Genomic DNA, 114374 nt, shown 5'->3' on the forward strand with positions numbered 1-114374 from the left:
GTCGAAAGGCAGGTACGCAAAGCTAAAGGGCCTTCCACAAGGATGGCAGCCTGGCTACCGAAAGGAAGAGCGAAAGTGAGATTCAATTTTATTCCTCTGTATCGACTGATACGTCATGTACTCCCCGTTGTTATACTTTTTTCATTGTTGCCCGTCGGTTTTGGTGATTCTCTGTCTGTGGCGAATGCCGCTTCATTACAACCTGTTAATTCGGACGCTTCTATTCAGGCCCGTGAACTATACAATTATTTACTCAACATCTCAGGGAAAAAAATAGTCACCGGTCAGCATGATTATTTGGAAAGTCCGGATGAATTAAGTAACAAGGTCCAAAAAATCAGTCAGGCATATGTAGGTGTACACGGCTATGAGATGGGAGCTATCTCTGGTCAATCTGACGCTACAGAAGCAGCGCAACGTAAAAATGTCGTCGATAGTGCTATCCGTTGGGACAGATCCGGTGGTATTGTGACGATGACTTTTCATGAAGCGCTACCAGGTAGGCCACTGACTTGGGCCAATGTACAGGCGAAAGTAAGTCAGACAGAGTTCAACAAATACGTGACCCCAGGTACTACGCAGTATAACCTCCTCATTGCCGATCTGGATAAGGTCGCTGTATCGTTAAAGCAGCTTCGTGATGCAGGGGTTCCGGTTTTGTGGAGACCTTACCACGAGATGAATGGCGACTGGTTCTGGTGGGGAAACAAAAATAATTTCAATCAGCTATGGAATATCATGTACGACCGTTTTACCAACACACATCAATTGAACAATCTGCTGTGGGTATGGAGTCCGAATGCGCCCAATTCGTATACTGTCCCGTACACCCCGAAATACCCGGGGGATGACAGAGTGGACATCTTGGCAGTAGATATTTACAACAATGATTTTAAGCAAAGTCATTACGAAGGTCTGCTTGGGCTGGCACGGAATAAGCCGATTGCCATTGGGGAGCACGGTGAGATGCCTAGTTCTGAGGTGTTGCAGGCTCAACCTAAATGGGTATATTCCATGACTTGGGGCAAGATGCTGACTGAGAATAACACAACAAATCAAATTCAGGATTATATGAATGATTCGAGGAGTTTGACGCGGGATGATGTGAAGAATGGATTGGAAACGATTCAACCACCTGGGACAGATATACCGACCTTACCGGACGAGGGACAAAGTGAGCCTATCCCGGCTCCGCCAGTAGTGATCGTTCCCCCAGCTCCGACTCCTCCTTCTGTTCCTGATGTGGTATATGTGAACGGGTTGCGTGGCGAATATTTTAACAATATGAATTTGAATGGAAGTCCTGTTTTGATCCGTACAGATAGCAAGCTGGACTACAACTGGCGTGCCAATGCAGCTGACCCTAAGGTGAATGCCGATCAGTTCTCGGTTCGCTGGACGGGTAAAATCAAACCGCAATATAGCGAGACCTATACGTTCACCACGATATCCGATGATGGTATCCGTGTATGGGTAGACGGCAAGTTGGTGATTGACAGCTGGTTCAAACAAAGCTGGACAGAGCGTAAAGGCAGTATGACTTTGGAAGCAGGCAAAATGGTAGATTTAAAAGTAGAATACTATGATGAAAAAGGCGACGCGATGGCACGTCTAATGTGGGAAAGTCAGCATGAAGCGAAAGCGGTGATTCCCGGAAACGCTTTGTTTCTTCCTTGATTAATACTCTTTCCCGGTCCAAAAATTTGAGGAGAGAGGGTCGATCATATGATAAAAAAATGGTTATCCCATAGGTATACAGTAGTTTTATCTGGACTACTAGCGATCGTAGCTATAGCGATGATCGCTTGGTTTATATACACGCCTTCAAGAAGCGCAGAATTGCAGACGGATAAAGTAGCAGCTGCCAGTCCAGTATGGAAGCTGGGGCAGAGGGATGACTCTTCAGTGGAATTCAAAGGTGTGGTCGGCAGGGATAATATCGACATTTCTACAGCAGCTGCCTCTACCGAATCATCTGCTAAAGGAGCAATGTCAGCGTTGTCGGTAGCAGAAGAGAGTACAACAGTTCCGGTATTGCTCAGCAGTGGAGATATTCCTCCCGGTTTGAATGCGTCCACGAACCCTGAACTGACACTCCAGTATAAGCTGAATCAGATTCCTCCCAATGGTATGATATTCCGTGTTCGGATTTTAGATGCGGGCAAAGCAGTCCCACAAATGGCTGTATTTTCAAATCAACAGCTGTCCGGTATTATTCAGATTGCCGGAGTATCCGGTACTGGGAGTGCTTATAATTTCAAAAACAACTACGAGCTGTATATACCCAAAGAGCAATTGCAAAGCGGTGTTAACGTACTCAAGCTAAAGACAGCGCGCTGCCTATACTGCTCCTCTGCAGAAGATAAAAATGTGTGGTGGACTTGGGATGACTTGAGCTTGGAGACGTTAGCTTCACCTGCGACCGAACCGGTACACGGTAAATATATACTGACCGGAACAAATGTGAACAATAAAGAATTTTATTATGATCAGGGTGCAGTTAAGCATTTACCATACGTTCTCAAATGGCTGGGAATTGCTTATAGTGGCAATGTCATGAGGGTCACCTGTGCCAGCAATGTGGGCAAGGCATGTACAGACGTGGATGATTACTATCAAACGTTAAAGCAGTATAATATGCAATCGTCTGCTTTGTATTTATATACAGGTGATATCAAGCTGCAAAAAGATGGTTCTCTGCCAGAGACGGCCAAGCAAAAGTTGCGCGATTATGTAAAAAAATACGGTTCTTATCTTCAATATTATGAAGTAGATAACGAACCTGGATTATTTAATCGCTCCAAGGCGGTAAATCTGGCTGTAGCTAAGTGGTTGAATACGGAAGGGAAGCAATTGGCACCGCATCTCAAAACGGTAGCGCCGGGTTGGGCCTACTGGCCGACGTACTCTACCAAGGCGTGCAAAAATCAAACCGGAGGTACGAAAAAATGCGGTGATCCGGATGGATGGGAGCGAGACCCGGCGCAGCGTAAACAGCTGGAGGAAGTCACCGACCTGACCAACGGACACGCCTACGGTGAATCGTATAATGAAGAGGGCGGGGGCAGCTTCATTCAAAATTTGAAAACCTTCGGCGGTTCGAGCGACGGACTGGCGAAGAAGATGCTGAACACGGAGTTCGGTACCAATGATACGCATCGAGATAATCCAGATTACGGGGCTAGTCAGCCACAAGCAGCCGCATTCGACCGGATTATGCGTTCACAAATTGGGTTTGCCGATATGTTTATCCAGCACGCTGCTTTTTATAAAGATTATACGCTGTTTAAAACAGGCTTCGATCTGCAAAGTCATAACCCGGCCAACACAGAAATTTATCCGTTCGGGCAGGGACAGGACACTCGTGTTAAGATCATGAGACGCTTGAGTCTAGCCTATGCCACCCATGGGAAACCTCTGACTTATACAGTGCTGAATCCAGAGGATACCAAGGATAAAATGGTGTATGTGCGTGCGGTGGATACGTCCAAGCTTAAACCGCTGGCAGGTAGCGGCGCTACTTCAAACAAATTGCTGGTAAATCTAGTGAATTTCGAATCCACCACGCAGACCGTTCGTGTACGGGTGACAATGCCGAATGCCGGTTTGTACACGGGTGAACGTTTTGGAGCGGGTTCCACTTACAGTCAGGCACAGCGTTCCATATCAGGGCTCAAGGCTTCTCCTGCCCTTGATTTTGAAGAAAAGCTGGGCCCTGGCGAAGCGGTACAATATATTTTGGAATTAAAAAGTACAGATCAGACCGCAGCTTCAGCTCCAACAGGGGTGAAGGCTGCCTCTGTTCAGGATGGGGCGGTAGAGATTAATTGGCTTCAGGCAGAAGGCGTATCTTCCTATGATGTGCTGCGTGCTGACGGAACCGACGGGGCCTATCAGGTGATTGCCTCGCAAGTAGCGGGAAGCACGTATACAGACCGCACGGTAAAAGCCGGAAGCCACTATGTCTACAAAGTCCGAGCGACCGGAGGTACTCAGGTTTCCCAGGCAGCCGAGGCCGCTTAATCAGATCGGAATGCATATAGGACCTTAGAGTTCGAATACCTAACATCATTTCGAAATAAAACAAAAAAGAACCTATCAGGAGAAAATAGGACCTGACAGGTTCTTTTTTGTTGGAAAATCGTTCTGATTTGCCAATACTTTACGTATAATGAAGAAAAAAATAAGAAAATCCTTTTTTATTCTCGTCATAAGACGACAACATTGCAGGTGTGTATTCATATATAATAGTTTTGTTCACGACTATACATACAAGGTTTGTGGGAAATTTCTTTCCGGTGACCAAGAATAATAAAGTGAGGTTAGTGCTGAATGAACAAGGAGACAGAATTAGGGGGGAACAACCCTCTTTTTCAAAACAACGTACAGAAAGCAGGCAAAGCTGCCATCCACTTGGACATCCGGGACATTTTGCTCCAATGTGGGTTCACGATGCCAGAATGGCTAGAAAGCGACGCGGATGGAACCACATACCGGAAGGACAAGCGCGTGTAAATTCCAACGGCTGGTCTTACTTGAGCGAGACGTGAAGCAGTCGGCCGCTTTCTTTATTCCATCATTCGTTCCATTCGGACAAATGCAATAAAACGTTTGGCTTCTTCCTCAGACAAGGTGCGTCCATCAATGGTCAGGTTGAAACGTTGCAGAATATCCTCATCGGACAGTTCAAGCTGGTCCACAAATTCCCTCACATCTGAATCCAATATTGCCGCCGGATGGCTCGTACGTCCCACCAAGTAGTCAATCGTTACCCCGAAAATATCAGCGAGCTTGGTCAGGATCTCGAAATCTGGCTTGCGCCTATTTTTTTCATAGTGAGAAAGAGCTGCCCGCGTAATTCCGAGGGATTGTGCTAGTTCCTCTTGTTTTAATCCCTTATGTTCTCGTAATTCAGCGATGCGGGTGCCATAATTCATCCGTTTTTCCTCCTGAAGGCAAGGTTAAGAAAGGTAAAAAAGCAAGTTTACGCTTGACAAGATACGTTTTGTATCATAAATTAGTTATGTAAGTTACATAACGTATCTTTATTTAATAGTTTTCACTGATGTCTTCGTTTATATACCCTAAGAGGCCACCGATGATGAGCATTTTGTGCTTATTCGCTGGCTAGACCTTCTATGCGCTATTATACAACATTTTACTATAGATTAGAGGGTCATGCACCGTTCTTTTCCCCGTTATGCAGAGGATCAGTACAAGCGTTATTGCATCGAAAACAAGTCAATCAGGGAGGACTGGTCTTGTGCAGTTGAAAGAGTACATCCGTTTGATCCGTAAAAGAATGTGGTTGATTGGTAGCATCGTACTGCTAGTATGTACTGTAGTGGGCATAAAAAATATGTATTTTACCCCGCAGATTTATGAAGCTACCGCAAAGCTCATTATCAACCAGACGCCACGACCGGATCGTGCAGGTGTCGTCGATTACAGTGTAGTTCAAACGAATATAGCCTTAACGAACTCCTATAAGCAAATTATGATCTCCTCGGCGATTATGGATCAGGTGGTCGCCAGCTTCCCCGATCTTAAGGTCACTCCGTCAGCATTGGCGCAAAAATTAAGAGTGAACACCGCAGGTGATTCACAGGTCATGGATGTAACAATCCGCGATTTATCGTATACGAAGGCTGTGAAAACCGTCAATGCGGTAGCCAAAGTATTCAAACGGCAAATCCCCTCTATCATGAAAATGGACAATGTCACCATCCTAAGCGAAGCCAGTCTGAATGATCCAGCAGTTCCCGTGAACAGTAATGCCACTATACAGATATTTATTGCTTTTGCCACCTCTTTATTGTTGGGAATAGGCTTGGCGTTTCTGCTGGAGGTACTGGATGATACATTTAAGAATGAAGAGGATATTGAAATAGAACTCGGTCTGCCTACCCTAGCCCTGATTACGAAAATGAAAAAAGAAGATAAACGCTCTGACAGCTCCACTACAACTCCTAAACAGGTAGGTGAAGGGCAATATGCCGCGATTAATCAATAATCAGCTCGTTACATCCCTACATGCTCAGTCTTCCGTTTCGGAGGAGTACCGCATGCTTCGCACTAACATCCAGTTTTCTTCTATAGACGAGCCGATTGAGGTTATGATGGTGGCGTCCGCTCAGGCGGGTGAAGGCAGAACGGTCACAATTAGCAATTTGGCTGTAACCTATGCGCAAGAGGGGAAAAAGGTGCTGATTATGGATATGGATCTGCGCCGTTCCTCCTTGCACCATATGTTTGGTTTGCGTAATCATACAGGGCTGACACGGGTGCTTGCCAATCAACAGGCATGGCAGGATGTGGTTCAAGAAACCGGGATTGACCATCTGCATGCAATTACAGCCGGACCGAACCCGCCCAATCCGTCCGAGATGCTCAGTTCCCGCAGAATGAATGCTCTGCTGGTTGAGCTGAAAGAACATTATGACGTGATCCTAATGGATACACCGCCGTTGCTGTCCTTTCCGGATGGCTTCATTATAAGCGCCATGTGTGACGGAGTCATTCTGGTGGTGCAGGCAGGGAAGGTCAAAAAGGATGTCGTCAAGAAAGCAAAAGCGAATTTGGAAAGAGTAAAGGCGCGCATTCTGGGCGTAGTACTTAATAATGTGAAGCGTTCGAATACCCGTGTCGAGCGGGGGATGGAGGAACGCAATCTGACATGAATAAAAAGGAGGAAAATGAGAGTATATAAAATTCTTTTAACAATGTATAAATAATACTTATTAATAAGGAGCGAGGTGATGAGACGTGTCTTCTTCCCGCTCGAATGAGGTCGAAGTGCGGGGTGCGTCAGTGGATGTTTATTCGGTCGCTCATGGGCTTGAACGGCGGCAAGGATGGAACGTATACCCGTTCGTGAAGCGAAGCATGGACATTATATTGTCTTTCATTGGAATCATCGTGCTATGCCCGGTATTTCTGCTTGTCATTTTGCTGATTAAGCTGGAGGACCCCAAAGGAAGTGCAATATTTTATCAAGTACGTATTGGAAAAAATGAGCGGCCGTTTCGCATGATCAAATTTCGTTCCATGGTGTCTGATGCCGAAGCCAGATTATCTGCACTGCTGGTGGAAAATGAAATTGAGGGTGCGATGTTCAAAATGCGGGACGATCCCCGAATTACCCGTGTGGGTCGCTTTCTTCGCAGAACGAGCATCGACGAGTTGCCACAACTGTTCAATGTACTGCGTGGGCAGATGAGTCTGGTAGGACCCAGACCCCCGTTGCCAAGAGAGGTCCATGATTACACAGTGAGGGATAAGCTGCGTCTGACGGTTACACCAGGCTGCACCGGTCTATGGCAGATCAGCGGTCGTAATCATCTAAGCTTTAACCAGATGGTAGAACTGGATTTGGAGTACATATCCAGACGCAGTTTCCGCACAGATATGATTATTATGCTGAAAACATTTCGTGTGCTGCTAGGCTCCAAGGATGCGTATTAAAGTCTTTCATTTTCACGAAGAAGGTAGGGGATAAGTATGGATCTTCATTCCAACATATATGTAGCAGGGCATCACGGACTGGTGGGTTCCGCTATTGTCCGATCGCTTCAGGAAGCGGGTTACCGTCATATTATTACTCGCACAAGCCGTGAGCTGGATCTACGTAATAAAGAGGCAGTAGATCATTTTTTTGAAACAGAGTCTGTGGATTATGTATTTTTGGCAGCGGCCAAGGTTGGTGGGATTTTGGCGAATAACGAATATCCGGCTGATTTTATCCGTGACAATCTGCTTATACAAACAAATGTGATTGATGCGGCATACCGGGCAAATGTAAGTAAGCTATTATTCCTAGGTTCTACCTGTATCTATCCTAAATTTGCTCCGCAGCCGTTACGGGAAGAATATCTGCTCACGGGTGAACTGGAGCCTACTAATGAGGCCTATGCGATTGCTAAAATTGCCGGGATTAAAATGTGTCAGTCTTACAACCGTCAGTATGGAACCCGGTTTATTTCTGTGATGCCGACGAATTTATACGGTCCGGGCGACAATTTTGATCTCCAGACTTCTCATGTGTTGCCTGCGCTCATCCGCAAGTTTCATGAAGCCAAGCTGAATCAATCTCCGACTGTAGAAGTATGGGGTTCTGGTACGCCGCGGCGAGAATTTCTTCATTCTGATGATTTGGCTGAGGCCTGTCTATTCCTAATGAACAATTATGAGGGAAATGAAATTGTAAATATCGGCGTAGGTGAGGATATCTCCATTCGTGAGCTGGCTGAGCAAGTGAAGAATGTAGTCGGCTATGAGGGAGAAATTACCTTTAACACCTCCGCTCCTGATGGAACGCCGCGTAAGTTGGTAGATGTATCCCGAATTTCCGGGCTGGGCTGGTCGGCGCGTATTTCACTAGAAGAGGGATTAAAGTCTGTGTATCAGGCATTTCAAGGTCTGGATCTGGTTGAACAATAAAAAAACGGTGGGGGAATTGGAATGAAAAAAGCGCTGATCACAGGAATTACCGGGCAAGACGGGTCCTATCTGGCTGAATTGCTGCTATCCAAAGATTATGAGGTGTACGGGATGCGCAGACGAACCAGCACACCGAACTTTGAAAATGTAGCGCATATCCAGAATGACATCCACTGGCTTTCCGGTGATATGACCGATCTGGCTTCATTGATTGAAGCCGTCCGGCAGTCCGACCCGGATGAGGTCTACAACTTGGCTGCTCAATCCTTCGTAGCGGCCTCATGGCCGCAGCCGTTGGCTACAGGGCAGATTACAGCATTATCTGTCACCAATATGCTGGAGGCGGTTCGAATTGCCAAACCGGAAGCGCGCTTTTACCAGGCGTCAAGCAGCGAGATGTTTGGTAAGGTGCTGGAGACACCGCAGACAGAAACGACCCCGTTCTACCCACGTAGTCCCTACGGTGTTGCCAAAGTGTACGGCCATTGGATTACAGTGAACTATCGTGAAAGCTTTGATATGTTTGCTTGCTCTGGCATTCTGTTCAATCACGAATCCCCACGTCGAGGATTGGAATTTGTAACCCGTAAAGTGTCGGATGCGGTAGCTCGTATCAAGCTGGGGTTGCAGCAAGAGCTGCGCATGGGAAATTTGGATTCACTGCGAGACTGGGGTTTTGCAGGGGATTATGTAAAGGCGATGTGGCTGATGCTTCAGCAGGATCAACCGGATGATTACGTCATTTCCACGGGAGAAATGCATTCTGTGCGTGAACTGCTGCAAATTGCCTTTTCCCATGTAGGTTTAAATTATGAGGATTACGTCGTGATCGATCCTCAATTTGTCCGTCCGGCAGAGGTAGATCTATTACTCGGCGATTGTGCCAAGGCGAAAGAAAAGCTGGGCTGGCGATTGGAAGTAGGCTTCGAGCAGCTCATTCGTATGATGGTGGATACAGACTTGGAGCGGGTAAAAAGGCAGGCTGCAGTTGAAGCTTCTGTCGTCGTGTAAGAGATGGAGAGGCCATCCGCCTGGGCGGGGGGTCTCTTCGCTGTACGCAAGGTCATTTTTTCAAGATGGAGTAAAACCTATGACATTAGTCGAAAAACGCGCCAAACCGCGCAGAAGTTTGCTGGTGAATACATCCTGGCTGTTCGGTGACAAAATGATTCGCATGGTGTTCGGCCTGGCAGTCAGCATCATCATGGCGAGAGTGTTGGGACCAGAGGAACTGGGAAAGTGGAATTATGCGGAATCCTTTTTCGGGATGTTTCTGATTTTTACGACCCTTGGCTTTGATTCTATATTAGTACGCGATCTTGTCAAAGACCCCAAGGATGAGCATGAGCTATTGGGTACGGCGGTTCTGTTGAAATTGTTAGGTACTCTGATAGCCATTGTACTGTCCTATTCCTTCATTTCACTACTCAGACCGGAAGACAGTTCGGTGCGGTTGATCAATCTGATCTTGGCTACGGCCTCGGTATTTCAATTGTTTGATATCATCGACTACTGGTTTCGTGCGCAGATGCTGTCCAAATACACGGTCGTTGCCAAGAATACCGCTTTTGTTCTCGGCTCCACTGTCAAAATCATTTTGTTGTTATCGGGTGTTCCGATATGGATGGTGGCGTTGTGTGCTCATGGAGAGTTTCTGTTGGGAAGCCTACTGCTGCTGTATTTCTTCCGTAAGGAAGGACGACGCGTGAACCAATGGACGTTCCGTTTAGCCACAGCTCGGCGAATCATGAATCACAGCTGGCCGCTCATATTGTCATCCTCCGCTGTATATGTACAGGCACGGATTGATCAAGTCATTATCGGTGAACTGCTGGGAAACGCTGCGGTTGGGCAATACTCCGTTGCACTCCGACTCATCGAAGTGTTGGGCTTCATTCCGGTCGTTCTGACAACGGCTTATGCTCCGGTGGTGACACGTTCCAAGCAGAAAGGAAGCGACGAATACAGACAGACATTGTCCAAGGTGTATCGGCTGATGTTTATATGCTTTCTTGTGACCTCGGTACCTTTATTTTTTCTATCCCAATGGGTAGTGGTTGTGCTGTATGGGAGAGAATTTACCGAAGCAGGTTCGCTGTTGTCTCTATTCGCGATTCGTCTGTTTTTCACCAACTTCAGTGTTGCTAAAAGCTTGTTTATTACCAATGAAAATTTGTTCAGATACACGCTGCTGACCTCGGTGGTGGGGGCGGTCACGAATATCGCTTTCAATTACGCGCTAATCCCGTTGCTTGGTGTCCGAGGGTCGTTAGTGGCGACGATTTTGTCCTTTACGATATCTGTATTTCTATTAGATTTGTTGTTTAAGGAAGTTAAATCTAATTTGGGTTGGATGATGAAGTCCATCCTGACCTTCTGGCGTGTTCATATTACAGTACCGAAAGTTGGAGAGAACAATCATGATACCCATTAAACCGTTTGTTCGGCATGAGGAACAGTGCCCGCATTGTGGAGGTAAGGTACGTGGTGGAGAGGTGCTGTGGCAGGGAATCCATGTATGTGTCAGCACTATGTGTGAGGGGTGCGGACGCGAATATCTTGAGGACATGAGGGTCGGCCATGCTACGTATTCACCTTATCGTGTAGAAATGCCTGACTATATTCTGACCGGTGATGCGAAGTCGAGAAAATGGCTCGGAGAACCTTTGCGACAATCGTTGATGAATCCTTCCTATGACTTAGCAGTCGGCATGACCGTGCATAAAATGAAAGCTTCTACACGTGTAATCATCGTCAACACAATGGATTATTTGTATGGTCATGCTTTGCTCAAGCTGCTCAATGTGCAACGCGAATACGAGCAATCGCCGGACCTGGGCATCATCGTCATTGTGCAAAAGTCGCTGGAGTGGATGGTGCCAGCATATGTGTCTGAAATTTGGACGGTTGATGTGCCGTTCAGCAGGGCACGAAACTTTTATCCTGTACTACATCATCGGATGATTGAGGAACTGATGCGTTTTGATGAGGTGTATGTCAGCCCGGCGTATTCACATCCCAATCAGTTTGATATTGAGCAGTTTACAGGTGTCTCCCGTTATAACGAGGATCGTGAGCCGGAGCCGCGCATTACCTTCGTATGGAGGGAAGACCGCTTGTGGAGCGGCAGCCATCATATCGCAAGAGCGGTACAGAAATTTCCGCAGCTCAAACGTGGGCTAAAACCGCTAATTTATCATCAGCGCAGTAAAATCATACGGCTGTTCCGCAGGCTGAGAGAAAGCTTCCCGGATCATCGCTTTACAGTCGCTGGACTTGGGCGTACCGGGAGTTTCCCGGCATGGATTTCTGATGAGCGTGTCACACGCTTCGACCGGGAAAGTGAGCTGCGGGTCTGCAAGGTATATGCAGCCAGCCGATTAGTGATCGGCATCCACGGCTCTAATATGCTGCTGCCCTCTGCGCATGCCGGTATGACCATTGATTTGATGCCCAAGGACCGATGGGGGAATTACGCTCAGGATATTTTATTTCACGAAACCGATCATCGGCTTACAGCTTACAAATACCGCTTTGTGCCGATGGAATCGAGTGTAACTCTAGTGGCAGATATGGCAGCTGCCCAGCTCAAAGGGGCAGATCATTTTAATATGCAGATGACGGAGGAGAGGCAACGGGAACATTCAAGTTGGAGGGGGGAGGCCGCTTCGGGACGGATTTGATCCTGGAGCGACTTTTGTGGATGGAAGTCCGCTGCGGGACGGATTTGATCTTCCGATCGCTGTTGACGAGGGATTCCCTAGATTGAATAGGCCCTGTAAAAGGGCGGAATCCCTCGTCAAAGGCGAACGCTGCCGCTTCTCCAGATTCAAATCCTTACCCTCCGCTACCCACCGCCGCCAAAAAGAATTTCCCCCAGCCTATTGGGTGGGGAAGGTAAAAGCCGCCTGGTGATAGCTTCGCCCTATCGCCTAGAACTTCTATGCCGGGCATGCATCCCGGCGTAATTAATGCTCTGTACAGTTCTCTGTCAGGGTGACAGGGTCCGGTGGATAACAATCTGGACAGGCGACAGTCTAGCCATAGTTAAGGCATCTTGGTCAGCTAGCGGTAGTAGTTCCATGTTGTTTTGTGAGCTTGCCATAACCGTACCAAGCTCACAAGCTGTTCGACGAGGTCAGCGCCCTGCATGTATTTGCTCGCGTATCCACGCAGCGAGGGCACTTCATACCCAGCATTCCCTTTTTTTAAATGGGGTGACTTTATGGACACGGTGGTCAGCAGCGGAGCGGTCCATTTGAATCTGAAGAAGCGCTAGCGTTCGCCTTTGCAGTGGGATTCCTACCTCGGAATGTTTTATATATCCAGGAATCCCACTGCAACAGCGATCGGAAGATCAAATGGAACGCGCAGCGTTCTCTGAACCCTCCGTGCTCCATAACTCACTCAATATGAAATGGCAGGAGCCCTGATGATGATTCAAAAAATATTGTATCTCCGCAATTTTGCCAGCAAAGTGAACGGGGACTCATACAATTTACAGGAAGTCGGCTTGGGCAAAGCACTCGTTCGAAAAGGCTACGATTGCGACATTGTTTACTACAACGATCGTAAGGAAACCCATCTGGAACAAGTCTACCGTCACGAAGGATGCACCTTGCGTATTATCTGGCTCCACGGGTTTAAGTTCTTAAGCAACAGCATCTACAGAGATGTTCTCAAAGATTCTTTTCTGGATGCTTATGGTCTGGTCATTACTACAGAATACAACCAGATCATGACCTATCTGCTTTCCCGTAAATGTCCCGATAAGCTGTCGTTGTATCACGGCCCATACCGGGATAACACGCACGCGCTGATCCGCAAACTGTACGATATTATGCTGCTGCCGAAGGTAACAAAATCTCTACGCCGTACCTATGTCAAATCCGATCTCGCCAAGCGCTATCTGGAGAATAAAGGTTTTGACAACGTGGTTACGATTGGAGTCGGACTAGATCGCAGTAAAGTAGAGAGAGCATTCAACAGTGACATCAGCAACAACAGTGAAGACATAAGCGGAGAACGTGAGGAAAACCGTGAGGTCGCGAATGAGCTGCGTCGAATCGGTGATCGTCCGGTACTACTGTATGTTGGTGTACTGGAGGAACGGAGAAATATACGTTTTATGCTGAGTACGTTCAAAAGGGTGCTCCAAAAGCATCCTAGCTGCCTTTTGTTAATGGTCGGGAATGGACGGAAGACGGACACAGACCGCTACTGGACATATGCTCATGAATTGGGAATAACGGACAGTATTATACATTTTACAAGAGTGGAGCAACGTCATCTGTGGCAGGTTTACGGAGCGGCGGATGTGATGCTGTTTCCGACCCAATACGATATTTTTGGTATGGTACTGCTGGAAAGTATGCTGTTTCGCGTGCCGATTATCTCTTCGGTAAACGGGGGCTCGGTTACCTTGATTGAGGACGGAGTGAGCGGAGTGATGCTGAGAAGCTTTTCAGAAGAGGAATGGTCTGGTCGAATAGGCGCTTTGCTGGATAATGGTGAGCTGAGACGAAGTATGGCGGAGAAGGCCTTTCTTACGGTCGAGCGTATGTCGTGGGATCGCATCGCAGATGAAATAGTAAGCCATCAAGGGGTCAAGCCCAAGAATTCTAACCACGTTATGCAATCAACGCAGGAAAGAGGGGCAGCCACGTGAGCCAACAGGTCAGCAGACAGATGAACCCTCCTGTAAGCAAGGTGCTGATCATCCATAACTTTTATCAGCAAAGCGGGGGAGAAGACAAGGTTGTTGAGCAAGAATCGGCTATGCTGCGTTCCAGAGGAATAGAGATAGAACATTACTATGTGCATAACGACAGCATTCAAAGCAGAGGGCTGGCGAACATGGCAAAGCTGGCAGTAGAGGCGGCCTGGTCCCTGCCGGAATTCAAAAGAATCAAGAAGCTGCTTTTACAGGTGAAGCCGGATGTCGTGCATGTGCATAATTTTTTTCCGGTTATATCCCCTTCGGTCTATCATGCTTGTGAACGACTGGGGATTCCGGTTGTCCAGACACTGCATAATTACAGGCTGATTTGTCCGGCGGCAACCTTTATGCGAGGGAATAAGGTTTGTGAAAAATGCCTGCACGGCACGTTGCTGCACTCCATCCGTCATGGATGCTATCGAGGTTCGCAGCTTCAGACGATTCCAGTAGCAGCGATGATTAAGTTCAACGATCTGATCGGTACATGGCGGCACAAGGTAAGTCGCTATATTGCGCTGACGGAGTTTGCACGGGACAAATTTGCCGAAAGCGGTATTCCACTTGATCGTATCGCGGTAAAGCCGAATTTTATCCATCATAAAACCATGAAAACCCAGTATGACTCGAATGATCGTTATTTGTTGTTTGTGGGGCGGATTTCAGCTGAGAAAGGGGTTCGCAATCTGCTGCAAGCTTGGTCACAGTTGGAAGATCGGGGGGGGATTGAGACTGGTCATCATTGGAGATGGTCCGGAAAAGGCTGAATTGGCCGCTGCTTATCCGCAGGAAGATGTTCGGTTTCTCGGTAAGCAGGATGGAGACACGGTACTGGATTGCATGAGCCGGGCCATGTATGTCATGGTTCCTTCCATTTGGTATGAAGGATTTCCTATGACCATTGTAGAGTCTTTTTCTGTTGGAACTCCGGTATTATGCAGCCGGCTCGGCGCACTGGAGGAAGTCGTGGAGGACGGGGTGACGGGTTTCCATTTTCAACATGATGATTTGGAAAATATAAAGACCGTGATTCACCGCGCAGTAGCCTATGAAAACTATGCAGCTATGAGACGGAAGGTGTCGAAAAACTATGCTGCACGCTATACCGAAGAAGTGAATGCGAAGCAGCTGATGGCGATATATAGCGAGGCGATGGAGGAGCATGATTATGAAACAGCTGCCCCAATATAGAGTCGGAAGGATTGCGGATGCAGATATTGCAGCACTTACGTTTCAGGAAACGGTACACACGCTGGAACAATGGGCAGTCGAACGAAAGGACGGCTATGTATGTATTTGCAACACGCATTCCATTGTCACAGCGGGGAATCATCCCGAGTTCCACGAAGCGCTCACTCAAGCTGATTTGTGTACTCCAGATGGTATGCCGTTGGTATGGGCACTCAAGCTGTACGGATTTGAGCGTCAGGATCGGGTAGATGGTCCCAGCCTGATGCTCAAGTTGTGCGAACGTGCGCCGCAGACGAAGGTGAGTATATATTTTTACGGCAGTACGCCAGATACGCTGGATAGCTTAAAAGAAAGAGTAAGACAGGATTACCCTGGAATCCGCATCGCGGGCAGCTTTTCACCACCATTTCGTGAGCTTCATTCAGATGAGGAGGAGCGGATCATTGATGAAATTAATGCGTCCGGCGCGCATATCATATTCGTCAGCTTAGGCTGCCCGAAGCAGGAAATATGGATGCATCGAAACAAAGACCGCATCCGTGGCGTGATGATTGGAGTAGGGGCGGCCTTTGACTATATCACTGGAAAGGTTCGCAGACCGCCGCTAGCGGTACAAAAGCTGGGGCTGGAGTGGCTGTATCGTCTGATCTGCGAACCGAAGCGATTATGGAAGAGGTATGCCTACAACAATCCGATATATGTATACCGTTTTCTAAAATCTTATCGGCAAAACAAACGGCTTACGCTTTATCAAAATCGGCTTGCAGGAAGAGATATAGAGAAGTGAAGTCGGTAATAGCAGGATGCAATGAGACAGCATGTAAAAGGGGGAGTTGCTTTGAAGCTATGTGTAATAGGTGCGGGGTATGTGGGGCTGGTGTCGGGGGTCTGTTTTGCCGCACTCGGGAATACCGTCGTCTGTGTAGATCAGAATGAGGACAAAATTCTTCAGCTGCGTGCAGGTGGGGTGCCGATTTATGAACCGGGATTAAAGGCTCTAATTAAAGATAATGTAGAACAAGGCCGACTAAGCTTTACAACAGATACGGCAGCTTCGGTAGAGGCGGCTGAAATTGTTATTTTGGCGGTCGGCACGCCTTCACTGCCGGGCGGGGAAGCGAACCTGTCCTATATTGAAGAAGCAGCCTGCGAGGTGGCAGACGCCATGAATGGCTACAAAGTCATTGTCACCAAAAGCACGGTGCCTGTCGGAACGAACGAACGCATTCAAAATTGGATTGCGAGCCGCACAAACTATTCTTTTGGTGTGGCTTCGGTTCCTGAATTTTTGCGCGAAGGTTCAGCAGTCATAGACACCCTACAGCCAGATCGAATCATCATCGGAGCTTCCGATCCGCATGTGTCCGCTGTGCTGACTACACTGCACGAGCCGTTGACGACAAATATCGTAACCACAGATATCCGTTCGGCGGAGATGATCAAGTATGCGTCGAATGCTTTTTTGGCGACCAAAATTTCGTTTATTAATGAGATTGCAAATATTTGCGAAAAGGTGGGCGCAGACGTTACACGTGTGGCACACGGTATGGGGCTGGATCAGCGGATCGGCTCCTCCTTTTTGTCTGCAGGTATCGGCTATGGGGGTTCCTGTTTCCCAAAGGATACACAAGCTCTAATCCAAATTGCAGGCAACGTGGACTATGAATTCAAGCTGCTGAAATCTGTGGTGGAAGTGAATCAGGGTCAACGCTTTAACGTGATTCGTAAGCTGAAAGAGGCGCTGGGTGATCTGGAAGGAGCAACGATTGGTATATGGGGACTGGCCTTTAAACCGAATACAGATGACGTAAGAGATGCCCCGGCGCTGGATATTATGCAGTCGCTGCTGGAGGCAGGGGCGCAAATCCGTGCATATGACCCGATCGCTACCGCTAACTTCCGCAGACTGCTGGACAGCTCGGAAGTAACGTGGGCAGATAGCGCACGGGAAGCAGCAGAGGGATGCGACGCACTGTGTCTATTGACGGAATGGGAGGAGTTTGGTGAAATCGGGCTGGGTGAGCTGAATGAGCTTATGAAGTATCCTATTATGATCGATGGACGCAATGTGTATAGCGAGGAGCAAATCAGACAATCCGTCTTTGCATACTATTCTGTCGGTAGGCCACAGATGAACAATCTGGATGTAGATCGTCATCAGTCTGTAGTAAATCCGTAAAGGGGAGGCTGCATATGAAACGGTGGCTGAAGATAACATTGGGGGCTGCGGCGTTATTGGTCATAGGGGCTACTGCCTACACCGCTTATGTGTATCATTCTTTTAAAACAGCGGCGAATGCGATGTATCATCCGCGCAGCATCGTGCAGCCTGGGGCGGTTTCTACCCTTGCAACGGGCGGAGCAGGGCGATCCGTAGATACAGACTCTGGATCAATTACACCCAATCCGGCAGCCATCTCCCAGTTCAAGCCGTTCACCGTGCTGGTGCTGGGCGTAGATCGGCGGTCTCACGATCCAGGACGATCGGATACGATGATCGTCTTGTCTGTTAACCCTGCCGAAGGCTCTATGTTGATGTTCAACATTCCGCGTGATACGCGAACAGAGTTGATCGGTAGGGGGCGTGAGGACAAAATCAATCACGCTTTTGCTTTTGGGGGCGTGGATATGTCGATCCGTACGGTAGAACATTTTTTGAACTATCCGATAGATTACTATGTACAGATGAACATGGAAGGGTTTGCGAAAATGGTGGACCTTGTGGGGGGAGTCGAGGTTCATAATCCACTTGATTTTCAATATGAGGGTCATCATTTTGCACAGGGTAATTTGAACTTGAGCGGGGCTGAGGCGTTGGCCTACGCCCGTATGCGTTTCGATGATCCACGTGGGGATCTCGGAAGAAATGCTCGCCAGCGGGAGCTACTCAAGCAAATTCTTGCCCAGTCCATCAGCAAGGAAGGGCTGTTGAGGGTAAAACCGATACTGGAGGCAGCGGGGGAGCAGATTCGCACAGACATTACCTTTGACGATATGACCACCTTCCTGACCCGGATTGGTCCGTCCCTCAAGCAGACGGATACCGTTGAACTGAAGGGACATGGGCGTAAAATCAACGGCGTGTATTATTACATAGTGGATGAACAGGAACGCCAGCGTATCCATGGAGTGCTGGAGAAGCATAGGCTTACCACTGCCGTATCGCCTTAGGTAAGCCTTATGTAGGCGGGTGCCCTGTTGGGAGGTCACCCGTTATTTTCTTCTAAAGTCTTCTAAAAAAGGCTTGTCCCACATACATCTGTAGAGAATTCGGTATAGTCCAACAGAGGGAGGGGCAATGTGTGCTGTTTAGAAGGAGAGCGGCTTCGGCGTTCGTTCGTAAGCTATTATATTTTGCCATCATAGGTGGATTGTTATGGCTGCTGTGGCTGGGTCTGCGTGGGGTGATGTCTACAGGCGAGGGCGATCAAGCGGTAGAAGCACTAAACGAGTTCTACACGATGGAGCAATCGGGAAATTTCGGAGGTTCATGGGAGCTTTTTCATTCGCAAATAAAAAAGAAATTCGAGAAATCTACGTATGTACAGCAGCGTGCGCACGTTTTTATGCAGGATATGGGGACGGATACGTTCACGTTTGAACTGGGGGAGCCGCAGACTGAATATGACATTCGTACGGATCAGAATGGAGAAGAGTTAGGGAAAGTTTACCGTATTACGGTCACTCAGCATTACAAGACCCGATTCGGTAATTTTGATATCGTACAGCCTTGTTATGTGACGCAGGAAGATGAGAAATGGCGGGTGCTTTGGATATACAAGGACAAGGAATAGAGGTTGCGAGGTGTTTCTAAAAGGTTAAATATGGTACAATACTTCCAAAACCGGAAATGTACAGTAAATGGATAACAGCTTCACACCGGATGGAAGGAGTTTCATAGCATGCAGCAAGCGACAGGACAGGTTCCCGTCATACGTATGGAGGGTGTGAGTAAAATCATTTCCTCCAAAGCGATCGTGGATGATCTGACGCTGGAGGTTCCGGCGGGGCAGGTATTTGGTTTCCTTGGACCCAATGGTGCGGGAAAAACGACAACCATCCGTATGATGGTTGGCCTGATTTCGATCAGCAAGGGCGATATTCATATTTGTGGAGACAGCATTAATACTGATTTTGAAAAGGCCGTTTCCCATGTCGGCGCGATTGTTGAGAACCCGGAGATGTACAAGTTTTTGACAGGCTATCAAAATTTGCAGCATTTTGCGCGAATGTCTCCTGGGGTGACCCAAGAACGCGTGGATGAAGCGATTCGTTTGGTGGGACTCGGAAACCGGATTCACGATAAAGTAAAAACCTATTCGCTCGGGATGCGACAGCGACTTGGAGTAGCTCAGGCGATTTTGCATCGACCGAAGCTGCTTGTGCTGGACGAGCCGACCAATGGTTTGGACCCGCAGGGTATTCGTGAACTGCGGGATTATTTGCGTCAATTGACCCGTACGGAGGGAATTACCGTATTCGTATCAAGTCATTTGTTGTCCGAGATGGAGCTGATGTGCGACCGTGTAGCCATTATTCAGAGCGGACGGCTGGTTGATATCAAGCAACTGAAGAACACAGGGGAGGAAGTGCAGACGGCGGAAATTGCTTTTGAGGTAAATGATGCCGAACAAGCCTATGCGCTTGCTGGAGCAGGACGCGTTGAAGGTAATAAATTGCTGCTTCACCTGGAGCGGGAACAGATCGCAGAGATGAACAGCCTGCTGGCTGCAAACGGAATTAAAGTATATGCGATTCGCCCGGTTGCCCGTACGCTGGAAGATCAATTTTTGGAAGTGACGGGAGGCGGGTTCATTGGGTGATTTCTTCAAGCTGGTACATAACGAAAATCTGAAAATTTACCTGCGTGTGCGCACATGGATTATGCTGGGGTTGCTGGCGGTCATCACTGCTGCGATTCCGATGCTGATCTCCCTGGTTTCCGATCAGGTCAGTGTGTGGGATGGGATTGCGTTGACGACGTTGTTTACGTTTTTCCTCAATACGACGTTTACGGTCATTGTAGCTGCTGATTCGGTGGCTGGTGAATTTACTTGGGGAACGATTAAGCTGCTGCTCATCCGACCTTGGACTCGCAGCAAAATATTGTTGTCCAAGTATATATCCGTGATTTTGTTCAGTTTGCTCGGAACGATCATTTTGATCTTGATGGTTACGCTGTCCTCATGGCTGATGTTATCCAAGGATGCACCAGCGGGTTCTGTTCCGCTGTTCAGTGATCCGATATCTTACGTAACGTTGAACTTCTTGTATAGCTATATTGCCTTGTTCGTGACGATGGCCTTTGCTTTTATGCTGTCCGCTGTTTTCCGTTCCAGTGCCTTGGCGATTGGGCTGTCGCTGTTCATGATGTTCACCAAAACAATCTATAACTCTATTGGCTTGTTCAGCACAGATCGTTTTGAATGGACCAAATACGTACTATTTACGCATATGGATCTGAAAAAATATCTAGATATGCCGCCGGGTACGGTAAGTTCCAGTCTAACCTTTTCGCTCACCGTGCTGGCCGCTTATTATGTGATTTTTATCGCCATTGCCTGGGTGGTTTTCGTAAAACGGGATGTTTCAACCTAAATCGCAGTGTCTTAGAGTTACACAAAGGACGTTCAAATGCTCAGCATTTGGACGTCCTTTTATTATTTCAGGATTTTGCAAAATCCTCATTTAACACTGTTTTATCCAGTATCTATGTCATTTTTGTTACATATTCTGCGTGCAGGGGTATATTGTAATCTATTTTCAGCAAGAATCAATCAATAGGGTCATTTTGCGTTTAAAGAGGTAGAGAGAAATAGAACAGAGGGGGCCGCATGGTATGCTGCAAAATAATCGTTTTTTTCGTGTAACTACAGGTATCGTCATGCTATTACTCATCATTTACTTGGGCACCAAAGTAAGTTTTATATTTAGTCCTCTCGTATCCTTGGTCAGCTTGCTGGTGGTACCGTTAATGCTATCTTTTTTCCTCTATTATTTATTAAGGCCGATTGTGGATGTAATGGAACGGAGAAAAATCAAACGATCGATCTCCATCTTGCTGATTTATTTGGTCATTGGAGTGTTATTGTTTGTTTTCTCATGGGGTGTGTGGCCTACGCTGCGTGATCAAGTAACCAATTTATTTGAAAATGCGCCGAAGCTCATTAAAAGTCTGGTTGATCAATTGAGCCAATGGCGGCATAATCAATCCTTGAGACAAGTGCTGCCTCCGGGTGAAGACCCGCTGTCACAACTGTCAGATACGTTGAACGAAGCCTTTTCGACGCTATCTGATTATTCGGTAAAGCTGGTATCGTTCGTGTCCTACTTTTTTATCGTATTGGCTACCTTTCCCATATTGCTCTATTACATGCTGAAGGAAGGGAGCAAGTTTGGCCCTAAAATGCTAAACTTCTTTCCTAAAAAATATCACAAGGACGCATTGGAGGTTATGGAAGATATCGATAGTGCACTCAGCAGCTTTATCGTCAGTCGGGTGCTGATCAATGTCGCGTTGGGTGTGATGATGTTCCTTGGATTTTTGATTATTGGTTTGCCTTATGCCTTGCTGCTCGCCGTTATTTCGATTTTCCTTAATTTTATTCCCTATGTGGGGGCAGTGGCTGCTTCTATACCCGTGGTTATTATTGGATTTCTCGAATCACCTTCGATGGCGCTCTGGTCGCTGGTCGTGGTGATTGCTGCACAGCAAATTCAGGATAATTGGCTGTCACCTATAGTTTTTGGTAAACAGCTGGATATTCATCCGTTGACTGTCGTTATTTTACTGTTAGTTGGTGGCGACCTGCTCGGGATTCTGGGTATCATTTTGGTGATTCCATTGTATATGTGCGGAAAAATCGTCATACGCAAGGTATACCAATTATTTTTGGAACGCAGAGTGGAGGATATTATGGAATGAATGGAGAATGCACTGGATTTAAAGGAGTATATACTGACTTTACCCTGCTTCGGATTGCAGAGCGGCTTGGCTGTCCTCCCTGTCTTTGCTGAAACTAGATTGGGTTTCGTCGTTTGGCTCATCCGTAGAAGTTGACAACTCTACATCCTTTGTTCGGTTCATTTGACTTGTGCCGTCCAGTACACCGCCTTCAGAAATGACCAATGCAGCGGTCGCGGTATTTCCGTACAGCTCACCTGTCGGCGTAATGGTCAGTCGTCCTTCTGTAGTAATGCTGCCGAACACCTTACCGGCAAGAATGACGTCTTGTGCGAAGATGTCCGAACGTACAACAGCAGATTCTCCAATGACGACAGTACGAGTGCTACGGATATCGCCCTGAAAATGACCGTCAATCCGAATATTGGCCTCTGCTTCAACTGTACCTTCAAAGCTGGTGCCATTAGCGAGCAGTGTATCCATAGCTGGGGTGGAGAGCTTTTTTTTGGATTCCTTAAACATGATGGTTTTCCCCCAATCTTTTATTGTGAAAATTTTGCAAAATCCTCATTGTACATACAGTAATGGATCGACAGGTTGGTTATGCTTGACGATCTGAAAATGAAGATGAGGTCCTGTGCTTCTCCCGGTACTTCCCAGCAGACCGATGGTCTGTCCTTTGTGGACACGATCTCCTGGAGCCACCTGCATGCCGCTCAGGTGCATATACCAGCTCTGGAGTCCGTCAGGATGCTGGATGATGATGCACTTGCCGCGGGCTCCACTAGAAGCAGCCTCCAAGACGGTGCCTGCTCCTGCTGCATAGACAGGATCACCGGTTTGTCCGGCAATGTCCACGCCTGAATGAAAGGCAGATCTACCCGTAAAAGGGTCGCTGCGATAGCCGAAGCTGGAGGTCATTCGCCGTGAACCTACAGGCCAAACGGAGGGTTTCCCTTGCACGGCAAGAGCCAGCCTACGAGTCTGGAGTAACTGTGCGGCTTGTTTGCGCTCCAGATTTTGCTGGACGGCATTTGCTTGCTGAATAGAGCGAGGAACCGTACGTTCCACCGTGTCCAACAGAGATTCGATCTCCTGAAAATCATCCATTGCCTGGCGAGTTAGGAAGGCAGTATTTTCATGTACTGCGATCAGCTCACCCCCAATATGGCCGGAAGCATCCCAGGAGAGCGGAGTCATGGTCTTTTTATGGTTACTTGTGGCAGATGAGTTTCCGTGTTTACGAATGAATTGTTGCATTTGCTGTTCCAGCTCTGTTACGCGCTGAAGGCGTTCACGAATATGGGTGGCTTGATTTGTCAGCTCCATGACTTCCTGCCGTAGTCGCCCAATGGCTGCATCCTTGTCCGCTACCGTGACCTCCATCTGCAAACTCTGGACAGCAAGATTCGTTTCCATTTGGGAAATAATATGGGAAGAACGGATTTGCAGCCCGATCACGAGCGTAGAGATAGACGCGATCACAAGAGTCGGGACGAGAATGACAGCGGCTGTAGAGCATTGTAGCTGCTTGGGCGGTTGCTGTGCATCCCGAATAACAAGCAGGGTCATCCGGCGATTTAGGCTTCCTTTTTTCATAATCGCTCCTTTCCGGACATCGCTCCTATAGTGCTTGGTTACTATCTATTCAGCTTAAGAGGCAAACATGTCAAAAAAAATTGGAGCTTAGTATAAAACGTAGATGAGGATTTTGCAAAATCCTGAGATATATAAGGAGGCTTAGACATGCTGTGGTTGCTGTTGGTTTTAATTGTTTTTATTTTTCAGACCGGGACGATTCTGCTCTTTGAATTTCGCAAGCCGTCCAAAGCGGTAGCCTGGCTTTTTATTTTGTTTTGCTTCCCGCTCATTGGCTTTGTCGTGTACTACTTTGTTGCACAGGATTATCAGAAGCGTAAAGTGGTTCGAAAAGGGGGATCGCAGCTGTTTCGTGAATTCCGCGAGCGTCTATGGGCGCAATCCAAGGTCATTGAACATGTGGAGCAAATGCATAATCCTCATTTCAAACATCAGGAGCGCCTGTTTAACCAGTTAATTCGTATGTCGGAAAACCCGTTGACTGGATGTAACCGCACACGTGTGCTGACGAACGGTGAAGAAGCCTTCGAGGCCATGCTGGCAGCGATGGAACATGCGCAACATCATATCCATGTGGAGTTTTACATATTTCGGGCCGACGAAATCGGAAGAAAGTTTCAAGAGGTCATGATCCGCAAGGCACGTGAGGGAGTAAAAGTACGATTCGTTGTAGACGGTGTGGGGAGCTACAATTTACCCTATTCCTTTATTCGCACCTGTAGTGAGGCGGGAGTGGAATTTCATTATTTTCTACCTCCGTTTTTCGCCACACTGGACCGCCGGATTAACTATCGCAATCACAGGAAAATCGTGGTGGTAGATGGCATGGTTGGATTTGTAGGAGGGATTAATGTAGGCGACGATTATCTCGGAAAATACCCCAAAGTAGGATTTTGGAGGGATACGCATTTGCAGATTGAAGGAGATAGCGTCTATTTTCTACAAAATGCGTTTCTTAGTGACTGGAAGCTGGCCTCAGGGGAGAGACTGATGGATGTGAATTTATTTCCTCCACATACCTGTACCGGGGATGAGGAAGTACAGATTTTGAGCAGCGGTCCCGATCAGGTATGGGATACGATTCAGGAAATGTGCTTTGGGGCGCTCACAGTTGCCAAAAAGCGGATTTGGATTACGACGCCGTATTTTATTCCCGATCCGGGCATTTATGAGGCGCTCAAGCTGGCGGCAGTCAGTGGCGTAGATGTGAAAATTATTATTCCCTATCAGTCCGATTCGAAGTTAGTTCATTTGGCGTCTCTGTCCTATGTACAGGAACTGCTGGAGGCAGGGGTGGAGTTCTACCAATATCGAAAAGGATTTATTCATGCCAAAGTGGTGATTGTCGATGATTTACTCGGCTCGGTCGGGACCGCCAATATGGACATGCGCAGCTTTTTCTATAATTTTGAGTTGACCGCTGTAGTTTTTGCTAATTCAGCGCTGGAACGGCTTTCGGCAGATTTTGTAGAGGACATTTCCAACTCCTCACGCATAGATTTAAACGTGTTCCGCAGACGGCCTAGATCTCAGAAAACAGCTGAAATTCTAACTCGCATGCTCTCTCCACTCCTATAAAGGCGATTTTCGCCGTTTTTATCGCTATAATCCCGCTTTATTGTGATTTATGTGCTCTTTGCTAACTTTTTTGCGCGAAATCACAGTTTTGTGATATACTATTTATATAAATAGCGCGGTAAAGAATAGGGGACTGCGGATAGCAGCCCCTTTTTTGTCCAATATATCATACTGTAACGGGGGGATTTATATATGAGTGTAGTGAGCAAGGAAGTCCAAAGTTTATCTGAGATTACAGATGTGACCGGAGAGTTGACCAAGATCAGCAAAATTCCAGCTAATCCGAAGAACAAAGTAAAACGCCTGTTTCAGCGTGCAGCCATGATTGTAGTTGGTGCAGCTCTGATGGCAGTGGGATTGGAAATATTTCTGGTTCCTAACGGCGTTATTGACGGAGGCGTTACAGGTATTTCCATTATGGCCTCCAAGATTACTGGCTATCCGCTCGGTATTTTCCTGACCCTGTTGAACCTTCCATTTTTACTTATCGGCTACAAACAAATTGGTAAAACCTTCGCTTTATCCACATTATTCGGTATCGTCGTTATGTCCATTGGAACCGCGTTACTTCACAATGTAAGTGCGTTGACTCCTGGTGAACCGCTGCTCGGCGCTATTTTTGGGGGCGTCATTCTCGGTGTTGGGGTGGGTCTTGTGATTCGGTCCGGCGGTTCGCTGGATGGAACAGAGATCGTAGCTATTCTCGTCAGTGAAAAGACTCCTTTTTCGGTCGGTGAGATCGTACTGTTCGTTAACATATTCATTCTGGGAAGTGCAGGTTTTGTGTTCGGTTGGCCAAATGCCCTGTATTCCATGATTGCTTATTATATCGCCATGAAAATGATTGATATTACGATTGAAGGTCTGGATCAGTCCAAATCGGTCTGGATTATTAGTGACAAATACCGTGATATCGGGGATGCCCTGACGGATCGTCTTGGACGGGGCGTAACTTATCTGGAAGGTGAAGGTGGCTTTACAGGCGAAAGCAAGAAAGTGATTTTCGTCGTCATCACCCGACTGGAGGAAGCGAAGCTGAAGAGCATCGTTGAAGATTGGGACCCGCACGCTTTCGTTGCGATCGGTAACATTCACGATGTGAAGGGCGGACGCTTTAAGAAAAAAGGAATACACTAGCGCAAGGGGACAATTTCTCAGCCTAATGGCTGTGGGGTTCGTCCCCTTTTTTATTCTTCCAAGCATGGATCAGGTTCGGTGTGCCTTGGTGCGCATATGCTTGAGGACGTCTTCTACAGGTTGGGGAGGAACCTTGTCGATCAAGTCGCCTACCCGATTTAGTCGTTCCTCAATATTCAGCAAATGGTAGTCAAGTGGTGATACATCTTGCCGTACCTCTTCCCATGTTAGCGGAGTGGAGACCGTAGCGCCGGGGCGTGCCCGCGGGGTATAAGGAGCGGCCAGAGTTTTCCCCTGATAATGCTGCAAATAATCAAAATAGATGGCTGTTCCACGATCCTTCTTTAACCTTTCGAGTGTGAACAGATGCGGGTGCTTTTCTGTCACAAACTGTCCGACTAATAGCCCGATGCTGCGAAGTTCGTCGAAGGTTATGCCTGTACGGATCGGAACGATAATTTGTACACCTGTGGCCCCGGATGTTTTGGGGACGGAGTCCAAACCAAGCGAAGCCAGTACTTCACCGACAATAGAGGCTGCCTCCATAATACGTGGCTCCACCTCTCTGGATGGATCAAGGTCAATCATCCATTCACAGGGCAGCTTGTTTCCCGCTTCGTGCAGAGAGGGGTGGAATTCCAACGCAGCTTGATTACCAAGCCAGAGGAGTTGTGGCAATTTGCCGAGCACGATATATTCAATGCCATCATGCAGGGCGGTTTCAATATAGTCCGGCCGAGGACGTGGGGCATTTTTCTGATAAAAAAAATCACCGTGAATCCCATGTGGCCAGCGGATGACGGTCAGCAGACGATGATGACAATATTTGAGCAGGAAGGGAGCCAGTACCGCGAGCTTGCGAAGATACAGCGCCTTAGTCACGCCTGCTTCAGGCCACAGCGGTTTATCCGGGTTGGTGATAGGAATTTCCTGACCTTCAATGGTAATAGTACCTTTAACAGCTTGTCCCATTGTGCTATCCTCCTTTGGCTAATATGCAGCAAAATCTTTATTTACAGGCTGATTGTTAAGCTTTTAGATCTACATAGGGTTTAACATGAACGTGAAGTGCTGAATTTATCCATCAAAAGGATTGACAAGATACATTATGTATCATAAATTTATAATAAAAATACGATATGTATCTATTAAAGTGTCTTGAGCAGAGGTAGAGGAGGAGTTTGCTTGATTGAAAAGCAAGGCGGAGGGCTGGTATTCCTGTTAAGTGTCCCTCGGAGTGGAAGCTCGTTGCTTACCGCCATTTTGCAAAACCATTCCCGCCTGTTTGCCACGCAGGAAATGTGGTTTCTGCTCAGTTTATATGATCTTCCGCAGTCACATGCACGCCCATATGGAGGAACAGGGATACTCCGGCAATTTTTTAAAGGTATGGTCCCCTCCGACGTATTGGAGCAGGCCTCCCGTTCGTATGCACTTGAAATATATAATGGTTTGCTTCAAGGAACAACAGCAGATATGCTTATCGACAAATCCCCGCGTTACTATACGGTGCTGGAATTTATAGACCGTTTATTCCCTGCTGCCCGCAGGTTGTGGCTTATCCGAAATCCTTTGGCCATTGTGGCCTCATTCAAAAAGGTCAATCAGCTACGGAACGGACGTTTTCAACTACTGGAGGAACTGGGGAGTCCGCATTTTAATATGAAAATGACGGATATTACGGTTGGTTTGTTCCGTTACGCTCATTATTTTGCTGCACCTCATTCACTTGCATACCCGCTTAGGTACGAACAGCTCGTATCCAATCCAACGACGGAGATTGAGAAGCTGTGCGGTTTTCTAGGAATCCATTATGAAGCGGGAATGGAAAAGTACGGAGACTTCGCGGATACGCCCAAATCCAGTCTTTTTTATAGTATGGGAGCGGGCGATCCATTCGTAGGAGAGCATGAACAGGCGCATCAGGATTCGGTACATAGCTGGCAACATGTGTTGAGTAAAAGGGAAATTGAGCTGTATTGCAGAAGCATTGGGTCCCGCATGTTTAAGCAACTTGGTTACGCGGAAGCGCTGGAGCAGGCTGAACAGATGACTGGAGTTCGCTTTGAAGATGAGCCAGATATGGAGCTGCTGAGTCGACGTACACAACAATTCCTCCAGCAAAGCGGCTTTGAATGGAAGGCAGCTTATCGGATGCTGGAAGAACAGGATACAGATAACAGAGAACTCATGACAAATGCAATCCATCATACTCCACCCCAAGATCCGACATGGATGCATGTGGACCAGAGCGTGAACGATCGACGGATCCAATCACTGGAAAACAGGTTGGCACATAGCTATGAGGAGCGGAACCGTCTTATCGCTCAGCTTCAAAGCTATCAACGCCCACATCAAGGTCTCCGATCTCGCAGCCTCTTGGCCCGTAAACTCAGGTACTTGGCGTCTGTAGCATTATCAAGTATAGGAAAAGAAAAAGGGGGAAGAACGTGAGTGCGATTGCCGGAATCTATAGCTTTGGGCATGAGTCTGTATGCACCGAAGAAGGCGGGAAAATGATGCAGGCCCTGCGGAAATATCCCGCTGACCGCGTATGCGCTTGGTGTGAAGGCTCTATTTTTTTGGGTTGTCATGCCCAGTATGTGACCCCGGAATCTGTTCATGAGCGTCTTCCCTTTTATGATGAGCTAAGAGATTTGGCAATCACGGCGGATGCGATTATTGACAATCGTTCCGAGCTGTTTGAACGGCTGGGAGTTGAGCAGGAACGGCGGCAAGATATCACGGACAGCGAGCTGATTTTGCTGGCATATGACAAATGGGGAGTGGAGGCAGCCAGTTATCTGATAGGTGATTTTGCCTTTGTCATTTGGGATGCCAAGGAATATCGATTATATGGTGCTCGAGATATGACAGGCCATCGTACGCTGTACATCTACCAACATGACCGAGGATTCGCGTTTAGCACGGTAGTCGCTCCGCTTTTGGCCCTGTCCTCTCTGCGAAAAGAACTGCATGAACCGTGGCTGGCCGAATTTTTGTCCATCCGCACCATGCAGGAATCCGTCGATATCGGGACGACCGCCTACAAGCATATCAACCAGCTTCCTCCTGCACATTGGTTCACTATGGAGGAGGGGAAGCGAACCCTTCATAAATATGCATGCCTGGATGAGGTAGAGCCACTGCGGCTCAAAACAGGAGGTGAGTACATAGAAGCTTTCCACGAGGTGTTCACACAGGCGGTCACTGCCCGATTACGGACGCATCGCGCTGTAGGGGCTGCCTTGAGCGGAGGGCTGGATTCCGGAGCGGTTGCCAGCTTTGCCGCGCCAGCGCTGCACTTGCAACAAAAGCCGCTACATGCCTACAGCTATGTGCCTGTTCAAGATTTTACAGACTGGACACCGCCTACATTGCTGGCGAACGAACGAAGCTACATTCATTCTACGGCTCGCTATGTGGGCAACATTCACGAGAACTATATGGATTTTGAGGGAAAAAGTCCGTTTTCAGAAATTGATATTTGGCTGGATTTGATGGAGGCTCCCTACAAATATTTTGAAAACTCCTTCTGGATCAGAGGTTTTTATGAAAAAGCGCAGGAACACAATGTCGGTGTACTGTTGACCGGGGCACGAGGCAATTTTTCCGTATCGTGGGGCCCTGCACTGGACTATTATGCCCGTCAGTTTCGTCATTTGCACTGGTTGCAATCCTTTCAGGGATTGAGGCGGTACAGCAAGCTTACGGGCAGGCGTATGTCTCATCTACTCCCCGTGATGTTGAAGAAAGCGACTTCACTTGAACCTCGTTTATGGCTGCGGCGTGGCCATCGCAGTCCCGTTCCTTCACTGATTCACCCAGAGTTTGCCCAACGGATGAATGTAGAAGATATTCCTGTATTGAGCGGAACAGGTTGGATGAAAAATGCCGATCAGACGAGAAAAGAGAAGTTCTCAAATTTGGCGATTGCCAACAAAAATGGTGTGGTCGCGACCAAACTTTCACTACGTTACGGCCTATGGGAACGTGATCCGACCGGGGACAGCCGGGTAATTCGCTTTTGCTTATCGGTGCCTTTTGAGCAGTATGTACAAAACGGTCGGGACCGTGCCCTCATTCGTACGGCCATGCGTGATCATCTACCTGATGATGTTCGGTTGAACCAGCGGGTACGCGGCGTGCAGCCTGCAGATTGGCTACATCGTATGCTTCCTTGTTGGGATACGTTTATGGGGGAGCTTCAACTGATGTGTCATGATTTACGAGCCGCCGAATATCTCAATATTGAGTTTATTAAGACGGCTATGGCAAAACTTCACCACCCCGGCCCTGAGCAGGCGTCTGATCCGAATATAAGACTACTCATGCATAGCCTGATTGTGTACCGTTTTCTCTGTAGATTCAACTGATCGAATCTGTTCGGTCAGACAGTTCGCCATTCGTTGGAGGGGAGGTGATGAAATGAGTAAAAAAGAATGGCAGGAACCGACGATAGAGGTGCTGGATATTAGCCAGACCATGGCGGGTAAAGGCTGGAGACAGATTGATTGGGTGTCCGACCACGATGCCGATATCTATAATCCAAGCTAATAGATGGTTATACATGTTATACATGCAGCCAATGTTGGACTGGAAGCCAGACAACTGGGCCGATAACGATTGAATGAACGAAAATAGCATGATCCATTGGACTCGTATTCAATATACAGCCGTCTTTATTTCTTTCGGGTTAGAGGTGTTGCCCAAGAAATAAAGACGGGATTTTTAAAGACAGAGGAGTGAGTCCTACGTGCATGACAGGAGTGCAAATGTCAGTTGGGCGAAATATACGGCCTTTGGACTCAGGATTGCGAGTGAGCTGAATCTGCCTGAGCTGATGCTGGCAGCACCAGGAGTGGTAGAGGATGTAGTCATTCGACAGGCTGATTTGACTGCATGGAGTGGTCAGCTGGAGCAGGCCAATTTTGTGATGCTGGATGAGCGATTTATGTTCCGAATACCGGGCACGGCCATTTATGCCGTCAGGGAAGGCAAGGAGATCGAGGTAAGTATATTCTCTGGGGCTGATCCTGACACCGTGCGGCTGTTTGTGCTGGGTACATGCATGGGTGTTCTGCTGATGCAAAGACGAATATTACCTATTCACGGAAGTGCGGTCGTCATCGGGGGGAGGGCCTACGCATTTGTGGGTGAATCGGGTACGGGGAAATCGACATTGGCTGCTGTTTTTAGGCAGGCAGGTTATCAGATGGTTAGTGATGACGTGATTGCTGTAAAAGCTACGGGTTCCTCTGCCATTGTGTATCCAGCTTATCCGCAGCAAAAGCTGGGGCTTGAAAGCTTGCTCCAACTGGAGGCTTTACGGGAGAACAAGCATGTACGCAAAAGAAAGCACATACAGTCCCTAACTGACGACAATTCTGTAATGCCACAATACACAGATCTGCGTACGCTTGCAGGTGAGCTGAATAAATATGCCGTACCCGCTGTAGATGATTTTTATAACGATCCGCTGCCCTTAGGGGGCGTATTCGAGCTGGTGGCAGATTCTCCAACCCGTGCGTTGATGCGCGAAGGGGAGCTAGTGTCGGTTACGGAACAGCCCTTGAACGTTCTGGAGTGCTTGCATACATTACTACAACATACATATCGCAGGGTGATTATTCCGCGAATGGGTTTGAGTGAATGGTCGTTTGATACAGCGGCTAGGATGGCTCGGAAAGTGGAGGGCTGGCGCTTGCTGAGGGATAGTTCCGTCTTTACTGCGTCCGAGGTTGTACAACGGGTACTTGAACTCATTCGTAAGGAGGAAAAGAGTTATGGCAGCCACTAATCCAGCTAAGGATCATTATCGCGTCATTTACAATGAAGAGGTCTACGTCAGTGATATGGACGGAGAAAAAGTGATGATGAGCATTAACACTGGTAAATATTACAATTTAGGCTACACAGGAGGACGAATCTGGGAACTGGCAGAATCCGGTCCTTCACTTGGCGATATCGTAACTGTCCTGACGAACGAATATGAGGTGGACGAGGAACAGTGCAGACAGCAGGTACATACCTTTGTGGCTGAGTTGGAGCGGGAAGGACTGTTAAAGCTTCTACGGGAGCCGGTATAACATGCGGATACAACGGCTTCTTCTCCTGTCTCCAGAAGTCAGAAGATTGTTGCCGGAAGCCTGGCTGGAGCTGGGATGGGCGAGGCTGCGCCAGCGTCGTTCTTTTTGGGATTACTCAAGGGCTTGGGGCATACGTATGGAAGAAACCCCATGGCAGTGTGACGTTGGGCAAGAGAAGTCCATTCAGCAGATTTCACACGCTGTAGAGCTGGCAAGCAGTTATACTCCTTGGCGTAGTAGTTGTCTTGTACAAGCCGCTGCGGCGATGACGTTGCTGGGGCGCAGGAAACTGGACTGCACGCTGTATCTGGGTACAGCCAAAAATGCCGCTGGACGCTTGGCTGCACATGCATGGGTACGTAGCGGACCGATTTATGTTACGGGGAAACGGGAGATGGAAGCATTTACGGTGGTGGGGATATTCGGAAGACGTGCTGTGATGGATACAAATAAGAATATGGAAGATAAAAGTAGTTCTTTACTTTAATGCGATGAGACACGAAGGAGAAGAATGCATGCCCACCAAGTCTGTTTTGGAACTTGCGAATTGGAATGAGGATCAAGAATTAACGTTGTTACTCTCTCTATTGGGGAAGGACGTTATTCATTGGCAGGATACGACTGCTGCTACCCAGCTGCGTGAGATGGATTGGGTCCGCTTTTTACGTCTGACCGAGCACCATCGAGTGGTACCTACGGTGTATCTCCAGCTAAAAACATTGAATCATCCATTCATTCCCGCAGAATTGTTGCGAAACCTTCAGGCGCAATATCATCGAAACACGCTTCGCATGCTCCATCTTCAAGCAGAAGCCGAGCGTCTGACCAGGCTGCTCATAGCTCATGGAATTCGTGTGCTTATGTTGAAGGGGCCTGCTCTGGCGCAGCAATTATACGGGGATGTTTCTCTGCGTACTTCCAAGGACATAGACTTACTCATTGCCCCTGACGATATGGATGAGGCTGAGCATTGGATGCAGGAAGCTGGATATTCGTCCAAGAGCGGAGAAGTGCGTGTCCTTGGCAGTTGGAAATGGAAGGACCATCATGCATCCTATTTACATCCGCAAAAACGGGTAGAGATAGAGTTGCATTGGCGGCTTCACCCGGATGGGGGTGGGGAACCCTCTTTTAACGAGCTGTGGAACTGCCGGAAAAAGGGCAAAGCTGCAGGAGCCATTCGGCAGGTACCGTTGGGATCTGCCGACAACAGGACTGTGATGACGTCCTGTATGTATACGCTTGGCAGCGAGCATCAATTTCTGTACTTGAGTGCGCATGGTGCGCGTCACGGTTGGTTCAGGCTGCGCTGGCTGGTTGACATCGACAGGCTTGCGATATGTGCTGTCGATTGGGAGGCGCTACTGCCGATGATGCGCCGCTACGGGGGCCTGCCTGCTGGCGGGCAGGCTTGGGCACTCGCCGCTGCGCTGTTGGGTACGCCGATACCGGAGCCGATGCGTCCGGTATCGGCTACCCGGCAGGCGCATAGGCTCGCGCTGAGCGCGCTGGCCTTCATGCAGGCCAGCGTACCCGCACTGTACCCGATCACCCACGGGTCGGGTACAGGTAGGCTTGCTCCATCAGAGCTGCTGCACAGCAGAGCCTTGGCGGAGCAAGCGGAGGCCGCCCCTCCAGGTGGCGGTCCTTCAGTATGCAGTACCTCTGGCGAAGCAGCCATGCTTGCCACCCGTGGCGTTACTAGCATCACGGAAGATGCCAGTAACGACAATCATAATCCGATGAGCACCGCTGCCAGTTGTGCCCCGATGACTCCAGCTGCTGCCTCCAGCCAAGTCATGACCAAAAACAGGGCTGTCTATCAGCCGGTCAGCCGCACTTACTTGCTTTCCTTAAAAGAGCCAAGACACAGACTATGGTATCTCATCAGCCGTTTGTTTCCTTCTACGGGCGATTCGAGCGTTTTTCCATTGCCTCGCCAGCTGCATTTTTTGTATATCCCTTTACGTCCATTTCTCTGGCTGAAGCGGCGATTTTCAAAGCACTGACTCGATAGAGGATTTTGTGAAAATCCAATAAGCGGCTTTCAATGAACAATATATAGATCGAAATGGTCTAGTTCGTCTATATAATGCACTTTGGAGCGATTGGGATCGAATTTTGCAAAGTCCTGAATAAGGAGTGTGCATTATGGTTCACCTGCGATTATATATGACAAAGCTGTATAGCGTGAACGGCGGTGCGTTATTTCTCAATATTGGGTGTATGATCATTGTCAGTCTACTGGAGGGCTTTGGCATTTATATGCTTGTTCCTATGCTGGCGGCCATCGGCGTATTTGTCGGTCATTCAGGGATGCCATTTCTGTCTGATGGATTGGATCATTTTTTGCCGTTCGTTCCTAAAAGCTGGCTATTGCCGGGGATGTTGATGGTTTTTGTAGTGCTGCTTACAGGGCAGGCTTTGCTTCAGCGTTACCAATCCATCCTGAATTCGCGGATTCAGCAGCGTTTTATGCGTTCTCTTCGAATAGACGTGTACACTTCCTTTATGAAGGCGCAGTGGGCCTTTTATTTGCGTCAGCGTAAATCTGATTTTAGCCATGTGATGACGACCGAGCTGGCGCGTGTCAGTCAGGGGACGAATTTGCTTCTTCAACTGACTACAGCCGTCATGTTTACGCTGATCCAGATTGCGCTGGCTTTTTGGTTATCCCCCTCTTTAACCGGACTGGTATTTCTGAGTGGATTGGGGCTGTTTGTCGTGTTCCGCCGCTCCATTCGAAATGCCAAACAATTAGGTGATCGTACGACTGAACTGTCACAGGTTTATTTTGCTGGAATTACGGATCACATGAACGGTATGAAAGATATAAAAAGCAATCTGTTGGAAGCGGCGAATATCCATTGGTTTCGCTCCCTGACGCAACGCATGGAGGATAATACGACTCAATTTGTCCGGAAAAATGCGACCACACAGTTTTTTCATCGTGCAGTGGCAGCTGTTTTTGTCGCTTGTGTCATATTTATATCGCTGCAGTGGCTGCATGTTACACCTGAAAAACTGATTGTGCTGATTCTTATATTTTCCCGCTTATGGCCTCGATTTGCTCTTATTCAAGCGAGTCTGGAATACATCATGTCTATGATCTCCGCTTTTGAAAGTGTCACCAAGGTGCAACAGGAGTGCGAAGCTTTCACAGATCCGTCATTGATTGCACTTGCATCCTCTGAGACTCGCGTTCCATCCGATCCATCGGTAGTCAATCTATCATCTGCATCTGAACGGCAACCCCTGTCCCTTCGTCAGGGGATTGAATGCAGCCATCTGGATTATCGCTACGAGGGTGCAGCAGAGCCTGCACTGCGTCATATTAATTTGTTCATACCCGCCCGGGAAATGACAGCCATTGTAGGGAAATCAGGAGCAGGCAAAAGTACAATGGTCGATGTCCTGATGGGTTTTTTACGTCCAACAGGGGGGCAGATTACAATAGACGGGCTTGTTCTGGGCGACGAATTATTGCCCCAGTGGCGGCAGTCGTTTGGCTACGTGTCACAAGACCCATTTTTATTTCATGCGACTGTCCGCGAAAATTTGATGCTGGCGGATAAGGATGCTAGTGAGCAGCAGCTATGGGAGGCGTTACATTTTGCAGCAGCAGACAACTTTGTATCCAGACTGCCCGAAGGGCTGGACACGATCATTGGAGATCGCGGGATTCGTCTGTCTGGAGGAGAACGTCAACGGCTAGTATTAGCACGGGCTATCTTGCATCATCCTCCGATACTTATATTAGATGAAGCGACAAGTGCGCTGGATGGTGAACATGAAGCCGCAATTCAGGCAGCACTGGAACGGATGAAAGGTCAAATGACGCTGATTGTCATCGCTCACCGCCTGTCAACCATCAGACATGCGGATCAAATTGTCGTACTGGATCAAGGCGAGGTCATACAGCAGGGGAACTACCGCCAACTGGAACAAGAGGAGCGGGGGGCGTTTAGTCAGCTACTATCGTATCAAAGCAGTGTCACCGCCACCCCTTAACCAGACTTTTCTGTAACTCAGCTTAAGTTTCTTTACGTTTGGCAGTGCTTCTTTTCTTTTTGACTGGAGTCGGAGAGAGGTTGTCGCCTGCCACCGCCTGCTGTGCTGTTGGGGCTGCTGGTTTACGCGCAGGGCGTTTTTTCGCAGCAGGACCGGGATCGGTAACGACAGGTTGCACTGCCTCGATGCTGGCCTGAAGGGCGGCCATTAAATCTACTACATTGGTCTGAGGCTGGGTTGGGGCGATTCGCACCTCTTCACCAGCCACTTTATGCTGAATGAGGTCCAGCAGACGCTCGCGGTACTGATCCGTATACTTGGCTGCATCAAAAGGTGTAGATAGCTGCTCAATCAGCATTTTGGCCATGGTCAGCTCCTTCTCTTTAACCTCTTCCCGCCCCGGTAAGTTAGGAACTTGAGCAATGGGACGAATTTCATCGGGGTAAAACATCGTCTCCACCGCCAAACATTCATCCAACACCCGAATCGCCGCCAAGCTGCTTTTAGAGCGGATGGAGATTTGGGCAATCCCGATTTTCCCGGTATCCTTCATTGCATTCATGAGCAGCTTATACGCATTGGAGCCGGCCTGATCCGGGGATAAATAATACGTTTTCTGAAAGTAAATCGGATCAATTTCCTGCAAATCAACAAAATCCAAAATCACGATATTTTTATCCGCTTGTCCGCTAACTTGCTCCAGTTCCTCCTTGTCGAACATGACAAATTTTCCTTTTTCATATTCGTAGCCTTTTCCAATTTCCTCCCATTCGACCTCCTTGTCACAAACGGGACACTTTCGTACATAGCTAAGTGGGCTTCCACACTCCTTGTGAATGTAACGCATGGAAATGTCCTTATCCTCCGTAGCTGAAAACATTTTAACGGGCACATGAACCAGCCCGAAGCTGATCGCGCCTTTCCAGACCGTATGCATACCGCCAGTCCTCCTTCTCTTTAATCCGCATTTTGCATCCTTCGATTCCGGGCACCCCGGGATATGAGCATATGATTTTCACTTAGTATGCTTCGTATAAGTGATTGTATGAGGTGTAGATGAAGACTGCGAATTGCTGCCGCTTGCGCATGGTTACAGCAATTTTGGTACATAGTAAGGCATATCCGATTCAAAGGGGGTACGCAATTTATGTCCGGAAAATCCTATCCTCGGCAGATCAGTCATCATGTGGGTCAAAGCCATATCGCCTTTCGGGGTCCCGCCGCAGGCGAACAAGATGCATTGCCGCCCGAGTTTGCCCTTTCACATGGAACTCAGCCGCCTTTTCCCGTTGCTGTGGCTCATGTGGATTTGGAGGCTGTAGTTTCAACCTCGCCTTCCCATAGCTTTCCTTCATTGGACGTTGAACGACTTATAGATGAAGACTAGGTGACCTACATTTCTAAATTAATGCACCAACAATCAGCAGGAGGAGAACAGCATGAACGTGGAACGAGCAAAAGCCATTTATGATTCATCTGAAAATATTGCCGTACAATTGGATGGCAAACCGATTTGGATTGAGCATGTGGATGAAGCAAACGGTATGGCTACCGTACAGGTGGGCAGCAACCCCGGCAATACTCAAACCGTCCGTGTGGATCGTCTGGAAGAGCGGTAGGAGATGGGAACCAAACATCTGGTCATTATCCATGGCCGTGACAAAAAGCCCAGATGTGACGAAATGCTTCGTCTTATTAAAAAAGCACTGATCGCAGGATTGCGTCGAGTGAACGAGGAAGCGGCACAAAAACTGGAGCAAGAGCAGATTTTACTGACATTTAACGGTTGAAGATGATTTCCATCTGATGCTGAATCGAAATTTAATAGAAAGTATTGATGATCAGCCGCTTATTCAGACATTCTGGAAAGATAGTCACACTGGGCGTGCCAATCCCCACAACTTCTTTGCTTATCTTAACCATACGAAGGTGGCTGAGCATGTAGCGGATTGGATTTTACGCTCAAAAAGGCTCGCAATTGCTCAATGAGCAATTAGCGAACCTTTTTTTGTAATAACAAGTGCAGTCGTAGGGACGAGTTAAATGCCAGACAAGTTAATTTGAAGATGCAGTTGGTTCCTTTCTATGACCTTCACACTGCAATGGCCCTCAAATGTGGTGAAACTATCAGTTTAGCCTCTGTTGCTAATTGAACGTCTTCCACCGTCAAACCCGGAGCAATTTCTTTTAGCATCAGCCCTTTACCCGGAATAACATCAATGACAGCCTTTTCGGTTACTATGGTCTTTACAACATTTACAGCAGTCAAGGGCAGCTTGCATTGTTCCAGTATTTTCGGCGCGCCATTTTTGTTCACATGCTCCATGGCTACAATCACTCTCTTGGCTCCAACTACCAAATCCATGGCTCCCCCCATACCCGGCACCTTTTTCCCAGGGATCATCCAGCTTGCAAGGTTGCCTTTCTCGTCGACCTCCAGGGCGCCCAGCACGGTGATATCCACATGCCCTCCGCGGATGATGGAAAATGAAAGTGCACTGTCAAAAAAGCATGCTCCTTCCATGGTTGTAACGTAGTTTCCGCCTGAATCGATACAATCGAGCCTTTCTTTTCCCTGAGCCGCTTTGGGGCCTACACCGAGGATTCCGTTCTCAGCCTGCAGCATAATATGAATGTCCTCGGGGATATAGTCCACTACCATTGTAGGCAATCCGACACCAAGGTTGACAACTTCACCACTTTTGAATTCCTGGGCTATTCTTCGAGCAATGAATTCTCTGTTATTCATGCGTTTTCACCCACCTTTACAATTGCGTCGACAAATATTCCGGGAACGTTGACATGATTGGGGTCAATTTCACCCGTCTTTACGTATTCGTCTACCTGAGCAACTACATACTCTGCCGCTGTAGCCATAACCATATTGAAGTTACGTGAAGAGCCGTTGATGACAAGATTCCCCGCTTCATCAGCCTTATGGGCTCTGATTAACGCTACATCCGCTTTGAGCGGGAGTTCGAGCAAATATTCCCTTTCATCAATTTTGATTTTCTTTTTTCCTTCCTCTACAACGGTGCCTACACCTACAGGTGTTAAAACCCCGCCCAAACCGGCTCCTCCCGCGCGTATTTTTTCAGCGAGCGTGCCTTGCGGGAAGAGTTGGACCTCAGCTTCTTTCGTCATCAGGAGCCTTCCCGTTTCCGGATTGGAGCCGATATAGGATGCAAAAATTCGCTTTACTCTGCCGCTTTTTACAAGCTTATAGATAGATAATTCTGGTGTGCCTGTGTCGTTGGAAACAATCGCAAGATTGCTGGCGGGATTGGTGTCGACAAGCGCACGAACCAGCTCCTCCGGAAAGCCTCCTGCCAGAAAACCTCCGACCATCACCGTGTCTCCGTCTTTGACCTTCTTAACTGCTTCTTCAGCGGAGATTACTTTGTTATTCATGGTTCCTTCTCCTTATATATATATTTTTAGGAAAGCAAACTTTATTGAAGATAATCGTAGAGGACTCTTCCATATGGAAGCGTTAAATCAGCAATAAAATGTTTCCCGCCAATATAAGATTTAACCGGCAAATCTGCCACAGGAGCGTTGACATGGGGGATCAGGCTTAATCTGGCAGGCCCTGACCAGGCTCCTTTTACAGTAATGTTCTCAAGATTATACGCTACTAACTGAGCGATTTTGGGGGTACCGTCAACATCAGGAATTAACTTTAAATTAACTTGTGTTTTTGCGATGGCTTTTGCCGTTTCCTTTTCATCAAGAATGTTATATTTGAAAGGCATAGTTCCCGTGGCCACCAGGACGTTGTTATAATGCAATGTACCCGTCAGCGTCTCCGTCTCCTCAACGATCAAGCGAGGCTTTGCCCATTTTTTCGGAAATCCCCAGACTTCGCGTCCCCCCAGAATAGCAGGTGCGTTATCCAAATACATTTGGGCGACAAAATTGCAGGGTTCTCCTTGAAAAGTACACGGAATGACAATACCGCTTTCCTCATAACTTCCTAACCCGGATGAATCGGGCATCTTGATCCATTCATAGGAAACCGTATTGCTTCCATCCGGCTGAAGAGGTTCCGGGACCGCCTGTCTAATCGCAGCGGGATCGGTCTCATAGGTAATGATAAAAAATTCCCGGTTGATGAAGCGGTATGGCGGGCGCCCGTAGCTGCCGCTAGCCGCAGGCATGGATTGGAGTGAAAGTACATCTTTTTGATTCATAACGGTCTCCCTTCCTTTTAAGAGATATTCTAAAATTCATCTTGAATACGCACTTTAAATGAGCGCATTTTCAACCAGCATCGCTATGCCCATTCCTGTTCCGATGCATAACGAGGCGATGCCGTAACGTGAAGATCTTCGCACCATTTCATGAACCAACGTAGCCAATATCCTAGCACCGCTGGCCCCGACAGGATGCCCGATCGCGATCGCGCCGCCATTGACATTCACTTTGTCCAGACTGACCCCTAGCTCTTTCACTACCGCTAATGCTTGTGAGGCAAACGCTTCATTAATTTCAAAAAGATCAATGGCATCGATGGATACACCTTGCTGCTTCAGAAGTGTCGAAATGGCTTTCACTGGCCCCATTCCCATATATGCAGGGTCAACGCCAACAAGGGAATAACCCTTGATATATGCCAATGGCTTTAATGCATGTTCTTTGCATTTGTCTTCCGACACCACAAGTACGGCCGCCGCGCCATCATTGATTCCCGAAGCATTCCCGGCGGTAACCGTTCCGTTCTCCTTAAACGCAGGTTTTAATTGAGAAAGTTTTTCTTTCGTTGTATTTCCTCTTATGTGTTCATCCTCTGTGAAAGAAATAGTTTCTTTTTTGTTTTTGATCATGACTGGAACAATCTGCTCTTCAAAAAGCTTCTTGTTTTTTGCTTCTACGGCCTTTATCTGGCTTTGATAGGCAAATTCGTCCTGCTCCATTCTTGAAATTCCATATTTATCGGCAACATTTTCTGCGGTAATTCCCATATGGTAATGGTTGATCGGGCATGTAAGGCCGTCGGCCACCAGGGAGTCTACCAACTCACCGTTACCAAGTTTGTAGCCGTTTCTTGCATTTCTTAGCAGGTAAGGGGCATTCGACATGCTCTCCATGCCTCCGGCCAAGACGATGTTGCCTTGTTCAGCCAATATTGAATTGTAAGCTAAAGCAACGGCATGAAGTCCTGAACCGCAAACCGTGTTTATCGTTGTTTCGGGTACATCAATAGGGATACCGGCTTTTAATGCCGCCTGTCTGGCAGGATTTTGTCCATTGCCCGCCTGAAGAACATTTCCCAAATAAATCTGATCAATCAAAGAAGGCTCTAATTTACTTTGCTGAAGGCATGCTGTCATCACGGTTGCTCCCAGTTCGGAAGCGCTTAGAGGCGCAAGGGTTTTGTTAAAAGAGCCGACCGCTGTTCTTAACGGGCTTACTAAAGCTACTTTTTTCATTAAAACTCACATTCCTTTCGCTGTGTTAAAACACAATACATCCATGATTGCACTTCAATTAGTAATTTCCGCTCTTAACCTACGAGACGCAGCGATTGCAAGATATATTTGCATGCGGGCATATCATGGTGCCTAAGACAGTAAGTGTGACGGTTCGATCGCCTTCTCCCATTGGAAATTAAAACCAGTTTCATCATAGTTCTAATGCAGATTTTGCTCAATGTCCAAATATTTACACATATCTATGTACAGATGTTTATAGGGTCATATAGGCCACAATAATTAGGCCATTCTAACGTTTTCTGTTATTTTCTTGTTTTTTCTGAAAATCATGATCATAAATTGAATTTTATGTTAAAAATGAAAGTTACAATCCATACGTAAAAAAGTTTTCCTCGCAAATATCATCTAACTCAGCTGGAAAATAAAAAAAGCCTCCAGAATTTTCTGAAGGCGGCTTTGTTTCTGACCAATCTGGTCTTGAAAAAGCTAGGCAGGTTGCCAATCCAATTGAATACATTTGGAATTCCAATAAAAATGATGACGTCTTTGCGAGATAGTGAAAACTCGTGAATTGGATCAATAACTCACGAAAAATGTACATCTGCTGTCGCGAGTAAACGCACAAAACGATTGCCAAGCATCTCATTATGATGAGCTACAATTTGTTCACTGCTCAGCACCTTGCTATCAAATGTACTATGTGCATCCAATACGAGCACGTTGTTCTGGTATCCCAGACTATAGGCGCTTCGGCAAGTCGTGTCGAGGCAAAACTCGGTCTGCATCCCCGCGATTACGAGCTGATCGGCCCCCAGTTTCTTCAGCACATGGCCCAATTCGGTTTGGTAGAAGCTGTCCCAGGATGATTTGCGGACAATTCGTTCATGAGGAAGAGGGCGCACCACATCAGCGATGGCCCAGCCTACACTGTTTTCCCGGAAATCCTCATCCGCTTCATCGGTATGCTGTACAAAAATCACCGGTGTACCTGTAGCTCTGGCTTTGTCCAAAAGCTGCTGCAAATGCGATACAACTTCCTGCTCGCGATACAGCTTCCCATCATACATGAACATCGCCTGCTGAACATCAATCAAGAGTAAAACGGTTTGTCCCATCGTTTCGATCCCTCCCTGTGTGTATCATCTAACTTACAATAGCATGTCTTCATGCCTTGCGGCGACATAAGGTGAACTATATAATAAAGAACAAGTTGGAACGGTCCGATTCGGACGAAAGGTGATTAAAATATATGACAATTTCGCAGGAACAGTTTACGTTCCGTTCTGTCTCAGAGGCACAGACCGGGGCATTGGCAGGTTTTTTGGCAGCCAAAGCGGTTCCCGGAACAGTGATTGTGCTGGATGGAGATCTGGGGGCGGGCAAAACTGCTTTTTCCAAGGCTTTTGCCAGCCATTTAGGTGTGCCGGGTATCGTAAATAGTCCAACCTTTACCCTCATTAAGGAGTACGAGGGCCGATTGCCTTTGTATCATATGGATGTGTACCGGATTTCCCAGGATGAGGCGGAGGATCTCGGGCTGGACGAATATTTTTACGGGACAGGAGTATGTCTGGTGGAATGGGGTAGTATTATACCGGATATATTGCCGGAGCAGCGGCTTCATATGTATATAGAAACAACGGATGTGGGGGAGCGCCTGATCCACCTGACCGGGTACGGCGAGCCTTATGAACAATGGTGCCGCAGTTTGCGGGAGAATGGAGTTTGAACCATGCAAAGAGAGCATACAGATGTAAATGTAAAGCCGCGTGAGCGGTTTTTGACGTTAGATACAGCGACGACCGTGATGGCGGCCGCTCTGATGAACGGAAGAGAATTGCTGGGAGAAAGCAACGTCTATGGCGAACGTAATCACTCCGTGCATGTGATTACCGAGCTGGAACGACTGCTGAATGAAGAAAGGCTGACACGAGATGATGTAGATGGTATTGCAGTTGGTGTTGGACCGGGGTCTTATACCGGTATCCGGATTGCGGTGACTGCAGCCAAAACACTCGCTTGGGCCTGGGGTATCCCGGTGACGTCCATATCGACTTTGCACGCTTTGGCGTGGGGTGGTTGGAATCGCGGCATCGAGATGAAGGGACAAGAAGATAAAAATGAGTCTGTGAATAACGGTTCGTCCGGAGCGCAGGCAGCAGACTGGATTGTGCCTGTGCTGGATGCGCGCCGTGGTCAGGTTTACACGGGGCTGTTCGCCGTGAATACAGTTGACGACGTCGAGAGTCCGCAACGGCTGGAGCCAGATGCAATTCGCTTAATGACTGCTTGGACCGATGACCTGCTGCAACGGCTGGAGGCTTTGCCCTCTGAAGAGCGTCCTCCAGTCATTTGGCTAGTCGGTGAAACGACGGTTCACGCCGAAACAGCTGAGCGTCTGCGTGCTTGGAGCGAGCTTCGTATTGTACCTTATGAGCTGGAAGGAAGATGGGTTGGCCGCCTTGGGGCGGATAAGCTGCTTCGTCAGGAACATGACGAGCTACATACGCTGGTTCCTAATTATACCCAGCTGGCGGAGGCGGAAGCCAATCTGCTTCGTCAGCGCTGAAGAGAGCGGTGAACAACATGGCAAAGAACATACAGCGGGAAGAGAAACTTGAGTTTCGCTTGATGCAACTGGATGATATTCCCGATGTGCTGGAGATTGAGCATGAAGCGTTCACGCTACCGTGGACGGAGGAAGCATTCCGCAATGAGCTGACGATGAATCATTTCGCTAAATATATGATTATGGAACTAGACGGACAAGCCATTGGTTACGCAGGCATGTGGACGATTATGGATGAGGCCCATATTACGAATATTGCGATTCGTGAGGCTTATCGCGGACGCAAGCTTGGAGACAAGCTGTTGAATGAGCTGATGCAGACCGCATCTTATTTAGGGATGGAACGTATGACGCTAGAGGTGCGGGTAACGAACCGGATCGCTCAGGGCTTGTATGAGAAAAAAGGCTTTAAGCCCGCGGGTGTGCGCAAAGGCTATTATTCGGATAATAACGAGGATGCCGTGATCATGTGGGCGGATCTTCCCGCGCATGGGGCATCCGGTGAACAGGAAGGAAGCGTGCAGAAGCAATGACGCAAGAGGAAAAAGCAGGTACAGGCTCCGCCTCCAGCGAGCCTTGCTATATACTGGCAGTGGAAACGAGTTGTGATGAAACGGCTGTTTCTGTCGTGAAAAATGGCACAGAAGTGCTCTCGAATCTGATTTCCAGTCAGATTGAAACACACAAAGCCTTTGGTGGTGTCGTACCAGAGGTGGCTTCACGCAAACATGTAGAGAGCATCACCTATATGCTGGACGAGGCCATGCAAACATCGGGAATTACCCCTCGTGAGATTTCGGCGGTTGCCGTGACACAAGGACCAGGACTGGTTGGCGCATTGCTGGTTGGTATTGTCGCCGCTAAGAGTGCTGCTTTGGCATTCGGCAAGCCGTTAATCGGGACGCATCATATCGCGGGACATATTTATGCCAATCAGTTGGAAAATGATATCGTATATCCGTGCATTGCTCTCGTTGTGTCAGGAGGACATACAGAGCTGGTGCTGATGGAGTCCGAAGGTCATTTTCAACTCATTGGTCGTACAAGGGATGATGCGGTTGGGGAAGCCTACGACAAAGTAGCGAGAGCCATTGGGTTTCCGTATCCCGGTGGCCCGCATGTGGATCGTGTGGCTCATGAATCGGAGGAAGTGGTTACTTTGCCGCGTGCATGGCTGGAGCCGGATTCTTATGATTTTAGCTTTAGTGGTTTGAAATCGGCGGTGCTGAATGTAATTAACCAGACGAAAATGCGCGGAGAAACCGTTCATGTCGGAGCGATCGCAAGAGGCTTTCAAGAGTCGGTCGTCGAGGTGCTGGTAGAAAAGGCGATTCGTGCCATGCGTGAATACGGTGCGAAGCAGCTCCTGCTTTGTGGCGGTGTGGCTGCTAATCGCGGACTGCGTACAGCATTGCGTGAGCGCTGTGAGCGCGAAGGAATCGAGTTGCTTGTACCATCGATGAAATATTGCACAGATAATGCAGCGATGATCGGCGCTGCGGCCTACGCCAAATGGAAGCGCGGGGAATTTACCTCATTGGATATGAAGGCTGATCCAGGGCTGTCTCTGGAAGAATGGTCTGTCCAAACTTAATTGAAGAAGAATGAGCAAGACATGGCACAGTTGAGCCGTGTCTTTTTTGTTCCGCACCATAACTATCATAAAAATATAAATTCAAGAGGATAAAATACAGGAGTTTGAGCAAAAGAATGGCAGCATCTCATTCCCTCGCATGATTCGTCACAATGGTTCACGATTTTTCATAATCCATCAAAAAAATCTGGAATTTTGATATTGCCCGAATAATGATGTGATTTGTCAAGTTGTGAACAAAGTTATCCACATATACCGTTTCGAATGTGGATAACCCAGCCCGAAGCAAGCAGGCTAAGACTTTTTGGAGATAGCAAGTTGGGGGATATGTAACACCTTTAGTTCTTGTAAAATCTGTGGATAATGTGGATAAAAGGGTGGATAAATTTGGTTTTCATTTGAAAATGGCTCTTTATCAATAAAAAAATGGCCTAAAAGGCCATTTTTCAATCTCATTCATACACATAAGCTGTGGATAATCTTGTGTACAAAAATATAGAAGAGGAAAATGTGAAATTTTTAAGGCTAAGATTTTATGCAGTAGTGTTTATTCTTCTAACAGCTCTTCCCAAGAGGTATAGGTTTCAGTCAATTCCTGTTTACGGGTGTCGAGCTGTGCCTGAATATTCTGAAGCGCTGTGTAATCCTGATAAATCTCAGGTAGGGTCATTTGTTCCTCCAGCCCTAAAATTTGTTTTTCCAGCGTTTTGATCTGGTTTTCCAATGCCTCCAGCTTGCGTTGACGGCTACGTTCCTCGCTTTTGGCTTGTTTGTCTGCAGCATAGGTGGCGGCGCGTGATTTGGATGTGGTCTCGTCTGTGACGGATGCAGAGGTAGCCGATGTTTTGCCGCGTGCGGCCTGATTTGCCTCCAAAGCTTCCTGCGCAATTTCCTCCAATTCCTGCTTTTTAGCTACATAGTCATCATAATTCCCCAGGAAATGTTCTATCCCTCCAGGATGAAGCTCGATGACACGTTCCGCCATTTTGTTCAGGAAATAACGGTCATGGGAAATGAACAACAGTGTACCGTCATAGTCCATCAAAGCCGCTTCCAGCACTTCCTTGCTAAACAGATCCAGATGGTTGGTAGGCTCATCTAGAATTAACACGTTGGCTTCGCGCAGCATGAGCTTGGCCAGAGAAACGCGGGCTTTTTCCCCTCCGCTTAATGCAGCTACTTTTTTTAGTACATCGTCACCGCTAAACAGGAAATTACCCAGCACTGTACGAATACGTGCTTCTTCCATATGAGGATACTCGCTCCACAACTCCTCCAGTACGGTGTTGGCAGGGTTCAGGTTCGTCTGCTCCTGGTCATACAGACCGATTTTGATTTTCGTGCCCCAGTGGATGGAGCCCGCAGCAGGTTTAAGTGATCCGGTCAGACATTTGAGCAACGTCGATTTTCCGATCCCGTTCGGACCAATCAGTGCCACGGTATCTCCACGTTTTAAGTCGAACGATGCGTGCTGGAATAAAGGCTTTTTCCCTTCATATCCCACAGAGAGGTCACGGACCTCCAGTACTTCCTTACCTGACATATGGGCTGTTTCAAAGGAAAAATGAGCCTTTTTCAAGTCTCCCATCGGTCGATCCATACGCTCCATTTTATCTAACTGCTTGCGCCGACTTTGAGCGCGTTTGGTCGTAGAAGCCCGCACAATATTACGTTGTACGAATGCTTCTAAACGGGCAATTTCTCCTTGCTGCTTTTCGTAATGCTTCAGATTCGTTTCGTACTCGGCAGCTTTCAACTCCATGTAGCGGCTGTAGTTGCCTGTATATCGGGTAGAACGATGGCGTTCGATTTCAATAATCGTCGTTACCAGTCGGTCCAGAAAATAACGGTCATGTGATACAACCAGCAGAGAACCGGAGTAGCCGCGCAAATAGTCCTCCAACCAGGTTAGTGTTTGAATATCCAGATAGTTGGTAGGCTCATCAAGCATGAGGACATCTGGGGCGAGCAGTAGGATGCGCGCTAGCGCAAGCCGAGTTTTCTGTCCTCCGCTCAAGGTAGCTACAGGCGTTTCAGGTGCAAATGAGCCAAAGCCCATGCCGTGCAGCACGCTGCGAATACGGGTCTCCATTTCATAACCACCGTGATCCTTGAACCAGTCTGAACGACGTGCATAGCGTTCCAGCAGATCTGCGTAGCGTTTTTCGTTTTGAGCATTGGCCAGGTCAGCGATGTCCTGTTCCATTTGCCGCAGTTCCCGTTCCGCTTCAATCAGGGGAGTGAACACCAGCATCATTTCCCCCCAGATAGAACGGTCAGAATTCAAGCCGCTGTTTTGCGCCAGATAACCGATGCTGGTCTCCTTTGCCTTGAAAATTTGTCCACTGTCATAGGATATTTCACCAGCAATGATTTTGAGCAGGGTCGATTTGCCTGCACCGTTCACACCTACGAGTCCAATACGTTCACGTTCCAATATTTGAAGGTTAATCCCGTCCAGAACGGGCTCAATTCCATAAGATTTAGTAATTCCGGTTACTTGCAATAGCATAGCGTATCGTTCCTCCATTACATTTTGCACAGTTCTACCTGCTTTTTTCGCAGGTACCTTCCTTCCAGTTTACATGAAATTACCCACTATTGCACTGCTTTCACCCTGTAAACCCTTGAGCCGCGTGTAGTCAATTTGTATAAACAATGATAAACTTAAGCGAGAAGTGAAAAAGAATGAAAAAAACTTGCAACGTACAGCACTTACTGACAAATGGGACAATAGCAACGTATTAAAGATTATCGACGATTGTGCGGGAGGGCGGATGTGATGGATGTCTGTAATGTGAAGAACGCGCTGCGTTTGCAGCAACGGGAGGCGCGTGACTCCATGGACCCGCTGACAAGGCAGAAGGCATCGGCTGTGGCCTGTCGGCATGCAATCGAGGCATGGGAGCAGCTTAGAATAGACAGAAACGGAGATAAGCTAACCTTATTTAGTTATCTCTCTTTTGGCAGCGAGATTTCGACGACTCCCCTCATTGAGCATTGCTGGTCACAGGGAGATCGTGTCCTGGCTCCAAGAGTGGATTCGGTAACTCGGACGATGGAGCTGAGGGAGATGGATCAGAACGGAGATATTGTACCCGGCGTCTGGAACATCCCTGAGCCTGCTTTGACATGCAAGGAATGGTCGCCTGAAATGTGGACGGGAATTGACTGGGTTGTTGTGCCCGGCTTGGCCTTTGATCGTCGAGGGGGCAGGATTGGCTACGGCGGAGGCTATTATGACCGCTTTACCGTACAGGTAGAGGCAGAGAAGCGTAACAACAGCCACGTAGGTCCGCTGTATGTCTCGCTGCTACTGCCGGGACAATTGCTCACACAGGTGCCTATGGAGCCAAGGGATTTGCGAGTGGACGTGCTGTTTACTCTGGATGGACGCTTAGATTGTGATTATGCAAAATTGACAAATGATGAATGAAGTAAAGTTGGGTATGTGAAAGGAGCTGTGAGGGAGTCGTGGATTCCTTTACTCATTTTAACGAACAGGGACGTGCTCGTATGGTAGATATTTCGGGTAAGACGTCTACGGTTCGTACAGCAGTTGCCGTGACTCAGATTACGATGAATCCGGCTACATTGACGGCTGTAAAAGAAGGAAGAATCGGCAAGGGTGATGTTCTTGCTGTGGCCCAGGTCGCAGGGATTCAAGGCGCGAAAAAAACGTCAGACTGGATACCGATGTGTCATCCACTGGCTCTGACAGGCGTGAACATTACTTTTTCCGATAATGGACATGATGTGCTTCATATTGAAGTTGAAGTGAAGACCGAAGGTAAGACAGGTGTAGAAATGGAAGCTTTGACAGCGGCTTCAGCCGCAGCGTTAACCGTGTATGATATGTGCAAGGCGCTGCAAAAAGATATGATCATCGGCCCTACCATGCTGCAATCCAAAACAGGTGGCAAGCATGGGGATTTTCAACGGGAGGACCACCGGGAACCTTGACATAGATAAACATTGTCGCCGAGAGGGTACTGTGATGTGATGCAGGATGCAGCGTGGCTGTTTCTGATTTTCAGAAGAGAAAGTATTCTTTCATGATAGGAGAAGGGTGATCTTATGGTGTGGAAAACGGCGATCCTAACAGCCAGTGATAAAGGGGCAAGGGGAGAGCGTGAGGATACAAGCGCACAGGTCATCCGGGAACTCATCGAAGAAGAACTGGGCGGAGAGATTGTGGAATACCGGATCGTTCCCGATGAACCGGATGAAATTATTGCAGCTTTAATCGAAATGACCGATTATTTTCATGCAGACCTGGTACTAACTACGGGCGGGACTGAGCTGGCCATTCGTGATGTGACACCCGAGGCGACTCGGCGGGTTGTGGAACGGGAAGTGCCGGGTATGGCAGAGGCCATGAGAATGATCGTGATGCAGAAAAATCCAGCGGCTATGCTATTCCGTGGAATCGTGGGAATACGCGGACGTACACTGATCGTCAATTTGCCAGGAACGCCCAAAGGCGTGCATGAAAATTTGGCAGCGATAATGGACCAGCTTCCAGAAGCGTTGCTTATGGTGACAGGTCAGTTCCGGTAGAAGGCAGCACATCGTGTGTGGTATGATACCTATAAGAATTTATAAGGCCGTATACGGACAAAGATTCTTATTTTGTTCGTCAACATAAGGAGGATTACTACACATGCCCAATATTGGAGCACCGGGTTATATTTTGTTAATTATTCTGGCGCTGCTGCTATTTGGTCCGAACAAGCTGCCTGAGCTGGGTCGAGCTGTAGGGCGTACATTCCGTGAGTTTAAAAACGGGGCACGCGATATTTTATCAGAAGATGAACGGACTGAGCGTAAAGACAGCAAAGATAGTGTGGTCAAAGCATCACAAACGACGTCTTCAGAAGTTCAACCTCAGCCTGAGGATAAACGCTTGTCATAGATTTAGTGATCGATTCTTGATCTTGTACAATAAACAAAAGCCTCTTCTTCAGTGAAGGGCTTTATTTTTTAGGAGGCGCTGCTGCGTTCCGTTCAGAAAGGAGGAGTGGACTTGACCCCATCAGAGCATGAAATGCCGCTAATGGAACATCTGGGAGAGCTTCGCCGCAGAATGATCTATGTGTTAATTGTATTTGTATTGGCACTGGCTGGTGGTCTGTTCGCGGCGGGTACTGTATATGACTGGCTTATTCGCTCCGGTTCGGCGCGAGCTTTTCAGTTAAACGCGTTTTCCTTTTGGGACGGGATTGGTATCTACATGAAGATCGCCATGATCATCGGGATTGCGGTGGCGCTACCGTTTGCATGCTACCAACTGTGGAAATTTGTCAGCCCGGGATTAAGGCCGCAAGAACGAAGTGCGACTTTGCGGTATGTGCCTTATGTGCTGCTTTTATTCATCATTGGGACAGCTTTTGCTTATTTCATTATTTTCCCGATGGCGATTCAGTTTACATCGTCTGTCACCAAAAGTATGGGATTACAGGAAACGTACGGGATCGCACAATATTTCACCTTTATGTTTAATATTGTACTGCCTGTAGCGCTACTGTTTGAGCTCCCCCTGCTTATCATGTTTCTGACGGGGATTCATGTTTTAACACCAATGCGGCTTCGCAAATGGCGGAAGATTTCTTATTTTCTGCTGGTGTTTGTCGCGGTTGTCATTACCCCGCCGGATTTTATTTCCGATTTTTTGGTGGCGATTCCGTTGCTGGTGTTATATGAAGTGAGCGTGTACTTGTCTTCGGTCGTGTACCGCAAGCAACTGCGTGCACAGGAGGAACGTGAGGCTCAATTGCGTGTAGCTTCAGAATAATAAGGCAGGACTTGAATGGCTCAGTAAATAATTTATTCGGGTCGCGCTTCATGGCAACTTGCAGATGATGAATAGCATTTGTATATCATGACTATGTACAGAGCATGAACAGTAGCGGCTTAGTCCCCTGAAAAATAACCATTAGCCTTGAGTTAACGGTTATTTTTCAGATAGATGGATATAATCGGGAAGGGCTGTCCATAAAAATTCCCATAAAAAATACATTAGGGACTTGAAATTCAATCCCAAGTTGAGTATCATAAAGTTGGTTGTTAGCACTGACGACTGTCGAGTGCTAATACATACAACATAACAACCAAATTACAGGATAAAACACTTAATAAGGAGGCTATTTTTTCATGATCAAACCTTTGGGTGAACGCGTATTGGTGGAAGCAATTGAGCAAGAGACAACGACTTCCTTCGGGATCGTACTTCCTGACTCTGCCAAGGAAAAGCCGCAAGAAGGCAAAATCATCGCGGTTGGCGCAGGCGCATTGAAAGACGGTGCCCGTATTCCTCTGGAAGTAAAAGAAGGCGACCGTGTCATTTTCTCTAAATACGCTGGAACGGAAATCAAATATGAAGGTAAAGAATATTTGATTATGAAAGAAAGCGATATTCACGCGATCATCGGTTAACCGGAACCCGGACAAGACCTGAATATAGGAATTGAAACAAATCATTCATAATCCATAGGGAGGTTTATCACAAATGGCTAAAGATATTAAATTCAGTGAAGACGCTCGTCGCTCTATGCTGCGCGGGGTTGACGCATTGGCTAACGCTGTTAAAGTAACACTCGGACCGAAAGGCCGTAACGTTGTACTGGAGAAAAAATTCGGTAGCCCGCTCATCACTAATGACGGTGTAACGATTGCAAAAGAAATCGAGCTGGAAGACGCGTTCGAAAACATGGGCGCTCAACTGGTTAAAGAAGTAGCGACCAAAACGAACGATGTAGCTGGTGATGGTACGACTACTGCTACTGTTTTGGCTCAAGCCCTCATCACAGAAGGCCTGAAAAACGTAACTGCTGGCGCAAGCCCAATCGGTATCCGTAAAGGGATCGACAAAGCGGTTAAAGCGGCTGTTGCTGAACTGCAAGCCATCTCCAAACCAATCGAAAGCAAACAATCCATTGCTCAAGTAGCTGGTATTTCCGCTGCTGATGACGAAGTAGGCGAACTGATCGCTGAAGCTATGGAAAAAGTGGGCAAAGACGGTGTAATCACGGTTGAAGAATCCCGCGGGTTTGCAACAGAGCTGGAAGTGGTTGAAGGTATGCAATTTGACCGTGGCTACATTTCCCCGTACATGATTACAGATACGGACAAAATGGAAGCTGTACTGGACAATCCGTATATCCTGATCACAGACAAAAAAATCACAAACACACAAGAAATCCTGCCATTGCTTGAAAAAATCGTACAACAAGGCAAGCCACTCGTTCTGATCGCTGAAGACATCGAAGGCGAAGCGCTGGCTATGCTCGTTGTTAACAAACTGCGTGGTACATTCAACGCTGTAGCTGTTAAAGCTCCAGGCTTTGGTGACCGTCGTAAAGCAATGTTGCAAGATATCGCTGCCCTGACAGGCGGTCAAGTGATCACGGAGGAACTGGGTCTGGACCTGAAAACAGCTTCCGTAGACCAACTGGGTACAGCACGTCAAGTGCGTATCACAAAAGAAAATACGATTGTGGTTGACGGTGCTGGAAACAAAGCCGACATCGACGCTCGTGTTAGCCAAATCCGTACGCAACTGGAAGAAACCACTTCCGAGTTCGACAAAGAGAAACTGCAAGAGCGTCTGGCTAAATTGTCCGGCGGCGTAGCAGTCATCAAAGTCGGTGCGGCTACTGAAACAGAATTGAAAGAACGCAAACTGCGCATCGAAGATGCTCTGAACGCAACCCGTGCTGCGGTTGAAGAAGGTATCGTATCCGGTGGTGGTGTAGCGCTCCTGAACGTATACAAAGCAGTTGCAGCTGTTGAACTGCAAGGCGACGAGCAAACAGGCGTGAACATCGTGTTGCGCGCTCTGGAAGCTCCAATCCGCACCATTGCTGCTAACGCAGGTGAAGAAGGCTCTGTAATCGTTGAGCGTCTGAAACGCGAAGAAGTTGGCGTAGGCTTTAACGCAGCTACTGGCGACTGGGTAAACATGATCGACGCTGGTATCGTTGACCCTGCGAAAGTAACTCGTTATGCATTGCAAAACGCTGCTTCCGTAGCGGCAATGTTCCTGACTACTGAAGCGGTTATCGCTGACAAGCCAGAACCAGAAAAGGCTGCAATGCCTGACATGGGCGGCATGGGTGGAATGGGCGGCATGATGTAAAAACGACCTAGAAACCTTATTATATAAGGGTTCTGAGGTTCGTAATCATCATTAGGGTAACAAAAGGGTAACATCGGTACTAAATTAGAGGCCTTTCATGAGTTCTGCGAACTTTTGAGGGGCTTCTTTTTTCTTTGGTTTGGTAACGTGCCAATACACATGTTCAGTAGTATCATCGTCTTTATGTCCCAACCTGTCCATTATCTCTTTGAGACCCACTCCAGCCTCTGCAAGTAGAGATACATGCGTGTGTCGAAGTGAGTGAGGGGTAAGAGACTCATTTAGTTCTGCGAGCTTTAGGAGCCGCTCCATGCGGTTCTCAATAGTCTTTATATATTCTGGGTATCCTGGTGATTTCTTTGTCTTAGCTATTACAAAGTCATGGTCATAGTAAGTATTACGAAATCTCATACGTACTTCGTTCTGGAAAGCACGGTGTTGTTCTAGATCTTTAATCAATCCTTCATCAACGTCTATCTTGCGCTTGGATGTTTTCGTTTTTGGAGTAAGCAAGATATATTTCATTACATTATTTTTAGGATTGTAGTAAGTACGAGATATGTTAATAGTGCATTCTTCGAAATCAATGTCTTTCCATTTTAGTGCGCACAGCTCACCAGCACGCATGCCTGTATAAGATAGCAACTTGAATATGATGTAATCGCGTTCTAACCCTTTGGTTTTGGCTGTCTGTAGAAACAAAGCTAGTTCCTCTTTTTCGAGATACTTTTCAAGTGTTTCTTCTTCTTCTAATTCTTCTACTGTTTTCTGGACTTTTGGAACATGTGCATACTGAGTAGGATCTTTCTTGATATATCCTAATTCCATTGCTTTTTCAAAAATCATACTTCCAGTGCTGTGGATTCCATCAAGGGTACTTTCTGCAAGACCTACTTCATTTTTGAGGTCATTCAAAGCATCTTGATATTTTTTTAGAGTTATACTTTTTAGCTTTAAATGTTCGAAATATCCATTAAGTCTGCCTGATTCGTGTTCTCTCACACGTACAGTGCTTACTTTTACTTTCCCCGTACTAGCGTACATCTTTAGCCACATATTACGAAATTCCCCGAAAGTTATGTTACTTTCTTCAACATGCGTGCCTTGAGATACTTCTACTTGCACTAACGCTGCCGCTGCCTCGGCTTCTTTTAATGTTTTAAATCCACCTTTTTTCTTTTGTTTTCTCTTACCAGTCACTGGGTTTATGCCAACATCAATGATATATGACCAAGTAGCATTACACTTACATTTTTTATCCTTTGGACATTTACAACGAGGTTTATAAAAATGGCCCTTCATGGCATGCCTCCTGAGATGTTATTTAATAGAATTGTAAGGTGTATTAAGCAAAATAAAAAGCCCTCTTAATAGAGGACTGATGTGGTATAATCTGGATTGTACAACACACCTTGAGTGGACGCACCCTCTGAAAGGAGGTGATGCGATGCACATTTCGTTCGGTGAAGTGCTTACTTTCGGGATCTTCCTGATTGCTTTGCTTACTTACATTGATAAACGAAAGTGACCCACTCACAGGTTCGCGCCAGTGTGGGTCACTCATTCTGACTAAGCATTACTCAGGAGGGTTTCCCCACTCAAGTTGTTTGTACTAGGGACGGTTGGTGCACCGTCCTTATTTCTATTCTTATGTTATCACAATATGTTTATTCATGGCAATTGAATTACTTGTCTTTATTACTATCTAAACAAATAAATAGCCTCTAGAATAAGTTGCGTGGTATAATCTGGATAACATACGTGCAAATTGAGGGGCGTCTATTTTTGAAAAAAGAAAAGGAAACGTATTGGAACATAATGAAAGGGCTTGCGATTATTGCAGTCGTAGTTGGACATGCTAATTCTCCAGTAGTTGGGTACGTGTATATGTACCATTTAGCACTATTTTTCTTTATTTCGGGTTACTGGTACAATGACAAACACTCATCATCTCCCACCGCCTTTATTGGTAAGAGGATTAAAACTCTGTATTTACCTTACATTTTGTATAATCTCTTATTTCTCACTCTTCACAACATATTTTTCGAAATCGGTTTTTTTACAGATGTGAACACAAATATCACAGGTATATATCCAACTAGGTTATATGATCAGGAAACAGTAGTGCCCATTATTAACGATATCATATCTTTAAAGACACTTGATCAGTTGGGTGCGGCGACTTGGTTCTATATTGCATTACTTATAGTGTCGATCCTTTTCTGTATCACGCGTTATGTATCTCTTCGGTGGTTTAAGAAAAATTCTACTATTGCCACTGTGATAATTACACTATCACTTTATTATCTTGGGTTTGTTCTGAATAACGAACAGATTAAACTAGCTTTCTTTTTAGATATTTCGCTTATTGTTACAATTGTTTTTTTGATTGGTTTTTTGATTCGTTATTACAATGTGAAAATAAATTATAATTGGTGGATTTCATTGATTTGTTTATCCATTTTATATTTTTCGCTTCAAAAGTTCGGTCATGTAGAAATGAGCCAAAGGCAATTTTTAAACCCAATCATGTTCCTTATCTGTTCTTTCTCTGGCATATACATAAACATGTTTATTGGGAAATTGATTGTAAGAACAAGGATTCTTGCTAAGATTATTTCGTATTTAGGTGAACATAGCGCATCCATAATGGTATTTCACCTTCTGGTTTTCAAAATAATTAATGTGATTTATGTAAAATATCACTCACTGCCGATATATTATGTAGCTAAATTCCCATTAGTTTCCGGCGAGAATGGCTGGTGGGTTATTTATTCCTTTTTTGGGGTTGTATCACCTGTAGTTGTTATCTATTTGTTTAATTTTATATACACAAAGATAAAAAAAGCTTCTATTGCCAAACCAGTTTTAGATCAATAGGCGTCCTTAAAAGGACGTCTTTTTTATTGGAATCATTTACCCCATGACCTAGTAGTCAGATATGCATTATGATGTATTGTGAAAAATCCCATACATCAGGAGTTGGCAGCGTAGATGATTCAAATTGGAGTAAAGTTGTTAGATAGAAAAGGGGACGTAACGGATTTTGTTGAATTTGACTTATCCGAAGTCAATTTTATAGACCTTTGGTCGGCTACTAATAGTTCTGCAAAGGTTCCTTGTCATCACACTACGCATGGTTCTTATTTATCGTTACAGACACTTAAGGACGTATCTCAGGCGTATGAACACTATGGATTTAAAGCATACGATCAGTCAAATGTAATTAATGAAAATAGAATCGCTGAAATTATACCTATGGAAAAAGGATCAAAAGTAATGTTTAAAGATGGTAAACACACATTGATAAAAAAGAAGTTTTAGCATTTGTCAATCCCCTCTAACCCTATTCGCGGCAGGTGTTGCGGCGTGATTCGACAGCATATGACAATTATTATCTGCTATAGTGTTAATAAAGGTGAGCAGGGAATGGCTGCGGTTGCAGTTAATTTTTTTATAACGCGAGTACCATTTAAACGGTACTTTTCCCCGAGAGTAGCTTTAGCTACTCTGCTACCGCAATTCCCAAACAAAAAGATCGTCGATTTTACAATTAAGATGATAAGCTAGTAAAGCAGCTCGTTTGATTTGGATATTGTCAGTTCTCAGGTTAACAATGTCCGAAATTCGTTGCTTGGGTAAACCAGTCTTATCAGCTAGCCATTGTTGATTCTTATTGATCCTTTTGAGTAACTCGGGAATACGACAGCGGACGGGTACTAACTCCATCTCACTGCCACCTTGTTCTCTTTTTTTAACCAAAAACAGAACATACGTTCCTGAATACTATGATTATGTGGTATTATGTTAAAAACGGCTGAAATAGACACAAAGGAGCTGCTAACATGGATGAACAGTTGTTGATGTCGGCAAGTGTAATAATTTCTAGGACTTGTATTAACGAAACAAACAAATCGCTAATTAATCATTTTTCTGAGTTGATTGCTTCATCTTTGCAAGATTGTTTATCAAATCACGAACTGCCGACTCTACAACAGGATCATCCCTCAGGCTAACTCCATAATGTGCCTCAGCTTCCTTAATGACTTTGGATATAACTTCCTCCGGGAGCGTGTACTCGCTCTCTTTTTCGTCTCTACCATAAATCCAGTTAATAGATACTTCATAAAGGTCAGCAAGTTTCTTTAATGTTTCGGAATCGGGATCTCTATAATTTCTTTCATATCCCGATATTGCTCCGTTAGTGACATCAAGTTTCTTAGCTACGTCTTGCTGAGTAAAACCTTTCTTTTCTCGGGCCTTCTTTAATCTAGATCCCAAACTATCCACAGATCTCAAAACCTCCTTCCTAATATACAAATATAACAATATTAAGCGAACCGCATAACAAATTAAGCGAAACGCTTTAAAAACTTCTTGACTAAGCGAAATGCTTAGTATATATTTAAATCACAAGGTAAGCGAAACGCTTAGTAAAGGAGGTGAAAAACGTGAATTATGTAGTCAAAAACATGGAAGCCATTCGAACAAACAAAAGGATGACAAAAACACATGTAGCAAAGCATTGCGGTAAAACAATAACTTGGTATAAAGATATCGCAAAGGGCCGACGTGGTGTTTACCTTGATGATGTACTGTTAATTGCAGAAGCTTTGGAAGAGGAACCGATGGTTCTTTTTAACCCAAAACTAAGCGAAACGTTTAATTTTAAAAAACCAGCTTGAAGGGGAGAAGAAAATGAACCAAATAAAAGTAATTGAACAAAACAATCAACGTGTACTGACAAGCGCTCAACTCGCTGAATCTTATGGAACGGACGCTAAGTCAATTAGTCACAATTTTTCAAGAAACAAAAAACGGTATACAGAAGGCAAACATTATTTTGTTCTCGCTGGAAAAGAACTTCGTAACTTTAAAACTGATCATCAAATTGGCGACCAGTCAAAACACTCTCCTCTTATGTACCTCTGGACCGTTAAGGGTGCACTACTTCATGCAAAGTCACTTGGAACGGACAAGGCTTGGGAGGCATACGAAAGTTTGGTAGACGATTACTTCAATAAAGTAGAACGTCTTAAAAATCTTCATGTACCGACAACAGTTCCAACAACAATCGAAGGCATTCTTGAGCTAGCGGTACTCAATATGAAAGATCTTAGAACTGAATTAAATGAAGTTAAGCAAGATAATCATCGTTTGCAGCTTGTAGTAGACAATGAAATCTGGTTGACCGAGAACCAAAAAGCAGATGTCCAAGATGCGGTAAACGCACGTGTTGGTTTCCTTATGAAGAAAGGATATGACGCACACTTCCAAAGCATCTACCGGGCATTGAAATCTCATTTCAATGTAGCTAAATACGATAAGATCAAACGTTCCGATTTTGAACTTGCATTAGACCTGATTCACGGTTGGTATCCCAAAAGGAAAGAGGAAGCCAACTAATGATATACCTCAAAACTGAAGTTGATGGAAAAGTCAGAGAAATTGAGATATACGGTACCGAGATTTTCACAACTTGCTTCAAGTGCGGTAAAGAGTTTCGAGTCGATGAAGATTTACAAAGAGAAATCCTAAAAGATGAAGGTTCCTTTAGCGGAGTAAGCCTCAGCTGTGGATGCAACACCGAGAAACCAAACTTAATAAGGATTAAATAACAACATCTTGACTCATATGTAAGAACAACCACAACCCATTGTACATCTAGGAGGCTGCGGAATGAAAGTTAATAATACCCATAAGAAAATAGCGTTAGAAACCTTACCTCATGTACTAACGGCGCAGAATATATCTGATTTCCTGATGATATCTCGCCGAGTGGTATATGAGCTCATGCAAATACCTCCATCTAAAGGTGGGATACGAAATTTTAGTATAGGGGCTTCTCGCCGAGTCATACGAGAAGATTTCATTGATTGGGTAGAGGCTAAAAGAACAGAGCATGAATTAATGGAAGGAAGTGTGAAGCATGGCTAAACATCAAAGAGAGATTGAAAATCGCGTAGTTACCCCGTTCCCGTTTAAACGTCCAGATACTGAACCTACTGTGAATGTAGGCAAATGTGGATGTGGAGCTGATCCAGATTATGAAGTATACGGTCAACCTCACTGCAAGTCATGCATGTTAGAAGCAATCGACAATAAGACGTTTGTGATGGTGAAACGTTGGAATGGAGGTTTTGATGATGCCAGCTAAAGGATTAAGAAGCAGTGTGGACGTTATGACGGAATACCATGTGTTAACTGAATGCGGCCGCAATCTTGCTGAATACGATTTTGATATCGAAAGCCTGCGGCGACGGCTGAAAGAGCGTAATTACAAGCCAGAATTAATAGAAACAATAGAGGAATACGAAGCGAATTTGGCTGCATATGCCAAGCGCGCAGTTGAATTGGACAAGATGTTTCATCCAGAAGATCGGGAGGGCAAACGGACAGCATGAGTTTTGGGAGTGTAGACGATATTTTAAAGCATTACGGTCGGGAAGGTGAGGTGAAATACTCGGAGGTGAAGAAGGATGAATCTGACGGATCGCAGGGTGTTCCTGGAGTTGGCAAAGATAGCGAAGGAAAAGGGCGTGCTGACACCCACACTGCTGAGGGTATACCTAAAAAACATGGTAATAGCCTATAAAAGAGAAAAAGCCGCCGAGGCAACGGCAGCTCTACTTATAAAAACAATTACGGAAATTATAGCATTAGAATGGAGGGTTAGCAATGGTAACTATATACCGTTATGTACCGAAACACAAAGATGGACATTTCATCAACATATACTCGGAACCCGTCTCAGACTTTATGAAAGCAGCAAAGTTTCATGATGATGATGAACTGGCATTCTTCCTCACTGGCAGATATGGTCCAGATGATCCGCAAAACTTCCGAGCCTTTCCTATCCAAATAACCTATGAACCGGGGGTGGGACCAGATGGACCCGAAGGAGATAATGAAGTCTTTACAAGCTCCATTTCTACCAGACGAGATCGAATGGCGCGTCGGTTCAACGAATGGTGATAAATCCAAAGGTATTGCCTTAGCTTATGTAACTAATCGCGCTATACAAAATAGGCTTGATGATGTTTTTGGGGTATTTGGTTGGAAAAATGAATACCGCGAATGGAAAGGCAGCAGTCAATTATGTGGAATCAGCGTGAAGATTGATGGCGAATGGATCACTAAATGGGATGGAGCCGATGACAGCAATATGGAGGCTGTCAAAGGTGGTTTATCTGACGCCATGAAACGGGCTGCATATCAATGGGGGATTGGCAGATACCTTTATAAGTTGGAAAACGTCTGGGTTAAGATCAATCCTGCTGGTAAATCGTACAAGCTTGCAGAGGAACCGCAATTACCTGACTGGGCACTACCAGAAGGATTTTCATACAGAACTAAATCCGTTAACAAGAATACAAAGCCACCAGAGGAACCACAGGAAACTAAACCTGAAACTAATACTTCATCACCTAACAACGAAAATAAAACACCTACAAGCATGCTTATTAGTGAAGCTCAAGTTAAATACAGTCACCGTATTAAAAATGAAAAAAATATATCAGAGGAAGATTTCAGGCTGATGATCAGACAGGTGAGCTCAGGCAAAGAGAGCATCAAAGAGCTAACCAAAAAAGAAGCCAGTACCTTGATTAATCAACTTAACGACTATCCAGCAGGAGCGTGATGATATGAACAAATATGACCGTGATAAAGATCCGTTTTACGACGATGGCGGCCCATTACCCGATCCTATTGACGGACCATTTTAGGAGGTAGTTATGGCACTCGCGAAACGCAAGAAACCCGTCCAAGAGTGGCGCCAGAGTATTCTGGCCCACCATAACCGCCGGGAGCAGCCTAAAAAGAAACGTGCTCCTGTTGATTCAGAAGTAATGAGTAAAGAGAGGATACGTGCTGCTGTGTCTGAGCGTGATGCAACCGTAGGAGCTCATAATTGTTGCCTGTTGAGTGGTACGCCGGGACCAGGATTACACTTACACCGCATTGTTTACGGCTCGCAGGGAGGCAAATATGAGGTAGATAACTGCGTGCTGCTCTCATATGACATGCATGCATTGGTGCACAGCAATAAGCGAGTATGGCAACCCATATTACTAGACCATATCAAGGCAATGAAATATGAACCTGATATGTCTCCAATATATCAAGCAAGAAATATATAGCCCCCAAGGGCAGAGAGGACAAACACAAATGGGAAATGTACCAAAGGACGTACAGCGAGCTTGGAATGTGGTAGCCAATTATTTAAATAAGCAGGATGGAATTTCTTTTCACATAGACCCTTGGAACAAGTTGGAAAACGGCAAGGAAGAACGGAAATACACACTAAACAATGTTGCGGGCACTGTGAAAATTGTGGCATCAAGCTCTTGGGACAAATCAAAAAAGTAGCCCATAGGGGATAAGAAGGAGGGAACAGCAACAGAGTGATTACAGCGAAGAGTTACTTTAGCGGAGCTGGAGGTCTGGACCTTGGAATGATAGAGGCCGGGATAGATGTCATAGAGTCCTATGAGATAGACAAAATTGCTTGCGAGACATTGAGACAGAACTTTGAGCACCAAGTAAATGAGGCGGACATAACCAAAATTACTGTACTGGACCAGCAAGATGCAGATGTATACATTGGCACATTCCCATGTACCAGATACAGCACAATCGCGGATATTCACGGCACAAGGACCGGAGACGACCTATTCCTTCACTTCTTCCGGCACGTAGCACTGGCGCAACCAGAGGCATATGTCGTTGAGAATGTACCAGGCATGAAGAAGTTCCAAGTTGTCATGGAATGCTTGACCAGACTGCCAAACTATTATGTCAGGGTTGAATGTCCGGTGAATGCAAACATGTGGCTACCGCAGGAGCGGAAACGGTTGATTGTAATAGGCACTAAGAAACCTCTTAGCCACTTGCCTTATCCAGACGAGAACCCAATAGCCATGAAAGACATCATAGATGTCGGGGCTGAGGTATACACGCCTGAGTACGTGCAGAAGCGTTTAAACGGCGGATACAGGGATCTGCCCATTGTCACCGACTTGGAAGGCAGAGCGCCTACATGTGTTGCTCATTATGCCAAGGATAGATCAACACGACTGGTGAATGATGGAGTATCAATACGGCCCTATACTGTTCGCGAATATGCGAGATTACAAGGCTTCCCCGATTGGTTCCAGTTCGCCGGGACAGACAATGATGCTTACCGTCAGATAGGCAACGCCGTTGCTGTACCAATGGGCAGATGGGTTGGCGAGGCAATTAAAAAGTATTTTCAAACGGCTTAATTTAGGAGGCTTAGCCCTCCATAAGGGGGATACACCATGCAAGGAGTACGAAGCCCATTAATCTGGTTTGGCGGTAAAGGTCGGGTAGCGCAGCACATTATAAGCAAAATGCCACCGCATACGTGTTATGTGGAGCCATTCGGTGGAGCTGCCCATGTAATCGCCCAAAAGCCTCCAGTGTACAGCGAGGTATATAACGATATCGACGGTGAAGTGGTCAATTTTCTGCTGGTGGCCATAAATGAACCTCTTCGGCTCCAGCAAGCTTGCGATGCCCTGCCATACAGCCGCCAGCTATATGAAGAATGGAAACGTAGCAAACCACCCGACGACGATTTCACTCGAGCTGTCCGCTTCTTTTATGTGAACCGCAGCGGCATAGCCAAAGGCAATTCGGATTCGGCGTTCAGCACGGATACAGGATGGCGGCACAGCAAGGAGCATAATACAGCCCGGACGTACCGATCAGCCACAGACATTATCCCGGCATTCGCCAAGCGTATGAGCAGTGTCATGATTGACAATCGGGACTTTAGGGACATAATCCGGGTCTACGACGGTCCAGACACACTGTTTTATGTGGACCCGCCGTACATTGGGCGCGAGAAATACTACGCTGGAGGATTTGCCGAACAGGACCATCGTGATCTGGCCAAGATGCTAAAGGGTATCAAGGGCAAAGCAATATTGAGTTATTATGCCGATCCGCTGTTGGACGAGTTGTACCCCGGATGGCATCGTGAGACATTCCAGGCGGCACGTCAGGTTGTTAACGGGAACAACAACATGGCGCAGGAACTACTATTGATGAATTTTGACAATCGTCAATTAACCCTATTTTAAGGGGGATACACCCCCTACTACCTATAAAGGAGAGATGACCTGTGAGTAAATACAAAGTGTATGGAACAGTAGCAGTGAGACAGTTGGTATATTTAGGAGAATACGAAGGAGATAGCGCACATGATATTGGAGCACAGATTCGGTCTGAAAAATCCAAAATGAGCCTAAGCCCAAAAGAAATAGAGGAATTAGGTGGATTAGAGCTGATTGATATAGATATTAGACAAATCAAAGAGGATTGAAATAGGCATAACAGCCTCTTACCCTATACCCCTATATATAAGGAGCGATGAACATGGGAGCAAGCATACATGAGTCATTTGGCGATCATGGCATATGTGCGGTATGCAGACGCAATCCGGTCAGCCGCTGGTGTGATTATGTGGTTGACTATGTAAACCCAAGTACGTTTCTGCGTAACTACAAGGATTTCGTCGCTGTCAACAGTGGCAACGATTATACAACGTGTGACTTGCCCTTGTGTGACAAGTGCGCGACCGGCGTTGGTAGGGACAGAGACTTGTGTCCGCACCACATGAAGCTTCATCTCGAAGTAAAGTTGCCTGATGAGTACCAGCGACGGCGGCAGATACAAGCGAGATCAGATATGTACAGAGAGGAGCGATAAGCATGAGAGATATTAAATTCCGTGGTAAACGGCTTGATAACGGAGAATGGGTATTCGGAGATATCTGGCAGCATAACGGCAGAGTGGACATTGTAGATCATAGAGCGCAATCACATCCGGTAGATCCTGAAACAGTAGGTCAATACACAGGCACGGGGGATCGGCACGATAAAGATATTTATGAGGGTGATGTATTAAGGCATGTAAACCCTCATTGGGGACATAAAGAAGTGCAATTGAGGGTGGTTGAGTGGGAAAACAAAACGGCTGATAATGGTCAACTTATGAATTGTGGTTTTGCATTCAAACAAATCGGACGCGGATTTTTCACATACTATTCTCCCGAAAAAGATTTAGAAGTCATAGGAAACATACACGATAACCCGGAGCTGCTACAGCCCCAAGGAGAGAATAAGTTGGGATAATACACCTCAAACGCCGCATAGAGCGGTTCTATACGGATGAAGATGGACAACTGGTATTTGCCCTATACGAAGACATAGATGGATACGTGCATTACAGATACTGCGGCTATGATACGGATAAATATACGATGCTGTCAGTATTGTTCTACAAAAATTTCGATGGAGGCGGTAAAGGTGAGTGAACGGACAATTAATTTACCGGATGGTCTGGAGCCTATGTCAGAAGAAGATTTGCGAACTATTTGGAATAAAGCCGATGATGCTCGGGGTGACCAAGCTTATCTAAGCGGTGATGTGTTTGATTTGGTCAACGCTCTTGATGCCGCCTATGCACAAATAGACTCACTCCAGCAGCAGATGGCAGAGAGGGACCGGACAATAGCCCTGCTCACAGAAGAACAGAAACCAAAAAAGTGGGAAGTCGTTAATACCGTTTATTTTAATGATGACTCAAATCAAATATACGGTTATAAAGTCAAAAATGAAGATAACACGATGCGTAGAATAATATCATCAAAAACAGCAAACGAACTGACGCTAAAAGGAAAATTAATATTTTCCCCACGTCAGGAACTATCATTTGTTTCTGTTGACAGGGACTATATAGAGAAGGAATTAAGTGAGTAACCACCAATACAATACGCTCCTGTTTGAGCGTTGGAAGGATGATAGATATGTTGGATATGATCGACGAGAAATTAGATTTTGCCCTTGCTGGTTTGTTGGGCTGGGTAAATTGGTGGGATGGTGAGAGGCTTACATGGGTTGATGGAGCCACAAAAGAGTTCCGACGCAAGGTTACGGATTGGCAACCATCATCCGATCCTACCGCTTCTCTGGAGGTACAGGTAGCCGCGATAAGAGTGAATGCCAAGAAGTATTTTAATCACTTAGAAAGATGTATACATCCAGGATTGGCAGAATTGCCTGATCAAGAAAATTGGCTTGCATTTGAAGTCGCGGAAATTGTGAGAGCCAGCCCGCGCCAGAGGGCAGAGGCTGCTTATATGACATTATCCAGTCACCCACTAAGGGAGGATATATAGATGTTCGAATATTTGAAGAAGAACCCATCTCCATTATGGGAGCTTGAACAAAAGGAAAAATTTGAACAAGCGCTTAAAGAAGACAAATGGGACATGAGCAATCCACCAATAACCACTTACTTCAGGTTGGCGCAAGAGAAAGCAGAAATGGAAAAGTTGCAAAAGGAAATAGAGATAAGTCGTAGCCCAAGACCGATTGAAGAATGGCATGAGGATTATGGAGCTGTGCTATGGTGGAAATTCCCGATTGATGAACCGCCATATTGCGGTACACCGTTGGATGCAGGTTGGCCTTTTTACCACACGCATTGGACTCCAATAACCATACCTGTTTTAAGGGAGGAACAACAATGACAGATAAACCACGTAACTGGCAAGAGGATATGAATCTGTGCATGAAAGTGGATGAAGCATGGTCAAGGGAATTACTTATCGCAGAACAACCCGACATTACTACCTACTGGCTCCAGCAGGCGAAACGTGAGAAAGAACGTGCAGACGATTGGGAAGCAGCTGCCCATCATACTCAAAATGCTTTAAACCAAGCAGCGAGCGAGATAACTCGGCTAAGAGGTCTCCTGCAGAATGAAGGAGACACCCCATGATAAGAGCCTATACCTCTATATTATGCGCATTACTGTTATATGTGGGTGTAGTCAGTATAGATAGGTATATGTTGATTGAGCAGATCGAGCCGAACACTTTGAGCATAGGGAGAGTTGCCCATGAGTGACGCCATACGCCCGTCTCACTACTCTTTCGGTGGCATTGAACCAATTGACTTCATGCATGCGAAAATGTCTCCTGTGGCTTATAGAGGCTTTCTAGCAGGCAACGTAATTAAATATATTTCTCGCTATGAGCGTAAGAATGGATTGGAAGATTTAAAGAAGGCGAGATATTACCTTGATCGTCTCATAAAAGACTCGGAGGAAAGTAAAGATGGCAGCAAACAACGATTACACACTACTGAAGATTGACCTCGCCTATGCTGTAGAGAAGCGAGACGAGGCCGACAGATACGGTAATTATGCGGATGTCATGCACTACGAATGGCAGATAGACCGCATTAAGCAAAAGATGGATCGGTTAGAGCAGAGAGGGGCTTAGTCCTCGTCCGGCACGTACTCCAGTAGATCTGCAACTGTGCAATTAAAGTAGGCACAAAGCTTATTGAGAGTCACATAGTCAATTCCCTTATTCTTTTCATCATAAATGTTGGTAAGGGTACGGCGGTCTAAATCAGTCTCCCTTGCCAATTCTGATATGTTTCTAATTTTCTTTTCAGACATTAGAATATTCAACTTATTTTGAATCATCATAACACCAACTTTTTAGATAATAACTAATTCTTATCATAGTCATATTGAGTGATAAGTAAACTATTACGCCTAAAATGTACATTATGATGTACAAATTGTACGTATTATAGTAAAATAGAGACAAAGAGGTGATAACAATGTTAGTAGACGTAAAAGAACTGCAAAAAAGGTATATGATCAGCCGACCAACCGTCTACGAACTGGTCAAAGAGGGTATGCCTCACATTCGTATTTCAGAACGGATACTACGCTTTGATCCAGACGAGGTCAGACGTTGGTTTGAAGAACGTCAGAGCAAGGCGGTGTAACTATGGCAGGATCGTTTCAAACCAGCCGGGACATGTTTGCAAACCCGATATGGAAAAACATTGTTGAGTTTCGTCTATTCTTCCTTATATATGGTAAAGCCGTGTTCTCCGATGAAGGTGTAAGGCTGGCGGACGACCTGATTTTGAAGCGCGGTGAATGGTGCAGATCAACAAGGAAATTACAAGAGGATTTGCAGTACATCGAAAATCGACAAGTTAAAACATACTCTACTTCTGTGATAAACCGTTGCATTAAGAAGTTAGAGAAGTCGCAAAGGATATGCACGAGAATACATGAACTTGGAACAGTGTTCACTGTAGTTAATTACGAGCAATACCAAGGGTTTGGAGGATTCAAAAAAGGTAACTTGGAACACAACTTGGAACAGTCGGGGAACAGTGTTGGAACAGTCGGGGAACAGTCGGGGAACAATAATAAGAATGTAAAGAATGATATGAATGTAAAGAATGAAATAAAAGATATATATGAATTTTGGAATTCTCTCGAAATTATCAAACATCGGGAACTGACTCAGAAAATGAAATCTAGTATAAATGCCCGACTAGAGAACATGACCATTGATGAAATGAGAGAGGCTATTGGTAATTACAACACTATTATTACAAGCGAACTTTATTGGTATACCTACAAATTCACTTTGGACAAGTTTATGAATCCCAAAAACATAGATCAGTTTCTATCTGAGAATAAACCATTTGAAACATTCAGAAAGCAAAAAGGAGGCGGTAACGGTGGAAAGAGTGGGCGATATGATGCAAGACATGCAGAAGCGAGTAGAAAAGATGCGAGCAAAAATGAAGAACTCTTCATCGGAAAATTCGGACACAACACAATTGAAAACCCGGAAGAGTTCGACAGAATGCTCAGAAACTTCGAATAAGGATGGCTGCGCTAAGTGCGATTACACCGGGACCATCAATACATTCCGCTGGGTGGAGGATGATAGCTATACAGATAAGCATGGAAAGCCCATACCCAGAGAGATTGCCGCCGTAGAGCTCTGTAGCTGCTTCTATGAGCGTCAATTTAACAACTACAACCCAACGGATGGTTTCTCGCCTAAAGAGCGCACATACCTCTTTATGACCGCGACAATGGATGATTATAACCGGACACAATTTTCTAAAGCTATCGAGTTTGTAAAGAACATAAAAGATCACATGCAAACGGGCACATGGCTATACATTTTTGGTGACGATGAACGGGCATCAGAGGTCCAGAAGAAAGCTGCTTATGAAGTATCTGCTTTTGGAACTGGGAAAACGTACATGATGCAGTGTATAGCTAATGCGCTGGCCCATCGCAAGATACCGGGTCTGTATGTAACCGAAGAAAAGTTGTTCAGTGACATTAAATCAACCTACAACCGTTCCAGTGATGAATCAGAGGAAGAAGTACTCCAACGGTATTACCGTGTGCCAATCCTGATGATAGACGACATATTCACTGCGCCTTACAAGGACTGGGCAGAGGGAAAGCTTTTCAGCATATTGGACGAACGCCAGAAACATAGCAAGGTAACCATTATGACCAGCAACTACGCAACAGGTCGTATCCGGCAAAGGTTGCCTCTTAACGGGCCGAAGATAGCCAGTCGCATAACCGGACAAGCTGAGTTGATTGAAATGATTGGTCCAGATCGTAGACCACAAAGAAAAATAGAGTCTGCTTAGACTCCAATAAGAAGGGAAGAAGATAGGATGCGAAATGTAATTTTTGATGTAAGCAAGGAAAGTGTAGGAATTTTGATAGATCAAATCAAAGGGCAAAATGAGGATAGTTTGATTGTACTGGCCCCACTATCTAACGGCGTCACTGTCCATGCACCAAATAAAAAAGGGAAATACAAGGGGTACCATCGGCTGGAACTGCAAGTGATGATACCGGAAGATGCCATTCAGGGTGAGGGTGCTTTAACAGATTTCGGCGCATTCGTGATGCTCAGACTACCAAGAAAAAGGGTGCAAGATCATCTTAAACACCCGTCGTACGTAACCCAAGGAGAGGGGATAGAGGAATGACAGAAGTTGAAATGAAACTTGAAGAATATATAAACCGACAAATCGAGGATGGATACATTGCTGAGAATGGATACCCTTTAAAATGCCATCATTGTGATTCCAAAAAAATAAATATTGAAGATTTCTACGATGAACATATCGTGGTTGAAAAGGAAGCTACTTGCAGAGATTGCGGCGGTCGTGTGGGTTATTGGTCATATGGAACGTGGGAGGCCTAAACCATGGATAAAGAAACTGCTTTGGGGTATGCCGTAATCGCCATAAGAAGGGCACATTTTGGAATAAATCAGGAGGAAAAGGTGGTAAAAGAATTGATACGAGCATTCGAAATCACATTACCAGAAGATGCGAAACGCGTGTATCGGGAGGGGTATACAGAGGATTAAACGGCCGCAGGCCATCGAAGCGACCGAATCACCTAGCGAAGCGGCAGCCGAATAAAATCACAGCCCCTAAAGGGCAAGGAGAGGAATAAGACATGACTGCAAACATCACGAAACATATGAACGTTACCACACTTGAGATCAAAACAGGGTTGAAAGGTTTCGTGTACATCCATAATTACGGTAGGCACTCAATACAGGGATCAGGTTGGGGGTTTTTAGCTGGTGGTAATCCTTACGCACTTAATCTTGTCATGGTAATCAACAACAACGATGACGTGCATAAGTGTATCGCAAAAATTAACGAAATTGACTGGATCGATTTGTATGACAAAGCGGAATGCACAGACTTTTTGCGCCGGATGATTAGAGATTAGGGATTACTAGCATATCAAAGGAGAGGAATAAGAAATGATTAGAATATCGGGAACAGCAACTGTGCGTGTGGATTATGAAGTGGAACTCGAACTGACGGAAGATCAATTTTATGAACTAACCGAGAAGAAACAAACCGAACTAATTGAATCCGCAATTGACTGGCGGGATGCTTTGCGGAATGGACAAACAGACGAAATTGAAGTCGATGACATTGAGGAGGTCTAAACCATGAATAAGAAGATACAAGAGATACGTACAGCACTGGAAGCAGCCGATATACACGCACCGGGACGATGGGTCGATCCTGAAAAAGGTAGGCTATTGAACTACATTGAGTTTTTGCTTCAACTGACAGATGAGAAAGACAAGGCAATCGAGGAAGAACGTACTGAAACCCAAAGGATGTTCAGAATGCTCAAAACGGAAAGCGGACTTGCCCGAAGCGCACATAAGAAAATTGAATCTCTAGAAAAGAAAATAGAGTCCTTGCTAAAAGGAGAGGATACCCCATGAATCCAATAGACCCCTATGACCTAATGGACAAAGACTGGGACGAATTCATACGTAAAGGATTAGCAGAGTTAGAGTGGGAGAAAGCACAGGAGGATGAGGCAGCATGATGAAAAAGCATTATCGTACAGGTGGATCTATACGGGAGCAGGCACAGCCAGTTAAAAGCCAGAAGCTACCACAGACCGCAGATAAGCTCATAGCAAGCCTGTATGAACCACTTTCACCTGAGATAAGCAAATATATTAGCCAGCAAGCAAAGGCAGGCGTACGGCGCTCAGAGATCGCTAAAAATATTGGTATATCAAAAGCGAGAGTGGCACATGAGTTAGACAGGCTAAACAGAGGAAACCAGGGAGGCGTAGCATGATAACGTTTGAGGTAGATATTACGCCAATGGGTGCAGTTCGTATGACGCAACGGAGCAAGTGGAAAAACCCGTCAGCACAAAATTACCTCACCTACAAAACTAAGATTGGTTACTTGGCGAGAAAGAAGTTTGATAAGCCATTATCAGGACCTGTAGGGACGGAGATCGGATTCTATTATCCGGTACCGCAAAGCTGGAGCAAGAAGAAAAGAGATGAGGCGCTGAAAGGAAAAATATTCCCTATAGTCAAGCCTGATATTGATAATTGTGTCAAAGGAATTTTTGACGCTCTAAATAAAATAGCCTGGCAAGATGATAATCGAGTTGTTGCCCTTATCACACGTAAATATTATTCCGAACGACCACGAATCGTTATCAAAGTATGGGAGGTAGAGGCGGCATGATAGCATGTTGGATCAACCACAAAGACGGATATACCCTTATGGACGATTCTGGGACTCGTATAGGCGTGTTACTGGTGATGGATGACCGAATACTAGGTAGGAAGTTAAAAGGTCTCTACGAGCCTGCTACGTGGTTTAAAATGGATGGTCATAGTTTCTTAGGTAAACCACCGGATAAACAAATAGGAGCTTAACATGGACTTAATAGCAGCGTTATTGATCTATGCAATCGTAATGGTTGCCATACGCAAATATTTGAGATAGTCAAGTATTACATGTATACGAAATGTTGTGTAATAGTGCGAAAAATGTACTATAACGGCACTACATGTGGTATAATCTTAGTATAGAGATGAAAATAATCGGATAACGAGGTGTGTATAGGTGGACAAACAACAACAGCTAGAAAATTTGCGGTATGAATTACGGACGGAACAGCAAAAACTTGCAGCAGCAGACCAAAATAAGGTGGCAGTGCTTACTCAACATATTACAGATTTGGAACAAGATATTGAGCAGGATGCCCGACTAGCCGAATATAGCCAGCGAGAGGAAGAAGCGCATGCTGAAATTGCTTATATACTGGACGGGCTTGAAGTAGACGGCATGAAAATGCGTCAGCTATGCAGTAACGAAGGAGCCTACCAGGTTCTAAGAATTGCAGTACAAGAAATGATGTCTGATCGTGATACAAAGTATCTTGAAGAACTGAAACGTACACAAGAAGAAGCGGCAGCCATAAAGAAAGAACGCGATGATCTGCAAAAGCAATATGACGATCTGTATGAAAAAACGGACGGACTTAAAAAGGATTTGCAGGCGGCACAAGAAGAAATTACGGATCTTGGACAGAAACGTGATGCGGCGGCTCAAGAAATTGCACGTCTGAACAGTCACATTGATGACCTACGCGCGGAGGCTGCTATTGGTGCATCTGCTGCAACTAAAGTGATCAACAGCAATACATCTGCTGCACTGGCAGAAGCAGTTAAGGCGTATAAAGATGCATTGCCAGCCATTTATGATGTGGAGCAAGTAGACAATAAGGGATCATTGTTTAAAGCTAAGTTGGCAGAAACAGCCGAAGAAATTACTTTTGGTTGGTTAGACAAAGGTAAGTATCGGGAGGTAACGGCCCAAGAGGCCGAGCAGTTTCGAAGAGCAGCCGAAGAACAAAAACGTGCTAATGAGGATCTGGCACAATCTGGCGGTGTGGAAAAGGCAGACATCGTAGAACTGCCGTCACAGTTTCAAACCGAAGAAGACACAACCGACGGAGTGGCTCAAGGGAACACTAGTGAGCAAGTGGCAGGAAAGACAATTGAGGAAAGAGTCTCGGCGTTAGAAGCAATGGTATTCGGTAAAGGAGAGGTGGCCTAACGGCTGCCTTTTCCTCACATGCTTGAGCGAGATAAAAGCGTGATACAGCATTATCGGCTTAATCATCCTGGGATAGATCATCCATACGCGGTGATGATTGACTTAAAAGATGATGAGGTTACAGGTTCATTGCTGGTCTACTTCGATTTTGATAGACGAGGTTGGAGTATCGGACGTTGGACTAAGCCATCATTCCACTTATACGAAGAATACAAACTGCATGATGGGTACAGAGAGGTTGCTTTTGTGCCATTAGTAGAATTGAAGGAGGGATATTGATGGATAAGGAAAAAGTTATTAAATTGCTTATAGACTACAGGTCTTATGAATTCGCTGTGAGAAATATGGATTTAGGTATCGGTTCATCAGGACCATTGATGCCAATAAACATGAAAAATCACAGGCTAATGAGGGCTGGCGATTGGGATTATAGACGATACTCGTTGATTGTTAAAATGATCAAAGGCGCAGTCGATGAAGTATTATCCGATAACGAACGAACTGTAATCACTCGAAAATATCTGGATCAAAACAAGAAGTCTATCAAGCAAATAGCACATGAACTGCATCGGGATCGTGGCACGGTAACCTCTTGGCATACATCAGCATTAAAACATCTGATAAATGCCTTGGGACCGTTGGACGAAGAATTTGAACATATTGAAAACTGCGACCACATGTATGATAGGGACGGACACTTTCGATATCCAGCATAAAACCAGCATAAAACCAGCATATTATTCCCACAAAACCAGCACGGGAACGGGTATAATTGTAGTATAGGAAATATGCGATGGGCAACGGTAGCTAAATGCGCAGTCGCTGTCCACGCTGTTTCTTCACAATATGATGTGGTGGCGGAAGATAGACGCACGGAGAACGAACGGCGGAATACATGAGGACAAAGCGCACGTAAAACGGTCCCGGGCTGGTTTAAGACCGTAAGAACCCGGTTGTGAGAAGCTATGACCAAAGTTCAAAAGTCCGCTTGCAAGGGTGAAAGTCCCTTGTCCACATCAAAAATGATATCTGTACAGAGAGGGTAACGGGTAACCGTTGCTCTTTTTGTTTTGCCGAAGGCCATCGATTCGAACGAATATGCTTAATGAAATGGAGGCCGTATAGAGGGTTTTCCTATAAGGAGGGATATAACAGTTGAACTTTGGAAAAGCGATTGAGGCGATAAAACAGGGAAAGCGAATAAAAAGATCAAACTGGAAAGGCTATTGGGCATTACAAGAGGTTAAAGGTAGCTTCAATGGCATGTTGCCAGAATGGAATGGAGAATTTATTGTCGCTAACGTAGGACATGGATTCGCACCTGCAACAGCATACCAGGAAGACATGCTGGCAGAGGATTGGGAGATTATCGAATAAACATGCATCCCGTAATCTAAACCCGAAACACCGAGAGGTGACGGTAAAGTAAGGTACACGGGAGAGAGGAGGTACACATGGCAGAGGATAAGCATCCAGGAGGCAGGCCACTTAAGTTTGAGTCTGCTGAAGAACTTCAAGCTAAGATAGATAGCTATTTTGAGTCATGTTATGAAGAAGTGTGGACACGTGAGATAGATGAAGAAGGAAAGGAAACATGGACACCGTCATTGGACCGCCATGGAAATGTGGAGAAGCATTTGGTTAAACCATTCACAATATCTGGATTGGCAGTCCACTTAGAAACAGACCGTAAAACGCTGTTGAACTACGAAGATAGGGAAGAGTTTTTCCTCACGGTAAAAAGAGCAAAGGCTCGTATTGAGAATTTCACCGAGGAAACATTGCTTACCACAAAGAATCCAGCAGGCGTTATCTTCAACCTTAAAAACAATTATGGCTGGCAGGATAAACAGGATGTTGGCTTATCTGGTGGACTCAACAACACGAATCAGGACTTAAGCAGCCTGACCGCAGAAGAACGGAGGGCGAGAATTGATGAGCTTAACCGCCGCCGAGGAAATGGAGCTTCTACAACTGCTTGAGGCAGAGGAAAAGGAATCAGCCAAGAGTAACTATTATGACTATGTTAAATACGCACATGGTGGGTTATACAAGGATAGCCGACATGGCGAGTTCATCTGTGAAATCATTCAGGATGCAATAGAGCGTAAGAAAGCTATGGTAGAGGGCAAGATTCCTATGGAGAATCAATACCTTGGCTTCTCTATTCCTCCACGACATGGCAAGTCTATGACGATAACGGAGACATTGCCTAGCTACTACTTGGGACATTTCCCGAATGATCGGATCATCGAGGGATCATACAACACCACGTTCGCGTCTAAATTTGGCAAGAAGAATCTACAGAAGATGAAATTACTTGGTGAAGATATGTTCTCGCTTAAGATCAGCCCGACATCCAAGTCTTCATCCGACTGGGATATAGACGGAACGCGAGGTGGTATGATCTCACGTGGTATTCTCGCTGGTGTAACTGGTGAGGGCGCGGATCTTATGATTATCGACGATCCGATCAAGAACCGTGAAGAAGCAGATTCACAAGTGTACCGGGATAAGATGTGGGACGAATGGGTTGACTCATTCTCTACACGTCTACATCCGGGTGCTATTTGTATTTTCATCATGACTCGTTGGCATGAAGATGATTTGATTGGGAGATTGCAGAATCCCGAATATGGTGAACCGCTACCCATGACTATGATTAACTTGCCACTTGAAGCTGAGGAAGGTGATCTGTTAGGCCGTGATCCTGGAGATCCGTTATGGCCTGAGAGATATAGCTATGATTTTATTGAAACGCGTAAAAAGTACCCATCCTCATTTAATGCGTTGTATCAAGGCAGGCCAACCAGCCAAGAGGGTAATTTGCTTAAGCGTCAATGGTGGCAATATTACGATGCGCTGCCGCCGATGGCTTCCAAGCTGATCAGTATAGATGCAGCGTTCAAGGACAATGACGACAGTGACTATGTGGTTATTCAGGTGTGGGGCAAGAGTAGGGCTAATATGTACTTGATTGATCAGGTACGTGCACGCATGAACTTCATGGCTACGCTCCAGACGATAAGGAACGTCCATCAAAAGCATCCTGATGCTGCTTGGAAACTGATTGAGGACAAGGCCAACGGTTCAGCAATCATATCCACTCTACACAGCGAAATAGGCGGTATCATACCAGTTAATCCAGAGGGTGGTAAGGTAGCCCGGGTTAATGCGGTATCTGCTTATATCGAGAGTGGTAACGTGTTTATCCCACGCGGAGTTGAATGGGTACATGACTTTGTGGAAGAAGCAGCAAGCTTCCCGAATGGTAAGCATGATGATCAGGTAGATGCTATGTCACAGGCACTACACAGGTTTATATACTTTAGCGGAACATTACCAGAAGCGTCAGCACCACCAACGCCATTCCCGTTCCGTAGTGAAGACAATAACGCAGGAGGTGACTACTTAGGATGGTAGAGTGGCCGGAAGAATTTAAAAAGTGGGTTCATGAAAAATATGATAAAGAATTTTTAGCGTGGGCCAGAGTGCAAACGTTGGATGATGTAGAAATTGAAGAATGCAAAGAACTAATTTTTGAGAACGCAAAAGAATCCTTGGGAAAACAAGGTATAGATATATCAAAAATAAAACTAGAGTGGGTGTCTATCCCATCCCCATATAACCTTGCAGACCCGTTAGACCAGAGTTTAATGGTATGCCTAAAGCAGGAGGTGCCATCAAATGGATGAAGCTATCAAACTAGGCGACCTACTCAAGCTACCTGACTTGGAAGAAGAAACAAAGCAGCTCATTAACGCCAAACTGCGCGAGTTGATAGGTGAGGTAAAGCCGCCTGTACCGCTCACAGAAGCACAGCAACAGGGCATGATTAGCCTAATGCAAGAGTACCTACATGGCCCTGCGAAGAAAGAAGGTGAATAAGCATGCAGCAGACAGTTGATAAGCTGGCTGGAGAACTGGAGAAGCAATATAAAGATGGCCTGTCCTATTTCCGTAGGATGGGCTTTCTTGATAAATGGCCTGAGTATGAGCGGTTCAAAGCGTCCGACCAGTGGCCTGCTGCTACACAGAGGACTAAGCATTTGCCACGACCTGTATTCAACGTCATTAAGATGATCGAGACACATAAGGTCGCGAACGTCATGAGTGAGCAGATTAAGATGATATTCTCACTCGAAGAGGTGGATGATCAGCAGACGGAGCAAGAAGATGACCCTGGCGAACTGTTCAGCCGTAACAGCGAGGCTACATGGGAGCGTATCAAGCAGGATGAGCTTAACGAAGAAGCACTGGACACAGCGGCCAACACGGGCACAGCTATATGGCATTATTACTGGGACAACGACGTTAAAGGCGGCAACAAGTACCCATACATTGGAGAGATGGAAGGTGAGGTCCTTGATCCGATTAATGTATTCTTTGGCAACCCGCAACAGCGCAATGTACAGAAGCAGCCATATATCCTTATTAACAGCCGTGAAATGGTTGAAAGTGTCCGTGAGATGGCTAAAGCCAATGGTGTTACTGAACTTATGGCAAAGCAGATCAAACCGGACAAGGAAACTCAGGATCAAGGGTATGACATGGCGAAGGTGGAGCTTAATGATAGCAGTAAAGTGACTGTATTAACTCGTTACTGGCGAGAAAAAGGGCAAGTCATGTTCTGTAAAGTCGCATCAGGCATTACCATCAAGAAGCCGACACCAACCGGGCTATCCCTTTACCCACTTGTGGTCATGCAGTGGGATAGACGTAAGAAGTCCATACACGGCATAGGAGACACTGAAGGCCTTATCCCCAACCAGAAGGCAATCAATACACTGGTAGCTATGCAGATACTGTCTGTGCAACTTACAGGCTGGCCTAAGTTGGTATACAAGTCAGGCGCTATTAACCCGAGCAAGGTGACTAACGCACCGGGTGAGATGATAGAGGACAATTCGCCTCCCGGCAATGGTGGAGTGAGTTACCTTAATCCGGGGCCAATAAGTGCTAATGCAGCTAATCTAGTGGAGTCCATCATGGCCTTTACTCGGCAAATGACTGGAGCAGACGAGGCAGCGACTGGATCAGCACCCAGCGCAGACCTTAATGCTACGGCTATTATGCTGCTTCAAAAGGCTGCTGCAATCCCTATCGAGTCTATCAAGCGCCGCTTTTATAGGGCTATAGAGGACATCGGACGCATTTGGGAGGATTTTTGGAAGGTTAAGTACAACCTTAACCGCCAAGTGATCATGAAGGACGATGACGGTAATGATGAACCGAAGATTTTTAATGGTTCTCAATACCAAGGTGTTGGCTTCAATCTTAAGATCGACGTTGGCCCATCGTCCACTTATTCCGAGTCCCTTGTATTGTCTGGCCTTGACAAGGCGCTTGATAGAGGGGATATCTCCTATGAGCAATACCTGAGACTGGCGCCTAAGAATGTTGTGCCGTATCGGGACCGGTTGCTTAAAGAGATTGACGAGAAAAAAGGTATTATCGGCATGATGGAGCAGATTGTTGAGCAAATGTCGCCAGAGGAAAGAGCACAGTTCGACATACTCACTCCAGAACAACAGGTTATGACGCTGCTCAATGTGGTTGCTCCACAACAGCCAGCACCAGAGATGATGGGGCAAGCACCACAAGCGGTACCAATGCAACAACCAATGCCAATAGGCATGTAATACGGGCTTCTGCTGAGACTGCGGAGGCCCTTTCTATATACAATTTTGCTCCTACCATAGAGCAAGGAGGATTCAACCATGTACGAAGAACCGAACGCCAACCATAGCGAAGAGGAAGTAATTGAAACTGCTGCCGATCAGGTAGTAGAAGAGCAAGTTAACACACAAACAGAAGGGCAAGATTCCACACCACAGGAAGAGCCCAAAGGAATAAAGGTCAAGTACAACAAGGAAGAACGCTTTGTGCCAGAGGATGAGGTGCCGAATTGGGTCCAAAAGGGACTGAATTACGATAAGGTGTCCGAAAAAGCCCAGCAAGCCGAGCGTTATCAGGAAATGCTTGATCGCACAGCTAAGTATTACGGTTTCGATAACCACGATGATTACATGGCAGCGCTGGAACAGGCTGAAATGGACAAACGCATTCAGCAAGAAGCCGAAAAGCTCAATGTGGATGAGGAGATTATCCGCAACCACTTGCAACCTCTTAACCAAAAGGTGAGCGAGTACGAAAGACAATTGAATGAATTGAGGGAAGCCGACGCGTTACGTCAGGTAGAAGCCCAGATTACCAGTATGGAGAAGGATACAGATCAATACCCGGACTTTGTTAAGTACAAGGACGAAGTGATCAATCTTGCTGCTAATAATGGCTACCCGTTGGATGTGGCGTACAAGCTGGCTACCTACGATACACGTGTTACTAACGCTAAAACCCAAGCTGAACAAGAGGCAATACGGAAACTACAACAAAACGCGGACAGCTCTACAGGCTCGCTCGGTGCCGATGCTCCAGATCAAAAGGGTGGATACCTCGGTATGACCCCTGCTGAGCGTAAAGCATTCAGAGATAGCAGGCGTGGACGCGTAATCTAAGGAGATGACCAAACATGGCAACACAAGTACAAGGGTATAACGCAACAACCGGAGTTAACGCATTAACGGCTGAACAAGCGGAGTTTTACCAAGACGAAATGCTGGAGAGATTGATTCCCGAGCTTCAATGGACTAAATTTGCTGAGAAAAATAAGAACATTCCTAAGCGTAAGGGTGCGACAACCAGTTTCCGTCGTCTGAATTCTTTGGCTGTTAACACCACGGCGTTGACTGAAGGTGTTACTCCAGACGGTGTGAACTTGGATATCGTAAAAATCACTGCTACTGTACAGGAGTATGGTGCATGGGCAAAAATATCTGAGTTTATTGACCTGACTGGCCTAGATCCTTTACTGCAAGAAACATCAGGATTGATGGGGGAAAACGCTGGTGAATCAATTGACATCATAAGTCGTGACATTGTGGCTGCTGGTACAAACGTATTTTATGCAAATGGCAAGGCATCACGTAGTACGTTGTTGCCAGCAGATAAAATCACAGCGCTAGATATCTTGAAGGTACGTCGGACGATGAAGCGTAATAAGGTTAAGCCTATCCGCTTGCCTAATGGTGGTACTGGATATGTAGCGCTTGTACATCCGGACGTCGCATTGGACATCATGCAGATGCAAGAATGGAAGGATCAAAATACCTATGTTGACACCAAGAATCGCGAGGAAGGTATGCTGGGCAAGATGTACGGCATTTACTTCATGGAAGTAGACAATGGCGTTAAATTCGCTTCCGGTTCGGCTGGTGCTCCTGCTGCCAATGATGCTTACGCTACTATCTTCCTTGGTCGCGGGGCGTATGGCCTGCCGGACATCGAGGGATCTATGAAACCTGAAATCATTGTTCACCAGGCTGGTTCTGGTGGTGTAGCTGATCCGTTGAACCAATTCAATACAGTCGCCTGGAAATGCGCCTTCGCAGCTGTGCGTTTGCAGGAACTGGCTATCGTTCGTTACGAATCTGGAGCAACAGTATAATACGCGGAGCCTTCGGGCTCCTTTTAATTTGAGGAGGAAACAATATGGCGACGAAAGATAATGAGAAAACACCCGAACAAATGCAAATGGAAGAGAAAGCGTTGGAACGTCAAGCGGCGGCCGATGAAAAAAGCGCAGCTGAACAGTTGAAAGCAATGCCCAAAGTTAAAATTATGATACCTGATGATCCAGCTAACCCGAATGATAAGGTAGTTCCTATCGTCTTTAATGGCGTAGTGAACACGGTGCCTCGTGGTAAACCAGTTGATGTACCGCAAGCCATTGCGGAAATCTATATGTATAGCTATGAAAAGACGCGTGAGGTTAACCAACGCATCGAGAACAGTACCAAAACAGAAATAAAAGGAATGTAATAAGGCCCCGTATGGGGCTCTTTTGTCTATTGAGGGGTGATACAGCGTGACATTACAAGAAATGCTGGACGAAATCGCAGAGAAATACCCGCATGGCCTGTCCAATGACAGTGTAATCCGTAAGATAAACGTGATACAAAACGAACTGTTTCGTACAACATTTCGCATCAATACGATGTGGCAAATGGACATATTGAAGGATGTATTTTCCTATCCTTTACCCTGTGCTAGAACTAATGTTATTGATGTGCTAGTTAATGATATGGAATACATGTATCAGGATGTAAAAAAAGGCGCTAATACACCATTCTATTACTTCACAGACGGTGGAGAGTTAGGCATATATCCTACACCTATTGAGGACATAGATGGTGGACTGACGATATTTTATAACCGGGAACCACAGCAATTAACAGCAGGCAACACATCCGTAGAACCTGAATTGGATAGGGACTTCCATATGCTTCTTGTGTATGGTGCGCTGGTTCAGATTTCCGAAAATTTTAATGATGTGGCGATGGTAAATAACTACACCGCTAAGTACAACGGCCTGATTACCGAGTTTGAAAAGGCTAACGATGAAACCCCGGATTACCCTGTTATTGAAGATGTCATGGGGGTGTGGACATGAGCCAAGCGTCACAATTAATTGCAAGCCAGTACCGAAATGCTGAAATCAATAAGCGTATGTGGGGCGATGCGTTCTACTACGTAAAAGTATTTGGAGCAGTCGGCAACGGCACAACGGATGATACATCCGCTATTCAGCTAGCAATAGACAGTGCTTCTTTGCTGGGTGGAGGAAATGTTTACTTTACACCGGGGGTTTACTTGTGTGGTCCTTTAACATTAAGGGACAACGTCAGGCTCATGGGCAGCGGGAAAATAACAACCACTTTGAAATTTAAAGATGCTGGAAATGATCATATTCTGTCCGGTACATCCATTCAAAACGTTGGTATAACTGACCTGACTATTGACGGGAATAAAAGCAAACAAACCGTTGGTGATAACGGAATCATGTTGCAAAGTGTCACAACAGCGCTTATCCAAGCGGTAACCATAAAAAATGTGATCGGTCACGCTGTTGCTGTTCAAGGTTCAACAAACATTGAGATTGATATGAATGAGTTTGCCAATAACAATGGTAACGGTATTATGTTTTCCGATACCAAAATGCTGGATATAACTTCAAACAGCATACACAATAACAGTCAACGCGGCATTAGTAGTTATGGATCAGTACAGAACGGATCAGAATACATCACTATTACCGAAAATGAAATATACGAGAATACACTGGATGGTATTCGTTTGGAATACGTCTCTACCACAGTTAATGCTTGTCGGTACGTTACTATCGATGGGAATATTGTACGCAATAATGTGTCTCACGGAATTACGGTACGGGCAGAGAGTACCATGATCACTAATAATCAGGTTATAGAGAATGGTACAACATCATCTGAACAGGGAATAGTTGTTCAAGCGCTCAATTCAGTGATTGACGGTAACATGGTTATTGGTAATTCTGGTGTTGGTATAGACATGGGCAACTGCGCGAGATGTGTAGTGACCGATAACCTGGTTACGTTCAGCGGGCTGTTAGGGATTGAAATAAATTCCACCGTCCATACAACTGTTGTAGGTAACACGGTAATGTTGAACAACAAAACCAATTATGGAATGACTGTAACTGCGGGTATTATGGTTCATTTGGGAGATCCATTTGTCACAGCGGATGGATTCTCTGAAAATATAGTAATTGCAAATAACCGTATTGAGAATGGGAACAACCAAAAGTATGGAGTTTATGTATCTGCCGACAGTAAATACGTGAAAATAACCGGTAATGTATGTAAGGGTAGTGGCTCTGTAACAGATATCTATTGCCTATCTAACCTTATAAGTGTTGATGGTAATGTTACAGGGGCTTCGCCGCCAGATGTCATATCGATATCGTCTACTTACGATATGCAAATACCTGTTCACGTTGAAATATTTAAAATAACTGGCAACACGACGGTGAATTCTCTTAAGTTAGACGGAAATATACTACCATTTGGAAAAAGAATTACCATAATATTCACAGGGGCTATGATCGTACAAAATAAGAGTGTCGCAAATGGAAATATATCCTTACAAGGTTCTGTGAATTTGCAGTCTACTACAGACACAGTCCTCGAATTACTATGCACTGGTACTGGATGGGTTGAAACATCCAGAAGCATCAAGTAAGGAGGTTGATTATGCAAGCTTGGCCTAACGTACCTCAAAAGACAAAGCAGGCTGTGGTTAATCTAGCTGGTGGGGTAAACCAAGCCGTTGAGCCTATTGAAATCAATGACTCTCAATGTTTGTCTGTGGTAAATATGGATTCAGCGGTGTACCCCACTGTACAGGTTGTCGATGGGTACACCTCATACCTGCAGCATGAAGGATTAATAAATAAAATTTTCAGGTTTAAGGGAGAATGGTATAGCGGTAACTCGCGCGGGTTGTACAAGCTTTCCCCCTCCTTGGTGTGGACGCCGATCTATTCGTATTCCGACTCTAACGATGACCGTCTGTGGGATGTATCAATGTTTTTTGATGGAAGCAAGCTCTATTTTCTCGACGGTAGTCTTCAGCTTCAACAATATGATGGCACGACATTATCCCCAGTCACTGGCGCTCCGTCTGGAAGTGCATTCATGACCACTCACTCCAATAGGTTCTTTTTAGCCGGGAAGGGTGACAACCTTTTGTCATTTTCAGGGCTACGGGATGCTAACGATTGGAGCAGCACGGATAAGTATGTGGGCACAGGAAAAATCACTGTGGAAACGTCCGACGGTGAAAAGCCAAGCGGCCTGAACGCTTTCTCCAATCACGTAATATTGTTCAAACGCAACACCATGCATAAATTATTTGGCGAGGACTCCACTAATTTCAATATGACGCAACCATACGGCGTGGGATGCGTGTCAGACCGTTCTATTGTGCCTACAAGGGATTCTCTTTACTGGCTTGGTCCTGACGGATTCTACGACTACATGGGAGGCGCTGCGCCTACGAAGATCAGTGACCCGATAAAAAATTATATTGCCCAAATAAATACGACATACGCCCATCGCTGTGTGGCTGGCACAGATGGGCGTTTTGTTTATCTATCACTGGTGACTGGCACGGCAACACAACCTAACGTCACATTGAAATACGACATACAGGGTGGTCGTTGGTGGCCTGTTAGCTTCGTGGCAACGTCTTATTTCCTTGACGGTCAAACGCTGTACTTCGGTACGGCAGACGGCAAGATCATGAAGGTGGGAGGCAATGACTTTGCTGGTTCACCTATAAATTGGTCGATTGAAACTAAGCCGTTTGCAGAAGACGACGAAACAGTCAGAAAGACCATCAACCGCCTGTTTATCGTAGCTGACATAGAGCCCGGCTCTACTCTCAATGTTGCCTATACTGGCGGTACAGAAGGTGGTACGTGGAATCAGGTGTATACGACCAGCAATGGTACAGGTGCAATCCAAAGTATCCGAATCCCTGTTATTGTTCGTACTCCAGAGACTTGGTACCGCCTTAAGTTGTCCGGTACAGGTAAAGCAAAGATACATCGTATTATACGGGAGGTGTCGAAACGTAATGGCTAATGTTATATTACCTACGGTTAACCCAAGTTTAGGTGATATCAGCCAGTCCAATGTAGATCAATTACGTTCACTGGTGAAGCAGCTTCATAATGCCGCTGTTCAGCAGACAGAGGAATTGTTATATTTGCTCAATAATCTTGATACCCGGAATATCAATGAGATTGATGGTGACATCCTTGTTACAGGTACAATTACAGCGGCTAAAATGAACGTTCAAAAGTTGTCTGCTATTGCTGCTGACCTTGGAACAATAACGGCTGGAGTGATTGATTCGGTTGAAATATACGGATCATACATTGCAACCAGCCGTGATCAGTTCCCTAAAGTGGAAATGTCTCCAGAGGGATTTAAAGCGTATGGCCCACAAGGTGGAGAATCCATGTCACTTGGTCAAGCTGATGATGGTGGGGCGCTACTATTTATGGATAATGGTTCTCCACGCGGTTCGATCTATGGCGATGTAGAAGGATTGCACGTAGGTAATATGGCTAGTGTTCATATTAAATCTACTGATGATAAAACTTATCTTGAAGGACCGATAGATTTTACAGGTGCCCTAGAAGTTACTGGCTTAAAGATAGAACATATAAAAGATCTATCGCAACAACTCGCAGAAATTAACGGAAATATTGAGAACAATATGATAACCAATGCCAATTTCGACAATAGTACACGAAATTTGAAACTGTACAGTAAAACAAGAACTGTTGCTACAGTGTTTATTCCTGCAAGTGCACCAGAATAAACTCGTTTACTACCTCTTTGTCGAATGGTAGAATTGGGTCAAATCTACTATTCGGGGGTATCAACGTGAAAAAATTAGCGCATCTATTAAGTGCTTTTATTATTGGTGCAATTGTTGCTACAGCAGGCAGCGCCTTTGCGGATCAGATTAAATCTATGGTCGGGCAGACGGTAGCAGGAGAATATACGGTTAAAGTCAATGGCAGTGCGTTAGCAGAAAATGCAATTGTAGTTGACGGAAAAGCACACGTACCATTACGTGCTGTGTCCGACTCATTGGGGGCAGGTGTAAAAGTGGATGGAAAAACAATTCAAATAGATACCCAAGCTAGTGTAAAACCTTCTGTGGAAACAAAGAAAAATCCTCAACAGGAAAATGAAGCAAAACAGGTTTACACGCAAAATATAGAAGCTATGATAGTTTCTACAAAGAGCAATAAAGCCTTTTGGGAAGGATTGTTACGTGACACTGAGGACAGTCAAGTTAAATACAACAAAAGAATAGACGAATTAACGATTCTTCCAGACAGCAATGATCCGATTACTCAGGAAAATAGAAAAAAATCTTTAACCCATGCGAAAGAAATGATAGAGGAGAATAACAAAAAAATCACTGAGTACAAAGCAAAGATCGCTAAGTACAATGAAGATATTGCCAAGCTAGAAGTAAAGCTTGAAGATTCAAATAAATAATCACTAAGGACTCTCATACGGGGGTCCTTTTATTATGCCCAAAGGGGTGAAGATATGGCGGTCACGAAACAATTACAGATTGGTAATGGTGGAGCAGACTATAACACGGCTGAGGGAGTGTTAAAGAAGAAGATTGCACAGAACCAGTCTAGTATAGCCAATAACTCTGCATACAAGCAGAACGAGACGCAGCGGGCCTTACAGGTCATACAGCAACGTCAGGCTGCTGGTTTGGATACATCGGCACAGCAGAAGTATCTAACCACCAACCTGGGATATAAGGCACCTACTACTACGCAGGCACAGCCAACGGTGGCGCCATTCAAACCGGTTAACACACAGAGCGCCAACACGCAGCAAGGTTCTGAACTCATGGGCCTGATGAAGCAAATAGCTACCAAACAGTCTACACCGTTCAGCTATGACGTTAATAGCGATCCAGAATATCAGGCAGCGCTTAAACGGGCTCAAGCGAACATTAAGACTGGGACGAATCAGAACATGGCGGAAATGAACCGTCGCGGCATCTTGAACAGTACCATTACCACAGACAGAGCGGACGAAATTGCAGCCGATCAGATGGGCCGTGTAGAAACGGAAGTTGTTCCAGCTTTGGTCAGCCAAGCCTACCAACGTTACCAGAACCAGCAAGCACAGGAGCAACAGCAACTGGCTAACATGGGTACACTGGCGCAAATGTACCAAGGCGAGGACCAACGTAGCTTTGGCAATAAAGTCACGGAAGCTGGCTTAACAGGCAATTACATGCCAGAGGGTGCACAGGGGATTGTAGATAATATTTTATCCCTCAAGCAGCAAGCAGAGGCTAAGGGAGTCACCGCGCAGCAACGGGCACAGTACAGCGCACAGGCTGACGGATTACGGGCGCAGCTTCTTTCTATGGGGGTTAATCCAAATGCATACGCAGCCAATGTAAACTCTACCGTCGCACGCGCTGTTAATCCTGGTATCCGCACTCTGCAAGCTCAACAGCAGGATCTGGCAGCACAAGGTCAAGCATTTACGCAGAACCTTCAAACAGCACAGTACAACCAAGGTGTACGTCAATATGATCAAAACTTTGCTTATCAGGTGGCACGTGATGCGATTACAGATAAGCAGTGGCAAGCAGCCTTTGACAGAGATGTTAGCCAGTTCGGCATGAACTATGCTCTGCAGAGTTTGCAAGAGCAAAATAATACAGCCTACCGTCAGGCTACACTTGCGCTTCAATCGGACGATAACGCACGACAATGGGCTGATTTGGACTACCGACAGTCAAATCCAAGCGGCGCGTCTGGCGGCCTGACAGCTAACCAAGTTCTGCAAAGCATGCAAAGCTTATATTCGGTTCCTGTCTATGGAAAAAACGCAGATGGGGATAGCGTCAAAGAAGGAACTAAGATAACTACGGATGCAAGCAAACGTCAAGAGATGTTCCAAAATGTTGTTGATGCTGGTCTGTCTGATGCTGAGACACGTCAAATCCTTTCATCACTCGGTATGAATAAGAAGGAAATTGATAAATTCAAGAAACTATACTCGGGAAACTGACTAGCCCCGGTGGCTCCGGGGCCTACAAAAACTATTACAAAGCTACTAAGGATGCTAAGGCTAACCCAAGGAATTATTCTGTTGCATCTAGTGCCATATCTCAGGCGATTTCCGACGGTGGGTATCCAGCCAACTGGCAGCGAGCAGTAGAAGAATTAGTAGCGCGAGAGTCTAGTTTTAATTCAAATGCGAAAAATCCAAAGTCCACAGCTAAGGGGTTATTTCAGTTCTTAGACGGTACTCGTAAAGGGTACGGTCAAGGAATAACAAACTGGAATGATCCTTATCAACAATCAGTTGCAGGATTGAAATACATTAAAGCTAGATACGGAACACCTGAGAAGGCTCTCGCATTTTGGGATAAAAATAAATGGTATTGAGGTGGATTAGATGGCAAGCGAATTTGACGCAGTGCGAAATCGAAAAAAGCAAGGGGCCGATGCCAGAGCTAGGGTATTGGCTCGTGCTAGTAATCCCAATTCTGTTGGCGGTAACACGGAAAGTGAATTCGCGGCTGTGCGAAATCGTACTGCCGATATTTCCCCTCCTACTTTGCTGGACAATGTAAAAAGTACTCTAACAAGCCCGGGCGTCAAAGACTTCGTAAACAAAGGTTTGAACTATGCTGGACAAGAGATGCAACGACAGGCGGCTAATCGAGAAAAGAACCGCCTTAAGTTGCCACCTTCACTTATAATCGGACCTGGTTTTATCGAAAACTCCACCTTTGCTCAAGCTACTCAGGGTAATCGGGATGCTATAGGTACTTACAGAGCGGCGACAGGTGAAACAATCAAGCCATTAAGCGCATATGAACAATGGATGGAAGGCATAGATAAAGATGTAGAAAGGTTCCCTGCAATCGCGCCATTGAAGCCAGTAGCGCAAGGTATCGCCGGGCTTGTTTTGGACAATAAACCCGGACAATTTACTACACGTACGTTTGGACAAATCGGTAGTGCTGTAACAGGTGATAAACCTTACTATGACGTTACAACAGGTAATGCTACAGCGGATAAAGTAGCTGATATCACTGGTGGCATTGGTGGTATTGCTGCATTAGCGATCAATCCTGCTGCTCCTGGTATCCAAGGACAGAACCTAATAACTGCCCCACTGGAAGCTGCTGAAGGCGTACTTGCTACACGCGCTGGTAACGCACTTACAAATACCATTAGTAGACAAGCCGCTAGAATCCCGGGAGTAAGTGCCGGGACAGCGGAACGCTTTACCCGTGGTGCACTCAGTGGGGCCGCTGCTGGTGCTGTCGGAAACACAGCAATTGGTATTAATCAGGATCAAACGTCTGGACAGGAGATGCTACACAATGCAGGTTTAGGGGCGGCTTTTGGAGCTGGTGGTGATTTGCTAATCAGAGGTGTAGGTGCTGGCCTTACAAGAGGAAGAACCAGAGGTGCAACTTTGCCAGAGGAGACACTTGCTTTACCTCTTGGCCGCGGCGATCAACGCATGGCACAGGCCGGACAGCGTTCTAGCTTAGCGCGTGGAGACGATGCGATTGTTAATCCAACGAATTGGAAGCCTGAACCTTTAGGGCTTCCAGCTGGTCGTAACTCCACTTTTGTTGGTGAAGCACCTACTCCTGCACAACGCGTGGGAGCGGCTCCAGGATCAAGCCGCGAACCAGTACAGCGGATAAGCGAATCCTCTATTAACCGTCAACAAAACTTTAATATAAACGATCCTGCTGTACCTGAGTTCATGCGCGTAAGGCAAGCGCGTTTAGATGCTGCTAATGCCAAAGTAGCAAAGATTGAACAACAACGAATTACACCGGAAGTAGAAGCAGAGGAAATCGTCAGGACCATCCAGCAACCGCGTGTCAGAGATCGGGTATACAATTACTTGGACGAAGCCGAAAAAGCAGCCAGAGAGCGAATACAGAAGCGTAAGAACAACCTGAACTCTAACCCTCTGCCAGAGTGGAAAGATTGGTCAATCATTGGTGCTGCTAAGATGGGTAAAGGCACTATTAAATTCGCTGACTGGGCGGAAGAGATGGTCAAAGAAGTAGGAGAAGATTTCCGACCGCATGCAGAAAAAGTTTATCGCGCCTCAAAAGAAGAGCTGAGAAAACAGGAACGCCTAGCCACAAAAGAAGGCGATGATGCCGTAAGGTTCAACTCTCAAGATATTGGAGATGCAGATACATTCGCTGCAAAAATTAGCAATAAGGCTTCTAAACGCAGAACAAACTTTTCTCAGAAGATTGAGAAAATAAGATCTCAGTTTGAGGATGATGTTATATCATTGGCTGGTCTAGAAAAGCGAGTAACAGGTCGTGTAGCAAGTGCAGAAGACAGTCTATATAAGAAGGCGAGATTATATAAAGGAGCGCCGGAAAAGGCCCATCAGATCGTTAAACAGCGTCTTGGTCCTGTAATAACAGCGGCAGAAAAAGCAGGGTACACATCGGATGACCTTGGCAGATATGCTCTTGCTGTACACGCTAAGGATGTTAATGCCGCCGGGTATAAATCAGGGTTTACAAATAAAGAGATTGAAGCAGTTATAAGTAAGTACGAAGGATCTGAAGAAATGGAAACGGCGCGTAAAGCGCTGGTGCAGGTCGGCAAAGACATGATGAAGGAGCTTGTTGATAGTGGTGTAGTCAGTAAGGAATTGGCTAGTGTGCTTGATAATCGTTGGGAAAACTATATTCCATTGTTTCGGGCTTTTGATGATACGCCTGAGGCGTTTGCTGGAGGGCTATCGAAGTCCCTTGCTAATGTCGCTAGTCCAGTCAAGGCGTTAAAAGGTTCTGAAAAGAAAGTAGTAGATCCGCTTGAAAATATGGTCCGAAACATTTTCCAAACGGTGAATGCAGCTGAACGGAATAGGGTTGCTACTGAAATTTCTAAGCTTGCTAAAAAAGATGTGGATGGAAACTTTATTCGAAAATTGAAAAAGAATGAACAGGTTGGACGTAAGAACGTGGTCAATGTCAAAGAGAATGGTGAGAGTGTAAAGTATGAAGTGGAACCAGAAGTTTACCGTGCATTGATGAATTTAGACAAAGAATCTAGCACCATGATGATGAATATTTTGTCTAAGCCTGCATCATTACTACGTGCTGGCGCCACTCTTACTCCTGAATTTTCATTGCGTAACCCAATGCGCGATATTCTACAAGCTTATGTAGTGAGTAAAAGTGGATTCAATCCGATTACTGACTTCGGGGCTGGTTTGATTCAATCTATTTCAAAGGGAAAACTGTACCAAGAATGGATTGAAAACCTTGGAGCATATGGGAATGTTCTTTCTATGGATAGAAACATTCACCGCAAAGCGCTGGAATCGGTGCTAAAGGAGAAGCCCAGCAAAAAGTTTGTGAACGTTGTGACTGGCAAGGCATTTATCAACATGCTTCGTACAATCACGGATGTAACTGAATCCGCAACAAAAGTCGGTGAATACCGAGCTGCATTGCGGAAGGGTGCTACCCCTCAAGAAGCGGCATACCGTGCGCGTGACCTTATGGACTTTGCTCGTGCTGGTTCCGGAATAAGACAAGCCAACCGAATTGTCGCATTCCTCAACGCAAATATTCAGGGGAAATCCAAATTGATCCGGGCCATAAAGGAAAATCCCGTGGGAACTACAGCAAGAATGATATCAGGGGTAACGATCCCGACAGTAGGTTTCTTTATTTCAAATCATTATCTTGCAAATGATACCCAACGCCAAACCATAGATGATGCAGCCGACTGGATGAAGGACACCTTTTGGTTATGGGCTGTTCCTAATACAGATGTAGTTGCGAGAATACCAAAGCCGTTTGATATTGCTCCTATATTTGCAAACCTACCTGAACGAGCGTTGAAGTTTGCTTATGAAAATGATAGAGAAGCTTTTGACGGGTTCGCAAAACGTGCATTGAAGGACGCTGCTGTACCCGCTCAAATAACAGCGATATGGCCATTTATCGAGGGTATGGCGAACTATTCATTTTTCCGCGAAGGCCCAATTATTCCGCAGCGCGAACAGGGATTGAAGTATAAAGATCAGTACGATCCAGTTCGCACGACGGAAACCGCTAAGTTTTTAGCTGGTATCTCAAGCGCAGTTACTGGGGACGAAGGTCCACTAAAAAACTTTTCCTCGCCGCGCATTATGGATAATACAATACAAGGGCTTACAGCAGGACTGGGTAATTACGCGACTTCGGCTATAGATTCAATGCTTAAGGGAGTAGGTCTGGTTGATCGCCCGGACGCACCAGAAAAGCGGCTGGAACAATTGCCGTTTGCCAAAGCCTTTTTGGTTGATCCTCTACAAAGCACAAAATCTTCAGAGAAGCTATATGACTTGAAAGAAAAGTTATCGAGTGAGAAAGCTTCAGCTAAACTAAATAAGGAAGATTTTGCCCGTAAACGGGATCTTAAAACGTTGGAGAAAGCAGCGAAAAAACTCAGCGATATCAACGCCGAGATTCGGGAGATCGAGAAGAATGAGGCAATGAGTGCTCGTGAAAAACGGGTACAAATAGAACCTTTATTATCGGAACGAAACCAGATTGCTAGAGATACAATGAAAGGATTTCCTAAATAACCGTTTCCAATATAGAAACGAGTGGTAATGATTACTAACTACACACCTTATTAAGGACCCCGGGTTATCGGCGGTCCTTTTCTTTATGGAGGTCACTATGGATTACATTGAGCTGGATGATGATAGCCGAGAGTGTGCGGTATCTCCAGAGTTTTTGAATATGGTTTTATGGTTACTAGGCCCGACAGCACGAGACAAGTTTTTATACCCGGCGGTGGACAGCAATGTACGACTTCATAATTTCAGCGGCAGAACAGATCATCAAGAATGGGCTTTCACTGTCGACGGCAGCCGGAATAATATTTTTGATCCTAAAGCAAAAGAAAGTGAAAAGACTACTACGGAAGTGGCTGCCATGGCTGCTGACGGAGGAACAAGATATACGAATGATGCGGATGGAGTCCAAGATAGATTTAATCATGCAGGAGGCCGGGATTGAATGGGATGCGAACACGCCAAACGAAGATTTGCCAAACTTTCTGAGGGGGCCAAGACGGCCCTTTTTATTATTCTGGGCGACGTCTACCTATGCCCAAGATGCCGACAAATCCAACAACTGGAGGGACAACGAGATGGCAAAAAAGACGATCGTAATTGACGCAGGACATGGAGCCAAGGACCCTGGAGCAGTTGGTCCTACCAAAAAAAATGAAAAGGATTTTAACTTGACGATGGCGATTAAAGTAGAGGCTATCTTAAAGGATAATCCTGAACTTAAGGTGATTCTTACACGTCGTACTGATGTATTTCTAGAATTGGAAGAGCGTGTTTCTATAGCTAATAAGGCCAACGCTGATGTTTTCGTATCTATTCATGCTAACAGTAATTCAAATAAAGCGGCGTCAGGTACACAGACGTACTACATGCGTCCGACCAGTAAAAACCTTGCTAACACCATACACAAACAACTTGTAGAGGCTACAGGGTTGCGAGATCGTGGCGTAACGTATGGTAGTTTTTACGTTATTAAACACACTAAAATGGATGCTGTACTTTTGGAAGTCGGATTTATAAGTAATGTTGTTGAGGAAGCGGCTTTATTCGACATAGATTTTCAAAATCGTGTTGCCCTTGCCATCGCAAAAGGCTTGTGCGCTCATGTAGGCGTGCCATTTACGGGACCCGATACAAAGCCTACTCCTACGCCAGTTACTCCTAAACCAGCCGATAAACCTGCATCATACCCGGAAATTGAGGTGATTGTAGGCAAGCAAGATTTTGTTGGCTATAGCATTAACAATGTAACTTTTGTGCCATCCAGACCAATCGGTGAGATGCTTGGCGGTAAGATCGGATATACAGGCGGCAAGGTAACTATCAACGGCGACGCGGTAGAGACGGTTAACATCAACGGTATCGGTCATGTGCCAGCTCGTGCGCTAACCACAGCGCTAGGAGCACGTATCTTTTGGGACAAGAGTAATCCAAAGCGTGTAGATATTTTCCCTAAACTATAAAAAAAGAGGAGTGACATATAATGAAGGAACAATTAATAGAAGCGGCTCAACCGTATGTGTTAACCATCGTAACTGCCTTAATTGGTTTACTGGCTACCATTGCTACAAGCGCATTGAAGCAAGCACAGAAGAAAGCTACAGAATACTATGTATCCAACACATCTGTTAAAGACCGGGAGTTTTTGCACAAAGTTGGTGTTGAGGCGGTCGCTTATGCGGAATCAGTATTTAAGGACTTCGAAGGTGATAAGAAGCTACAGGAGGCCGGAGACTATGTTATTGGCAGGCTACGGGTAATGGGATTGAATGTAACTGAACAGGAGATACGGGCCGTGATCGAAAAGGCTGTACAAGATTATAATGCAAATGCGAAAAAATCTGCTTAAGGGTAACGGGGTAACAAAAATGGTAACACCATCCCGTTACCCTCCATTAATTATCGTTAAACATATTACAATTAAAATGTGGTAGAATGCTTGAAAACACGCGGTGTGGTTGCGTTTGATATCACTAGATTAAACATATTACAATTAACTGAATTAATGGGCGGCATGATGTAATTAGGGCCTCAAAACCCTGTAATACCGCTATTTAAAGGGCTCCCGAGAGGGAGCCCTTTTCTATAAAATCACATAAAAATCACATTCTCTGCAACGAGTCAGATTTGAAGGATGTCTGAGAAGTGATTTTTAATCTTCGCATTGGCATTTTTCTTCATTTTCTCCGTAACGTGTGTATAGACTTTCAATGTCGTTTTTGCGTCATCATGACCAACTCGCTTCATGATTGTTTTGATATCAACTTCAGCTTCAGTCAGCATCGATATGTGAGTGTGCCGAAAAATGTGAGGAGTAGCTTTCTTTTTAATTGAGGTTTTCTTGAGAATACGTTCCATACGGATTAATATATTTTTTTGAATGAGTGCCGTTCTTGTGGGCAAAAACAAAGTTGTTTTCATGATAATCATCAAATAATTTCTTGCATTCAAGTCTGAAAGCTTGTTGTTTAACAATGTGTCTTTGGAGCAAATTCATAACGTTATCAATTATATTAAATTTACCAATAGATCCTGTAGATTTGGGTGGAGTTAGAATGTATTTACGCATATTATCAGGATTGTAAAGTGTCTTGGTTATTCGTAACTCATTTAATTCAAAGTTAAAGTCCATATCTTTTAAAGCACAGAGTTCCACAGATCGTATCCCTGAAAAGGCAAGCAAGTGAAAGATTTCAATGTCATCAGCTTGTTCAAGATGAAGGATGCTATATTCAACGAATATTTCTAAATACTTATTAACTGTAAATTGACGTTTTGCTTCGCTAATAATGCATTGTTATTAATTTGATACGATATGCTGATCATTTTGATGCGCATCTTCATTAAAGTAATGTTCAAACTGTTTTTGCATTTTATCGGCTACCAAGTGAGTGTGGCGTGAATGCACAATTGCTGTAATGACAAAATAAAGGGAAACTATTGTAAGAAAAAAATAAATTATATTCATCGAAAAACTCCTCTCCGGAAGGTAGATGATCGAAGATGGTATGGTTCCATTTGACTTTATGTGAGCCGTATTTTTATTCTATAAAACTTACTGGTCACTTTTTCTTACCATTCAACTTGATCAAAACGCATGTCTTTATAGTAAAACTCTCTATCATGATCCGTAATCTCCCGAAGAACTCTGCATGGATTTCCAACAGCTATTACATTCGCCGGGATATCCTTAGTTACCACACTACCAGCACCAATTACACTTCCTTTGCCAATCGTGACTCCTGGAACAACAATCGCTCCGCTCCCGATCCATGCCCCATCCTCAATGGCCACTGGTAATGCAAACATCCCGCCTTCTTTGCGCTTTTCTGGATGTACAGGATGATTCGTTACAGCAATCGTTACATTCGGGCCAAACATGACATCATTACCAATCGTAACTTTATAGTCGTCAACCACGGTTAGATTGAAATTGATATATACATTATTTCCTACGGTCGTATTTGAACCATAAGACATGCGAATGGGCGGCTCCATCCATACATTTTCTCCAATGCTTCCAAAAAGTTGTTTCATTAACGTTTTGCGCATTTCAACATCATCTGGATGCAAATTATTAATTTCATAGCATATTGCCTTACCACGCTGGCGTGCTTTTGCCAACTCTGCAGCCTCTTTCGGATAATTAGCATCGTGATCTGTAAATAATTGTTTGCTGGTCATTCTTTCTTGGATATTCATGCCACATTCTCCTTTATACATGCTTATATTTATTAGAGTAAATTGCAAAACCTTATTTATGATCAGGTTTATGCAAAGTTTCTAGTGATGTTGTTAAGCCATTTAAACTGTCGATATCGAATAAAAGCAATGGGAAGTTTAATCATCTCGTCTAGGCTGATGACGATATATAAGAAAATGGGGGGGGACTTGCCAAACAAAAGCACATAGGTAACTAAGCGGTAGAATAATAAGCCACATGACGACAGTATCGCACCAAAATCCAAATTTAGAATCCCCACCAGCCGTGAATATACCCGCTATAGTTGTGGAGTTAAACGATTTGGCTATACAATAATACGCACTAATGTAAAGCATCCCATCTAGGTAACTTTGAGCAGTTGGATTCAAATTGACGATAGAGTATACCAATGGTTTAATGAACAGAATCGTGCAGCCTGCAATGACTCCAAATATCAAAGCATAAAAGCACATTTGGTTGCCCGCATGCTTTGCTTTCTCGATTTCACCCTGTCCCAAATACTTCCCAACAAGTACAGAGCCCCCAGTAGCGATGCCTCCACAGAGAACCACTGCTAGATTTTTAACTACAGACGCTATGGAATTTGCGGCTACCAGATCGGAGTTCACATGTCCAATAATTGCAGCAGTAGCGGTAAGAGCTCCTCCCCAAACCATATAATTCCCCTGTACAGGCAGAGTATATTTTAGGAAATCTTTTAATAAATTACGTTGAATGCCGTCACGTACAGGCAAACGAAAACGAATGGATCCCTTGGTTATGGAATGAATCACACAACACGCTAGTTCAACAATCCGTCCTAAAACCGTGGCAAGAGCTACGGCTGAAATGGCCAGTTCGGGCCTTGATGGGAATAAAATAAAAATGCAAATGGCATTGAAGAAAATGTTCAAAATCAAACATAAGGAACTAATCAACGCACTAAGTTTTGCATTTTCCATACTTCTAATCACACTGAGATACATCTGCGATATTCCCATCACAAGATAAGAAAAGGAATTCATTTGTAAAAACCTTGAGCCGAATCGAATCAGTTCTGCATCATTGGTGAATAAACGCATAAGTGTACCCGGAAGAAAGAAGGAAGATAAAAAAAACAAAATGGAGACACAAAAGGAGAACATGCAAGCGATACTAAGAATGCGCTGTATGGTTGAAGTATCCTTTTTCCCCCAGTATTGCGCAGTGAGGATACTTGCCCCCGCTGACATTCCCATATAAAACAATGTTAATGCAAAAGTAATTTGCCCTGCGAGTGATACAGCTGACATTGCGGATTGACTAATCATGCCCAGCATAACTACATCAACGGATATCACAGTTGCTGATATTAAATTTTGTAATGCAATGGGAATGACGAGCGTCATTAACTCCCGATTAAAATCACGATTAGATCCTTTGAGTTGTATGCGGTTTCTCACCTATCTCCTGTCCTCCCCCACTGATCTACACAATATAAGGATAGGATAATATCATTGTTGTTTCCATTAATATTGGCTATAATTTTATAAAAATCGTATATTTACAAAGGGGGGGGCTCTTTGATGACAAATTTAGAGGTGTTTTCTGATTTATCAGAACGTTTGAATTATAATCTTCCTGATTTACCGCTTTATGTCCGAAAGGGAAGCCTTCATCAATTTAACAATTATGCAGCAGTAGCGCATTGGCATTTGGACATAGAGTTTATCTACATATTACAAGGATCGATGGATTTCTCTGTGAATGGAAGTATCACTCGATTGCATCAAGGGGATGGACTTTTTGTGAATAGCCAACGTTTGCATTTCGGCTATTCTCTTGCAGACCATAAAGATTGTTTATTCCTTGTCGTCGTCATTCATCCCTCTATCCTTGGTGAGAAGCCTTCATTTATTCAAACATACTGGGGGGAAAAGTTTAGTTTAATGATGGCTGATTTTGTTGTACTTACAGATCAGGTTGATTGGCAGCAAAGAATATTACTGTCCATTCAAGAAATCTATCAGGAAATGCATAAGGACCATACTCCTCCAAATCCGCTTCGTCTGGCATCACAAGCTTTATCTTTGTGTGCAACAATAGGGGATCATTTGCAACCCATTTCTGGGCAACCTGGAGTATTGACGCATGTTCAAGAAATGACGCGTTTCATTCATCAAAACTATGATCAAAAAATAACTCTTGAGGAGATCGCTTACGCAGGAGCCGTTTGCAGAAGCCGTTGCTGTACATTATTTAACAAGTATGTGGGCCAGACACCCAACAATTATGTCACTCAATATCGTCTTCAAAAAAGTTGCGAAATGTTAAAAGAAACACGAAGATCCATAAGTGAAATTGCACTTGCCTGCGGTTTTCAAAGTGCTAGTTATTTTTCATCCATTTTTCGTAAACAGATGGGTGTAGTTCCGCAAAATTATCGAAAACAAGTTTCGAATAACGATTCAACTTGAATGGAAGTAATACAAACCGATTTGAAATAATCTGGATTACAACAGTCTTCCAATCAAATATTATTTTTTCAAAAGCGTATTATAGAAATTCAAACAATAAGGAGTACGGACTTTACGTAGAGGAACAACCTGTTTTTTTCACGGAGAGCGCTAACATGCCAGCGTCTTTTTAGATATTTTGGGGCAACATATCCCGCAAAAATTTCATTCTTTATTGATACATGTGATGAGTCTGCTCATAAATCATTTCTTTTTCGGTACATAATAACCATTGGAAGTGCCTGTTTCTGCAACTCAAATGATAAAAGAGCGGGGCAATCACACCATTGCCCCGCTCTTTTACATAATGCAATACCAGTTGACAGACAAGGATCACTGCAAATCCAGTATTTTTTGAATCGTGAGAAGAACACCATTTTCTTCGTTTGACTTAGTAATAAAGTTTGCTGCCTTTTTAGTATTTTCACAAGCATTACTCACTGCAAAACTGTATTTCGCGATTGCCATGAGTTCCACATCATTCTCGCCGTCACCAAATGACATTGTTTCCTCGTATGTGACGCCCAACATTTCTTGCAGTTTCTTTACTGTCTCACCTTTATGCGTATGCAATGCCGTGATATCCAGCCATCTAGCTTCTGAATCAACAATATAAATTTGTCCACCCAACGTATTCTCAACATGCGCTCTTAATGCTGTACTTCGTCCCTCCGTGTCGAAGACCGTAATTTTGATAAAACAGCTATCTATGTTTGCAAAGGAGTCTGTTTTTAATACACGTTCATAGGAGCCTTTAACAACGTTATACATATCTTCTGAAATGGAAGAATGAACGTACGCAGCATCACTAGCACATACAATAAGTGTCATATTGTTGTCGAAGTCTTGAATTTGATCAATCGCCTGTAGAGCTAGATCTCGATCAATACTAAACTCTTTAACTACTTGGCCATCTTTTTTAATTCGAGCAGCACTGTCACCCAATATCCAAACTCCCTTGCCATGTTCGTCAAACAATTTTTCAACACGTTCACATTGTTTACCTGTACATGCGACAAATGTGACTTCTTTTTGCTGCATCTCTGCATAAACTTTTTTGAAAAGTTCGACATCGTACAAACTTTTATTGTTCAGAAATGTTCCGTCTAGATCAGTGACTACAAGTTTAATCATACTTATTACCCCCCTGTTTTTTGTTGGTCTTGTTTATCCTTCTGATTGCAATGATCGACGTATTTCACTTGCATGTTCTCCACCAGAATTTGAACTTTTGCGAATATACAATTGCGCTAATGATAAAATACGAACCCATCAAAACGCACGTGGTCAATATATCCACCTAATATTCCCATCAAATTCGCCTCCTGTGAAATTCATAAAACTCTTTTTTTAAATACTTTATAATGGACATTTAAAATGTCTTTAAAAAAATTCAAAACGAGTTGGTCACATGCTTATCTATGATCTCTCGCTACAAAACAAGATTAAAATATGTAACTGGTTTCATGTCAATAAATTAATTTCAGTACATTTTTCCAAGTTGCCAAGCCACAATTATGATATGTGATCGTTAAAATGCCAGCTGTTTAGGAAGAGGTATTTTAGAGAATATAAGAAGGAAATTGTTGATGAGGCCGATATGTGGTGAATATTTCGTTATTTAAATCACAAAAAATCACATAAAAAATCCTGAAAAATTAAATTGAATAAGGTTGTATAGGGATATTCAAAAAGTAATTCAATTGGGTTAGTTAGAAAAGCCTTACAACCTTTTTTCTAACTACACAACTACTACGTGGGTATATACCATTTGTGTATCCTCTTAAAAATCAGCTCGTGGAAGATCCATAGTGTACTTATATTAAGTGAACTAGTGTAAATGAAAACGGAGTACCTTGATAGTAAAAATACCCACTAGGTAGATACTACATAGTGGGTCTATTAAGATTAGACCAAAGACTTCACCTATATGTCTACATGGAAAGGGGAGGGGATAGGAAGCTTAGATTAAACAGTCTCTTTCAATATATTACGAAAAAAATCACTTTTGTATGGCTTTTTCTTCGGTTAGGGTTTTCATGAGTTGTGAAATGCAGCTTTGTGCTACGCCAAGTAATTTTGCATATTCAATTTGAGTTGAATTAGGTAGTTTTTGTATTAATTGTTCTAGCTGATTTGACCGCCGTCGACCGTTCGGCAGGAATGGGGGCAAAGATCATGCTGATGCCTTGTGCGGTGCTTGTGTTAGTCACCATCATTATATGGTTTGGCACCCGTCGCACCGGTCCTGGACTGACACCACAGAACATCGCTTCAGTCAAGACGGACACAATAAAATTAGACGATTGATGAAGCTAATTGAATAAGTCCGTTAACAAAGAGGGTACTGCACTCCAGATTTCCTGGGAACAGTACCTTCTTTGCGGCCTGTATATTATTGAATCCCATTCGATTGTAGCCTGTCTCGCGAAAACGTATAGTAGAAATAACGATTGTGCTAAACAGTGAACATTAGTTGAATGAAACGGTGACAGTCTAGGACTTTATTTTCTGGTCCCTAGCTGTTGCCGTTTCATTTTTAAGATCCAGTCTAAACTATTACTTTACCCAAGCGGGGTTTCGCCATCATCAACGCGCTTCCGATGTTCCTCCCCAGGTTTCACCCCATATGCGCATTTCCCGAAGTACAGGTATGTACGCCCTTCCTTTATCTGTTAGCGAATACTCAACAGTAACAGGTGAGGTAGGGAACACCTGGCGGTTGATGACTTCATGCCGCTCAAAATGACGCAGGACATCCGTTAAAGACTTGATGCTGACATTGTCTAAATATCTTCGCATCTGATTAAATCGCTGCGGACCCAGACTAAGTAAGGTGAGTACCAAAATAGCCCATTTTCCGCGAACAACCTCCAACGCCTCGCGAATGGAGATCAGACATTGTTCGTCCTCTTTGCTTATATCCACAAAATCATTCCTTACTATAGTATAGTTAGTCTAATTTATTGAGCTATATAAAAATAATGTGTCTACTTTAAAGTAGACACTTAATAATTTATAGTAACACTAAAGCTTATTTAACTGCAATGGTTGAATTTGTTTTGAAGGTGCTACTACTAATTATTTAGAACATCTTGTGCCAACTTGGGGCAAGGTAATTATGGGGAGGAGAGAAGCATGTCCGTTGAACAATCGTCACAGAAGGTGGAGGCGCAGTTTTTCGATGTTATTCAAGATCGGAGATCTGTAAGGTACTATGATTCCGAAGTAAAGATCTCACGGGACGAAATGAAGGATATATTGCAGCTAGCTACACTGGCTCCTTCTGGCGCCAATCTCCAGCCGTGGAGGTTTCTCGTCATCGACTCGCAGGAGCTAAAACAAAAACTGCTTCCGATCGCCAACAGCCAGCAGCAAGTGATTGAGGCTTCAGCTGTCATTGCGATACTCGGAGATTTGGAAGGCTATAAATTGGCCGAGAAAGTTTACGGGATGGCGGTCGATGCGGGGTACATGCCTGAAGAGACAGCTAAATCATTCGTGGAGCGATACCAAAGACTGTTCGCGAGTATGCCTCCAGAAAATGTACTCCGAAAAGTATTTATTGATAGTGGACTGGTATCCATGCAGCTAATGCTTGTCGCCCGTGCAAAAGGCTATGATACGGTCCCGATGGGCGGCTTTGACCAAGTAAAATTTGTAGAAGAGTTTGATATTCCGGCGAGATACGCTCCAGTTATGCTTATCGCCATCGGTAAGGCGGTGAAGCCCGGACACCGGACGGTAAGATTACCGATAGAAGATGTCGCTTTCTTTAATGAATTGCCTAAGGATTGATATTAATCATTCATGTAATATAAAAGAAGCTAAAGGATATGAAATGCACCTCCAATTGTTAACCACTACTAACAATTGGAGGTGCATTTTTGAGTTTTTGCGGAGATCAAGAAACTTCGTAATGAGGTGGCACCTGATCCTTATTGATCATTAATGAGGATGTCCCTGGACATTTGCGCTGTGGGGCGGACCACTATTTCACTTACCCACGCCATTTGGTTGCTCAATTGCGAACGCAATAGCTTTAGCGATAGAGTAGGGGGATAACCCAATGTTCTGATAAGCTTCGAGTTTGGCTTTCATCTCTGAGTCCTTTATGGCGTCCAGGGAATCCAATTGTGTGGATCCAGGTGTGTTTGTGAATCCGGGTGAAACGATCGTTACTCGAAGCTTGTTGCTGGCATCTTGACGCAGGCCCTCTGAAATCGAACGGCAAGCTTTGTCCCCAGACTGGCCTTCGGCTCACTGAACAGTATGGTGTGGAAGACCTTTGAAAAATTTGATTACACTGTGTATAAATAAACCTTAGCTTCATATGTTCTCAATGTAATATTTTGAGTATCAACAAGTGCAGTTTCCGACTTGTAGTTGGAAATCAGTAGTTTTCCAGATTGAGGAATAGAGCTTTCTTTTGGAAAAGAAATACTCGTAGGTTCACCAAAAAAGTTGAGAATTACCACCAGTCGTTCGTTACCCAATGCTCGCTGATAAGCAAAAACTTTCTCATGATTTTCTGCAACAATTGAGTAGTCACCATAAACAATAATGTCATGCTGCTTGCGCAGTTCAATTAGCCGACGATAATAATGAAAAATAGAATCTGGATCAGACAGCGAAGATTCTACATTAATTTGTTTGTAGTTAGGATTAACACCGATCCAGGGCTTACCAGTTGTAAATCCGGCCTGCGGTGAGTCATTCCATTGCATAGGAGTGCGGCTATTGTCGCGTCCTTTGATGTAGATAGAATTCATAATGGAGGCTTCATCTTGGCCTGCAGCCATGTATTCTTTATACATATTGAGGATTTCAATACCCTTGTATTCTTGGATTGTTTCAAAGCGCACATTTGTCATTCCGATTTCTTCGCCTTGGTAAATGTAGGATGTGCCTTGAAGCGTATGCAATAGGGTCGCCAGCATTTTGCCAGACTCTTTATGATAATTCTTATCGTCTCCAAAACGTGAAAGCATGCGAGGTTGATCATGATTATTCAGATACAGGCTATTCTAACCCTTTCCATTCAGTCGAGCTTAAAAAGAATGCTAATGAAAAAAAGTTCTGTTGGGTACACAAGCTGAGCACTTAGCAACGGTCGGTCTAGTAAGAGTTATCTCTGGATATACATATGCAAGAGTGATTCAGGCTACCGAAAATGAGAGAGGGAATCAGTGGTATACTTGGACCAGGACAAGATTGCTCAGTGGGCCAAAGGGGAGATTATGGGTCTTACGAAGATTATATGGTCCAAGGGTATTCGGACGGAACATTTAGACCGAAAGACCATATGAGTAGACAGGAAGGAGCCATGCTTTCTTTGAAAGAGAAAAAATAATGAAAGAAAATATCAAGCTCAGGCAAATACTGCCCGAGTCATTATCCTGAATCCATAAACCGTGCATAACCGTGTTAAAATTGATGTATAAGATGATCCTGATGGAAAAAAAACTCAGATCATTTTTACAGAAGAAGGAAAGCGAGAAGTTGAGTACACTTAACGCCTGGAAACAAGTGCAAGACAAGAAAACCAGCTAATGTTTGTCAAGGGGTACCACTAATATTTTAACGAAACTATACGCCAAGGACATGGCGTATTTTTCTATAAATTGAACGGTATGATCGTCTATAGGTTGAGTACTAAATTCCATATTGTTCAGGAAGTGCGGAGCGCCCGCGCACATTATAGAGCAAATGGTGCATGGGTTGTCACCAATAGCAACTTTACATCACAGGCCTATGAGTTGGCTAAATCCAATAGTGTCAGGCTAATCAGCCGGAATGAATTTGGTAGAGATGCTAGTACAAACGAAAGAAAAATGTTGTCCTCTAAGAAGACAAGTGCTTAATTCAATAACGATGCTGCCTATTGTAGAATTATTACCTTATAAAGAAAATGATTTTGAATATTATTGAAGTGATCCCACGCGAAATTGAGGAATGATTCAACTGTTGAATGAAAGGGGGAATGATCCTTAGCGAATTGGCTCAAGTGCTATTATTTATAACAGAATCTGAATTATTGCCTTAGTAACATACTGAAGAAATTTTACTAATAAGAGTCTAATAGAAAATGTAGGTTGTAACGAGAAAGATCAGCACTGATCTTTTTGTTTCGTTTGCTGTAGGGAGAAACTCTTTGTTGTAAAAGATCCTTATAGGTGATCCTCACAAATAACCGTGGGTAGTAGTACATAAGGTTTGTTGATTGTTTTCTTAGTTGAATTAGAATCGATTTGCTGCAATTCATGTTCCCATTGACTTATATACTCTAGAATAGAAATAAATCTTTTACTTTGAAGGGAGACCGAAACATATGAGGGGTTTGTACTATCATCCTAATCGGATCAAATATAATGGTTCACCAGTGTTAATAGACTCAGGAAAACACGATGCCATATCATTGTTTGTAAAGTTAATAGAACAAATGGCACCAGATGTACTGGAACAATTAGAACATGGCGTTTATGAAAGCTATACACAAGCTTTTCAATGGTATGCAAGTCAAAAGGAACTGACTCCCAATGAAGAGCCGTCAAATTGGAAACTAATAAAAGCAGCCCGCACAGATTACTTTCCTGAATATATGAAATTAAAAGAGAGTCTATACGGCTGGGCTACTAAGTACCACTTAACAGGAGATGGAGACTTGTACCTAAATTTGGCTCTATGGGGGATTGCTAACTATTATGATGACCGGAAAGAGGAATCAAGAAAAGAAAGACAGCTGAATATAAAAAAGCACGCTGAAGATCTTGAAGTCGGTCCGGAGGCTCTTCGCGCAATGTCAATTTACAAATGCTCTTGGCCGTATGAGGAACAGTTATCATTATCAGAGTATCTCTACTTTGAGGACGAACACGACGATATTGAATTAAGTAGAAGTGTCGGTAAACAAGAAAAAATATATCATTCATTTTTTTCGAGATATTTCCCTTTCGTGTTTTCCCCAGAAGATATATTCTGTTTGTCTGGAAACGATAAACCAAATATCCATGCTTTTGAAATGCTTAGAATGTTTGACGAAAGTAAGAGCAATATTATTGAAGCTAAAATCATGGATTCGTCTAAAACTAACTCACTTACACAACCATGGGAGGGCGGGAAGGGTTGGGATCCGCGGAAAGAAACCTGGAAAGAGTTCGAGAGACTCATAGACACATATTATGAACAATATAAAAATCTATATCGTGAACGAACAGAGCAATTCCTTCAAGAACGAGGATATGTAAAAGATAAAGAGAAGAGAAATTTAGAACATTTTAAATGGCTCGTAGATTATCAAATTAAAGGATGGACTCTAAAAGAAATTGCTGATCACTATAGTAAGGTTAGATCTGAGATAATCAACGAGGATACTATTTTCCATGGAATTAAAAATACAGCCAACTTGGTTCTTGTTCATCTAAGATCCTCAAAAAACAAACAAGACACTTGGATTTAACAATTTCAATGATGGCTGTCATTACCACCTAGTAATACAAAGAGGAATAATATATGAAAAAGAAATTATTCTTTGTATCAGCCTTATCTATTAGTTGTTGGGAGCTGTTGTGCTGTTGTCGTGCCGAGTGCGATCTTTGCAAGTGTAACTGATTCTGCCAATATATCCGCTACTGCGACCCAAGATGTTGGTACAACAAATAACTTCTCAAAAATCCAGAAACGTTTTTAATGACACATCCAACAAACAAGATCCAGTAACAAACTGAAGATCGTAAGAGGCGGAAAGGAGGAAGCAAAAGCGAATTATCAAAAATTCAAAAAACATGGCCTAATCGATGGTCTTAGCTGGTTGACTGGAGATAAAGCAGAATAGTCAAAATGGAACCATATGTATTAAGGTTAATTTATCACACTTCCAAAAACTTCAAAGTAGTAGAACCTGCCCTGGGATTTTCTGGGGCTCTTTTTGGTTGTCCTTCCTTACAAAAGCTGCCTCCTTTAAATTTGGACCTTTGCATTTTTTCATGTTTAGGATACCCGGTATCATTTTTTACAATAAGATCAGAGAATGGATCTGGTCGATACTATGAGCTGAAGAAGAACCTATGAAGTATGTGTTTATGGAAAACATCCATTTTTGTTACATAACAAAATCAATTTAGAACATAATATGCTTGCACAAAAATAATCCTTAGAGGTGATTTAATGAACAATTCAGAAAAACAATTTCAGATAAAATCCTATTCCAGCACAGAATCTCAGAGGGTATTAGAATATTGGACGCTAGAAAGAATAACATGAATTAATATAGGCAAATGAAATTTTCTGAACAGGGAACAAACCATGTTATAAAATAAGAGTTAAGTTCAGAAACGTTTATCGGCGAGAATCAAATCCAGTTTTTTCACTTCATTACGCTCTAAAATGAAAGCGTTGACATGTATTTCAACCCACTATATACTTAGCTTAATTAAATGAATAGCACTAGGATTGTTACTGTTACGCAGGCAAAACCTAAGGAACAAAATGTTAAGATCCAAGGATCTTATGTATTTTGTTATACTTAGGTTTTTTTGTTTATAGAGAGAGGGAGGTTAAATACAAGTGGTTTCGGCACTCTGCTGAAGCCATTTTCTTCTATTTATGGGGTCACATCTGAGAGGAGCGATAAACTTGGAATACAAATATGAGCTGGTCCAGGTAGACAATCATTTTCCGTTAAAAATTATAGTTCATTCCTCCAATGAACCAGCATACATACCTGGGCATTGGCACGATAGCATCGAAATATCCTATGTACTTTCAGGAAGAATTGACCATATCTATATTGATGGTGCGAGCTATAGCTCCAAAGAAGGAGATATTGTGCTCATTAATTCGAATGCTATTCATTCCTTTTCTGTGGCTAAGGGAAAAGGAAGAGAGGCCATAACCGTTCTGATTCCTTCTGAATTTATTAGAGCAAATGTCAACGGCAGTAACCCCATTTCATTTGACTGTATATCCATTTTCGAAACTAACGAGCAGAGATTACAGCATTTTGCGGAGCTGCGTGATTTGCTAAACACCTTATTTGTGGCTTATCTCAATCAGCATAATGACTCTTTAGCACATATCCATTTAACATCGCTATCTTATAAACTGGTGTATCTGTTATTAATGCATTTTAAAATGGACAATGAATCTATCCCCGGCTTTAACTCTGATAAATATTTGGAGCGGCTGACGCTGATAACCAATTATATCAAAGAGAATTACGATCAAAGCTTATCCCTGGATTCCATAGCCCAGGTTTTTGGACTATCTCCCGAATATTTGTCCCGTTTTTTTGTGAAGCATGTAGGGATGACTCTATTTCAATATATCAATGCCATCCGTCTGGAGAGATCTTATCGTGTTCTTATGAATACGGATCATTCCATCATACAAATTGCGTTGGAGCACGGTTTTCCGAACGAGAAGTCTTTTGCCAGGGTATTTAAGAAGGTTTTCCAGGCAACACCGCATCAATATCGAAAAGAGAACAAGAGGTATTCTGGAGCAAGGAGTCAGTAATTGACCTGAATTAGGCTAATAAAAGACAGGATGCAAATGAAAAAGATTATTAAAATAAATAATGTAAGCGTTCTATTAATGGATCTGGGAGGTAAGACATCATGTTTAAACGGTTTCAAAAGGCTGCTATGACAACTATGTTACTCACTTTAGCTATCGGTACGACTCTTGTTTTCAGCTCCGGTGCATGGGCCAAGGATGTAAAGATACAGCCCACCTCATACCGGACGGTTGCGGAAGTTAAGGATTGGGGAGCAGCCATTACGAAGATCATTGTTAACCTGGGTAAGCCAGTCCCTAAAGATGCGATAACTAAGGATACATTTAAGGTGCATGTGGGAAGAAGCGACAATCGGTTGTTAAATCCCTTTATTGAAAATGGCAACCGGAAAGTCACCAAGGCCTATGTATCGGACAAAAGTGGCAATCCTGTAAATAAAACCGGAAGCTATGTTGTATTGGAAATGGAAATCGGTCCGACATTAACACTAAGCTCCGCTATTCATTATGATGCGGCAGGCTCCGGGTTTAATGCATGGAATGATAACAAATACACGATCACGCAGCAAAAAGCTATTAAAACCAAATCCGGAACGATTTCCGATTTGAAGATTGATACTTCCGCAGGACAGATACGGAAGTTGGTTGATCAATTTGCGACCGGTAAATCTACTTTTGATGGAGTTACTTTAACCTACGCAGACTATGCACCGGCAAAAGACAAAGTGAAAAACCCTTTGGTGATCTGGCTGCATGGTATGGGTGAGGGAGGTACCGATCCAACGATTCCGATTGCCGGAAATAAAGCAGCAAATTTTGCCTCTAAGGATATCCAATCCTATTTTGGCGGGGCTTATGTGCTGGCACCTCAGACCCCAACCTACTGGATGGATGGCTTTACAAGCTTTGGGGACGGAACCTCCAAGTATGAGCAAGCATTGATGTCCTTAATTAAGGATTACGTGGCCCAAAACAAAGACATTGATACAGATCGAATCTACATTGGTGGAGACTCCAACGGTGGTTACATGACTATGCTGATGATCCGTGACTATAAAGATTATTTTGCAGCAGCTGTGGTTGCATGTGAAGCCTTGAAGGATAGTTTTATAACCGATGAACAGATTAACGAAATGAAGGACCTGCCGATCTGGTTTGTGGCTGCCAAAACCGACACCGTGGTTCCGCCCAACGATTATACGGTTCCGACTTACAACCGTTTAGTGAATGCTGGAGCAAAGGATGTTCATATGTCGTTATTTGATAACGTAGTGGATACCTCTGGTTTGTACAAGAAGAGCGACCAAACACCGTATGAATACAACGGCCATTGGTCTTGGATTTACGTATATAACAACGAAGTATTGAAGGTGATTAACGGAAAGAAAACAACGATGATGCAATGGCTTGCCTCCAAAACATTGGACTGAAAGATAGCATGAACCAAAGCGTTGAGCTTGGACGTAGCAGTAATAGTAAATACAACTTCGCTTAACGCACATACATTTCCCAGACGAAAACTCAAGGAATCAGTATGACAGACTGTACTTGAGCAGCTCGGCAAAAGAATGATACACATAGCTAAATGCTAACATTCAAATAGAAAAGGGCTTCCCATAAGTTTGATAAACTTATGAGAAGCCTTTCCTACTCTTTGAAAACGCTTTTTAATCGAACCTTTAAATACAAAGCACACCAGAAGCAGTAATGGATTACCTCCACAATTATATGAGCCGTCTCTGGCCATTCCAATGAGGATAACGTCTTGGAACACAACATGCCCACTATAAGAATGGCTTCAAAAACTAAAATATCTACTAGCAGCATAATGGCTATACGGGATTTGGCACGTTGAAAGAGTTGAAGGACTTTGAAATTCCAACCTGTTGCGGTCAACTCCAGCGTTATGATTCCCAGGGACATGCCGGTATACCCGAAATCGGGAATGGCAACCAAGGAGTAAAGAATGATGAAATTGGCAAGTACACCTGTGCAAAGGCCGATAAAGGGAGTTTTCTTCCGATTTTGTGCCCATAAGACGCTAGTTGTGATTTCCCGCCATCCAACGAGTAATGGTAGCATAGCCAACGATTTAATAGGAATTTCGGCATTTTGTATATCAAAAACAAGTAGGGAGATATCTGGGGCATATTTAAAAATGAAAAAACCTGAGGCTAATCCCCAGACCCACGCTACCTCAATAGCGGCATAGCCTTTTTTATAGAATGAGTTGTACTTCTTATTTTGCCAGTCTGCTGTTATTTTCATAGTGAGCGTATGGGTTAACGCGCCTGTAATCACAGTAGGCATATAAGCGACGACAAGGGCGATGCCAGTAACAATACCGAACATCTCCGCTGCCTCTTTAGAAGAAACCCCGGCAACTTGTAACCGTTGGGGAATAATGATCGCATCCATAAAATCAGACGCAGGTATGAGCAAACGTGTAAGCGCAATAGCAAAGGAAGCTTGTACTACTAAAGGTAAATCTGTTCGAATTGATGGAGGGGATAAAGCTACAGAAGGGCGGTTATACATAAAAAAAGCAATAAGCACAGCAAAGGATAACAACGCGCCTGTAAAAGTTCCAAGTACCGCTCCACCAACAGCAAACTCGATGCCGGATTGGATAAATAATGGCACTAGCAACATCAAAGTACCGATCCGGGCAGTTTGCTCTATGATTTCCGAAATGGCGATCGCAGTGTACTTTTCAAGACCTTGCAAATATCCACGCAGCAGACTTAACAAGGGAACGGTCAGTATAGCTGGGGCTAGGCATCGAATCACAAAATTGATCTGCGGATAGCCGAGTAATTTAGCAAGGGGCGTTGAAAACCAATAGGTCAATAAACTGCATGCCAATCCCGTTAGAATTATGGGTATTGAAAAAATTTTGAACAACCGCCAGCCTTTTGCCGTATGTTTAGCTGTAAACATAGCCAACGCTGTTGGCAATCCCCCGGAAATAATCATCAATACTAAGCTGTAGAAGGAATAGACTAACTGGTAGAGGCCCATTCCTTCAGCTCCAACTAGCCGTATCATAAATACTTTTCCGATTAGACCTATGGCTTTCACGACGATCATCGCATTAGCTCTCACCATAGTTTGTTTTAATAAAAGAGGTAATTTCAAATCGTTTTTCACCCCATTAGAAGCTGTCCATTCTATTTCTATGACAGTATTCTTTGGGATATGAGCAAGTGTTGCGATTCAAGATGCTTAATCTTGTATATGAATCAATAAATACTTGGTGCTTCTATCCCATCCCAAGTCGAAGGGAACCCTGAAACGGTCTGCCGTATGAGAGTTAACTAAAGGATAACCACCCCCATCGAATCCGACAACAACGGAGAAGTGGTCTACATCTCCTTTTAATACGTAAGCAATCAAATCACCTGGTAGCAACTGTGGTCTGTATTGATGCTGCTGACCATTGACCGCGCGGACAACCTCTGAGAAGCTCCCTTGTCCTATAATCCTCCCATAGCCGGAGCGTATCAGAAAATTTTTAAAAGCGTCCGTTTGAACCCAGGCTTGGCTTCCGCCGTTACCATACGAGTAATGCCACCCAGATTTCATAGGCAGTCCTCCACCTTCCTCCTTGTCTCCGATAACTTGGGAGGAGAAGTTGGTACAGTCGCCCCCTTTGGAGTTATAATCCAGGTATTTTGGGTTATATCGCTGACGATTTCCTGCTCCCCATGTTATTCCAGCATACTTGTTAGCATAGTCAATGGCTCGGGCTCTATTGTAATTATGGATAACCTTCTCTGATGGAACCGAGTCTTTATGAGGAATAAAACTTGAATCAAGCGGTTCAATTTTTTTTGGATTTTCTTCCAATGGATCTGAATACCATTCACGTTCCAAATACCAACGGCTATCTTTTTTTCTAAGTGTAATGCCATGACGTGTTCCAATTCCAAAATCATGCTGACCGGAGTAGCTGTCGATATACTCATAACTCAATTTTAAGGACTGAACAAGTGACACCTTTGCCGTATCGTCTAACACTTCTATACGGGATATCCGAATGGAGCTTTCTGCATTCACGAATTTCATTTTTCGATGCTTGGCCCATTCCTGAATATATTCTGCTCTGTTCATTTCATGAAGGTATGCGTAGTTGCTTCGATTGTGCTTTACTAAATAATAGTCCTCAATATGCTTTTTATCCTGATCCATCAACAACCGGGTGCGATCATTAAACAGCTCTTGAAGAAAAGGAATAACGTCATCTTGTTTTGCTGGCTCTGCTTGTACACGAAATGAAGAGAAGCTGTAAGCGGGGATCATTATTAAGATCATGCACAGCAATTGCAATTTAGCGGTCTTAAGCACATTATTCATTCTCCTTGAAAATGTTTTAATTGTTTTTGGAATTGCCCTTATCCTGAGTAAGTTTCTCACAGGCTGAATTCATGTGTGCTAATTTGGTGTAAACTACTAGCCTTCCCTCGTGTTCTTTTCTGCTTCGGCTATAGCGACCTGCACATGTAATCAAGTTCAAACGATGCTCTTCTGTAGGACCAAAAATTTTCTGAATCGGTGCTTCGGAAGTTAAGTAAAATTTTACAGACTCGACAGCAAACTGAATCTTACAGCCGCCACCGCCAGTCACATACACGAAATCCCCCTTTTTTAGTTTTTTAAGAGGATAAAAAACAGCTGGGCCCGTGTATGTATCTACATGTCCATCCATAATTGCATTACCTGCTGCCCCTGGCAATATACCGGTAGATAAATAACCTACTCGATTTGTGTTGCTTGGAACGCCCATCTGACCATTTTCTAAGAATGTAACCGGTTCTATAATTGAATGAATACGAACCTCAGGAATATCGAGCATATATGGAACGATTCCTTGAAAAGGTTTATTTTTAACCTGTAAGGGCTTCGCTATTTTAACTTGTTGAATTTCAGATTTGGCCGGGGCGTAGGTAGAGTTATGATGATGTTCAACAGAGGATGAACAGCTCGTACTTCCCAGCAAAATTAAGAATACTCCTATACGAATGATCCATGTATTGTTCATATGAAGAAAGAGAGAGGGTTAAATAAAGCTAACCCTCTCCTTTTAACCCTCCCTAATTCATTTGCTCGCTCGCGCCACCGAATCCGGTTTTTGGTAATTTTGTTGCCTTTGCTTTCAAACTTTTCGCATGAATACTTTTTTCTCCTATGATTTTGGCAGGAGCAGCTTCACGCGCATGTAGCTTGTGTATTTTCTCATGCTTGCTCTTGGCATGCATCTTGTGTTCATGTTTTGCATGAACCTTATGTTGATGCATTTTTTGCTCGTGTTTTTCTGTTGCGGGTGCAGCCGCAGAAACCATCGATCCTGCTGACAGAAATACAGCAAGGGACGCTACAGTCAATATTGCTTTTTTCATTGTAATTGCCTCCTTTAAATAGTTGTAATTGTAATTCGTAAGTATAGTTGCCGTAAAAAGAACGTATTGTGTAACCAAGAATTTCATATAAAAGGACTATATTACAAATACCTATCTCTTCAACTATTGAACTTAATTAGTCCTTTGGGTGTCACATATAGTAATTAGACTCCGTCGGCGAGTAACTGGCGGAGTCTTTTTGTTTCTATCTACTATTTATTCACTTCAATCAGTCCTTCGGGCGTCTTACGATTGGCAAGCAGCTCAGACACAGTGACGAAGGTAAACCCCCTTTTTTTTTAGTTCGGGCAAAATGATTTTCAGGGCTTCGACGGTTTGTGTACTTTTATATACATAATCGTGCATAAGGACGATGTCGCCGTTACGGACATTGCGAAGGACCTTATTAGCGATACGATGTACACCGGGTTTTCGCCAATCTAAGGTATCCTGATGCCAGGACCATAAAATAAT

At 44.8% G+C, this 114374-nt stretch carries 132 protein-coding genes, 3 pseudogenes and 1 riboswitch (2 of these 136 running past the window's edge); of the genes and pseudogenes, 109 read left to right on the plus strand and 26 right to left on the minus strand.

Annotated elements, in window-relative coordinates; translation table 11 throughout:
• A riboswitch (cyclic di-GMP riboswitch) is annotated at nt 1–62 on the plus strand; it begins 19 nt to the left of the window's first position.
• Nucleotides 63–75: 13 nt separating this feature from the next.
• The 3 genes from ACWA2B_RS00530 (at nt 76) to ACWA2B_RS00540 (ending at nt 4515) form a co-directional block, all read left to right on the plus strand.
• Nucleotides 76–1677, plus strand: a complete 1602-nt coding sequence (locus tag ACWA2B_RS00530) for a glycosyl hydrolase (RefSeq protein WP_029516202.1) — start codon at nt 76–78, stop codon at nt 1675–1677.
• A 48-nt stretch (nt 1678–1725) separates the two neighbouring features.
• Nucleotides 1726–4023, plus strand: coding sequence for a hypothetical protein (locus ACWA2B_RS00535; protein WP_449291553.1), 2298 nt, complete (start codon nt 1726–1728; stop codon nt 4021–4023).
• A 309-nt stretch (nt 4024–4332) separates the two neighbouring features.
• Entirely contained in the window at nt 4333–4515 is a 183-nt protein-coding gene (locus ACWA2B_RS00540; RefSeq protein WP_069012564.1) for a hypothetical protein, read from the plus strand.
• A gap of 53 nt (nt 4516–4568) precedes the next feature.
• Here the strand turns inward: ACWA2B_RS00540 and ACWA2B_RS00545 are convergent, their stop codons facing one another.
• Complete coding sequence (locus tag ACWA2B_RS00545; RefSeq protein WP_025720479.1) at nt 4569–4937, minus strand: helix-turn-helix domain-containing protein; 369 nt, start codon at nt 4935–4937, stop codon at nt 4569–4571.
• Nucleotides 4938–5263: 326 nt separating this feature from the next.
• Here ACWA2B_RS00545 and ACWA2B_RS00550 point away from each other — a divergent pair, with 326 nt between their 5' ends.
• The 16 genes and pseudogenes from ACWA2B_RS00550 to ACWA2B_RS00625 all read left to right on the plus strand — a co-directional run bounded on the left by ACWA2B_RS00550 (nt 5264) and on the right by ACWA2B_RS00625 (nt 22271).
• Complete coding sequence (locus tag ACWA2B_RS00550) at nt 5264–6013, plus strand: YveK family protein (RefSeq protein ID WP_029516205.1); 750 nt, start codon at nt 5264–5266, stop codon at nt 6011–6013.
• Entirely contained in the window at nt 5994–6680 is a 687-nt protein-coding gene (locus tag ACWA2B_RS00555; protein WP_029516206.1) for a CpsD/CapB family tyrosine-protein kinase, read from the plus strand. Before ACWA2B_RS00550 ends, ACWA2B_RS00555 begins: the two co-directional genes overlap by 20 nt.
• Before the next feature lie 85 nt (nt 6681–6765).
• Nucleotides 6766–7464, plus strand: a complete 699-nt coding sequence (locus ACWA2B_RS00560) for a sugar transferase (protein WP_029516207.1) — start codon at nt 6766–6768, stop codon at nt 7462–7464.
• A 36-nt stretch (nt 7465–7500) separates the two neighbouring features.
• Nucleotides 7501–8439, plus strand: coding sequence for a GDP-L-fucose synthase (fcl, locus tag ACWA2B_RS00565; RefSeq protein ID WP_340954627.1), 939 nt, complete (start codon nt 7501–7503; stop codon nt 8437–8439).
• A 21-nt stretch (nt 8440–8460) separates the two neighbouring features.
• Nucleotides 8461–9450, plus strand: a complete 990-nt coding sequence (gene gmd, locus ACWA2B_RS00570; RefSeq protein ID WP_029516209.1) for a GDP-mannose 4,6-dehydratase — start codon at nt 8461–8463, stop codon at nt 9448–9450.
• A 79-nt stretch (nt 9451–9529) separates the two neighbouring features.
• Complete coding sequence (locus tag ACWA2B_RS00575; RefSeq protein ID WP_039269547.1) at nt 9530–10873, plus strand: flippase; 1344 nt, start codon at nt 9530–9532, stop codon at nt 10871–10873.
• On the plus strand, nt 10860–12122 hold the full coding sequence (locus ACWA2B_RS00580; RefSeq protein ID WP_209949660.1) for a hypothetical protein: 1263 nt from the start codon (nt 10860–10862) through the stop codon (nt 12120–12122). The genes ACWA2B_RS00575 and ACWA2B_RS00580 overlap by 14 nt, the downstream gene beginning before the upstream one ends.
• Nucleotides 12123–12874: 752 nt before the next feature.
• The gene (locus ACWA2B_RS00585) at nt 12875–14107 is read left to right on the plus strand and encodes a glycosyltransferase family 4 protein (RefSeq protein ID WP_340954630.1); all 1233 of its coding nucleotides are present in this window, start codon (nt 12875–12877) and stop codon (nt 14105–14107) included.
• Nucleotides 14104–15346: pseudogene (locus ACWA2B_RS00590) on the plus strand (glycosyltransferase family 4 protein). The gene ACWA2B_RS00585 and the pseudogene ACWA2B_RS00590 overlap by 4 nt, the downstream one beginning before the upstream one ends.
• Nucleotides 15324–16133 (plus strand): WecB/TagA/CpsF family glycosyltransferase, encoded by an 810-nt coding sequence (locus ACWA2B_RS00595; RefSeq protein ID WP_209949657.1) that lies wholly within the window; start codon nt 15324–15326, stop codon nt 16131–16133. The pseudogene ACWA2B_RS00590 and the gene ACWA2B_RS00595 overlap by 23 nt, the downstream one beginning before the upstream one ends.
• 51 nt (nt 16134–16184) lie before the next feature.
• The gene (locus ACWA2B_RS00600) at nt 16185–17525 is read left to right on the plus strand and encodes a UDP-glucose dehydrogenase family protein (RefSeq protein WP_165144669.1); all 1341 of its coding nucleotides are present in this window, start codon (nt 16185–16187) and stop codon (nt 17523–17525) included.
• Between the two features lie 14 nt (nt 17526–17539).
• Nucleotides 17540–18517: an LCP family glycopolymer transferase gene (locus ACWA2B_RS00605; protein WP_342434951.1), complete on the plus strand. Its 978-nt coding sequence runs from the start codon at nt 17540–17542 to the stop codon at nt 18515–18517.
• Between the two features lie 131 nt (nt 18518–18648).
• A complete protein-coding gene (locus ACWA2B_RS00610) occupies nt 18649–19140 on the plus strand; it encodes a hypothetical protein (protein WP_029516217.1) in 492 nt (163 codons plus the stop codon).
• Nucleotides 19141–19248: 108 nt separating this feature from the next.
• Nucleotides 19249–20169, plus strand: coding sequence for an ABC transporter ATP-binding protein (locus ACWA2B_RS00615; protein WP_449291554.1), 921 nt, complete (start codon nt 19249–19251; stop codon nt 20167–20169).
• Nucleotides 20162–20944: an ABC transporter permease gene (locus tag ACWA2B_RS00620; protein WP_029516219.1), complete on the plus strand. Its 783-nt coding sequence runs from the start codon at nt 20162–20164 to the stop codon at nt 20942–20944. The genes ACWA2B_RS00615 and ACWA2B_RS00620 overlap by 8 nt, the downstream gene beginning before the upstream one ends.
• 241 nt (nt 20945–21185) lie before the next feature.
• Nucleotides 21186–22271: an AI-2E family transporter gene (locus ACWA2B_RS00625; protein ID WP_029516220.1), complete on the plus strand. Its 1086-nt coding sequence runs from the start codon at nt 21186–21188 to the stop codon at nt 22269–22271.
• Between the two features lie 39 nt (nt 22272–22310).
• Here the strand turns inward: ACWA2B_RS00625 and ACWA2B_RS00630 are convergent, their stop codons facing one another.
• Both ACWA2B_RS00630 and ACWA2B_RS00635 read right to left on the minus strand, forming a co-directional pair.
• On the minus strand, nt 22311–22772 hold the full coding sequence (locus ACWA2B_RS00630) for a bactofilin family protein (RefSeq protein WP_318626969.1): 462 nt from the start codon (nt 22770–22772) through the stop codon (nt 22311–22313).
• Nucleotides 22773–22817: 45 nt separating this feature from the next.
• On the minus strand, nt 22818–23849 hold the full coding sequence (locus ACWA2B_RS00635; protein ID WP_029516222.1) for a M23 family metallopeptidase: 1032 nt from the start codon (nt 23847–23849) through the stop codon (nt 22818–22820).
• Between the two features lie 147 nt (nt 23850–23996).
• Here ACWA2B_RS00635 and cls point away from each other — a divergent pair, with 147 nt between their 5' ends.
• Nucleotides 23997–25427, plus strand: a complete 1431-nt coding sequence (cls, locus tag ACWA2B_RS00640; RefSeq protein ID WP_069011100.1) for a cardiolipin synthase — start codon at nt 23997–23999, stop codon at nt 25425–25427.
• Between the two features lie 192 nt (nt 25428–25619).
• Nucleotides 25620–26564, plus strand: a complete 945-nt coding sequence (locus ACWA2B_RS00645) for a YitT family protein (protein WP_029516224.1) — start codon at nt 25620–25622, stop codon at nt 26562–26564.
• Nucleotides 26565–26633: 69 nt separating this feature from the next.
• Here the strand turns inward: ACWA2B_RS00645 and ligD are convergent, their stop codons facing one another.
• The gene (ligD, locus tag ACWA2B_RS00650) at nt 26634–27536 is read right to left on the minus strand and encodes a non-homologous end-joining DNA ligase (RefSeq protein WP_340931604.1); all 903 of its coding nucleotides are present in this window, start codon (nt 27534–27536) and stop codon (nt 26634–26636) included.
• A 213-nt stretch (nt 27537–27749) separates the two neighbouring features.
• Here ligD and ACWA2B_RS00655 point away from each other — a divergent pair, with 213 nt between their 5' ends.
• From ACWA2B_RS00655 to ACWA2B_RS00690, 8 genes are all read left to right on the plus strand, one after another.
• A complete protein-coding gene (locus ACWA2B_RS00655; RefSeq protein WP_449291555.1) occupies nt 27750–29018 on the plus strand; it encodes a sulfotransferase family protein in 1269 nt (422 codons plus the stop codon).
• Nucleotides 29015–30940 (plus strand): asparagine synthase-related protein, encoded by a 1926-nt coding sequence (locus ACWA2B_RS00660; RefSeq protein ID WP_029516227.1) that lies wholly within the window; start codon nt 29015–29017, stop codon nt 30938–30940. The genes ACWA2B_RS00655 and ACWA2B_RS00660 overlap by 4 nt, the downstream gene beginning before the upstream one ends.
• Before the next feature lie 52 nt (nt 30941–30992).
• Nucleotides 30993–31121 (plus strand): paeninodin family lasso peptide, encoded by a 129-nt coding sequence (locus ACWA2B_RS00665; protein ID WP_134902123.1) that lies wholly within the window; start codon nt 30993–30995, stop codon nt 31119–31121.
• 199 nt (nt 31122–31320) lie between these two features.
• Nucleotides 31321–32364, plus strand: coding sequence for a serine kinase (locus ACWA2B_RS00670; protein ID WP_449291556.1), 1044 nt, complete (start codon nt 31321–31323; stop codon nt 32362–32364).
• The gene (locus tag ACWA2B_RS00675) at nt 32351–32653 is read left to right on the plus strand and encodes a lasso peptide biosynthesis PqqD family chaperone (protein WP_029516229.1); all 303 of its coding nucleotides are present in this window, start codon (nt 32351–32353) and stop codon (nt 32651–32653) included. Before ACWA2B_RS00670 ends, ACWA2B_RS00675 begins: the two co-directional genes overlap by 14 nt.
• Before the next feature lies 1 nt (nt 32654).
• Entirely contained in the window at nt 32655–33140 is a 486-nt protein-coding gene (locus ACWA2B_RS00680) for a lasso peptide biosynthesis B2 protein (protein WP_029516230.1), read from the plus strand.
• Nucleotides 33141–33168: 28 nt separating this feature from the next.
• A complete protein-coding gene (locus ACWA2B_RS00685) occupies nt 33169–34662 on the plus strand; it encodes a nucleotidyltransferase domain-containing protein (protein WP_208332459.1) in 1494 nt (497 codons plus the stop codon).
• 142 nt (nt 34663–34804) lie between these two features.
• On the plus strand, nt 34805–36664 hold the full coding sequence (locus ACWA2B_RS00690; protein ID WP_449291557.1) for an ABC transporter ATP-binding protein: 1860 nt from the start codon (nt 34805–34807) through the stop codon (nt 36662–36664).
• Nucleotides 36665–36686: 22 nt separating this feature from the next.
• Here the strand turns inward: ACWA2B_RS00690 and ku are convergent, their stop codons facing one another.
• Nucleotides 36687–37601 carry a non-homologous end joining protein Ku gene (gene ku, locus ACWA2B_RS00695; RefSeq protein ID WP_449291558.1) on the minus strand — a complete coding sequence of 305 codons (915 nt, stop codon included), beginning with the start codon at nt 37599–37601 and terminating at the stop codon, nt 36687–36689.
• 210 nt (nt 37602–37811) lie between these two features.
• Between ku and ACWA2B_RS00700 the strand changes: the two genes are divergently transcribed.
• Genes ACWA2B_RS00700 through ACWA2B_RS00715 form a run of 4 tightly spaced genes read left to right on the plus strand, consistent with a single transcriptional unit; the run spans nt 37812 to nt 38653 of the window.
• Nucleotides 37812–38051 carry a hypothetical protein gene (locus tag ACWA2B_RS00700; RefSeq protein ID WP_165144705.1) on the plus strand — a complete coding sequence of 80 codons (240 nt, stop codon included), beginning with the start codon at nt 37812–37814 and terminating at the stop codon, nt 38049–38051.
• Nucleotides 38052–38103: 52 nt separating this feature from the next.
• Nucleotides 38104–38283 (plus strand): H-type small acid-soluble spore protein, encoded by a 180-nt coding sequence (locus ACWA2B_RS00705; RefSeq protein ID WP_029516235.1) that lies wholly within the window; start codon nt 38104–38106, stop codon nt 38281–38283.
• A 3-nt stretch (nt 38284–38286) separates the two neighbouring features.
• Entirely contained in the window at nt 38287–38454 is a 168-nt protein-coding gene (locus ACWA2B_RS00710) for a hypothetical protein (RefSeq protein WP_161626982.1), read from the plus strand.
• Between the two features lie 16 nt (nt 38455–38470).
• On the plus strand, nt 38471–38653 hold the full coding sequence (locus ACWA2B_RS00715) for a hypothetical protein (RefSeq protein WP_196245330.1): 183 nt from the start codon (nt 38471–38473) through the stop codon (nt 38651–38653).
• Nucleotides 38654–38756: 103 nt separating this feature from the next.
• On the opposite strand, the gene ACWA2B_RS00720 is transcribed toward ACWA2B_RS00715, so the two are convergent.
• From ACWA2B_RS00720 to ACWA2B_RS00740, 5 genes are all read right to left on the minus strand, one after another.
• The gene (locus tag ACWA2B_RS00720; RefSeq protein WP_029516236.1) at nt 38757–39413 is read right to left on the minus strand and encodes a 3-oxoacid CoA-transferase subunit B; all 657 of its coding nucleotides are present in this window, start codon (nt 39411–39413) and stop codon (nt 38757–38759) included.
• Nucleotides 39410–40075, minus strand: a complete 666-nt coding sequence (locus tag ACWA2B_RS00725; RefSeq protein WP_029516237.1) for a CoA transferase subunit A — start codon at nt 40073–40075, stop codon at nt 39410–39412. The genes ACWA2B_RS00720 and ACWA2B_RS00725 overlap by 4 nt, the downstream gene beginning before the upstream one ends.
• A 41-nt stretch (nt 40076–40116) precedes the next feature.
• Entirely contained in the window at nt 40117–40857 is a 741-nt protein-coding gene (locus ACWA2B_RS00730) for an acetoacetate decarboxylase (protein ID WP_039269579.1), read from the minus strand.
• Between the two features lie 54 nt (nt 40858–40911).
• The gene (locus tag ACWA2B_RS00735) at nt 40912–42096 is read right to left on the minus strand and encodes an acetyl-CoA C-acetyltransferase (RefSeq protein ID WP_029516239.1); all 1185 of its coding nucleotides are present in this window, start codon (nt 42094–42096) and stop codon (nt 40912–40914) included.
• A 587-nt stretch (nt 42097–42683) separates the two neighbouring features.
• Nucleotides 42684–43214, minus strand: a complete 531-nt coding sequence (locus ACWA2B_RS00740) for a cysteine hydrolase family protein (protein ID WP_449291559.1) — start codon at nt 43212–43214, stop codon at nt 42684–42686.
• Nucleotides 43215–43348: 134 nt separating this feature from the next.
• Here ACWA2B_RS00740 and tsaE point away from each other — a divergent pair, with 134 nt between their 5' ends.
• From tsaE to tsaD, 4 genes are read left to right on the plus strand one after another with little or no spacing between them, the layout of a single operon-like run.
• The gene (gene tsaE, locus ACWA2B_RS00745) at nt 43349–43828 is read left to right on the plus strand and encodes a tRNA (adenosine(37)-N6)-threonylcarbamoyltransferase complex ATPase subunit type 1 TsaE (RefSeq protein WP_071639895.1); all 480 of its coding nucleotides are present in this window, start codon (nt 43349–43351) and stop codon (nt 43826–43828) included.
• Between the two features lie 3 nt (nt 43829–43831).
• Nucleotides 43832–44668 (plus strand): tRNA (adenosine(37)-N6)-threonylcarbamoyltransferase complex dimerization subunit type 1 TsaB, encoded by an 837-nt coding sequence (gene tsaB / locus ACWA2B_RS00750; RefSeq protein ID WP_449291560.1) that lies wholly within the window; start codon nt 43832–43834, stop codon nt 44666–44668.
• A 17-nt stretch (nt 44669–44685) separates the two neighbouring features.
• Nucleotides 44686–45201 (plus strand): ribosomal protein S18-alanine N-acetyltransferase, encoded by a 516-nt coding sequence (gene rimI / locus ACWA2B_RS00755; RefSeq protein WP_029516243.1) that lies wholly within the window; start codon nt 44686–44688, stop codon nt 45199–45201.
• Nucleotides 45198–46262: a tRNA (adenosine(37)-N6)-threonylcarbamoyltransferase complex transferase subunit TsaD gene (gene tsaD, locus ACWA2B_RS00760; RefSeq protein ID WP_449291561.1), complete on the plus strand. Its 1065-nt coding sequence runs from the start codon at nt 45198–45200 to the stop codon at nt 46260–46262. The genes rimI and tsaD overlap by 4 nt, the downstream gene beginning before the upstream one ends.
• 547 nt (nt 46263–46809) lie before the next feature.
• On the opposite strand, the gene ACWA2B_RS00765 is transcribed toward tsaD, so the two are convergent.
• Nucleotides 46810–48774 (minus strand): ABC-F family ATP-binding cassette domain-containing protein, encoded by a 1965-nt coding sequence (locus ACWA2B_RS00765; protein WP_449291719.1) that lies wholly within the window; start codon nt 48772–48774, stop codon nt 46810–46812.
• A gap of 270 nt (nt 48775–49044) precedes the next feature.
• Between ACWA2B_RS00765 and ACWA2B_RS00770 the strand changes: the two genes are divergently transcribed.
• The 7 genes from ACWA2B_RS00770 (at nt 49045) to groL (ending at nt 54399) form a co-directional block, all read left to right on the plus strand.
• Nucleotides 49045–49698: a 5-formyltetrahydrofolate cyclo-ligase gene (locus ACWA2B_RS00770; RefSeq protein ID WP_029516246.1), complete on the plus strand. Its 654-nt coding sequence runs from the start codon at nt 49045–49047 to the stop codon at nt 49696–49698.
• A gap of 38 nt (nt 49699–49736) precedes the next feature.
• Nucleotides 49737–50225, plus strand: coding sequence for a cyclic pyranopterin monophosphate synthase MoaC (gene moaC, locus ACWA2B_RS00775; protein ID WP_029516247.1), 489 nt, complete (start codon nt 49737–49739; stop codon nt 50223–50225).
• 114 nt (nt 50226–50339) lie between these two features.
• Nucleotides 50340–50822, plus strand: a complete 483-nt coding sequence (locus ACWA2B_RS00780; RefSeq protein ID WP_013309212.1) for a MogA/MoaB family molybdenum cofactor biosynthesis protein — start codon at nt 50340–50342, stop codon at nt 50820–50822.
• A 103-nt stretch (nt 50823–50925) separates the two neighbouring features.
• Nucleotides 50926–51177: a twin-arginine translocase TatA/TatE family subunit gene (locus tag ACWA2B_RS00785; RefSeq protein WP_013309213.1), complete on the plus strand. Its 252-nt coding sequence runs from the start codon at nt 50926–50928 to the stop codon at nt 51175–51177.
• A 111-nt stretch (nt 51178–51288) separates the two neighbouring features.
• Nucleotides 51289–52056: a twin-arginine translocase subunit TatC gene (tatC, locus tag ACWA2B_RS00790; RefSeq protein WP_029516248.1), complete on the plus strand. Its 768-nt coding sequence runs from the start codon at nt 51289–51291 to the stop codon at nt 52054–52056.
• Between the two features lie 359 nt (nt 52057–52415).
• Complete coding sequence (gene groES / locus ACWA2B_RS00795; protein ID WP_007429271.1) at nt 52416–52697, plus strand: co-chaperone GroES; 282 nt, start codon at nt 52416–52418, stop codon at nt 52695–52697.
• Between the two features lie 73 nt (nt 52698–52770).
• Complete coding sequence (gene groL, locus ACWA2B_RS00800) at nt 52771–54399, plus strand: chaperonin GroEL (RefSeq protein ID WP_013309215.1); 1629 nt, start codon at nt 52771–52773, stop codon at nt 54397–54399.
• A gap of 84 nt (nt 54400–54483) precedes the next feature.
• On the opposite strand, the gene ACWA2B_RS00805 is transcribed toward groL, so the two are convergent.
• Nucleotides 54484–55701 (minus strand): tyrosine-type recombinase/integrase, encoded by a 1218-nt coding sequence (locus ACWA2B_RS00805; RefSeq protein ID WP_449291562.1) that lies wholly within the window; start codon nt 55699–55701, stop codon nt 54484–54486.
• A 483-nt stretch (nt 55702–56184) separates the two neighbouring features.
• Between ACWA2B_RS00805 and ACWA2B_RS00810 the strand changes: the two genes are divergently transcribed.
• A complete protein-coding gene (locus ACWA2B_RS00810; protein WP_449291563.1) occupies nt 56185–57279 on the plus strand; it encodes an acyltransferase family protein in 1095 nt (364 codons plus the stop codon).
• Between the two features lie 114 nt (nt 57280–57393).
• A complete protein-coding gene (locus ACWA2B_RS00815; RefSeq protein WP_449291564.1) occupies nt 57394–57723 on the plus strand; it encodes a LytTR family transcriptional regulator DNA-binding domain-containing protein in 330 nt (109 codons plus the stop codon).
• 189 nt (nt 57724–57912) lie between these two features.
• Here the strand turns inward: ACWA2B_RS00815 and ACWA2B_RS00820 are convergent, their stop codons facing one another.
• Together ACWA2B_RS00820 and ACWA2B_RS00825 are read right to left on the minus strand one after the other, a co-directional pair.
• A complete protein-coding gene (locus tag ACWA2B_RS00820) occupies nt 57913–58128 on the minus strand; it encodes a helix-turn-helix domain-containing protein (protein WP_412178751.1) in 216 nt (71 codons plus the stop codon).
• 192 nt (nt 58129–58320) lie between these two features.
• Entirely contained in the window at nt 58321–58689 is a 369-nt protein-coding gene (locus tag ACWA2B_RS00825) for a helix-turn-helix domain-containing protein (RefSeq protein ID WP_318626924.1), read from the minus strand.
• 161 nt (nt 58690–58850) lie between these two features.
• Between ACWA2B_RS00825 and ACWA2B_RS00830 the strand changes: the two genes are divergently transcribed.
• From ACWA2B_RS00830 to ACWA2B_RS00930, 21 genes are all read left to right on the plus strand, one after another.
• Nucleotides 58851–59084, plus strand: coding sequence for a helix-turn-helix domain-containing protein (locus tag ACWA2B_RS00830; protein ID WP_274483828.1), 234 nt, complete (start codon nt 58851–58853; stop codon nt 59082–59084).
• Nucleotides 59085–59097: 13 nt separating this feature from the next.
• On the plus strand, nt 59098–59805 hold the full coding sequence (locus tag ACWA2B_RS00835; protein ID WP_449291565.1) for an ORF6N domain-containing protein: 708 nt from the start codon (nt 59098–59100) through the stop codon (nt 59803–59805).
• 273 nt (nt 59806–60078) lie between these two features.
• On the plus strand, nt 60079–60336 hold the full coding sequence (locus tag ACWA2B_RS00840; protein ID WP_449291566.1) for a helix-turn-helix domain-containing protein: 258 nt from the start codon (nt 60079–60081) through the stop codon (nt 60334–60336).
• Nucleotides 60329–60556, plus strand: a complete 228-nt coding sequence (locus ACWA2B_RS00845) for a hypothetical protein (RefSeq protein WP_449291567.1) — start codon at nt 60329–60331, stop codon at nt 60554–60556. Before ACWA2B_RS00840 ends, ACWA2B_RS00845 begins: the two co-directional genes overlap by 8 nt.
• Nucleotides 60546–60803, plus strand: coding sequence for a hypothetical protein (locus tag ACWA2B_RS00850; protein WP_235307749.1), 258 nt, complete (start codon nt 60546–60548; stop codon nt 60801–60803). Before ACWA2B_RS00845 ends, ACWA2B_RS00850 begins: the two co-directional genes overlap by 11 nt.
• Nucleotides 60800–60994 (plus strand): hypothetical protein, encoded by a 195-nt coding sequence (locus tag ACWA2B_RS00855; RefSeq protein ID WP_449291568.1) that lies wholly within the window; start codon nt 60800–60802, stop codon nt 60992–60994. The genes ACWA2B_RS00850 and ACWA2B_RS00855 overlap by 4 nt, the downstream gene beginning before the upstream one ends.
• Nucleotides 60995–61077: 83 nt before the next feature.
• Complete coding sequence (locus ACWA2B_RS00860) at nt 61078–61374, plus strand: hypothetical protein (protein ID WP_449291569.1); 297 nt, start codon at nt 61078–61080, stop codon at nt 61372–61374.
• Nucleotides 61307–62041: a Rad52/Rad22 family DNA repair protein gene (locus ACWA2B_RS00865; RefSeq protein WP_449291570.1), complete on the plus strand. Its 735-nt coding sequence runs from the start codon at nt 61307–61309 to the stop codon at nt 62039–62041. Before ACWA2B_RS00860 ends, ACWA2B_RS00865 begins: the two co-directional genes overlap by 68 nt.
• 94 nt (nt 62042–62135) lie before the next feature.
• On the plus strand, nt 62136–62540 hold the full coding sequence (locus ACWA2B_RS00870; RefSeq protein ID WP_449291571.1) for a hypothetical protein: 405 nt from the start codon (nt 62136–62138) through the stop codon (nt 62538–62540).
• A 28-nt stretch (nt 62541–62568) separates the two neighbouring features.
• Nucleotides 62569–62769, plus strand: coding sequence for a hypothetical protein (locus ACWA2B_RS00875; protein ID WP_449291572.1), 201 nt, complete (start codon nt 62569–62571; stop codon nt 62767–62769).
• Nucleotides 62770–62804: 35 nt separating this feature from the next.
• Nucleotides 62805–63665, plus strand: a complete 861-nt coding sequence (locus tag ACWA2B_RS00880; RefSeq protein ID WP_449291573.1) for a DNA cytosine methyltransferase — start codon at nt 62805–62807, stop codon at nt 63663–63665.
• 36 nt (nt 63666–63701) lie between these two features.
• Entirely contained in the window at nt 63702–64508 is an 807-nt protein-coding gene (locus tag ACWA2B_RS00885; RefSeq protein WP_449291574.1) for a DNA adenine methylase, read from the plus strand.
• Nucleotides 64509–64549: 41 nt separating this feature from the next.
• A complete protein-coding gene (locus tag ACWA2B_RS00890) occupies nt 64550–64750 on the plus strand; it encodes a hypothetical protein (protein WP_449291575.1) in 201 nt (66 codons plus the stop codon).
• 53 nt (nt 64751–64803) lie between these two features.
• Complete coding sequence (locus ACWA2B_RS00895) at nt 64804–65136, plus strand: hypothetical protein (RefSeq protein WP_449291576.1); 333 nt, start codon at nt 64804–64806, stop codon at nt 65134–65136.
• 2 nt (nt 65137–65138) lie between these two features.
• Nucleotides 65139–65561, plus strand: a complete 423-nt coding sequence (locus tag ACWA2B_RS00900; protein ID WP_449291577.1) for a YopX family protein — start codon at nt 65139–65141, stop codon at nt 65559–65561.
• Between the two features lie 174 nt (nt 65562–65735).
• Nucleotides 65736–66188 carry a hypothetical protein gene (locus ACWA2B_RS00905; RefSeq protein ID WP_449291578.1) on the plus strand — a complete coding sequence of 151 codons (453 nt, stop codon included), beginning with the start codon at nt 65736–65738 and terminating at the stop codon, nt 66186–66188.
• A gap of 47 nt (nt 66189–66235) precedes the next feature.
• Nucleotides 66236–66607 carry a hypothetical protein gene (locus ACWA2B_RS00910; RefSeq protein WP_449291579.1) on the plus strand — a complete coding sequence of 124 codons (372 nt, stop codon included), beginning with the start codon at nt 66236–66238 and terminating at the stop codon, nt 66605–66607.
• The gene (locus tag ACWA2B_RS00915) at nt 66608–66961 is read left to right on the plus strand and encodes a hypothetical protein (protein WP_449291580.1); all 354 of its coding nucleotides are present in this window, start codon (nt 66608–66610) and stop codon (nt 66959–66961) included.
• Nucleotides 66958–67212 carry a hypothetical protein gene (locus ACWA2B_RS00920; RefSeq protein ID WP_449291581.1) on the plus strand — a complete coding sequence of 85 codons (255 nt, stop codon included), beginning with the start codon at nt 66958–66960 and terminating at the stop codon, nt 67210–67212. Before ACWA2B_RS00915 ends, ACWA2B_RS00920 begins: the two co-directional genes overlap by 4 nt.
• 120 nt (nt 67213–67332) lie before the next feature.
• Nucleotides 67333–67587 (plus strand): DUF3310 domain-containing protein, encoded by a 255-nt coding sequence (locus tag ACWA2B_RS00925; protein WP_449291582.1) that lies wholly within the window; start codon nt 67333–67335, stop codon nt 67585–67587.
• The gene (locus ACWA2B_RS00930; RefSeq protein WP_153795528.1) at nt 67550–67717 is read left to right on the plus strand and encodes a hypothetical protein; all 168 of its coding nucleotides are present in this window, start codon (nt 67550–67552) and stop codon (nt 67715–67717) included. The genes ACWA2B_RS00925 and ACWA2B_RS00930 overlap by 38 nt, the downstream gene beginning before the upstream one ends.
• Here ACWA2B_RS00930 and ACWA2B_RS00935 read toward each other — a convergent pair.
• Nucleotides 67714–67929: a helix-turn-helix domain-containing protein gene (locus ACWA2B_RS00935; RefSeq protein WP_081317538.1), complete on the minus strand. Its 216-nt coding sequence runs from the start codon at nt 67927–67929 to the stop codon at nt 67714–67716. The two genes, ACWA2B_RS00930 and ACWA2B_RS00935, sit on opposite strands and share 4 nt — an antisense overlap.
• Nucleotides 67930–68066: 137 nt before the next feature.
• Here ACWA2B_RS00935 and ACWA2B_RS00940 point away from each other — a divergent pair, with 137 nt between their 5' ends.
• The 35 genes from ACWA2B_RS00940 (at nt 68067) to ACWA2B_RS01110 (ending at nt 94636) form a co-directional block, all read left to right on the plus strand.
• On the plus strand, nt 68067–68237 hold the full coding sequence (locus ACWA2B_RS00940) for a helix-turn-helix transcriptional regulator (protein ID WP_080658591.1): 171 nt from the start codon (nt 68067–68069) through the stop codon (nt 68235–68237).
• 2 nt (nt 68238–68239) lie between these two features.
• The gene (locus tag ACWA2B_RS00945) at nt 68240–69139 is read left to right on the plus strand and encodes a hypothetical protein (RefSeq protein ID WP_449291583.1); all 900 of its coding nucleotides are present in this window, start codon (nt 68240–68242) and stop codon (nt 69137–69139) included.
• A complete protein-coding gene (locus ACWA2B_RS00950) occupies nt 69093–69932 on the plus strand; it encodes an ATP-binding protein (protein ID WP_449291584.1) in 840 nt (279 codons plus the stop codon). Before ACWA2B_RS00945 ends, ACWA2B_RS00950 begins: the two co-directional genes overlap by 47 nt.
• Before the next feature lie 27 nt (nt 69933–69959).
• Nucleotides 69960–70280 carry a hypothetical protein gene (locus ACWA2B_RS00955; RefSeq protein WP_449291585.1) on the plus strand — a complete coding sequence of 107 codons (321 nt, stop codon included), beginning with the start codon at nt 69960–69962 and terminating at the stop codon, nt 70278–70280.
• A complete protein-coding gene (locus ACWA2B_RS00960) occupies nt 70277–70498 on the plus strand; it encodes a hypothetical protein (RefSeq protein WP_449291586.1) in 222 nt (73 codons plus the stop codon). Before ACWA2B_RS00955 ends, ACWA2B_RS00960 begins: the two co-directional genes overlap by 4 nt.
• Nucleotides 70499–70501: 3 nt before the next feature.
• Entirely contained in the window at nt 70502–70666 is a 165-nt protein-coding gene (locus tag ACWA2B_RS00965) for a hypothetical protein (protein ID WP_330707744.1), read from the plus strand.
• A 92-nt stretch (nt 70667–70758) separates the two neighbouring features.
• Entirely contained in the window at nt 70759–71040 is a 282-nt protein-coding gene (locus ACWA2B_RS00970; RefSeq protein ID WP_326106761.1) for a hypothetical protein, read from the plus strand.
• A 34-nt stretch (nt 71041–71074) separates the two neighbouring features.
• Nucleotides 71075–71266: a hypothetical protein gene (locus tag ACWA2B_RS00975; protein WP_326106762.1), complete on the plus strand. Its 192-nt coding sequence runs from the start codon at nt 71075–71077 to the stop codon at nt 71264–71266.
• Between the two features lie 3 nt (nt 71267–71269).
• Entirely contained in the window at nt 71270–71554 is a 285-nt protein-coding gene (locus ACWA2B_RS00980; RefSeq protein WP_449291587.1) for a hypothetical protein, read from the plus strand.
• A 103-nt stretch (nt 71555–71657) separates the two neighbouring features.
• Nucleotides 71658–71921, plus strand: a complete 264-nt coding sequence (locus ACWA2B_RS00985; RefSeq protein WP_449291588.1) for a hypothetical protein — start codon at nt 71658–71660, stop codon at nt 71919–71921.
• Nucleotides 71918–72325, plus strand: coding sequence for a RusA family crossover junction endodeoxyribonuclease (locus ACWA2B_RS00990; protein WP_254351590.1), 408 nt, complete (start codon nt 71918–71920; stop codon nt 72323–72325). The genes ACWA2B_RS00985 and ACWA2B_RS00990 overlap by 4 nt, the downstream gene beginning before the upstream one ends.
• Nucleotides 72322–72519: a hypothetical protein gene (locus ACWA2B_RS00995; RefSeq protein ID WP_449291589.1), complete on the plus strand. Its 198-nt coding sequence runs from the start codon at nt 72322–72324 to the stop codon at nt 72517–72519. Before ACWA2B_RS00990 ends, ACWA2B_RS00995 begins: the two co-directional genes overlap by 4 nt.
• 190 nt (nt 72520–72709) lie before the next feature.
• Nucleotides 72710–73705, plus strand: a complete 996-nt coding sequence (locus ACWA2B_RS01000) for a hypothetical protein (protein WP_449291590.1) — start codon at nt 72710–72712, stop codon at nt 73703–73705.
• 18 nt (nt 73706–73723) lie between these two features.
• Nucleotides 73724–73984, plus strand: a complete 261-nt coding sequence (locus ACWA2B_RS01005) for a hypothetical protein (protein WP_449291591.1) — start codon at nt 73724–73726, stop codon at nt 73982–73984.
• A complete protein-coding gene (locus ACWA2B_RS01010; protein ID WP_449291592.1) occupies nt 73984–74421 on the plus strand; it encodes a hypothetical protein in 438 nt (145 codons plus the stop codon). The genes ACWA2B_RS01005 and ACWA2B_RS01010 overlap by 1 nt, the downstream gene beginning before the upstream one ends.
• Nucleotides 74422–74860: 439 nt before the next feature.
• Entirely contained in the window at nt 74861–75082 is a 222-nt protein-coding gene (locus ACWA2B_RS01015) for a Thoeris anti-defense Tad2 family protein (RefSeq protein WP_449291593.1), read from the plus strand.
• A 77-nt stretch (nt 75083–75159) separates the two neighbouring features.
• Nucleotides 75160–75687, plus strand: a complete 528-nt coding sequence (locus ACWA2B_RS01020) for a terminase small subunit (protein ID WP_029516283.1) — start codon at nt 75160–75162, stop codon at nt 75685–75687.
• On the plus strand, nt 75641–77128 hold the full coding sequence (gene terL, locus ACWA2B_RS01025; RefSeq protein WP_449291594.1) for a phage terminase large subunit: 1488 nt from the start codon (nt 75641–75643) through the stop codon (nt 77126–77128). Before ACWA2B_RS01020 ends, terL begins: the two co-directional genes overlap by 47 nt.
• Nucleotides 77122–77400 (plus strand): hypothetical protein, encoded by a 279-nt coding sequence (locus tag ACWA2B_RS01030; RefSeq protein WP_449291595.1) that lies wholly within the window; start codon nt 77122–77124, stop codon nt 77398–77400. Before terL ends, ACWA2B_RS01030 begins: the two co-directional genes overlap by 7 nt.
• Nucleotides 77393–77593: a hypothetical protein gene (locus ACWA2B_RS01035; protein WP_025686001.1), complete on the plus strand. Its 201-nt coding sequence runs from the start codon at nt 77393–77395 to the stop codon at nt 77591–77593. Before ACWA2B_RS01030 ends, ACWA2B_RS01035 begins: the two co-directional genes overlap by 8 nt.
• A 2-nt stretch (nt 77594–77595) precedes the next feature.
• The gene (locus ACWA2B_RS01040) at nt 77596–79347 is read left to right on the plus strand and encodes a portal protein (RefSeq protein ID WP_449291596.1); all 1752 of its coding nucleotides are present in this window, start codon (nt 77596–77598) and stop codon (nt 79345–79347) included.
• 78 nt (nt 79348–79425) lie between these two features.
• On the plus strand, nt 79426–80223 hold the full coding sequence (locus tag ACWA2B_RS01045) for a hypothetical protein (protein ID WP_449291597.1): 798 nt from the start codon (nt 79426–79428) through the stop codon (nt 80221–80223).
• A 14-nt stretch (nt 80224–80237) separates the two neighbouring features.
• On the plus strand, nt 80238–81212 hold the full coding sequence (locus ACWA2B_RS01050) for a N4-gp56 family major capsid protein (protein WP_341010640.1): 975 nt from the start codon (nt 80238–80240) through the stop codon (nt 81210–81212).
• Nucleotides 81213–81256: 44 nt separating this feature from the next.
• Nucleotides 81257–81586, plus strand: a complete 330-nt coding sequence (locus ACWA2B_RS01055; protein WP_449291598.1) for a hypothetical protein — start codon at nt 81257–81259, stop codon at nt 81584–81586.
• Nucleotides 81587–81632: 46 nt separating this feature from the next.
• Nucleotides 81633–82217: a phage adaptor protein gene (locus tag ACWA2B_RS01060; RefSeq protein ID WP_449291599.1), complete on the plus strand. Its 585-nt coding sequence runs from the start codon at nt 81633–81635 to the stop codon at nt 82215–82217.
• The gene (locus tag ACWA2B_RS01065; RefSeq protein ID WP_449291600.1) at nt 82214–83824 is read left to right on the plus strand and encodes a right-handed parallel beta-helix repeat-containing protein; all 1611 of its coding nucleotides are present in this window, start codon (nt 82214–82216) and stop codon (nt 83822–83824) included. Before ACWA2B_RS01060 ends, ACWA2B_RS01065 begins: the two co-directional genes overlap by 4 nt.
• Before the next feature lie 11 nt (nt 83825–83835).
• A complete protein-coding gene (locus ACWA2B_RS01070; RefSeq protein ID WP_449291601.1) occupies nt 83836–85230 on the plus strand; it encodes a hypothetical protein in 1395 nt (464 codons plus the stop codon).
• The gene (locus ACWA2B_RS01075; RefSeq protein ID WP_449291602.1) at nt 85223–85975 is read left to right on the plus strand and encodes a hypothetical protein; all 753 of its coding nucleotides are present in this window, start codon (nt 85223–85225) and stop codon (nt 85973–85975) included. The genes ACWA2B_RS01070 and ACWA2B_RS01075 overlap by 8 nt, the downstream gene beginning before the upstream one ends.
• A gap of 65 nt (nt 85976–86040) precedes the next feature.
• Nucleotides 86041–86667, plus strand: coding sequence for a stalk domain-containing protein (locus ACWA2B_RS01080; protein ID WP_449291603.1), 627 nt, complete (start codon nt 86041–86043; stop codon nt 86665–86667).
• Nucleotides 86668–86721: 54 nt separating this feature from the next.
• Nucleotides 86722–88221: a hypothetical protein gene (locus ACWA2B_RS01085; protein WP_449291604.1), complete on the plus strand. Its 1500-nt coding sequence runs from the start codon at nt 86722–86724 to the stop codon at nt 88219–88221.
• 107 nt (nt 88222–88328) lie between these two features.
• Nucleotides 88329–88601, plus strand: a complete 273-nt coding sequence (locus tag ACWA2B_RS01090; RefSeq protein ID WP_370682679.1) for an aggregation-promoting factor C-terminal-like domain-containing protein — start codon at nt 88329–88331, stop codon at nt 88599–88601.
• 76 nt (nt 88602–88677) lie between these two features.
• Nucleotides 88678–92793, plus strand: coding sequence for an LPD38 domain-containing protein (locus ACWA2B_RS01095; RefSeq protein ID WP_449291605.1), 4116 nt, complete (start codon nt 88678–88680; stop codon nt 92791–92793).
• Nucleotides 92794–92890: 97 nt separating this feature from the next.
• Nucleotides 92891–93232, plus strand: a complete 342-nt coding sequence (locus ACWA2B_RS01100) for a hypothetical protein (protein WP_449291606.1) — start codon at nt 92891–92893, stop codon at nt 93230–93232.
• Nucleotides 93189–94250 carry an N-acetylmuramoyl-L-alanine amidase gene (locus ACWA2B_RS01105; protein WP_449291607.1) on the plus strand — a complete coding sequence of 354 codons (1062 nt, stop codon included), beginning with the start codon at nt 93189–93191 and terminating at the stop codon, nt 94248–94250. Before ACWA2B_RS01100 ends, ACWA2B_RS01105 begins: the two co-directional genes overlap by 44 nt.
• Nucleotides 94251–94270: 20 nt before the next feature.
• On the plus strand, nt 94271–94636 hold the full coding sequence (locus tag ACWA2B_RS01110; protein WP_449291608.1) for a phage holin, LLH family: 366 nt from the start codon (nt 94271–94273) through the stop codon (nt 94634–94636).
• A 272-nt stretch (nt 94637–94908) separates the two neighbouring features.
• Here ACWA2B_RS01110 and ACWA2B_RS01115 read toward each other — a convergent pair whose 3' ends face one another.
• From ACWA2B_RS01115 to ACWA2B_RS01125, 3 genes are all read right to left on the minus strand, one after another.
• Nucleotides 94909–95217, minus strand: coding sequence for a tyrosine-type recombinase/integrase (locus tag ACWA2B_RS01115; protein WP_029516300.1), 309 nt, complete (start codon nt 95215–95217; stop codon nt 94909–94911).
• A 642-nt stretch (nt 95218–95859) separates the two neighbouring features.
• Nucleotides 95860–96489, minus strand: a complete 630-nt coding sequence (locus ACWA2B_RS01120) for a sugar O-acetyltransferase (protein ID WP_340931623.1) — start codon at nt 96487–96489, stop codon at nt 95860–95862.
• 138 nt (nt 96490–96627) lie between these two features.
• Nucleotides 96628–97932 (minus strand): MATE family efflux transporter, encoded by a 1305-nt coding sequence (locus ACWA2B_RS01125; protein ID WP_449291609.1) that lies wholly within the window; start codon nt 97930–97932, stop codon nt 96628–96630.
• Nucleotides 97933–98055: 123 nt separating this feature from the next.
• Between ACWA2B_RS01125 and ACWA2B_RS01130 the strand changes: the two genes are divergently transcribed.
• Nucleotides 98056–98946 carry an AraC family transcriptional regulator gene (locus ACWA2B_RS01130; protein WP_340931626.1) on the plus strand — a complete coding sequence of 297 codons (891 nt, stop codon included), beginning with the start codon at nt 98056–98058 and terminating at the stop codon, nt 98944–98946.
• Nucleotides 98947–99318: 372 nt separating this feature from the next.
• Here the strand turns inward: ACWA2B_RS01130 and ACWA2B_RS01135 are convergent, their stop codons facing one another.
• Together ACWA2B_RS01135 and ACWA2B_RS01140 are read right to left on the minus strand one after the other, a co-directional pair.
• Nucleotides 99319–100119 (minus strand): Cof-type HAD-IIB family hydrolase, encoded by an 801-nt coding sequence (locus tag ACWA2B_RS01135; protein WP_029516304.1) that lies wholly within the window; start codon nt 100117–100119, stop codon nt 99319–99321.
• A 1455-nt stretch (nt 100120–101574) separates the two neighbouring features.
• Nucleotides 101575–101913, minus strand: coding sequence for a winged helix-turn-helix transcriptional regulator (locus ACWA2B_RS01140; RefSeq protein WP_307348518.1), 339 nt, complete (start codon nt 101911–101913; stop codon nt 101575–101577).
• A gap of 210 nt (nt 101914–102123) precedes the next feature.
• Between ACWA2B_RS01140 and ACWA2B_RS01145 the strand changes: the two genes are divergently transcribed.
• Nucleotides 102124–102783, plus strand: coding sequence for a nitroreductase family protein (locus tag ACWA2B_RS01145; protein ID WP_029516306.1), 660 nt, complete (start codon nt 102124–102126; stop codon nt 102781–102783).
• A gap of 503 nt (nt 102784–103286) precedes the next feature.
• Here the strand turns inward: ACWA2B_RS01145 and ACWA2B_RS01150 are convergent.
• Nucleotides 103287–104012, minus strand: a pseudogene (locus ACWA2B_RS01150) (alpha-amylase family glycosyl hydrolase); the annotation flags it as partial.
• 233 nt (nt 104013–104245) lie between these two features.
• Between ACWA2B_RS01150 and ACWA2B_RS01155 the strand changes: the two are divergent.
• The 5 genes from ACWA2B_RS01155 to ACWA2B_RS01175 all read left to right on the plus strand — a co-directional run bounded on the left by ACWA2B_RS01155 (nt 104246) and on the right by ACWA2B_RS01175 (nt 109931).
• Nucleotides 104246–104338: an S-layer homology domain-containing protein gene (locus ACWA2B_RS01155; protein WP_373459275.1), complete on the plus strand. Its 93-nt coding sequence runs from the start codon at nt 104246–104248 to the stop codon at nt 104336–104338.
• 280 nt (nt 104339–104618) lie between these two features.
• Complete coding sequence (locus ACWA2B_RS01160) at nt 104619–104849, plus strand: restriction endonuclease (RefSeq protein WP_080658594.1); 231 nt, start codon at nt 104619–104621, stop codon at nt 104847–104849.
• A gap of 467 nt (nt 104850–105316) precedes the next feature.
• Entirely contained in the window at nt 105317–106444 is a 1128-nt protein-coding gene (locus ACWA2B_RS01165; RefSeq protein WP_029516308.1) for a hypothetical protein, read from the plus strand.
• Nucleotides 106445–107619: 1175 nt separating this feature from the next.
• Nucleotides 107620–108501, plus strand: coding sequence for an AraC family transcriptional regulator (locus ACWA2B_RS01170; RefSeq protein ID WP_449291610.1), 882 nt, complete (start codon nt 107620–107622; stop codon nt 108499–108501).
• 101 nt (nt 108502–108602) lie between these two features.
• Nucleotides 108603–109931, plus strand: a complete 1329-nt coding sequence (locus tag ACWA2B_RS01175) for a prolyl oligopeptidase family serine peptidase (protein WP_449291611.1) — start codon at nt 108603–108605, stop codon at nt 109929–109931.
• A gap of 217 nt (nt 109932–110148) precedes the next feature.
• Here the strand turns inward: ACWA2B_RS01175 and ACWA2B_RS01180 are convergent, their stop codons facing one another.
• From ACWA2B_RS01180 to ACWA2B_RS01200, 5 genes and pseudogenes are all read right to left on the minus strand, one after another.
• Nucleotides 110149–111651 (minus strand): oligosaccharide flippase family protein, encoded by a 1503-nt coding sequence (locus tag ACWA2B_RS01180; protein WP_342434961.1) that lies wholly within the window; start codon nt 111649–111651, stop codon nt 110149–110151.
• Nucleotides 111652–111726: 75 nt separating this feature from the next.
• Nucleotides 111727–112848 (minus strand): amidase domain-containing protein, encoded by a 1122-nt coding sequence (locus ACWA2B_RS01185; protein ID WP_449291612.1) that lies wholly within the window; start codon nt 112846–112848, stop codon nt 111727–111729.
• 25 nt (nt 112849–112873) lie between these two features.
• A complete protein-coding gene (locus ACWA2B_RS01190) occupies nt 112874–113542 on the minus strand; it encodes a class F sortase (RefSeq protein ID WP_318626949.1) in 669 nt (222 codons plus the stop codon).
• A 52-nt stretch (nt 113543–113594) separates the two neighbouring features.
• On the minus strand, nt 113595–113900 hold the full coding sequence (locus ACWA2B_RS01195; protein ID WP_318626948.1) for a hypothetical protein: 306 nt from the start codon (nt 113898–113900) through the stop codon (nt 113595–113597).
• 212 nt (nt 113901–114112) lie between these two features.
• A pseudogene (locus ACWA2B_RS01200) lies at nt 114113–114374 on the minus strand (polysaccharide deacetylase family protein) (it continues 531 nt past the right edge of the window).

Source organism: Paenibacillus sp. CMM36, from assembly GCF_053570945.1.

Coding starts and splice junctions, on each gene's coding strand:
- ACWA2B_RS01020 (WP_029516283.1), top strand. CDS start 75,160: ATGGCAGAGGATAAGCATCCAGGAGGCAGGCCACTTAAGTTTGAGTCT.
- ACWA2B_RS00995 (WP_449291589.1), top strand. CDS start 72,322: ATGATAGCATGTTGGATCAACCACAAAGACGGATATACCCTTATGGAC.
- ACWA2B_RS00735 (WP_029516239.1), bottom strand. CDS start 42,096: ATGAAAAAAGTAGCTTTAGTAAGCCCGTTAAGAACAGCGGTCGGCTCT.
- ACWA2B_RS00925 (WP_449291582.1), top strand. CDS start 67,333: ATGAGTGACGCCATACGCCCGTCTCACTACTCTTTCGGTGGCATTGAA.
- ACWA2B_RS00595 (WP_209949657.1), top strand. CDS start 15,324: ATGAAACAGCTGCCCCAATATAGAGTCGGAAGGATTGCGGATGCAGAT.
- ACWA2B_RS01035 (WP_025686001.1), top strand. CDS start 77,393: ATGGATGAAGCTATCAAACTAGGCGACCTACTCAAGCTACCTGACTTG.
- ACWA2B_RS00710 (WP_161626982.1), top strand. CDS start 38,287: ATGGGAACCAAACATCTGGTCATTATCCATGGCCGTGACAAAAAGCCC.
- ACWA2B_RS01145 (WP_029516306.1), top strand. CDS start 102,124: ATGTCCGTTGAACAATCGTCACAGAAGGTGGAGGCGCAGTTTTTCGAT.
- ACWA2B_RS00765 (WP_449291719.1), bottom strand. CDS start 48,774: ATGCTATTGCAAGTAACCGGAATTACTAAATCTTATGGAATTGAGCCC.
- ACWA2B_RS00725 (WP_029516237.1), bottom strand. CDS start 40,075: ATGAATAACAAAGTAATCTCCGCTGAAGAAGCAGTTAAGAAGGTCAAA.
- ACWA2B_RS00990 (WP_254351590.1), top strand. CDS start 71,918: ATGATAACGTTTGAGGTAGATATTACGCCAATGGGTGCAGTTCGTATG.
- ACWA2B_RS00900 (WP_449291577.1), top strand. CDS start 65,139: ATGAGAGATATTAAATTCCGTGGTAAACGGCTTGATAACGGAGAATGG.
- ACWA2B_RS00690 (WP_449291557.1), top strand. CDS start 34,805: ATGGTTCACCTGCGATTATATATGACAAAGCTGTATAGCGTGAACGGC.
- ACWA2B_RS01165 (WP_029516308.1), top strand. CDS start 105,317: ATGAGGGGTTTGTACTATCATCCTAATCGGATCAAATATAATGGTTCA.
- ACWA2B_RS01155 (WP_373459275.1), top strand. CDS start 104,246: ATGGTCCAAGGGTATTCGGACGGAACATTTAGACCGAAAGACCATATG.
- ACWA2B_RS00545 (WP_025720479.1), bottom strand. CDS start 4,937: ATGAATTATGGCACCCGCATCGCTGAATTACGAGAACATAAGGGATTA.
- ACWA2B_RS00875 (WP_449291572.1), top strand. CDS start 62,569: ATGGGAAATGTACCAAAGGACGTACAGCGAGCTTGGAATGTGGTAGCC.
- ACWA2B_RS00615 (WP_449291554.1), top strand. CDS start 19,249: ATGCAGCAAGCGACAGGACAGGTTCCCGTCATACGTATGGAGGGTGTG.
- terL (WP_449291594.1), top strand. CDS start 75,641: ATGAGCTTAACCGCCGCCGAGGAAATGGAGCTTCTACAACTGCTTGAG.
- ACWA2B_RS00785 (WP_013309213.1), top strand. CDS start 50,926: ATGCCCAATATTGGAGCACCGGGTTATATTTTGTTAATTATTCTGGCG.
- gmd (WP_029516209.1), top strand. CDS start 8,461: ATGAAAAAAGCGCTGATCACAGGAATTACCGGGCAAGACGGGTCCTAT.
- fcl (WP_340954627.1), top strand. CDS start 7,501: ATGGATCTTCATTCCAACATATATGTAGCAGGGCATCACGGACTGGTG.
- groL (WP_013309215.1), top strand. CDS start 52,771: ATGGCTAAAGATATTAAATTCAGTGAAGACGCTCGTCGCTCTATGCTG.
- ACWA2B_RS00855 (WP_449291568.1), top strand. CDS start 60,800: ATGAGTTTTGGGAGTGTAGACGATATTTTAAAGCATTACGGTCGGGAA.
- ACWA2B_RS01135 (WP_029516304.1), bottom strand. CDS start 100,119: ATGATTAAACTTGTAGTCACTGATCTAGACGGAACATTTCTGAACAAT.
- ACWA2B_RS00955 (WP_449291585.1), top strand. CDS start 69,960: ATGCGAAATGTAATTTTTGATGTAAGCAAGGAAAGTGTAGGAATTTTG.
- ACWA2B_RS00975 (WP_326106762.1), top strand. CDS start 71,075: ATGATTAGAATATCGGGAACAGCAACTGTGCGTGTGGATTATGAAGTG.
- ACWA2B_RS01175 (WP_449291611.1), top strand. CDS start 108,603: ATGTTTAAACGGTTTCAAAAGGCTGCTATGACAACTATGTTACTCACT.
- ACWA2B_RS00635 (WP_029516222.1), bottom strand. CDS start 23,849: ATGAAAAAAGGAAGCCTAAATCGCCGGATGACCCTGCTTGTTATTCGG.
- ACWA2B_RS00645 (WP_029516224.1), top strand. CDS start 25,620: ATGAGTGTAGTGAGCAAGGAAGTCCAAAGTTTATCTGAGATTACAGAT.
- ACWA2B_RS00675 (WP_029516229.1), top strand. CDS start 32,351: ATGGCAGCCACTAATCCAGCTAAGGATCATTATCGCGTCATTTACAAT.
- ACWA2B_RS01040 (WP_449291596.1), top strand. CDS start 77,596: ATGCAGCAGACAGTTGATAAGCTGGCTGGAGAACTGGAGAAGCAATAT.
- ACWA2B_RS00935 (WP_081317538.1), bottom strand. CDS start 67,929: ATGATGATTCAAAATAAGTTGAATATTCTAATGTCTGAAAAGAAAATT.
- ACWA2B_RS00845 (WP_449291567.1), top strand. CDS start 60,329: ATGGCTAAACATCAAAGAGAGATTGAAAATCGCGTAGTTACCCCGTTC.
- ACWA2B_RS01190 (WP_318626949.1), bottom strand. CDS start 113,542: ATGAACAATACATGGATCATTCGTATAGGAGTATTCTTAATTTTGCTG.
- tsaE (WP_071639895.1), top strand. CDS start 43,349: ATGACAATTTCGCAGGAACAGTTTACGTTCCGTTCTGTCTCAGAGGCA.
- ACWA2B_RS01005 (WP_449291591.1), top strand. CDS start 73,724: ATGCTTGAGCGAGATAAAAGCGTGATACAGCATTATCGGCTTAATCAT.
- ACWA2B_RS00895 (WP_449291576.1), top strand. CDS start 64,804: ATGGGAGCAAGCATACATGAGTCATTTGGCGATCATGGCATATGTGCG.
- ACWA2B_RS01010 (WP_449291592.1), top strand. CDS start 73,984: ATGGATAAGGAAAAAGTTATTAAATTGCTTATAGACTACAGGTCTTAT.
- ACWA2B_RS01195 (WP_318626948.1), bottom strand. CDS start 113,900: ATGAAAAAAGCAATATTGACTGTAGCGTCCCTTGCTGTATTTCTGTCA.
- groES (WP_007429271.1), top strand. CDS start 52,416: ATGATCAAACCTTTGGGTGAACGCGTATTGGTGGAAGCAATTGAGCAA.
- ACWA2B_RS00540 (WP_069012564.1), top strand. CDS start 4,333: ATGAACAAGGAGACAGAATTAGGGGGGAACAACCCTCTTTTTCAAAAC.
- ACWA2B_RS00945 (WP_449291583.1), top strand. CDS start 68,240: ATGGCAGGATCGTTTCAAACCAGCCGGGACATGTTTGCAAACCCGATA.
- ACWA2B_RS00915 (WP_449291580.1), top strand. CDS start 66,608: ATGTTCGAATATTTGAAGAAGAACCCATCTCCATTATGGGAGCTTGAA.
- ACWA2B_RS00585 (WP_340954630.1), top strand. CDS start 12,875: ATGATTCAAAAAATATTGTATCTCCGCAATTTTGCCAGCAAAGTGAAC.
- ACWA2B_RS00605 (WP_342434951.1), top strand. CDS start 17,540: ATGAAACGGTGGCTGAAGATAACATTGGGGGCTGCGGCGTTATTGGTC.
- ACWA2B_RS00835 (WP_449291565.1), top strand. CDS start 59,098: ATGAACCAAATAAAAGTAATTGAACAAAACAATCAACGTGTACTGACA.
- ACWA2B_RS00885 (WP_449291574.1), top strand. CDS start 63,702: ATGCAAGGAGTACGAAGCCCATTAATCTGGTTTGGCGGTAAAGGTCGG.
- ACWA2B_RS01130 (WP_340931626.1), top strand. CDS start 98,056: ATGACAAATTTAGAGGTGTTTTCTGATTTATCAGAACGTTTGAATTAT.
- ACWA2B_RS00770 (WP_029516246.1), top strand. CDS start 49,045: ATGGATGTCTGTAATGTGAAGAACGCGCTGCGTTTGCAGCAACGGGAG.
- ACWA2B_RS00930 (WP_153795528.1), top strand. CDS start 67,550: ATGGCAGCAAACAACGATTACACACTACTGAAGATTGACCTCGCCTAT.
- ACWA2B_RS00685 (WP_208332459.1), top strand. CDS start 33,169: ATGCCCACCAAGTCTGTTTTGGAACTTGCGAATTGGAATGAGGATCAA.
- ACWA2B_RS01110 (WP_449291608.1), top strand. CDS start 94,271: ATGAAGGAACAATTAATAGAAGCGGCTCAACCGTATGTGTTAACCATC.
- ACWA2B_RS00820 (WP_412178751.1), bottom strand. CDS start 58,128: ATGGAGTTAGTACCCGTCCGCTGTCGTATTCCCGAGTTACTCAAAAGG.
- ACWA2B_RS00960 (WP_449291586.1), top strand. CDS start 70,277: ATGACAGAAGTTGAAATGAAACTTGAAGAATATATAAACCGACAAATC.
- ACWA2B_RS01100 (WP_449291606.1), top strand. CDS start 92,891: ATGGATTACATTGAGCTGGATGATGATAGCCGAGAGTGTGCGGTATCT.
- ACWA2B_RS00630 (WP_318626969.1), bottom strand. CDS start 22,772: ATGTTTAAGGAATCCAAAAAAAAGCTCTCCACCCCAGCTATGGATACA.
- ACWA2B_RS01055 (WP_449291598.1), top strand. CDS start 81,257: ATGGCGACGAAAGATAATGAGAAAACACCCGAACAAATGCAAATGGAA.
- cls (WP_069011100.1), top strand. CDS start 23,997: ATGCTGTGGTTGCTGTTGGTTTTAATTGTTTTTATTTTTCAGACCGGG.
- ACWA2B_RS00920 (WP_449291581.1), top strand. CDS start 66,958: ATGACAGATAAACCACGTAACTGGCAAGAGGATATGAATCTGTGCATG.
- ACWA2B_RS00870 (WP_449291571.1), top strand. CDS start 62,136: ATGGCACTCGCGAAACGCAAGAAACCCGTCCAAGAGTGGCGCCAGAGT.
- ACWA2B_RS01030 (WP_449291595.1), top strand. CDS start 77,122: ATGGTAGAGTGGCCGGAAGAATTTAAAAAGTGGGTTCATGAAAAATAT.
- ACWA2B_RS00625 (WP_029516220.1), top strand. CDS start 21,186: ATGCTGCAAAATAATCGTTTTTTTCGTGTAACTACAGGTATCGTCATG.
- ACWA2B_RS01120 (WP_340931623.1), bottom strand. CDS start 96,489: ATGAATATCCAAGAAAGAATGACCAGCAAACAATTATTTACAGATCAC.
- ACWA2B_RS00680 (WP_029516230.1), top strand. CDS start 32,655: ATGCGGATACAACGGCTTCTTCTCCTGTCTCCAGAAGTCAGAAGATTG.
- ACWA2B_RS00780 (WP_013309212.1), top strand. CDS start 50,340: ATGGTGTGGAAAACGGCGATCCTAACAGCCAGTGATAAAGGGGCAAGG.
- ACWA2B_RS00940 (WP_080658591.1), top strand. CDS start 68,067: ATGTTAGTAGACGTAAAAGAACTGCAAAAAAGGTATATGATCAGCCGA.
- ACWA2B_RS00535 (WP_449291553.1), top strand. CDS start 1,726: ATGATAAAAAAATGGTTATCCCATAGGTATACAGTAGTTTTATCTGGA.
- ACWA2B_RS01105 (WP_449291607.1), top strand. CDS start 93,189: ATGGAGTCCAAGATAGATTTAATCATGCAGGAGGCCGGGATTGAATGG.
- ACWA2B_RS00850 (WP_235307749.1), top strand. CDS start 60,546: ATGCCAGCTAAAGGATTAAGAAGCAGTGTGGACGTTATGACGGAATAC.
- ACWA2B_RS01115 (WP_029516300.1), bottom strand. CDS start 95,217: ATGATTATCATGAAAACAACTTTGTTTTTGCCCACAAGAACGGCACTC.
- ACWA2B_RS00985 (WP_449291588.1), top strand. CDS start 71,658: ATGATGAAAAAGCATTATCGTACAGGTGGATCTATACGGGAGCAGGCA.
- ACWA2B_RS00700 (WP_165144705.1), top strand. CDS start 37,812: ATGTCCGGAAAATCCTATCCTCGGCAGATCAGTCATCATGTGGGTCAA.
- ACWA2B_RS00840 (WP_449291566.1), top strand. CDS start 60,079: ATGAAAGTTAATAATACCCATAAGAAAATAGCGTTAGAAACCTTACCT.
- ACWA2B_RS00740 (WP_449291559.1), bottom strand. CDS start 43,214: ATGGGACAAACCGTTTTACTCTTGATTGATGTTCAGCAGGCGATGTTC.
- ACWA2B_RS00665 (WP_134902123.1), top strand. CDS start 30,993: ATGAGTAAAAAAGAATGGCAGGAACCGACGATAGAGGTGCTGGATATT.
- ACWA2B_RS00580 (WP_209949660.1), top strand. CDS start 10,860: ATGATACCCATTAAACCGTTTGTTCGGCATGAGGAACAGTGCCCGCAT.
- ACWA2B_RS00715 (WP_196245330.1), top strand. CDS start 38,471: ATGCTGAATCGAAATTTAATAGAAAGTATTGATGATCAGCCGCTTATT.
- ACWA2B_RS01075 (WP_449291602.1), top strand. CDS start 85,223: ATGGCTAATGTTATATTACCTACGGTTAACCCAAGTTTAGGTGATATC.
- ACWA2B_RS00805 (WP_449291562.1), bottom strand. CDS start 55,701: ATGAAGGGCCATTTTTATAAACCTCGTTGTAAATGTCCAAAGGATAAA.
- ACWA2B_RS00720 (WP_029516236.1), bottom strand. CDS start 39,413: ATGAATAACAGAGAATTCATTGCTCGAAGAATAGCCCAGGAATTCAAA.
- tsaD (WP_449291561.1), top strand. CDS start 45,198: ATGACGCAAGAGGAAAAAGCAGGTACAGGCTCCGCCTCCAGCGAGCCT.
- ACWA2B_RS01050 (WP_341010640.1), top strand. CDS start 80,238: ATGGCAACACAAGTACAAGGGTATAACGCAACAACCGGAGTTAACGCA.
- ACWA2B_RS01045 (WP_449291597.1), top strand. CDS start 79,426: ATGTACGAAGAACCGAACGCCAACCATAGCGAAGAGGAAGTAATTGAA.
- ACWA2B_RS01070 (WP_449291601.1), top strand. CDS start 83,836: ATGCAAGCTTGGCCTAACGTACCTCAAAAGACAAAGCAGGCTGTGGTT.
- ACWA2B_RS00980 (WP_449291587.1), top strand. CDS start 71,270: ATGAATAAGAAGATACAAGAGATACGTACAGCACTGGAAGCAGCCGAT.
- ACWA2B_RS00575 (WP_039269547.1), top strand. CDS start 9,530: ATGACATTAGTCGAAAAACGCGCCAAACCGCGCAGAAGTTTGCTGGTG.
- ACWA2B_RS00860 (WP_449291569.1), top strand. CDS start 61,078: ATGGTAACTATATACCGTTATGTACCGAAACACAAAGATGGACATTTC.
- ACWA2B_RS00865 (WP_449291570.1), top strand. CDS start 61,307: ATGAAGTCTTTACAAGCTCCATTTCTACCAGACGAGATCGAATGGCGC.
- ACWA2B_RS00730 (WP_039269579.1), bottom strand. CDS start 40,857: ATGAATCAAAAAGATGTACTTTCACTCCAATCCATGCCTGCGGCTAGC.
- ku (WP_449291558.1), bottom strand. CDS start 37,601: ATGCATACGGTCTGGAAAGGCGCGATCAGCTTCGGGCTGGTTCATGTG.
- ACWA2B_RS00970 (WP_326106761.1), top strand. CDS start 70,759: ATGACTGCAAACATCACGAAACATATGAACGTTACCACACTTGAGATC.
- ACWA2B_RS01085 (WP_449291604.1), top strand. CDS start 86,722: ATGGCGGTCACGAAACAATTACAGATTGGTAATGGTGGAGCAGACTAT.
- ACWA2B_RS00910 (WP_449291579.1), top strand. CDS start 66,236: ATGTTGGATATGATCGACGAGAAATTAGATTTTGCCCTTGCTGGTTTG.
- ACWA2B_RS01160 (WP_080658594.1), top strand. CDS start 104,619: ATGATCGTCTATAGGTTGAGTACTAAATTCCATATTGTTCAGGAAGTG.
- ACWA2B_RS00815 (WP_449291564.1), top strand. CDS start 57,394: ATGATTCAAATTGGAGTAAAGTTGTTAGATAGAAAAGGGGACGTAACG.
- tsaB (WP_449291560.1), top strand. CDS start 43,832: ATGCAAAGAGAGCATACAGATGTAAATGTAAAGCCGCGTGAGCGGTTT.
- rimI (WP_029516243.1), top strand. CDS start 44,686: ATGGCAAAGAACATACAGCGGGAAGAGAAACTTGAGTTTCGCTTGATG.
- ACWA2B_RS00555 (WP_029516206.1), top strand. CDS start 5,994: ATGCCGCGATTAATCAATAATCAGCTCGTTACATCCCTACATGCTCAG.
- ACWA2B_RS01065 (WP_449291600.1), top strand. CDS start 82,214: ATGAGCCAAGCGTCACAATTAATTGCAAGCCAGTACCGAAATGCTGAA.
- ACWA2B_RS00705 (WP_029516235.1), top strand. CDS start 38,104: ATGAACGTGGAACGAGCAAAAGCCATTTATGATTCATCTGAAAATATT.
- ligD (WP_340931604.1), bottom strand. CDS start 27,536: ATGGGACAAGCTGTTAAAGGTACTATTACCATTGAAGGTCAGGAAATT.
- ACWA2B_RS00965 (WP_330707744.1), top strand. CDS start 70,502: ATGGATAAAGAAACTGCTTTGGGGTATGCCGTAATCGCCATAAGAAGG.